Genomic DNA, 87,946 nt, shown 5'->3' with positions numbered 1-87,946 from the left:
CCGTTTGCGCCGATGGTACTGCTTACTGTGGAAGAGTAGGTCGCCGCCTTTTTTGAAAGACCCAATCATAACGATTGGGTCTTTTTTTGTTTATAAAATATCCTCGTGAAATATTTACAAAGCGGATAAAACAAAAAGAAGACTCTCACTTACCATTCTCTCCAAATAAACTATCCATAATCGTCTTAATACCTTTGTATAAAGTAAAGATAGCTAGGACACAAAAAAGAATACCTAGAATTAACAATGGAATATAAAGTGGTTTATTATCGTTTGAAAAGGCAATATGAACTACTGTAGGTCCAGCGAACATTAAGAATAAACAAATAAGCATAATTCGTATACCTTTTGATAAAACCTCCTTATCTGTTCTTTTAGTTTCTTCCATATTTATCTTGTTTTAAAACGTTTCTAACGTTACCATATTTTTCTAAAAGTTGTTTGGCTTCAGTTTTTGATATGTTGAGTTCATCCATGAGCATTAGCATTCCGCGATTGACTAATTTTTGATTACTCAATTGCATGTCTACCATTTTGTTTCCTTTTACTTTACCCAACTGAATCATAGTTGTAGTGGTAATCATATTGAGAACAAGTTTTTGTGCTGTACCAGCTTTCATTCTTGAGCTACCAGTAACAAACTCTGGACCTACTATAACTTCTATTGGATACTTTGCCGTGTTTGATATTGGACTATTAGAATTGCAAACAATACATCCAGTAGTAATGCTATTCTCATTACATTCTTTGAGTCCATGAAGTACATATGGTGTTGTACCTGAAGCTGCAATGCCAATAACAATATCTTTCTTTGAAATGTTATGAGCTTTTAAATCATTCCAACACTGTTCTGAAGAATCTTCTGCAAATTCTACAGCCTTTCTTATTGCTGTATCCCCACCAGCAATTAATCCTATAACTAAATCGTGAGATACCCCAAAAGTTGGAGGACATTCGGATGCATCCAAAATTCCAAGTCTTCCACTAGTTCCAGCACCAACATAAAAGATACGACCTCCAGTTTTAAGTTTTGAAACGGTTTGTTCTATAAGTGTTTCTATTTGTGGTAGCGCTTTTTCAACAGCTAATGGAACAGATTTATCTTCTGTATTAATATTTGTGATGACCTCTCGAATAGACATTTTCTCGAGGTCATTATAGTAAGATTCTTTTTCTGTTGTTTTTTCAAAATTCATTTTATAAAAATAATGAATTTGTTTGCGTTAGGGATAATAGTGGAAATCCTTTTGCGAATTACGAGCAAAAGATTGTAGCGAATAGCCCGACCCGATTTATCGAGGTAACGCCCTAATAATTCTACTATTGTATTGTATAAATAACTTCATCGACTTCTGATAGCCTGAAATAACCAAAGGGAAAATTATCTGCATTAGTTTGATTAATACAATTACCACGTACTGTTGCTGGCTGTGTCTCAAACGGACCACCACCTTCCTCACTTCCTTGTTGTAGTAGCGTGAACATGAAATTATAGAAACGCTCTGTAACACCATAATTACGAATGGTTACTATATCACCTGGTTCTAAATCTTCTTCAGTATAAAATCCAAATATTTGATTTCCGTCTGTAAATCGGTCTTCGTAAACCTCTAAGGTAGGAACTGCTGGAATATCACTAATAAATTCGAAAAAATAATAGTTTTCTACACCTGCTGGGTCTGTATAAAAAGCTTTTAATTCTATATCTTCTCCTAAAAACCCACCATCATCTTTTTGCTCAATGAAGTCAATTGATGCTACAGATTTTAATGTTTCTGTTGCTGTATAAGTTTCATTGTTATAAATAACTACTAGCGTATAGACACCATCAATGACAGGGATAAATGTATCATTTCTATATATCCCAGAATTTCCATCCTCCGTAAAATTAAATATATTGCCGTTGTTGTCTGATATGGAAACAATGGCTCCATTGGCTGGTTGTACATCCTCATCAAAGAAAGGTGCAGTCAAGGATAATCTAATACTTTGCTCGTTTCCGAAAGTATTTTTAAACCAATTGATACCTGCATCTATAACTAATCTTGGAGGTGCTTCGTTTAAATCCACTTCTATTACATCCTCACACGATGTTATGACTATAAATAATATGATTATTGCTAAAATTCTCTTCATCTTAAAATTGAAAATTATAAGTTACTGCTGGCACAACACCAAAAATAGCTAACCTAGTAGCCTCATTACGTCCTGACATTCTATTTTCTCTAAATGTAATATTTGCGGCATTTCTTCTGTTGTAAATGTTATAAAGACTGAATACCCATTGCCCTTTTAATTTCTTCTGTGAATTTGGTCTTGGATTATAATTAAAAGATAAATCTAAGCGATGATAATCGGTTAATCGGCTTGAGTTTCTTGCTTCGTAAACAGGTATTGTTATACCGTTAAATTGATATTGTCCGTTTGGGAACGTGGCTGGTATTCCTGTTTGATATAAGAAATTCGTATTTATAGACCATTTTTTACTTAGCTCATAAGAGCCTGTAAAGGTTATATCATGAGTTTTGTCCCAAGGTGTGTTGTACCATTGACCGTTGTTAATACCTGTTTCTTGATTTGTTCTGCCAGGTGTACGTTGCTCTGACTTAGAGAGTGTATAAGCCAACCATCCTTTAAAACGACCCTCGTTTTTTCTGAATAATACTTCTAATCCATACGCTCTTGCTTCACCATTAAGAATCACTTGTTCTATGGCATCATTGGCAATAAGGTTAGCGCCGTCTATGTAATCTATTCGGTTCTCAATAATTTTATAAAAACTTTCTACTTCCAATGAAAATTTATCATTCTCAAAACTTTTAAAATAACCAACTGCAAACTGGTCAAGAATTTGGGGTTTTATAAACTGCCCGCTAGGTGTCCAAACATCTAAAGGCGTTGGCGAGCTTGTATTGGACAGCAAATGCAAGTACTGTGTCATCCTGTTATAACTAGCTTTAACTGAAGACTCATCATTTAGTTGGTAGGCGAGCGAGGCTCTAGGTTCTATATAAGCGAAAGATTCTAATACATCGTTTCTGCTAAAAGAGACTGTACCTATTGGTTCTGCTTTTTCGTAAATCTGTAAATCTTGGTTAAATATTAATGGATTATCGTCTTGATAGCTATTTATTTCGTCTTGACCAAGCCTATGAAATGTGCTTAATCTAGCGCCATACGATACAGATAATTTATCCGAAAGTTTTTGTTCTGCGTCTATATACACGGCATTTTCAAATGCATATTTATCAATAAGTTTGTCTGGATTTATGCCTGAATCTTCGTCAATAGGAAGAATTTCTCCTGGATTAAATTTGTAATAAATACTATTAAGTCCGTATTCTAATTTTAGCTTATCACTTATATAATGTTTAAAGTCGTATTTTACATTAAAGTTTCTGATGCCAGATTCCCAATCAAACCCCACAAAGTCTAAAGATAAACCATAATAATAATCAGAATAAATTAGGGATAAGTTGGAGAATAGTTTATCTGAAAACAGATGATTCCATCTAAAGTTAAGAACGCTATTCCCGTAAGTATTTGTAAAACTATCTGCCAAGCTAAAAACATCCCTTCCGAAATATCCTGATAGATAGATACTATTTCTATCGTTTAATCGGTAGCTAAGTTTTGTATTTAAATCGTAAAAGTAGGCGATATTATCTAAGTCGAAGAGTGGCAGAAAAAGATGCGCATAACTACTTCGTCCTCCGACAAGAAATGAACCTTTTCCTTTTTTTAATGGTCCTTCGGCTAATAGCCGACTTGATACAAGACCAATTCCTCCGTTAAGATGAAATTCTTCATTATTACCTTCTTTTTGATATATGTCTAATACTGAAGATACTCGTCCGCCATATTTAGCCGGGATTCCACCTTTATATAATTTTATATCCTTAATAGCATCTGGATTAAAAACTGAAAAGAAACCAAATAAATGAGAGGAATTAAAGATTGTTGCTTCGTCTAACAGTATTAAGTTCTGATCTGCTGAGCCACCTCGTACGTTAAACCCTGAAGAGCCCTCGCCTGCATTAGTTACGCCGGGCAAAAGTGTAATGGATTTAATAACATCAACCTCTCCCAATACTACAGGAAGTTGCTTAATGGTCTTAATAGAAAGACTATTAACGCTCATTTGAGGTTTACGAATGTTAAGTTTTTCTATGTCTTCTGTGATTACAATTTCGTCAAGACTTTCCGCAGACTCAACAAGTTTAAAGTTTATTGTTTTATCACTTGTCAAATCTATGGTCTCTGTAATTGTTTTAAAACCTAAATAGCTTATTTGTATGTCGTAAGTACCTTCTTCTAATGTTAACGAATAAAAACCATATTCGTTAGTCATGGTTCCGTTTTTTAGTTCTGGCACTATAACATTAACACCTATAAGCGTTTCTGTTGTTTTGCTATCCGACACTATGCCGCTTAAGGTATATTTATTTTGTGCTGAAGTAATTGCAGTAAAAGAGAGGAATAAAAAAAGACTTCCTAATAGGAACTTTCTCATTAGCTTAATTTTCTATAAAAATAAAAAAGCCTCATTTTAGATGAGGCTTTTTTAACGTAAGTTTAATTGAGAATACTATTAAATATATTGCTTGGGCGCATAGCATTATGCGTCAATACTTCATTAGGATAATAATACCCATCGATATCCACAGATACGCCTTGAATTGTATTAAGCTCGTTAACAATATCTACTTCCTTAGCTTGAAGATTTTTGAAAATCTGAGAAAACTCTTGCTTTAAATCGTTACTAGCATTTTGATTTGCAAGTGCTTCTGCCCAGTATAATGCTAGGTAGAAATGACTTCCGCGATTGTCAAGCTCGTTTACTTTTCTAGAAGGTCCCTTTTTATTCTGAAGTAGTTTCTCTGTTGCTTCATCTAAAGTTTCTCCAAGTATTCTTGCATTTTCGTTTCCTGTAAAATCTGCATAATGATCTAAAGAAACCGCAAGTGCTAAAAATTCACCCAACGAATCCCATCTTAGATGATTTTCTTCAACAAATTGCTGAACATGCTTTGGTGCAGAACCACCAGCTCCAGTTTCAAATAAACCACCACCATTCATTAACGGGACAATAGATAGCATCTTTGCACTTGTTCCTAGCTCTAAAATAGGGAATAGGTCCGTTAGATAGTCTCGCAATACATTTCCTGTAACGGATATTGTATCCTTGCCAGCTTTAACACGTTCTAAAGTGAACTTGGTGGCTTCAATAGGTGCTAAAATCCTTATATCTAAACCTTCTGTATCATGATTAGGAAGGTATAAGTTTACTTTTTTAATAAGTTCTGCATCATGCGCTCTATTATTGTCTAACCAAAATACAGCGGGTGTTTGGGAAGCTCTAGCACGTGTCACGGCAAGCTTAACCCAATCTTTAATAGGTGCATCCTTGGTTTGGCACATTCTCCAGATATCACCTGCTTCAACCTCATGAGAAATTAGAACACCTCCAGAAGCATCAATGACTTCTACTTTTCCTTTTGATGTTATCTCAAAAGTTTTATCATGCGAACCGTATTCTTCAGCTTTTTGCGCCATAAGACCAACGTTAGGAACAGTCCCCATTGTTGTTGGGTCAAATGCACCATGTTCCTTGCAAAAATCTATGGTTGCAGTATAAATACCCGCGTAGCTACTATCTGGTATTACAGCTTTGGTGTCTTGCTGATTGCCTTTAGCGTTCCACATTTGTCCAGAAGTACGAATCATAGCTGGCATAGATGCGTCAATGATAACGTCACTAGGTACATGCAAGTTTGTGATTCCTTTATCAGAATTAACCATGGCTAAATCTGGCCCGTTTAAAAGAGCAGATTCAATGTCTGCTTCAATTTCTTTACGCTTTGTTTCTGGCAACTCTTCCAGTTTTTCAATTAAATTTCCAAAACCATTATTAACGTCAACGCCTATTTCTTCAAATATATCGCCATGTTTTTCAAATAGTGGCTTAAAAAATGCTTTTACCGCATGACCAAAGATAATTGGGTCAGAAACTTTCATCATGGTAGCCTTCATGTGTAACGAAAATAGAACACCCTTCTTTTTGGCATCTTTAACTTGTTCTTCTAAAAAGCGGATTAGTGCTTTTTTACTCATTAAGGTTGCATCGATAATTTCGCCTTTAAGTAATGCTAAATTGTCTTTTAAAATGGTTCTGTTTCCATCTGAAGAAGTGTGGACAATTTTTACACTTGTAGCATCATTTAGTGTAACTGATTTTTCGTTGTGAGCAAAATCACCGCTAGACATAGTAGCAACATGGGTTTTAGAATTAGATGACCATGCTCCCATACGATGCGGGTTTTTTTTGGCATAATTCTTTACGGCTTTGGGTGCGCGTCTATCGGAATTTCCTTCTCTAAGCACAGGATTTACAGCAGAACCTTTAATTTTGTCATAGCGCGCTTTTATGGATTTTTCTTCGTCTGTTTTAGGTTCGTCTGGGTAGTCAGGAAGTGCATAACCTTTAGCTTGTAGCTCTTCTATTGCATTAGTAAGCTGCGGAATTGACGCACTAATATTGGGTAACTTTATAACGTTTGCTTCTGGCTGTTTTACTAATTCTCCTAATTCTGCTAAGGCATCTGGTACTTTTTGCTCATCTGTCAAATAATCTGGAAAAGCAGATAAAATACGTCCTGCGAGCGAAATATCTTTGGTTTCTATATTAATGTTTGATGATTTTGTAAATGCCTGAACTATAGGTAAAAAAGACCTTGTTGCAAGAGCAGGAGCTTCATCCGTTAGCGTATAGAAAATAGTGGAAAATTTAGTCATATCTTTTTTTATGCTTTATAGTGAGTCATGGGCTTATAAAAGCCGTGCAAATATACAAAAATAGAGTCTTTGAATGAAGACTGATTTCTAATGAATTAAAAAATTAAGCCTTAGTAAATATTTGATTCAAATTTACTAGTACTGAAAGATTTTCTTTTGGTGCTTAGGTCTTTCAGAAGACTTTTAGATGGATTGATGTCAATAATATCGGCAGAATAAAAACTTGAGGTTTCTAAGTTTAATTTATAAAAAACAAAAAGCCATATCATTCAGTAAACTGATGTGATATGGCTTTCTTAGATACCTACTTCACGTAACCTATTTAGTTTTCACTAACTCAGCTGATGGGTAAACCCTCATCCTTTTCGGTTCAAGTGTTTCAGTGTCTGTGAAATGCTTCGTAACTTTCAAAATGTATTGACTTGAAACTAGACATTTCATGAGAGATTTTTTAGTTCGCTTTATCATTAACCCTTATTTATCATAATGGTAATGTTTATACGACCTGTTTTTACTTTTCGCAACCACCTAAGTAGAGCTACTTTTCAAAACCAATCCTTAATATAAGCCAACCGAAGTTAAACTTACATTAACTAAGTTGTATTATAATTCTGCATACACAGATTATTCTGCAACTGAAAAAATCTCACTAAACAAAGAACTGGTCTTTGAAACAATTTAACACAAATTCAAAATTAAATTCAAAACCAAACAATGTTTGTTGTTAATTGTTTAGCTAAAGTAAGATTTAGTTTTAGATTTCCAAGTTTTTTAACAAAGTAGATATGCACAACTTATAAACCGCACTTATTAACAAAAGTTAATAACCAAAAAAGCCTTGAAAAATCAAGGCTTTTAATATTGTTCGTAAAAGAATTAATCGTTTATTTTCTAACCTCTTTAATTCTCGCTTTTTTACCAGTAAGACCTCTAAAGTAGAAGATACGAGCTCTACGTACTTTACCTCTTTTATTTACTTCGATTTTTTGTAAAGCTGGTAAGTTTACTGGGAAGATACGTTCTACACCAATTGTACCAGACATTTTACGGATTGTAAACGTTTCAGAAGTACCACTTCCTTTACGCTGTAGTACAACGCCTCTAAAAAACTGTGTACGCGTTTTGGTTCCCTCTTTAATTTCGTAGTAAACAGTAATTGTGTCACCTGCACTAAACTCAGGTAAATCTTTTCTTGTTACAAATTCGTCTTGTACGTATTTTACTAAAGACTCCATGCTATATGATTTATAATTGTTTTTTTAAATCAACATTCACGATTCTCGCCAGAGGTTAATCCAAAATTGGGTGCAAAGATAATTAAAAAGTATAAAGTATAAAGTGAAAAGTGATAAATTTTAAGTCGCAGTAAGCAGTAAGCAGTAAGCAGTAAGCAGTAAGCAGTAAGCAGTAAGCAGTAAGCAGTAAGCAGTTTGTTTAATTGTGTGATTTTATATTTTTCAATCGTCAATCGTCAATCGTCATTAAGCAGGTCTGGTCGCCTTTCTTTAGTGCGTTTGTAGGCTTGTTCTTCTCGCCATTTTTCGATTTCGCCAAAATTACCACTAAACAAGACTTCTGGAACTTTCATACCATCGTATTCTCTTGGCCTGGTATATATTGGCGGCGCCAATAAATTATCCTGAAAGCTATCTGTTAAGGCAGATGTTTCGTTACCCAAAACTCCAGGAATTAACCTAATTACAGCATCACAGAGCACGGCAGCTCCAAGCTCTCCACCAGAAAGTACATAATCGCCAATAGAAATTTCACGCGTAATAAACTTATCTCTAACGCGTTGGTCTACACCTTTGTAATGGCCACAAAGAATTATAATATTTTCTTTTAAGGACACTTGGTTGGCAATACTTTGATTAAGACGCTCACCATCTGGTGTCATATAAATAATATCGTCGTAATTACGTTGGGCTTTTAAACCTGTGATGCATTTGTCTATGGGTTCTATCATCATTACCATGCCGGCGCCACCACCAAACTGGTAGTCGTCCACAGATTTGTAATTGTCTGTTGTGTAATCTCTAAGATTATGAAAATGCACTTCGACTAAGCCCGCTTCTATAGCACGTTTTAATATCGATGCTTCAAAAGGACTTTTTAATAGTTCTGGTAAAACGGTAATAATGTCTATACGCATTTTGCAAAGATGCGATTAATCTTGGAATTTGAAAACGGGTTATTCAGATTGTTTCTTATTCTTTTTTCAGATTAATATTTGGGATTTTTACAATCTCAACAGTTGCTGATGCTAACTTAACTTTATTGTTGGTCTTTTGAATTTCTTTTTCAATAAGTTGGTTTAGTAGGTGTTTTGTGTATCTTCTTTTTTTGTAGTCAACAATATATCGAAGATTGAATTGTATCCAATTGTCTGTCATGCTTATCGCTAAGGTTGGTTCAACTTGAGCATTTTCAATGTAGTATTTATTTACAACTCGATTCCATTCTGAAATAGAATTAGACACATATTCGGATAGGGTTTCAGATGCAACTTTAATTACAATTGATTTAGCCAATTCTAAATCAGAGCCATATCTAATTGGAATATTAAATTCATCCCAGACAAAAGGAAAATCTTTTGAATAATTATAAACGGGACCTTTAAAAACAAAGGCATTACTTAGCTTCACGATTCTTCCGCTATAATTATCACTAGAAACCCATTCGCCAATTTCCATCATAGTTGTATAAATACTGTCAATATCAATGACATCGCCTTTTATATTATTAATTTCAATACGATCACCAGGTTTGTAAACACCAACAAAAAATATATAAAAAGAACCAGCAACGCTTAAAATTAACTCTTGTAATGTTATTGTTATGCCAGCTGTCAGTAGGCCAATAGCTAATGCAAAGTCCTTTATACTACCCGTAAAAAATGAAATTGTTACTATAATAAGTAGTACATAGCCAAAAAATTCTACAGCTTTCTGAGATTTATATCTAATTCTTGTGTCAGGAAGTTTTTTTCTTAAAAATCGTCGAAGAAAGGCAATTGCCAACAGTATAAAAACAGCCCAAATTATATATCTAATAATATTTGAAGAAATAGGATGATTATTTATCCATTGACTTATGTTTTCAAATATTTCCATGATTTTCAAATTGCAAACAACTTTGGGATATGATTAGGTAATAATTTGTTTTATCTGTCTTTAAACGAAGTTAGTTCAAAAAACTTGTAATATCAAGCAATTAGGTAGTAACTGTCCAAAAGAAATGTAAATCCGTATCTGGTTTAAAACCTAAGCGTTTGTAGAGTTCTTGCGCGGGATTGTCAAAAGCAGTTTGTATAGCTATCCCTTTTTGATTTTCCGAAATGGCTAGTTGTTTAGTTTCATAAATCAGGGCTTCGCCAATGCCTTTTCCTCTGCAATCATTTATCACAAACAAATCATTGAGTAAATACATAGGTTGCATGGATACAGAAGAAAATAAATGATAGAGTTGTGTAAATCCTACAGGCTTATCATCTATATAAGCAATGTAAATAATTGAATCTTTCTGAGTTAAGCGTTCAGTTAAAAAATGAAACGCACCTGTAATATCTGCTTTTTGTTTATAAAATTGGCGATACCCATCAAATAAAGGAGCAAGGTCATTGAGATGCTCTAGGGTAGCTTTTAGTATAGTCATAAAAAATCCGTAATTGATGCGATATCAAATTATCGATGTTGAGATACCGAAACAAGTTAAGCATGACATAAGATTATGTATTACTTTTTGTCTCTATTCTTATTTATCTCGTCTTGAAGTTGTCGTCTTACCTTTTGCTCACGCTCTAAAGCTACTCTACGGTGTTCTTCGAACTCAATTTCCACTTCTTCGAGTTTTCGTTTGGCTTCTTTAGTTGCCGAATTACTGCCTTTAAAGCGTACAATAAAAAGTAAAGTCAAAGCCAAAAGTCCCGCAATGATACTCCATAATAGAATATTGTAACCGCCTTTACTCATTTGTATACCAAACAACGACATACTGTCTTTTTCCGCATTGGTATTGGTTAATTCTACTTGGGTATTAGAAAGATTGGCTTTTAAAGCTGCTATTTCTCCAGATTGCTTTTCTATCATTGCTTTTGTATCTGCAATGACTTTATTTTTTTGTTTTAAGGTATCTGCAACACTAGCTTTAAGTTCTGTTAGCCAATGGTATTGTACATTTTTATATACTTTTCCGTTGCCGCGATAGGTATAAGATTTTGATATCACGTATTCAAATTGGTCATCTACGGAGCCTTCGTTACGTTTTAGTTGGGTGTCTTCAGTCTGTGCTACTTGGGCATTTGTAAATTGGAAAAAGATAAAAGAAAATAGGAGTAGCGTTTTGGTTAAGTATTTCATTTTAATTACGGTTAGGTTTAAGACTTCCACAAGATAGGAATTTTAACAGTATTACCTATTTGTAAAATAAATAGCCCTACTGATTTGTAAGGCTATTTATATACGTAGTTAAACGTTACTTTGGATGTCTTATTTTTAATAATATGTATATCGTCTTACTTTAGATATGTATTTTGCAAGGCGAATAACCTGATGGCTATAACCATATTCATTATCGTACCAGATGTATAAAATAGCATTTTTACCATCTTCTCTTACGATTGTCGCTTTACTATCATAGATTGAAGGTGCTGAGCTGCCAACGATATCGCTCGATACCAGTTCGTCACTCATTTCGTATTTAATCTGCTCAACCAAATCACCTTCAAGTGCATATTTTTTCATTATAGCGTTCATAGCTTTAACAGAAGTTTCACGCTCAAGTTCTAAATTTAGAATTGCTAAAGAACCATTTGGCACAGGAACTCTAATGGCGTTTGAGGTTAGTTTTCCTTCTAAGGCAGGAAGTGCTTTACTTACAGCTTTTCCTGCTCCTGTTTCTGTAATAACCATATTTAATCCAGCAGCACGACCTCTTCTATACTTGTTATGAAAATTATCTACTAAGTTTTGGTCATTAGTATATGCATGGATGGTCTCTAAGTGACCAGATTTTACACCATAAGAATCTTCTACGGCTTTTAATATCGGCGTGATGGCATTTGTTGTACAAGATGCCGCTGAGAATATTTTAATATCATCAGGGTTATTTTCTAAATGGTTAACGCCATGAACAATATTAGGAATCCCTTTGCCAGGTGCGGTTAATAAAACTTTATCGACACCTTTGGCTTTTAAATGTCTGCTCAAAGCTTCTTTATCTCTAAAGGCGCCTGTATTATCTATTACCAATGCGTTGTTGATTCCGTATTTTGTGTAGTCGATATCTTCTGGTGCATTTGCAGAAATGATTTTTACAGTTGTACCATTTATAATTAACGCTTCGTTTTTTATATCTGTAGTTACAGTTCCGGAAAAATCGCCATGAACAGAGTCATTTTTTAAAAGTGACGCTCTTTTTTCTAAAACGGTAGCATCAATTTTGCCACGTGTAACGATTGCCCTGAGACGCATTTGGCTTCCTTTACCTGTTTTGGTCATTAACTCCCTAGCGACTAAACGACCAATACGGCCAAAACCATAAAGTATAACATCCTTTGGTTCTATACCATTACTTTTTTCCGCTCCTTTAAGCTTTTCGGCAACAAAACTTAGTGCATTACTAAATTTATCGTCTTCTAAATGGTATTCATAAGTTAGTTTGCCAATATCTAATTTTGCAGGTGGTAAATCTAGCTGATAGATAGCTTTGGCGATTTCTACAGAATCGAAAATTGAAATTGGTTTTTGAACAAACTCACCAGCGTATTCGTGTAGATTAATAATATCGCTTACGTTTCTATCGATTAGAGAGTTTCTGAAGAGTACAAGCTCGATAGATTTGTCGTACCATAAATCGTTTAAAATTTTAATAAATTCTACAGTAGCACGGCGTCTATCCGCTTGAAACGCTAATTCATTTTCGTAAGTGTCGTTAAAAGGCATTGTGTTGTGTGTTTTGTTTTGTTTCGTCTGAAAGCTTTTGATTTTTTATTATGGCTTTCAAAATTTTCGGCAAAAATACTATATTTCAAACGTTTTCGTAGCCTATTTTTATAAAAATAAAAACCCTTCAAAATTTGTAATCTTGAAGGGCTGTTTTTACCGATATTGTGATAAATTTTATCTGAAAATAATTTCTTTTCGTCTCAGATTTCCATCTAAATATTCCAACTTATTAAGGTATTTGGTAAAATCTTCACCGTATTCTTTTTTCAGCTTGTTTATATCATCTACATTTTTAATCTCTATGTCGTTAATTGCTGTTATTACGTAGTTTCTTCTGAGACCTACCTTGTTGTATAGCCATGCATTTTTGTTTTCTAAGATTAAAGCACCACCTTCGGAAAGTTGTGGATACTCATTTTTTATCTTTTCGGGGATATCTCTAAACTGCATATCCATAAATTCTACGTAAATATCTTCTTTTTTAGTTAGGGCTACAGGAATGGTTTTAATAGCTCCATTTCTTAATATCTCGACATTTATTACATCAGAAGGACTTTTTGTTTTTAAGTAGCCACTTAAGTCAGAGTATTTATTGATTTCTACGTTATCTAGTCGTCTAATGATATCGCCTTCAACTATACCTGCAATATCAGCCCCAGATTTTTTCTCAATACCACTTACATAAAAACCTTCTGTCACGTCCACGTCTAGCTCTTTAGCGGCTTCGCCATTTAGTGCTAAACCGGTAACACCTAATATACCATCTTGCACATCACCAAACTCCATAATGTCTTCAACTATTTTTCGTGCTATATTACTTGGTACAGCGAACGAATAGCCAATATAGGAACCGGTTTGTGATTGTATAGCGGTATTTATGCCAACTAATTCGCCATTAACATTAACCAAAGCACCCCCAGAATTTCCTGGGTTTACGACGGCGTCTGTTTGTATAAATGATTGATTACCAGATAAATCTCTTGATTTTGCACTTATAATACCCGCTGTTACCGTAGATGTTAGGTTAAACGGATTACCAACAGCCAAAACCCACTCGCCAATTTGCGTAGCATCAGAGTCTCCAAAAGGGACGTGAGGAAGATTTTCTTCAGTGTCTATTTTTAGTAATGCAATATCGTTTTCTGCATCTGTTCCTACCAATTCTGCTAAAAAGGTTCGGTTATCATTTAGTGTAACAGAAATCTCTGCAGCACCTTTAATAACATGATTGTTTGTAACAATATGTCCGTCTGGCGAAATAATAACACCAGAGCCAGCTCCAGCCAATTGCTTTCTTTCTATAGTTCTACCACTAAAAATATCTCCCCATGTTTGAGGACCTCTATTTATCTGCGTGTTTTTTACGTGTACAACAGCATCTATGGTTTTATTTGCAGCTGTTATTAAATCGGGTTTATCGGTATTAGTCAATAAAGCGTTACTCGTAGATGTTGGTACATATACAGGTAGTTGCGATGTATTATCTTCTATTACAACGTTATTGTTTTCTTTCTCAACAAATAGTTTATAGCCTCCTAACGTAAGTAAGCCACCTAATGCGGAAACGCATACTAATGTTAAAATCTTCTTCATTTTTTCAGTTTTAAGTTTACTATTTAACGTTTAAAATTATTTAATTATTGATTTTTAAATTCAACTTTAACGACGATTTAACACCACAGTTTACGGTGTTTTATTGTTATATTTGTCCAGCATTATGAAAGGACATTTTTACAAATATCAAGGCACTGGCAATGATTTTGTTGTTATAGACAATAGGTCGTTATTTTTTGATAAAACTAACAACAAAAATATTGCCAAATTATGTGACCGACGTTTTGGCATAGGAGCAGATGGACTTATACTTTTAGAGAATCATCCAACGCTAGATTTTAAGATGGTTTATTTCAACGCGGATGGTAGGGAGAGTAGCATGTGCGGCAATGGTGGACGCTGTATTGTTGCATTTGCTAAATTTCTTGACGTAATTGAAAATAAAACGACATTTGAGGCTATCGATGGTTTACATAATGCTGAAATTGATGCCAATATTGTAAAATTACAAATGACGGATGTTTCTGTAATTCAGACTTTTAAAAATCATCAATTTTTAGATACGGGGTCTCCGCACCATGTTCAACTTGTAGAAAACATAGATGATTTAGATGTTAAGGTAAATGGCGCACAGATTAGATATGGCGAACCATACAACGAAACTGGTAGCAATGTAAATTTTGTTCATCAAATATCGTCAGACAAATTTAGAGTAAGAACTTACGAGCGTGGCGTAGAAGACGAAACTTTGTCTTGCGGAACAGGTGTTACAGCCGTAGCTTTAGCCATGCACAATAGCGGTAAAACTGCTTCTAACAAAGTAGTGCTGCAAACACAAGGCGGAGAATTGTCCATCACTTTCAAAGAAAATAATGGACGTTACAGTGACATTTGGTTGATTGGACCTGCAACTCAAGTTTTTAAAGGCGAAATAGAATGGTAACTTTAAAAAGTAAACATATTTATTTACGCGCATTAGAGCCAGAGGACTTAGAGTTTGTTTATAAAGTAGAAAATGACGAAAGCATTTGGCATTTAAGTCATACCCAGACGCCATACTCGAGATTTTTAGTTAAGCAATATCTCGAAAATGCGCACCAAGATATTTACGAGGCAAAACAATTACGATTAGTTATTTCGAGTTATGATAATGAAACTCTTGGTTTAATAGATGTGTTTGACTTCGATTTTAAAAATAAGCGTGCAGGTATTGGTATTGTTATTACAGATGAAGCAAGTAGAGGTAAAGGATTTGGGAGTGAGGCTTTATCTTTATTAATCAACTACTGTTTTAGCAAATTACAATTGCATCAATTGTTTTGCAATATTTCTGAAAACAACAAAGCTAGTCTAACGCTTTTTGAGAATAAAGGATTTAAAAGAGTAGGTCTTAAAAAAGAGTGGAATTTTACAAACAATGGTGTCGAAAACGAATACCTTTTACAACTTATAAATAAATAGCATGTATATTAAAAAAATACTTTGGGCTATAGCATTAATAGGATTAGTGATTTTTGCATTTTTTGCATATTACATCTATGGTGCTATGTTTAGTCCAAATACTAAGTTTAATGAGTCTGAAGTATATATCTACATATCCGAAAACGATTCGTATCGAGATGTACGGCAACAGCTTGAGCCTTTATTAGAGGATATCAATGGATTTGATGCTTTAGCCAAGCAGAAGAAATACACTTCTAATGTAAAAGCGGGTAAATACCGTATAAGAAAGGGAATGAATAATAACGAAATAATTAATTCTATAAGAAGTGGAAATATTCCTGTAAAACTCTCTTTTAACAATCAAAGTTCACTCGAAGCACTCGCTGGAAGAGTAGCAGAGCAAATTGAAGCTGATAGCCTAAGTTTGTTAAAAGCCATGAAGGATGATAATTTTCTTAAATCTGCCGATTTAGACCAAAAAACAGCACTAGGTATGTATTTGCCAAATAGCTATCAGGTATTTTGGAATACATCTGCGGAAAGTTTTGTAAAACGCATGAAAACGGAATACGATAAATTTTGGAATTCCGAACGATTGGAAAAAGCAAAGGCTTTAAATTTTTCTAGAGATGAGGTTATGGCATTGGCATCTATAGTTTACGAAGAGTCAAAGCAAAAATCCGAACAACCGCGTGTGGCAGGCGTATACATTAATAGACTTAAAATTGGTATGCCGCTTCAAGCAGACCCTACAATTAAGTTTGCAGCGTACCAGTTGCCTAAATATAAAAATACGATTATAAGACGTGTGCTTAATGTACATAAAGAAATAGATTCGCCATATAATACTTACAAGTACGCCGGATTGCCTCCTGGATTAATAACAATGCCAGATTTATCGGCTATTGATGCGGTATTAAATTACGAAAACCACAATTATCTATACTTCGCTGCGGACCCTAAAAAGCCTGGTTATCATAGATTTGCTAAAACATTGAGTCAGCATAACAATAATGCCAGAGACTATCATAACTATCTAGATCAACAAGGTATTAGGAAGTAGTTTGAAGCAGATTCTCACCATTATTAGTTGTATTGTTATCGGTTGTTTTTCTTTTTCACAATCGAAGTTGAATAAGTTTTTTAAGCCGAGTGATTCTCTCAATAAGCCAAGACGAAATGCTGTTATTGTTTCCCAAGCCGCTCTTGGTGGTTTAACGCTCGTGGCTTTAGACCAATTATGGTATGCCGACTTTGAGCGTTCAAAATTTCGTACTACCAATGACAACAGTCAATGGCTTCAGATGGACAAAGTAGGGCACGTCTATGCAGGCTACCAATTAAGTAGAATTGGAGCTGAAACACTTAACTGGGCTGACGTCTCTAAAAAAAACCAATTAATTTATGGTTCAACCTTAGGATTAGGTTTTTTAACTGCTGTTGAGGTGTTTGATGGATTTTCTAAAGAATGGGGATTTTCTTGGGGTGATATGTTAGCTAATGCTGGTGGTACGGGACTTTATGTTGGTCAAGAACTACTGTGGCAAGAACAACGAATTGCGCTTAAGTACTCATTTAGTAGAACAGAATTTGCACCACAAAACCCTGATAAGTTAGGCGCTGGACTCACTGAAGAATTTTTAAAAGATTATAACGGACAAACCTATTGGTTAAGTTTTAATCTCAATTCTTTTTTTAGGTCCGAGTTTATACCAAAATGGCTTAATCTTGCAGTAGGTTATGGGGCAAATGGGATGTTGTCCGGAAAAGACGACATTGTACAATTTCCAAATCAAGACAGATACCGACAGTTTTATCTAAGTTTGGATATCGATTTAACCCGAATACGAACAAATTCTAACCTTCTAAAATCTTTATTTAGCGTTTTTAACACGATTAAAGTACCAATGCCAACGTTGGAGTTTAACGGAAAAAATGGCGTAAAAGCCCATTATATTTACTTTTAATCGAGTTTAACGTATTGATTTTCAGTGTTAATTACTTTTTCGTATCTTTGCAGCCGAATTTTTATAGAGCTTAATTTTTGATTTAGCTTTACGTAAAATTTAGGTTATGAAGAATAAAATAGTATCCAATGTTATAGTGCCTTTCGCAGTTTGTTTTTTAATTGCGCTAGCACTATATCCATCAACTATTCTCAATCCAGAGGAATATTCTACGGATGGTCTTGAGCTCAGTTTCGATGCGCCTAAGAATATTGCAATGGCAGATAAAAAAGCTAAAACGTCGAATCAGAAAGTATTTACACCGTATTTAGGTAAATCTTTTGAAGCTTTTAAAGAAGCATTAGCCTTTAAAGAGTCACAAGGTGATTATTTTGTGGTAAATACATTTGGGTATCTTGGTAAATACCAGTTTGGCAGAGAGACGCTTAAAATGATTGGAATTTATAATCCATCTCACTTTCTTAAAACGCCAGAGCTTCAAGAAAAAGCCTTTATTGCCAACGCAAAACGTAACAAATGGATTTTAAGAAAAGATATAGAGCGTTTCGTTGGAAAAACCATAGCAGGTGTTGAGATTACTGAATCTGGTATTTTAGCAGCAGCCCACTTGGCAGGAGCTGGTAGCGTAAAAAAGTTTTTAAGAAGCTACGGTAAAATGAATTTTGCTGATGGTTATGGTTCTACAGTGCGTTACTACATGAAGCGTTTTGCAGGATATGATACGTCAATTATAAAACCAGAGAAGCGAGCTAAAGCTACAATCTAGTCCTTCTGAATTACAAAAATTGTTGGCCGTTTATGCAGGTCTTCTTTAGAGTTTTTCCAATCTTTAGCAGGTTTTGTCTTAATAAATTCGGTTGGTAGCGTTAAATCACAGGCTACACAAATTCTGGTGTTTGGATTAAGAACGGATACCAAATCAGCTAGCATTTGGTTATTTCTATAAGGCGTTTCAATAAATAGCTGGGTTTGATTAAGCTCTGCTGAACGCCTTTCTAATGTCTTTATTTCTTTTTTTCTTTCGTTTTTATCAATAGGTAAATAGCCGTTAAAAGCAAAACTTTGCCCATTCATTCCAGAACTCATTAAGGCTAACAAAATAGACGATGGACCAACCAAGGGCACAACTGTAATATTTTTGTCATGAGCAATACTTACAATATCAGAGCCTGGATCTGCAATTGCTGGACATCCCGCTTCCGATATTATTCCCATAGACAACCCATTTTCGCAAGGGTCTAGAAAAGAATTTAGTTCGCTTTGTTGTGTATACTTATTTAGTACTTTTAGTCGTAAACTTGGTTGCGGTTTATTTGGTACGACACGTTTTATAAAGCGTCTTGCGGTTTTTTCGTTCTCGACAATGTAATCATCGAGCTGTTCAATTATTTTTTTGATTGAAAGTGGTAACACCTCAAGTGGTGGATTGTCGCCTAAGCGTGTAGGTATAAGGTAAAGTTTGCCTTTTTCGTTCATACTTCAAATATAATTAAATGAATGATTTAATTTAGAAGTCTCGAGGCAATGACCTCGCAAGCCTTATCTAGCAAATCGTAAACAGTTTTAAAACCTTGGTCTCCGCCATAATATGGGTCTGGAACTTCTAAATCAGAATTTGGTGAAAGTTCATTTAAAATTAATTTCACTTTTCTTTTGTCATCTTCTGATTTCGCTAGGTTTAAAATATTACGATAGTTAGATTGGTCCATAGCGTAGATGACATCAAATTTATCAAAATCTGAGGAAGAAAATTGTCTAGCACGTTGTGTACTAATATCTATGCCTTTAGACTTTGCTATTGCTATTGAGCGCTGGTCAGGTTTTTCTCCTATATGATAGCTCGCTGTACCAGCGGAATCCACATAAAAACTGTCTTTTGGTAATTTCGATTCCAAAATCCCATGAGCCAACGGAGAGCGGCAAATATTACCCAGGCAAACCATTAAAATCTTAGTTTTAGTTGGTTTGTGAGACATTGAAATAGGTAAATTAAAGTGTTAACTTTTTGGATAAGTCCTCCACATATTTTCTAAACTGTTTATCTGTAGAAGACAGGTTGTCCACAGTTTTACATGCATGCAGGACTGTAGCGTGGTCACGCTGTCCAATCTGGGAACCAATACTTGCCAAAGACGCTTTGGTGTATTTCTTTGCAAAAAACATGGCCAATTGTCTAGCTTGAACTATATGACGCTTTCTTGTTTTAGACTGAAGTGTGCTAACATCCATCTGGAAATAATCGGAAACCACCTTCTGTATGTAGTCTATCGATACTTCACGCTTTGTGTTTTTAACGAATTTTTCAACGATATCTTTCGCTAGGTTGAGTGTAATTTCTTTTTTATTGAAAGACGACTGTGCTATAAGAGAGATTATGGCGCCTTCTAATTCTCTAACGTTAGATTTTATGTGCTTGGCTACGTATTCGATGATTTCATCTGGCATATCTACGCCATCACGATACAACTTATTTTCTAAAATCGATACTCTTGTTTCAAAATCTGGGCTTTGCAATTCCGCAGATAATCCCCATTTAAAACGAGATAATAATCGTTGCTCTATGTCTTGCATATCAACAGGTGCTTTATCACTTGTTAGGATAACCTGTTTTCCGTTTTGATGCAAATGATTAAATATATGGAAGAATACATCTTGAGTTCCAGATTTACCGGAAAAGAATTGTGCGTCATCGATAATTAGCACATCAATTATTTGGTAAAAATGAATGAAATCATTTCTGTTATTCTTCTTTACGGAGTCAATATATTGTTGTGTAAACTTCTCGGCCGAAATATATAAAACTGTTTTTTCGGGATATTTATCCTTAATATCGACACCAATAGCGTGAGCTAAATGTGTCTTACCCAAACCAACACCTCCAAAAATTAATAATGGGTTAAATGAAGTGCCGCCAGGTTTGTTAGCAACAGCAATCGCAGCATTACGCGCTAGACGATTAGAATCGCCTTCTAAGAAATTTTCGAATGTGTAATTGGGATTAAGTTGAGACTCAATTTTTACATTTCTAATTCCAGGAATAACAAAAGGATTCTTTAACTCGGGATTTTTATTATTAAAAGCAACATCAACTTCTTGCGATTTTACTGCTGTTCTGTTAGAACTAGGAATACGCTCTGTAAATGGTTGCCTATTGCCATAGGTGTTTTCCATTTTAATTACATAAACCAGCTTGGCGTCTTCTCCTAATTCTTTTGTTAAAGCAACTTTTAAAATTTTTACATAATGTTCTTCTAACCATTCGTAGAAGAATTTACTAGGAACTTGAATACTTAAAGCGTTATTAGATAATTTAACAGCTACTATAGGTTCAAACCAGGTTTTAAAGGCTTGGGGTTGAATATTATCTTTTATAAAAGCGAGACAATTGCCCCAGACCGATTGAGCCGTTACATCCATACTTTAATTAAGTTTTTGTCAATTAGTTAGTTGAAGCGCAAAAAAAAGAGAAGTTGAAATTCTCTAACGTGGTTTCTTTTGCACTAGACAAATATGTGAACAAAAAAGTTAAAAAAAAAATGAAATTGACTAGAATTTTCAGAAATTTTTTCTCATGTTTCGAACAACGTTTAAAGGTACATTATTTCCGTTAAACAAAATCAAAAAAATGTATAAAAACGAAACAAAAATAAGAGTACGCTACGGCGAGACAGACCAAATGGGCGTTGTATATCATGCAAATTATGCGTCCTATTTTGAAGTGGGTCGGACCGAATGGTTAAGACAGTACGGAATCACCTACAAATCGATGGAAGATAGCGGAATAATGTTACCTGTTATCTCACTGGAAATTAAATATAAAAATTCAGCGCGTTACGACGATTTATTAACAGTAGTAACTTCAATAAAAAAATTACCTAAAGCGCGTATAGAATTTGATTACGAGTTAATTAATGAAAACGGCGATTTACTTGCAACAGGGCATACAGCATTGGTGTTTATAGATATGAAGCGCAACAGACCTACGCGATGTCCTGACTATTTGATGAAAAAACTGACGGAAAATACCTTATAATTTTTTGATATTTATATCATGAAAACTTTGAACAAGGTTAAATAGTTTTTCTGAGTTTCCTTTTCTAACAGAAATTTTTAATTCACAATTTAGTTCAAGTTTCTGAGAATTTATGTCAGCTTCATTTTCGTTGAGAATTTTCATAATTCGGCTTAGGTGTTTGTAATCGCATGTAATTATAAAAGACACATCGATAGTTTTTTCGATAATCTCAGAGGCTTCTATTGCCAATTTTGCTGCAGTACGATAGGCATTAATTAATCCGCCAACGCCCAATTTTACACCGCCAAAATATCTAACAACAACAATTAGGACATTAGTTAAGTCGAAAGATTGAATTTGGCCATAAATAGGCATACCTGCCGTATTACTAGGTTCGCCATCGTCATTTACTCTGTATTTAATTTGTTCTGTCCCTAACTGGTAAGCATAACACCAATGTCTGGCAGAGTAGTGTTGTTTTTTTAAGTCTTCTAGATACTTTTTAATCGTATTCTCCGAAGTGACTGGAAAGGCAATACCGTAAAATTTACTGTTTTTGTCTTTAAAAAGAACTTCGCTTGAAGCTTTGCTTATAGTTTTATAGGTGTCTTTTCTTTCCATTAAATAAGTGTTACCAAAATTATTGAAATTAAGGCTAACACTATACCTAGCCAATTTTGTCTTGAAATGTATTCTCTAAAAACTAATAACCCTACTAAAGTAGAACTAGCAACTATAGCAACATTATTTACGGTAAACAATACAGAACTTTCTAGTCCATCTATTCGTAATGCTTTTAACAAAAAATAAATCGAGCCATAATTAACGACACCAAGAATAAAACCTAAAGGGATGCTTCTACGACTAAATTGCCTTTTAAGTTTTATTGCGCGGTAAGCTAATATCGCACAACCAATAATAAATGCAAATGCAAAAATTACAGCAGAAAATAAAGGTATCTTATCATCTGGAGCAAAGTAATTTATGGAGGTGTCAATTGTTCCTGAGCCTAAAAACAAGATAATAGGTAAGAGTAAGGTTCCTGACTTAGCTATAGTGTTGTCTCTTTCTTTTACAGATGTTAAATACACAGCTACTAGTGCAATACTTATGCCTATGACTTTTATAATTCCAATACCTTCATTAAAAACCAATATCCCAAATAATACAGGGATAATAACACTCATTTTACTAGCAACAGAAGCTACGGAAAGTCCATTTTTCTGGGCAGTTAAGGCCATGACATTAAAAATGGCAATAAATAAAAATCCAAGACAGATTGCAGCAATAAACCAACGAGTACCTGTTATTTCTCTAATGGTTATAGGGTTAGAATTATGAATAAATCCACAAACCGATGCGGTAATGTAATTAACTACAATAGCTTGAAGCGTATCTACTTTGTAAGTTCTAAACAGTTTGAAAAGAACAAAAATTCCGGTTGAAGCTAAGATGCTTAACGCTAAATAAATCAAAACAAATTGCTTTTGGAGTTAAATAAGTCGACAACGTCTTCTTTAGTTTCATCAATATTCCAGATATGAAATCCTAAATGCTTCGCTTTATCTGTATTTTCTTTTGTGTCATCTATAAACAAACATTCTTTTGCAATGAGATTATTTTCGTCTAACACAAACTGAAATATGTCTGTGTTTGGTTTTCGTAATCCTATTTCGTGCGATAAATAAAATTTAGCAAAACAAGATTTAAAATCTTCATAGAAAGGGATTGTTTGCTTTACATAGTCGATATGCATTTCGTTTGTATTGCTCAAAAGAATTAATTGGTAGTTGCCTTCTTTAGCCAGTTTTTGAGCAAATTGAAGTCTATGTTTTGGAAAGTCTCTGATGATATAATTCCAAGCATATCTAATCTCTTTCTCGCTTAATTCTGGAAATTTTGAAGTGTAGAAGTTTATAAACTCCAACGTGGATATTCTCCCAACTTCATACATTATATTGGTTTCTAGCATGTCATCTTCAAAAGTTTCCAAGTCAAATAACCTTAGGGCATTGTCCATTGCGCCTTGTTTGTTAAGGTTAATAAAGACATCGCCAAAATCAAAAATTAAAGTTTTAATCATTTGTGTAAACTTTTAAAACATCATCTTTTATCATTTCTTCTTTACTAAGTTTTCCTTTCAAAATTGGTGCTTTTATACCTTCCATAAACTCAGTATTACCAATAAAAACACGAGCTTCGTCCCATAAATCATCATTTATAAATGATTGAAGTGTTTTTGCTCCGCCTTCTACAATAAGAGAATTGATATTTTTTTCAAATAACTTCTTGCAAATACTATTAATATCTGCGTCAATCATCTTTAACGTTTCAGCTTTATGGTCAAAAACAGAAAAGTTACTATTAAGTTTCAAATCTTTATCTAATACCACGCGTATCGGATGTTCTCCTGTCCAATCTCTAACCGTTAGACTAGGATTATCTTGCAAAACGGTATTTGTTCCTACTAAAATGGCTTGTTCTTCGGAACGCCATTTATGGACTAATTGTCTAGAATAGGCATTTGTAATCCAAACAGGTCTTTGTTTGTTCTTAGTTTTTGGTGCTAAAAAACCATCTTTGGATTCTGCCCATTTCAAAATTATGTATGGGCGCTTTTTATTATGAAATGTAAAAAATCGTTGATGATGTCTTTTACATTCTTCCTCTAAAACGCCAACTTTAACATCACACCCTGAATTTCTAAGTTTGGCGACACCTTTGCCAGCAACCTCTGGATTATCGTCAATACAACCGATAATAACCTTTGGGATGTTATATTTTATTATAAGGTCACTGCATGGTGGTGTTTTTCCGTAATGACTGCATGGTTCTAAAGTAACATATAGCGTGCTTTTTGGTAAAAGCAATTTGTCTTTCACAGAATTTATGGCATTAACTTCGGCATGTGGTCCGCCATAGGCACTTGTGTAGCCCTCACCAATTATAGTGTTGTTATAAACGATTACTGCGCCAACCATTGGGTTGGGTCTAGTGGTTCCTAAACCATTTTTGGCAATTTGCAGACAGCGTTTTATATAGTTTTCTGATGTATTCAAAATGACCTGCGAATTCGATTATAAACCTATCGAATTTCCTTAAATTTGAAACACAAAAATAAGACTTTAAAGTGAGTGAAGATAATATTGCAATACGTCCTATAGAGCAAGCAGACAATCCTAAAATAGCAAAGGCGATTCGCAGTGTTTTAATTGAATATGGTGTTCCAAAAGTTGGCACAGCCTATGAAGATAAAGCGCTTGATTGCATGGCAGAAACATACAATAAGCCTAAGAAGGCTTATTTTGTTGTAGCCAAAGGAGATGAGATTATCGGTGGCGCTGGGATTTCACCTTTAGATAATTACTATGGTAACGTCTGCGAACTTCAGAAAATGTATTTTATGCCCGAGGCTCGCGGAAAAGGTTATGGTAGTAAAATGATGGCTAAATGTTTGGATTTTGCTAAAACTGCTGGTTTTGATAAATGCTATTTAGAAACGATGCCTTACATGGACGACGCCAGGAAATTATACCGAAAAGTAGGGTTTAAATCTATAGATAAACCTATGGGAGATACAGGTCACTATTCCTGCACGGTTTGGATGCTTAAAGATTTGTAGTATTGAAAGCACTAGATGTAAAACACATATTTATTAAAGAACTTGGTGATATCTACCAGAAGGATGAAGCAGAGAGCTTATTTTTTTTGTGTTTGGAGCATTTCTGTGACATTCCTAGAATTCAGTTGTCTTTAGAGCGAGAATTTACAGTTACTAAAGCAGAAACGGAATCCTTGTTTAAAACGCTAGACGTTTTAAAAACAGAGAGGCCGATACAATATATATTGGGCGAAACCGAGTTTTTTGGTCTAAAATTTAGAGTTACTGAAGCCGTTTTAATTCCTCGTCAAGAGACAGAAGAATTGGTTGATTTAATCATAAAAAGCGCAAAAACTACCTCAATTAAAATTTTAGATATAGGAACTGGCTCTGGGTGTATTGCTGTGTCTTTGGCTAAATATCTACCAAATGCAAAAGTTTATGCTTTAGATGTTAGTCATGAAGCTTTGGAAATAGCTAAGTCTAATGCAAAATTAAATAATGTAGATATTCATTTTGTTGAAGGTAATATTTTAGACGAAAGCTCATGGGATTTAAATTTCGGAGAATTAAGCTTCGATATTATAGTATCTAATCCGCCATATGTTCGCTATTTAGAAAAAGAAGAAATCAAACCCAATGTGTTAAATAACGAGCCACATATAGCTTTATTTGTTTCGGACGATAATCCGCTGTTGTTTTATAACGCGATAACGCACTTTTCTAAACGATTTCTAAAAGAACATGGAACGCTTTATTTTGAAATCAATCAGTATCTTGGAAAACAAACTAAACAACTCCTAGTAGAGAGTGGTTTTTCAGAAATAGAATTAAAAAAAGACATAAACGGAAATGATAGAATGTTATCATGTGTAAAAAAAATAGTTGTCTAAAACGTATAAATTCATGGAAAATATAGCAGTGTTTTGCGGAAGTAGTTTAGGAAATGATGAGGCCATTGTAGCGCAATCCAAAAAGCTTGGTCAATTTTTTGTAAATCACGATATAACTTTGGTTTATGGTGGTTCTAAAATAGGTATTATGGGTACTGTAGCTAAAGAAGTTATCGATGGCGGCGGAAAAACTATTGGCGTTATTCCTCATTTTCTAGAAACAAAAGAGATTGTAAATACTGATTTAACAGAGCTTATCGTAACGCAGAACATGCACGACCGTAAAGTGATAATGTATGAGAAGAGCGACGGATTTATTATTATACCTGGCGGTTTTGGCACTATGGACGAGTTTTTTGAAATAACCACTTGGGGACAACTTGGTCTTCACGGGAAGCCTATTGGTATTTTAAACAGTAATGGCTATTACGATGCTTTAATAGCACAATGTAAGGTTATGGTCCAAAAAGGATTTTTAAAACAAGAAAATTTAGACGCCGTTGTAATAGATGCAACAATAGAAGGATTGTTAGAAAAGATGCAAAGTTTTGTGCCACTCCCAAAGCCAAAATGGTTGAATTTAGATAGAATTTAATTATGACAATAAAAACAAAAATAGAAGCACTACGCGAGGAGCTTAGACAACATAATTATAATTATTACATACTGGATAATCCAACAATCTCAGATTATGAGTTCGATATAAAGTTAAAGGAACTTCAAGCGTTAGAAGCAGAATATCCAGATTTTTACGACGAAAACTCGCCCACTTTACGCGTAGGTGGCACAATTACAAAAAACTTTAATACAGTTGTCCACGATTTTAGGATGTATTCTTTAGATAACTCATACTCTAAAGAAGACCTCTTAGATTGGGAAAAACGTATAAAAAAACTTGTGGACGGAACGATTCAGTACACTTGCGAGCTTAAGTACGACGGTGCTTCTATGAATTTAACCTACGAAAACGGAAAACTTCTAAGAGCAGTGACCAGAGGCGATGGCGTGCAAGGCGATGACGTTACGGCCAACGTAAAAACAATAAAAACTGTACCACTTCAATTAAGGGGTGACTACCCGCAACGTTTTGACATCAGAGGTGAAATTATTTTACCCATTGAAGGATTTCTGAAAATGAACGAAGAGCGTATTGCCAATGATGAAGAGCCGTATCGTAATCCAAGAAATACAGCTTCAGGAAGTTTGAAATTACAAGATAGTTCCGAGGTTGCAAAGCGTCCATTAGAATGTTTATTATATAGTATTAAAGGGAATAACCTAAATATTTCTTCGCAGTTTGAAGGCCTAGAAAAAGCAAGAGAATGGGGATTTAAAGTACCTAAAGAAGCCCGGTTGGTTAATACTATAGACGAGGTTTTACAGTATGTTGATTATTGGGAAGTAAACCGCCATAATTTGCCCTACGAAATCGACGGAATAGTTATAAAAGTAAACAGTCTTAATCAGCAAGACGAACTTGGATTTACAGCCAAAGCTCCGCGCTGGGCCATGGCCTATAAGTTTAAGGCAGAACAAGTAGCTACAATACTCGAAGAAATCACCTACCAAGTTGGGCGTACAGGAGCAATAACACCTGTAGCCAATTTACAACCTGTTCAATTAGCAGGAACTATTGTAAAGAGAGCTTCATTGCATAATGCGGACCAAATTGAAAAACTACACATTAGAGAAGGCGATACTGTTTTTGTTGAAAAAGGCGGTGAAATTATACCAAAAATTACTGCAGTAGATATTACAAAACGAAACGAAAATTCTACTCCAACCAGCTACATAGAAAACTGTCCAGAGTGCAACACCACACTCGTGCGTCCAGATGGCGAAGCAAAACACTATTGTCCAAATTATTCGGGATGTCCGCCTCAAGTTATAGGACGTATACAGCATTACATATCTAGAAAAGCTATGGACATTGAAGGTTTAGGTGGCGAGACAGTGGCAATGTTGGTTAATAATGGATTGATAAATGATTACTCAGATTTATACGAATTAACTGTTGAAGATGTTTTACCATTAGAGCGAATGGCTCAAAAAAGCGCAGAGAATTTGGTTGAGGGCATCGAGAAATCCAAACAAATCCCTTTTGAGCGCGTCTTGTTTGCTTTAGGTATTAGATATGTCGGAGAAACTGTTGCTAAAAAACTTGCTAAACATTTTAAGTCGATTGATAATCTTATGATGGCAACTTTATTAGATTTGGTTAGTGTTGACGAGATAGGAGAGCGTATTGCAGAAAGTGTGGTTGAATTTTTCTCAACAGAGAAAAACCTAAAGATTATAGAAAGATTGAAATCCTTTGGTGTTCAGTTAGAAATTTCTGCAGAGAAACTAGCTTCTCAAACCGATAAACTTAAAGGTATGTCGTTTGTGGTTTCAGGAGTTTTTGAAACTGTTTCACGTAATGAGCTAAAAAAGCTTATCGAAGACAATGGCGGGAAAGTCTCGTCATCAATTTCATCAAAGACAAGTTATGTTGTTGCAGGTGATAATATGGGACCTAGTAAACGTACAAAGGCAGAAAGTCTTAATATCCCAATTATTACAGAGCACGATTTTCTTTCTATGATTTAGTCTAAAAGACTTTGTAAGTCATAATTTTCTTAATAAACGCTACTTTTTGTCGATAAAATGCAATTTTATTCGTTTAATTACATTTTTTATTGTATGTTTGGCGCCGCTATTAAGAATAAAAAGAGATGATTATCAATAGATTATTAAAAATAGGCTTAGCTATTTTTAGTATTTTATATATAGGTTTAGAGATTGCGAAATACGGTATTTACGCTGATAATATTAGCGTTATTTTGCTCGTAGCCTTGACCATATTATACGCAAGGCAAAAAGAAAATCGAAAAGGATATACACCTTTTTTCCTTTATTTTCTGATATTTTATACGCTTGCTAAACTGACGGATGTAGTTTCTAATTATTATTTTTATTTCAACGAAAATGAAATAGACTACGGATATTTTATTAGTAACTATCTTTGCATACTTGCCTATTTTTTCCTGATTCTTAGGTGTATTTCAACGTTTAACTTAAAAGATATTATTAAAAACTTTCCAGTAACAATAATTATTCTTTTAGTATTGAGCGTGTTTTGTGTTACGCTTATCACCGAAACTGCAGAAACTCAATTATCTAATGCAGAGTATGTTACGGAATTCTCTTATAATGTCGTAGTCATGACATTGCTATCTATTGCCTTGATTAACTATATGGACAAAGATGATAATAAGTCAATGCTTTTCTTTATTGGTACCATGTTTATTTTCTTTTCAGAAATGCTCCAATTAGCTTATTATTATATAGCTGATATGACCTATTTAGCGGCAATATATTCTGTTTTTTTAGTCTTAGCGTTTGTGTTTTTTTACAAACAATCCAAACTAAAGCATCAAAAATTTGCTAATTACGATTATTTAAACGAGAATCTAAAGGCCTAATACTAACTAAACCACGATTGTAGTGCCTTTTGCTTTCAGTTCTTGTCCAGTTTCTAAGTAAAAGTCTATTTGTCCTAGGTAGAGTCCGTAGCACCCAACTTGATTGACTAAAACATTTTTACCAACACTATTTTTTTCTATTGTTGGTTTGGGTAAGAACGTATGTGTGTGGCCTCCAATTATTAAATCAATATCTTTTGTTTGTCTAGCAATAACCAAATCAGACACTTTATCTGGATTGTTTTTGTAGAAATAGCCAAGATGCGACAAACAAATAACAATGTCACAGTGTTCATTATCTTTTAGGATTCTAGACATGTCTTGAGCAATTTCTATTGGGTCATTGTAAACGGTCTCTTTGTAGTGTTTTTTTCCTACTAATCCTTCTAATTCAATACCCAATCCAAACACACCTATCTTAACACCGTCTTTAATAAAAGTTTTAAATGGTTTAACATGTGTATCTAAAACAGTATTTTTAAAATCGTAATTAGCAGACACAAAATCAAAATCTGCGTGCGGTAACTGGGCGTACAAACCGTCAATACCATTATCGAAATCGTGGTTACCAATGGTTGCTAAATCGTACTTAAGCATACTCATTAACTTAAACTCTAACTCTCCGCCATAGTAATTAAAGTAAGGTGTGCCTTGAAAGATATCTCCCGCATCTAGTAATAGTGTATTGGGGTTTTCTTGCCTAATTGATTCTACTAGAGATGCGCGCCTTGCTACACCACCTTTATTTGCATTTCTTCCGTCATTTGGACCAAACGGGTCAATATGGCTATGGACATCATTTGTATGCAAAATGGTTATTTTCTTTGTGGTTTTTGGACTAAAAGAAGATAGACTTAAGCCACCTAAACCAATTAAAGCACCTGCTGCAGTTGTATGTTGTATAAAAGTTCTACGTTTCATTATTTGTCTTTTAGTTGAATAAATCTATCGTCTATTGTAGGTCGAAGCGTGTCGATTTTTTTAAAATAATCAATCAACAAGTTTCTAATTTTATAATCTAGGTCATATAAACTGTCTTTGGATTTTAAGAAACTCATTCGGTCACCACCATTATACAGGTAGTCGCTTGTAGCGACGTAGTAGGTTTTATTGTAATCAATTTCAGAACCTTTTATTAGCGCTCTATTAATACTGCCGTCTGCATTTAAAATTACTTGAAGCCCAGCTATGGGATGTGCGCGTTTTCGACTTGCTAGATAGGTTAAAAGTTCTTTTATCTGTTCTCCTTTTAGTGTCGTAACTACGACCGTATTATCAAAAGGCATTACTTCGTAAGCCGTCCTACTGGTTATATTACCTTTAGAGATTATAGATCTAATTCCTCCATGATTTAATAATACTAGGTCTATGTCTTTTCCTGTTCTAGACTTAAAAACAGGGTTAGTCATTTCGTAAAGGGCATCTGCCATAAAATTACCAATAGCTGTATTTAATTCACCATCAGTCTTAGAATAGGTGTCAACTGCAAAAGCCAAAGTACTATCTAAGTCTTTGTTAACCTTATCTCTGTAGGGTTTAATAAACGCATCTACAGTGTTATCGGCTTTAATGCTGTCGTTTATTTCTAATCGTTTGCCTTCGATTTTAGAAATTGAATAATCTTGTTTGCATGATGAAAAAATCAAGACTATAAGACATAAAAAAAAGATTTTGGTTTTCATCTAATAACTTATCATTGGATTACACAAAAAGTGAAAGCACTTTTGTTAAATTTGCACAAAGTCTAAATATAGATGATTTTAAAAGCATTTAAAGAAAAATCAAATCAAAAATTTATCGATAAAACCTTATCCATGCGTGTTGATAGACCTTCCTCTGAGAAGGTAGAATCTATAGGTGTGCTTTTAAATCATTCAGAATATTGCGATTACGACAAAATAAATTCATTTTTAGACGAGTTAGAAATACCACAAACAAAGCGAAATTTTTTTACCTTTTCTGAAGAAACCAAAGGCGAACATACCCAATGGGATAATATCTTTACACCTAAAGATTTTGGTTGGAGAGGTAAGCTAAAAAATGTAGAGTTGCAGAATTTTACAGAAACAAATTTTGATGTTTTAATTTGCTATTTTTTAGCAGATAACAACGAATTGAAGCAAATTGCAGCCATGTCAAAGGCCAATTTAAAAGTTGGAATTTCCGATTTGGATGAGCGACTTTACGATTTGATGATAGACGTCGATACAAAGAATTTCGATGTATTTAAAAAAGAATTAAAAAAATATTTAAACGTATTAAATAAACTATAATGAGTAAGTTTATCGGAACAGGCGTTGCGTTAATTACACCTTTTAAATCTGATTTATCAATCGATTTCGAGGCATTAACACAATTAGTAGAGTATAATATTGCTAACGGAGTAGAATATTTAGTCATTAGCGGTACAACAGGAGAAAGTGTAACTATTACAGCCAATGAAAAGAAAGATATTATTGGGCATATCGTAAAAGTTAATAATGGAAGATTACCACTTGTGTTAGGTATTGGCGGCAATAACACGCAAACCGTAATCGAAGAAATTAAATCAACAGACTTATCCAATATCGACGCTATATTGTCTGTCTCACCATATTATAGTAAACCGACACAAGAAGGTTTATATCAGCATTTTAAGGCAATTGCAGAAGTTTCTCCAGTGGATATCATACTGTACAATGTGCCAGGAAGAACATCTAAAAATATGCTGCCGGAGACAACGTTGCGCTTAGCTAGAGATTTTAATAATATTATTGCCGTTAAAGAAGCTGCTGGAGACATGTCGCAGTACTTAGAGTTATTAAAAGGAAAACCAGATGGGTTTCATATTATTTCTGGAGATGACGATTTGGCATTAAGTGTTGCTTTAGCTGGCGGAGCAGGAGTAATTTCTGTGATAGGTCAAGCGCTTCCTAAAGAGTTTTCGGGCATGATTAGAAATGGAGTAGCAGGTAACGCTAAGGTTGCCTTCGAAACACATTTTAATCTTATGAAAATCACACAACTTATATTTTCTGAGAATAATCCGGCGGGCATTAAAGCAGTTTTAAACGGTTTAGATATAAGCAAACCGCATGTAAGATTACCATTGGTTGAAGCTTCTTCAGAATTAAAAGCCAAAATCTTAAGAGAACTAGAGCGTTTAGGTAAACGTTAAACTATTTATAAAGTAAATAATGTATTTCTAGAAGCATCTATTTTAGCTTAAAATATTTGTTTTTAAAATCCGTTATTAATGCGTACTTTTGCACACTGTTTTAGATTTATGAAAAAAATAGTTTACATCTTACTTTCAGTTTTGCTCTTAAGCTCTTGCAGTGACTTTCAAAAGGTTATGAAGTCCGAAGATATTGCTTTAAAGTACAAAACAGGGGAAGAACTTTTTGAAGCTGGTAAATATAAAAAGGCCAACAGATTATTTGAGCAAATTGTGCCTAAGTATCGAGGTAAACCTCAAGCTGAAAAGCTTATGTTTATGCACTCTATGTGCTTCTATAAATTAGAGCAATATTACTTATCTGGCTATAGATTCGAGCAGTTTGTGAGTTCGTATCCTAAAAGTGAAAAAGCAGAAGAAGCTGCTTTCTTGGCGGCAAAAAGCTACTACGAAGAGTCGCCAATCTATTCTAAAGATAAAGAAGAAACAGTTAAGGCTATCGAGAAGGTTCAGCTTTTTGTAAATAGTTATCCAAACTCTAAATATCTTGCAGAAGCTAATGAGTTAGTTAAAGAGCTAGATTTTAAGTTAGAAAAGAAAGCCTTTGAAATTGCCAAGCAATACAATCATATTTACGATTATAAAGCCTCTATTAAATCATTTAATAATTTCTTACTAGATTTTCCAGGAACATCATTAAGAGAAGATGCTTTGTATTACAAATTTAATTCTGAATATAATTTAGCTATTCTTAGTATAGAAGCGTTAAAACAAGAACGCATAAAATTGGCTTTAGCGGATTATAATGCTTTGGTTAAGGCCTTTCCTGAAACAAAGTATTTAGAAGAGGCTAAAAAACTAAAGGAAGAATTAGAAAAAGAAAAAATTAACGAAAGTAAAAGTTAATCATTACACATATGGATTTAAAAAAAACAGATGCACCAACGACTACAGTTACTTATAACAGAAATGAAATAGATGCGCCAACGAATAATATTTACGAGGCGATTTCTGTTATTTCTAAACGTGCAGAGCAGATTAACACAGATATCAGAAGAGAGTTAGTAGATAAGCTCGAAGAGTTTGCTACTTACAATGATAGTCTTGATGAGATTTTTGAAAACAAAGAGCAAATCGAAGTTTCAAAATTTTACGAAAAATTACCCAAGCCACATGCATTAGCAGTAAAAGAGTGGTTAGAGGATAGAATTTATCACAGAAATACTGAGGAAGACACTCAGGAATAATTCTATAATGTCTATTCTAAAAGACAAAAACATTTTACTAGGTGTCACCGCAGGAATTGCGGCCTACAAAACAGCACATTTAGTAAGACAATTTATAAAAGCAGGTGCCAACATAAAAGTTGTGATGACACCTGCTTCTAAGGATTTTGTAACACCGCTTACACTTTCAACCCTTTCTAAAAACCCCGTTTACTCTTCATTTACAAACGAGGAGGATGATAATGCCGTCTGGAATAATCATGTAGAATTGGGATTATGGGCAGACCTTTTTGTTATTGCGCCTGCAACTGCAAACACCTTATCTAAGATGGCTAGTGGTACTTGCGACAACTTACTTTTAGCAACTTATTTATCGGCAAAATGCCCTGTTTATTTTGCACCAGCCATGGATTTAGATATGTATAAGCATGCATCTTCTAAGACGTCTTTTAGTAAATTACAATCCTATGGAAATATTATGATACCTGCTACAAGCGGAGAGTTAGCAAGTGGGTTGGTAGGAGAAGGTAGGATGGCAGAACCAGAAGATATTGTAGCTTTTATAGAGGCTGATATTTTAAACAAGTTACCTTTAAAAGGAAAAAAAGTGTTGCTCACAGCAGGTCCAACTTACGAAGCTATTGACCCAGTTCGGTTTATTGGAAATCACTCTAGCGGTAAAATGGGACTCGAAATAGCAAAAGCGGCAGCCAGTCTAGGTGCAGAGGTTATTTTAGTTACTGGGCCAACCAAGGAAAGTGTTTCTCATTCTTTAATAGATATTAAATCGGTTGTTAGTGCACAGCAGATGTTTAATGAGGTTCAAAAGCACTATAAATCATCAGACATAGCCATATTATCAGCAGCTGTTTCAGATTATAGACCAAAGACTGTTGCAGATAACAAAATAAAAAAGGTAGATACGTCGTTTACTATTGAGTTAGAAAAAACTAAGGACATACTTAAATCTCTTGGCGAAACAAAGGCGCATCAGTTTCTTGTCGGTTTTGCGTTAGAAACAAACAACGAGTTAGAGCATGCCAAAGAGAAACTGAAAAAAAAGAATTTAGATATTATAGTCCTAAATTCTTTAAGAGATAAAGGAGCAGGTTTTGGTGTGTCGACAAATAAAGTTACATTTATTACCAAATCTAATCAAGTTATAGAAAACGAGCTTAAATCTAAAATAGAAGTGGCAAAAGACTTGATGCAACTAATATTAAAGCAAATACATGCGTAACTATTTTTTAATAATTTTTTGTTTTGTTTCTTCATTAGGAATTGCACAAGAACTTAACTGTACTGTATCTGTAATAGCGCAGCAAACAGGAAATGATAATAATGTAGTTTTTCAAACTTTAGAGCGTCAACTCACAGAATTTATTAATAACACACAATGGACGGAAAAGAAATTTAAAGTCCAAGAGCGTATTGATTGTAGTATGGTCATTAACGTACAAAATTACAGTAACGACGCTTTTTCGGCTACTTTACAAGTGCAGTCATCTAGACCAGTATTTGGGTCGACCTACAGTACACCAGTTTACACGTTTAACGATAAAGAATTTCAATTTAGATATTTAGAATTTCAGAATTTAGTCTTTAATCCTAATCAATTCGAATCTAATTTAATATCAGTCTTAGCATTTCATATTTACATGATTTTAGGAATGGATGCAGATACATTTGCTCCAAATGGTGGTGATGATTATTTTAGACAGGCCCAGACAATTGTTAACTACTCTGGGCAAGGTAATTTTTCGGGCTGGAAATTAGAAGATGGTTTACAGTCTAGATTTGCTTTAATCGATAATTTGTTGTCTCCGACTTACAAGGAGTTTAGAAGTGTAATGTACACTTACCATAGAGACGGATTGGACTTTATGTATAAAAACGTTGCAGAAGGCAAGAAAAAAGTATCATCATCGTTGATGGAATTACAAAAAATGCATGCGCGACGGCCAAATTCTTTTTTAATGCGTGTATTTTTCGATTCTAAAGCTAACGAAGTTTCAAAGATTTTCAGTGGTGGACCGCAAGTAAGTATTACAAGTCTTATTAATACACTAAATAAAATTGCACCTATACATGCGTCAAAATGGAACAAGATTAAATTCTAATTTTTTTCGTTTTGAATTTTCGTTTTATTAATCGCAAAGTGTAGCTTTGTAAAGATTAAAACGCTATAACTTGTTAACCTCTCTAAGTATATCCAACTTTGCTTTAATTGATGCATTAGACATCAATTTTAATAATGGTTTCTCTATTATTACAGGAGAAACAGGAGCTGGTAAGTCTATTCTTTTAGGAGGTTTGTCTCTTGTATTGGGAAAACGTGCAGATTTAAGCCAAATTAAAGATAATTCAAAAAAATGCGTTATAGAAGCCGTTTTCGATATAGCAAACTACGACTTAAAATCTGTTTTTGTTGAAAACGATTTAGATTACGACCCACAAACAATTATTCGAAGAGAGATTCTGCCTTCAGGAAAATCTCGTGCTTTTGTAAACGATACGCCTGTTACACTAGATAGTTTAAATGCGTTAAGCGCTCATCTTTTAGATATACATTCTCAGCATCAAACATTACAGTTGGTAGATGACGATTTTCAGTTTAAGGTTATCGATGCCTTGGCTCGAAACAAAGAGGTATTAAAAGACTATAAGTTAGAACTAAAGAACTACAGAACGCTTATTCAAGAACTAAGTCAACTAGAGGCAAATCTTATTGAAGCCAAAAAGGAATACGATTATAATGCTTTTTTACTGAATGAATTAAACGATGCCCAACTTAAAGACGGTGAGCTAGAAGAGTTGGAAGCATCCTACGAACAACTTAATAATGTAGAGGTTATTAACGAAGTTATTGGCTATTCAAAGTCGCTATTAGAAGATGAAGATGTAGGAGCAATAGAAAGGCTTAACGAGATAAAGCGCCAGTTTTCTAATATTAGCAATTTTAGTAAACAATACGCTTCTATAAAAGAACGGATAGAGAGTGTCGCTATTGAATTGGATGATGTACTTTTAGAATTAGATAATTTGGAAGGTCAGTTATCAGCAGACCCAGAAGAATTAGATAAGGTTAATGGTAAACTATTAGTAATTAATAATCTACTACAAAAGCATTCTGTTGCAGAGGTGTCTGAGCTTATAAAGATTAAAGAAGAGCTCACAGAAAAGGTGAGCGCTTCAGAAAATCTAGATGCCGATATTTCCTCGATAAAATCTAAAATTGAAACCTCAAAGGCATATTTAGATAAGCTAGCCACGGAAGTTAGTGTAAAAAGAGAAACGGCCATTCCAAAATTAATTTCAAGTTTAGAAGGTATCCTAAAACAATTAGGTATGCCCAATGCTAGGTTTAATATTCAACTAGATAAAGTCGAAGATTTTAAATATAACGGAAAAAATAATCTCCATTTTTTATTTACAGCGAATAAAGGCGGTCAATTTTTAGAGCTAAAAAAATCCGCTTCAGGAGGAGAGCTTTCCCGAATTATGTTAGCCATAAAATCCATTCTGGCTAATTATGTAAAGTTACCAACCATTATGTTCGATGAAATAGATACAGGCGTGTCTGGAGAAATTTCGGATAAAATGGGTGATATTATGAAGCAAATGAGCAAACATATGCAGGTCTTTTCTATTACACACTTACCTCAGATAGCTTCTAAAGGAGATTGGCATTACAAAGTGTTTAAAACTGATGTTGATGATGTTACTCAGACCAATATGAAACTCTTAACGCAAGACGACCGAATTGTAGAATTAGCACAAATGCTCGGTGGAGCAAACATTACAGAGTCTGCTATTGCACATGCAAAACAGTTACTGAATTAATAGTATATTTGAATTTTAAAACCGATAAAACCAACATAATCAATTATGTCATATAACTTATTAAAGGGAAAAAAAGGAATTATTTTTGGAGCACTAGACCCTAACTCTATTGCTTGGAAAACAGCAGAACGTGTCCATGAAGAAGGTGGAGAATTTGTACTTACAAATGCGCCTATTGCCATGCGTATGGGACAAATTAATGAATTGGCAGAAAAAACGGGTTCGCAAATAATTCCGGCAGATGCAACATCTGAGGAAGACTTACAGAACCTAGTCGAAAAATCTATGGAGATTCTTGGCGGTAAAATAGACTTTGTTTTACATTCTATTGGTATGTCTGTAAACGTTCGTAAAGGAAGAGCTTACACAAATCAAAAGTACGATTGGACCCAGAAAGGAACAGATGTCTCTGCGATGTCTTTCCATAAAGTAATGCAGACTTTATATAAAGCAGATGCTATGAACGAATGGGGAAGTATTGTTGCATTAACCTATATGGCAGCACAACGTGTTTTCCCAGATTATAACGACATGGCCGACAATAAAGCATATTTAGAAAGTATTGCACGTAGTTTTGGCTATTTCTTTGGACGTGATAAAAAAGTTAGAGTAAATACAATTTCTCAATCGCCAACCCCAACAACTGCTGGACAAGGTGTAAAGGGATTTGATGGATTTATCGCCTATGCCGAAAAAATGTCACCATTAGGTAATGCTACGGCTTTAGATTGTGCTAATTACACGGTAACTTTATTTAGTGACTTGACTAAGCGTGTGACACTTCAAAATTTATTTAACGATGGTGGGTTCAGTAACATGGGCGTAAGTGATGCTGTTATGGAAGCTTTTGTAGATAAGCCCTAAAGTATACCGTTTATTTAGAACTAAAAGCTATCTCTTGGATAGCTTTTTCTGCATACAATAGTTACATTTGCCTATATGGAGCAGCCAATAAACTATTCTTTTATTATCCCAGTTTATAACAGGCCAAAAGAGATAGAAGAACTATTAGAGAGTTTTCTACATCTCGATTGGAATTCTGATTACGAAATAGTTATAGTCGAAGATGGGTCAATAAATCATTCAAAAGATGTCGTAAATAAGTATGCGGATAGATTAAATATTTCATATTTTTTTAAGCCAAATTCTGGCCCAGGTGATTCTCGAAATTATGGTATGCAGAGAGCAAAGGGCAACTATTTTATCATATTAGATTCCGATGTTTTACTACCTAGACAGTATCTTAAAGAAGTAAACACTTATCTAAGTGAAAATTTCACCCATTGTTTTGGTGGTCCAGATGCAGCCGATAGGTCATTTAGCGACTTACAAAAAGCAATTAATTTTTCTATGACTTCTTATTTAACTACTGGCGGAATTAGGGGCGGCGATGGTGCCAAAAAAGACTTTGAACCTCGAAGTTTTAATATGGGATTGTCTAAAGAAACTTTCGAGATTAGTGGTGGTTTTGGTAAGATTCATCCTGGGGAAGACCCAGATTTAGTATTGAGATTAAGAGATAAAGGCTATAAAACAGGATTGATTAGTAAAGCCTACGTTTATCATAAGCGTAGAATATCTTGGTATAAATTTTATAAACAGGTTAATAAATTTGGTCAAGTTAGACCTATATTAAACAAATGGCATCCAAGCTCACGTAAAATGGCATACTGGTTGCCTTCTTTATTTACAATAGGTTTAATAATTTCTATTGTGTTGTCTTTCTTTGCGATATTTTATTTTATATACATCTATTTAATTTACATTAGCTTAATTTTGGTCAGTTCTTTTATTGAAACTAAAAATGTAAAAGTTGCATTTTTAACAATACCAGCAGTATTAATACAATTTTTAGGCTACGGCTTAGGTTTTATAAAATCTACAATAAGGTTACTTTTATCAAAAAAACAACCAAATGAAATCTTCCCGTATTTATTCTTTAAGTGAAAAAGAACTTTATTACATATAGTCTTAAGAAGTTAAAAAATAGAAATTTAAAGCGATTTAGTTTATTTCTATTTATAGCTTTCTTTTTTTTGATACTAACAAAGCTATCTCAGACGTATAATCAAGAAATAACATTACGTGTAGAATTAAGTAATTTAGACGATGAGGTGGTAATTCTCGACGATACAACACGGGCTAAAGTTGTTATAAATGCCAAAGGCTTTAACTTACTTCCATATTTCTTTAATGCGTCCAAAAGTTTAAAAATAGATGCACAAAAAGACGCCCAAAAAACAGCTAAGAATTTTATTTATATCCTTAGAAATAACAGGTATCAAATAAAAAAAATCTTCGGTAACTCCATAGAAATTTCAGAAGTAAAGCCAGACACCATTTTTTATAATTACGATTTGTTGGCTTCTAAAAAAGTACCAGTAAAGTTTATTTCAGAAATCGATTATGCCTTAGGTTATGATGTCATCGATAAGGTTAAATTAGAATTTGATAGTGTAAAAATAGTAGGCTCTAAAAAACAGATAGATACGATTCAGTTTTTAAACACAGAAGTATTAGAGTTAAAAGGCGTTAATAGTGATATTTCTGAAATTGTAAAACTTAAAAATGATGTTGAGGCTCTGGATATTATTCCAAATCAGCTAGAAGTTAAAGGTAATGTAAGACGTTTTACAGAAGGCCAATTCTCTATTCCTGTAGAGCTTATTAATAAACCAGCAGAAAAAACTATTAATTATTTTCCAAAGGATGTAGATTTAATCTTCTATGTCGATATCGAAAGTTTTAAAAATGTAAAAAAAGAGGATTTTAAAGTAGTTTGCGACTTTAATCGTTTTAATTACCAAGAACAGCGTAGTTTAGAGCTTCAAATAACCAAAAAACCTGCTCTTGTAAAAAGCGCAAGGCTACTTCAAAACAAAATTGAATTTATCATTTCTGAATGAATATCCAAGAGAGCAATACAATGATTGTTGGTATAACAGGTGGAATAGGAAGTGGTAAAACTACTGTTGCAAACTATTTCGAAAAACTTGGCGTACCTGTTTATTATGCAGATAAAGAAGCAAAAGCCTTAATGAATCGTTCTAAGGTTATAAAGCGTAAATTAATTGCTTTATTTGGTGAAAGTGCTTATAAAGATGGTAAGCTAAACCGTTCGTTTTTAAGAAATCAAATATTTAAAAACAAGGGATTACTTTCAAAGATGAATGTAATAGTTCATCCCAAAGTTGCTAGTCATTTTTCACGTTGGTTAGCAAAACAAAATACGCCTTACATTTTAAAAGAGGTGGCAATTATATTTGAAAATAATCTTGAAAATCAATACGATTATATCATTACAGTTGTAGCTAACAAACAAGAACGTATAAAACGAGTAATGAAGCGCGATAGTGTTTCTAAGGCATCGGTTTTAGAAATTATCGAGAACCAACTTTCCGACGACGAAAAGATAAAAAAATCTCACTTTGTAATTCGTAATGACCATTTAGCTATGGTCGAACTTCAGGTAAAAGAAATTCATAATCGTCTTATTAATAGGCTATAATGTCTCAAATTTTAACATTTGTGTTAAGGTAAGGTTAAACACAATTTGCCCTAAATGTTAAAATGTTAAATTTGATGCGATGAACAAAAAGCTTTTCGTGTTATTAGTAGTTCTGATGAGCCTTTCGCTCATTGGTATTATTTTCGTTCAATCGTATTTTATAAATAGAAGTTTAGAGAATGAGCGTCAGCAGTTTTCGTTAAGCGTAAAACGGGCCTTAAGTTTTGTTTCTAAACAAATAGAAGATTACGAGTATCGTAACTACAGAGATAAAATTCAATCGTATCTCTATAATAACAAGGAACCAGACTCATCGGCTGTGCAGCGGTTGGTTGTAGCCTTTGAGGACGATGATAATGACCAAACGATTATACATCGTAACATTATCTTAGAAGAGCGTTTTAAAATACCATCGTTGTTCTTTGAAATAGATGCAGACAGTACAGATTTTAGTAAATATACAAATGAAAGAATTACTGAAGTTTACAAAAAATCGTCGCTAGACAAAGGTTCTTTTGAGCGTGTATCGCAGATTAGAGAAATCGATGATATGGAAGACGAAGCAAAGAGTTTTCTTTATAGAGAGACTTTTAAAGATTTCATTAGTTCAGTTGATTATCCATTATATAAAAGAATTAGTCCTGAGTTAATCAAAGTTTTTATAGAAAAAAACTTAAAAAACGAAGGTATAGAGATAGATTTTGAGTATGCTATATACGATAATGATTTATCTACTAAAATTAGAACAGAGAATTTTGAAAAATCATTAAACACGTACGGAGTTCCTGTGTTTTTAGACAATAATAACGAAAGTTCTTATGATTTATTAGTAGATTTTCCAGGACGTAATAAGTTTCTTATATCTACTATATTATGGATGATTATACTTTCTATAATATTTACAAGTGTTATTATCATCGCATATTCTAGCGCTATTTATCAGTTGATTAAGCAGAGACAAATATCACAGATTAAAACGGATTTTATAAATAACATGACGCATGAGTTTAAAACCCCAATTGCCACAATAAATTTGGCGTTAGACTCTATTAGAAACCCTAAGATAATCGATGATAAGGAAAAAGTTCTTCGTTATTTAGGAATGATAAAAGACGAGAATAAGCGTATGCATGCGCAAGTAGAAAATGTACTAAGAATATCCAAGCTAGAAAAAAATGAGCTTAACATTAGTAAGGAACGCTTAAAGCTTCACGACCTAATAGAAGATGCTGTTACTCACGTTCAGTTAATTATTGAGGATAGAAAAGGATATATTAAGTTGCATCTAAATGCGGATAAATCATCCGTTTTGGCAAACGAAACACATTTTACAAATGTTATTGTTAATATTTTAGACAATGCCATTAAGTATTCTGATGGTGCGCCAAAAATCGATGTTTACACAGAAAACGTAGCAAACAATATTTTGCTCAAAATTTCTGATAAGGGCAATGGCATGTCCAAACAAGTTCAGAAACGTGTTTTCGAAAAATTTTATAGAGAACACACAGGAAATGTGCATAACGTAAAAGGTCATGGCTTAGGTCTGGCTTATGTAAAACAAATAGTAGACGACCATCAAGGTTATATTTCAGTAGAAAGTGAAAAAGGAAAGGGTAGCACCTTTACAGTAAGGCTCCCATTAATATCATAAAATTATGGAAGAACAAAACAAGAAAATACTTTTAGTAGAGGATGATCCAAATTTTGGAACCGTTCTTAAGGATTACTTAATAATGAACGATTTTGATGTTGTTCATGCAAAGAATGGTATGGAAGGATTCGAAAAGTTTAAAAAAGACGATTACGACCTTTGCATCTTGGACGTAATGATGCCTTACAAAGATGGATTTACCTTGGCAAAAGAAATACGTGAGAAAAACACAGATGTACCAATCGTTTTCTTAACGGCAAAAGCAATGAAAGAAGATGTGCTAAAAGGCTATAAAGTCGGTGCTGACGATTATCTAAACAAACCTTTTGATAGTGAAGTACTATTAATGAAAATAAAAGCAATTATGCAGCGTAAAGCTACAGATAGTGTGGCGGATAGTAAACAATTTGAGTTCGAAATTGGAAGATTTCACTTAAATTCTAAATTACGTTTCTTATCGTTCGATGGTGGAGAGCCAGAAAAGCTTTCGCCTAAAGAAAACGAATTATTGAGGTTACTAGCGCTTCATGAAAATGATTTAATGCCACGTGAATTAGCATTGACAAAAATTTGGAGAGACGATAACTACTTTACGTCACGTAGTATGGATGTGTATATTGCCAAACTACGTAAGTATTTAAAACCAGACCCAAATGTTGAAATTCTCAATATTCATGGAGAAGGATTTAGATTGGTAATTAACAAATAGAATTGCAATTTCATAAATATTAAAAAGCCAGCTAATTAGTTGGCTTTTTTTCTTCAATATGGTTTATGATTTTTTCTATGTTTTCTTTATAGTCAAACCAAGCAATCGATTTATCTTTCCTATACCATGTTAATTGGCGTTTGGCAAAACGTCTTGTGTTTTTTTTAATTTCCGAAATTGCAAAATCTAGTGACCATATACCATCAAAATAGTTAAAGAGTTCTTTATAGCCAACGGTATTAAGAGCGTTGAGATGCTTAAATGGAATCAAGGATTCCGCTTCCTTAACTAATCCATTTTCAACCATAATATCTACACGCTTATTTATGCGCTCATAGATACGCTCTCTATCTGCAATAACGCCTATTTGTACGGTCTTAAAAGGGCGTTTAGTCTTTTTCTTGTTCAAGAAACTAGAGTAGGGTTTACCAGTGCCTATGCATATTTCTAAAGCTCTAATTAACCGTTGAGGATTATCAACAGCTATTGTGTTATAAGCTTTTTTATCTAGTTGTTTTAACTGAATTTGGAGTTGTTTTATACCTTCGGACTTTAATGTGATGTTAAGCTCTTCTCTAATATGCTCTGAAACATCCGGAAATTCATCTAAGCCATGAATTACCGCATTGCTATACAATCCTGAGCCACCGACCATAATAACCTCATCATGAATTTTAAATAGATGATTTAGTTTTTTAATAGCATCTTTTTCAAATTGCCCTACGTTATACGGTTCTTTAATTGAAATATGTTGAATAAAGTGATGCTTTACCGCATTTAATTCTTCTGGATTAGGTATTGCCGTACCTATATTCATTTCTTTAAAAAATTGTCGTGAATCTGAAGAAATGATTTCGGTATTAAAATGATTTGCTAGTTTAATACTTAATGCGGTTTTTCCAATACCTGTAGGTCCGACAATGGATATTAGCGTTTTAGTCATGATGAAGCACTTCTCCGCATTTATAACAAAATTCGGCACCATCGATGTGTTTTTCAGCCAGACAAGACGAGCAGCTTTGCGTATTTAACGGAACGATTTTTAGCTCAGATTCATTTTTATCCGAATCACTTTTAGATGTATTATCTTTTTTATTCGATGCTTTGGCATACTCCGCAGATACAATGCCTGTTGGCACTGCAATTATACCATAACCTAAGACCATAATTATAGTAGTTATAAATTGTCCGAGCGGTGTTTGTGGGGCAATATCACCAAAACCAACTGTTGTTAAAGTAACGATACACCAATACACACTTTTTGGGATATTTGTAAAGCCATTAGCTTCACCTTCAACTAAATACATAATAGTCCCAAAAACTACGGAAGATACCATAACGGCGAATAAAAAGACTAAAATCTTAATACGACTAGCGATAATAGAATCTTTCAGCTGGTTTGAGGCACCTAGATATCTCGCTAGCTTTAGTATTCTAAAAACTCTTAGTAGGCGAAGTGCTCTAAGGGTAATTAGTGCCTGTGCGCCTCCAGCAAAAAAGAAAGCTAAATACATCGGAATTGTAGATAAAAAATCTATAATTCCAAAAAAACTAAAAACGTATTTTAAAGGCTTCTTTACACTAATTAGCCTTAGGATATATTCTACACTAAAGAGAATAGTTATAATCCATTCGCCAATATAAAGTACGTTGTGATATTGTACATCAATAGAGTTAACACTCTCTAGCATAACTAAAATTATGCTCAGGATAATTAGTATAAGTAAGAAAACATCAAACAATTTTCCAGAAGGCGTATCTGCTTCATAAATAATTTCGTGAAGCTTAGTGCGCCAATTGTGTTTGTGAGTTTCTTCCATGTTTTAAAAGTACAAAAGTTATTTTTTCTCTAATACAATAACTGTATTGTTTTGTATTTCTACAACTTTACTCATGAACTCTTTTAACACGTTATAATATTCAGGGCTATAAATTGTTTTGTTAAATTTAAGTTTAAAAAAAACAGTTATTTTATTATTTTGTTCAGTACTTGAAAAAAGAATGGAGCCAGTTCTATTTGGTAGCGAAAATCTTTTATTTTTAGGTAATTCGAGTACTTCTAATTTATCTCCTATATCAATTTCTATAGAATAAAAGTACATTTGTTTGTAGCCAAAGTCAATCGGATATGTTCGCTGCGAGAGCTTAAAAGGGTTTTCTGAAAAAAACTGAATAAAAAAAGGATTGAAATATAGTTTATTATCAATAAAATCCTCCTCTAATTTTATGTCCATTGTTTCAATAAACTCAAAGTCATTCTTGTTTTTATTTATTTTTTTATGATTACTTATAGTAACACGTTCATTTGAGTTTTTTAGTTTGTTTAAATATTCTAAAGGATTATTGTCATACTCTTTTCTTATTGAGTGAGATAAATATCCGGTTTTTTTATTTTCAATATTGCCAACGATATTAAAATTATCCTCTAACTTTAGTTTAGCTTTAACTTGGTTTAATGATAGTCTATTTATGCTTATGTCCTGCCACCTAGTATTTTTAGTTTCAATGTTGTATAATCTTCCGTAATGATTTAGTGCTCTAAATGGAAGCTCTCCAAACGAAAGATAGGGGTCGGTTGCATCAAGAAAAAAACTTTTACCATCAATTAGTATAACTAATATCATATAATTAAATTCATCAATTATAGGGTAAATTTTAGTTGGAAAGCCATAGCTCCGCGTAGCCGTTAGTATTGGATTAACGTCAAAATCATTATGAGATAAAACATTTTGTAGCAAAAGATTTAATTCGAAGGCATTACCAATTTTATTCTTTAACAATCTTTTTACCGAGGCATTATACCTTCCTGAGCTTTCGTCCCACTTATAATTATCTATAATGTATTGATAAATTGCTTTAGCTCGCTTAAGGTCATCGGATATCCCTAAAATTTTCTGGGGAACTATATTTTTGGTGTAATTTTGTTTTCCTACGAGTTGTCCAAAATTTTCATCGGTTTGAAGTTCAAAATCAGCATCTTTCCACGTTTTAGATATTTTATCTACGTATCCATCAAAACGTCTAAAAACACTTAAATTGTATTCAATCTTAGACAAATAATTATTTTTCGAGGTTGTAAAACCTTCTTCAATGTAAGCAGGAACATTTTTCATAACGTATTTTGCTTCAGCACAATTAGCAAAACTGCCATTACCGATACTTAGACAATGTTTTTTTACACCAGATTCTTTAAAATCTAGTTTTTGATTTCCAATAAGTCTAATATTATATTCCCAATTTCCAGGAATACTTGTGTTATACTCGCTGTACAACTTTGGAATATTTTCTTGAAAGTACCATGCTTTAAAATTATTCATAAATGGAGATTCAATTGTGTAAGAGTAAGTAATGATTGATCCCACTTTTGCATTGGGAATAAGAAATTTAACGATGTCTATTCTAGGATTATATTCTTCTTGAAAAATTGATTCCTTAGTTAATTTTGTTTCATTTAACTTATTCTCGATTAATTCAAAGGAACTTCCCTTTAAATCTTTAATTTTCTCTTTATCTCTAGAATTTTTCCTTAATATAATTTCTACCGTTGCATTTTTGAGACCTTCTTTAGACAAAATTTTTACTTTTCTCTTAATTTTTGTTGTCAGTTTGTAAGTATTTGTACTGAAGTAACTATATCCGTATTCATATACTACTAATCCGTTAGCAGTGGAATCTTTATCATATACGTTTGTTAGTAAATCTGATTTGGTTACGTTCATTCCAATCTCAAAATCCTGGGCATATAAACCAAATGAAAATAAAATAAAGAATATTAAAAAGAAGTTTCTCATAACTAAAATGAAATTATTTTTAATCGCTTTTTATGACGTCTTACGTAGCTTTGGATGATGTGTTTGTTATCTCTATTATCGGTCATAGGTGTAATTAAAGATAGAAGTACGTCTTTATTGTTTATTTGATGATTTAAATCAAAAAAACCTAGACCTTTAAAAACACCATTTTCAATAACCACCACACTTTTCTCATCAACATATCGGCCTCTATCAATAATTAGCATATTTTTATTCTCGTAGCTGTATAAATCTACAAAACCATTAACCCGACTATTGTAATCTTCAGAGGATTCTTCCAAGATACAAGCGCCTCCACATTCTGAGATACCATAATTAAAACAGCTAGATTTGGTCCTTTCTAAACCTGTTAGCTTTTGGCAAAGCTCAAACGTTTCTACAGCATAGTTGATAAAGCTTATAGCACTTTGTCTATTTGTAAATGTTGTAATAGGGCGTTCTTTTTTATATGCCGAGTCTATTTTTAGATTTACATAGCCGTTTTTGTCTATAAACTGGTAAAGCGCATACGAGAAATTATTGCGCTTTAGTGCTCGATTAAGTATAGGTTTATTCTTTTTTATTTCTTCACTTTCTTTAAGCAGCGCAACGAGTTCGCTACCTGTACGCTCAAAAGTAACAGAGTTTACATTTGCTTGAATTTTTTTTGACTTTGAATTTGTCCCAGTAAAATGTTGTGTAATTCGTTTTTTAATGTTGTTACTCTTGCCGATATATATTATGTCCCCAGCTTCATTATGGATATAATAAACACCAGTTTCTGTAGGTAATTCTTCAATTATCGTCCTAAGATTCGAAGCAATTTTTGGTCTATGTTCAATTTTTATAGACGACTTAATAATCTCTTTTTTTAAATCCTTATTAAGTAGCATCTTAAAAAGTTTAACCGTTGCTTTTGCATCACCGTCCGCTCTGTGCCTATCGCTAATAGCAATTCCAAGATTTCTGGTAAGTTTACCTAAACTGTAAGAAGGCATGTCGGGGATAAGTTGTTTGGATAATTCAACGGTACATAGTGTCTTTCGTTTAAAAGGAAAACCTAGTCGTTTAAATTCGGTTTTAAGTATGCGATAATCAAAAGAAGAATTGTGTGCGACAATGACACAATCTTCGGTTATTTCTACGATACGCTTGGCAACTTCGTAGAACTTTGGAGCATTTCGGAGCATTTTGTTATTAATCCCAGTTAGATTAACAACAAAAGGTTGTATTTCTCTTTCGGGGTTTATTAAGCTTATAAACTGGTCTACGATTTCATGACCATCAAACTTATAAATGGCTATTTCTGTAATGCCTTCTTCATTAAATTTTCCACCTGTGGTTTCTATGTCTAATACTGCGTAGATATTATTAATCTTAGGTTTATTTATTTGGAAGAAATATAGGAGTATTTAAACTAAAAATCAAAAAAATGAATCAGTCGTAATTTCTAGCGCCAAAAATACTGCTACCAATACGCACCATATTACTGCCGCAGTCAATTGCTAATTGGTAATCGCCACTCATACCCATAGATAAAGTTTTCAGTTTGCAGTTTTCAGTTTGCAGTGGTTTTAAATCATCAAAAACAGATTTTAAAAACTGAAATTCTTTTTTTACTTGCCTTGTATCGTCTGTAAATGTTGCCATACCCATAAGACCAATAATCTTTATATTTTCTAATTCTGAAAACTTCTGTGAGTTAATGATAGTTTTAGTATCTTGGACTGATAATCCAAATTTAGAATCCTCTTCTGCAATTTTAATCTGAAGTAGGCAGCTAATCACTCTATCATGCTTTTTTGCGTACTTGTTTATTTCTTTAAGCAATTTTAAACTATCTACGCCGTGAATTAAATCTACAAACTCTGCCATATACTTTACTTTATTGGTTTGTACATGGCCAATCATATGCCATTTTATATCTTTTGGCATGGATTCCCATTTCTCAGTCATCTCTTGGATTTTATTTTCTCCGAAAATGCGCTGACCGGCATTGTAAGCTTCCATTAAATCGCTAATGGGCTTTGTTTTAGAAACAGCAACGAGTGTTACGTGATTAGGAATTTCTTTTTTAAGAGTAGTTAAATTTTCTGTTATTGACATATCAGTTTTTCTAGGCCTACAAAGATAAGAAACTGATGCTTTACAATTGCTTAACTACCCGACCAACCTCTAGTAATTTCGTCCTTTGGGAAGTTTACACGAGTTCTCCATATTTGCCCATAAAAGCCTGTTCCTTTTGCTCCAAGTAAAGCCCAGACACCATCACCATAAGTTACTGAAATTACAGATTTTTGCGCATCCCAAAGTTCTTTTATTTCTGTAGATGGAAACTCTATTCTTGTACGCCAACTTTGGCCATAATATCCAGAACCTTTAGAAAAAACGATAACCCATTTGCCTTTAGAATAGTTTAATAGTGTCACTAATTTGTTTTTATCCCAGTTTTTTTTGATTTCGTCCTTAGGAAAATCGTTACGAGTCATCCAAGTTTGTTCTTTTAAACCAGTGCCTTTAGACATTACTAAAACCCATTTGTCTTTACAATATTCTAAATGTGTTATGGTTTTTCCCTCGTCCCATCCTTTTCGAATCTCATCTTTAGGAAACTCTATCCTCGTTTTCCAACTTTGGCTGTAATAGCCTGTGTTTTCTGACATTACCAAGACCCAAAGGCCGTTTCCGTATGTTAGGGTTGTTATCGTTTTATTGTCTTCCCAGCCTTTTTTTATTTCATCTTTAGGAAACTCTATCCTAGTTCTCCAAATTTGGTTATTATACTTGCTACTTCTGCTCATCACTAATGCCCAAACGCCATTACCGTAAGAAAGTGACGTTATATACTTGCGATTTCTGTAGCCTTCTTCTATTTCTTTTTCAGGGAAATAAGCCGTGAATGACATACTATTGTCATCAGAAGATTTTAATGTATAATCAAGTTGATTATCCGATTTGGTCGCAAAAGAGCTATAATGACTAGATAACGTGATTAGTAAAAAAAGTAGTAATGCTTTAGAGAAGTCCATCTTTATTAATTTTTACTAAAACTAATAAACTCTTTTTAAAATTAAAAACCACTGAAAGTTTCAAAACTCATAAATAGTAACACCACTTCTTAGTTTTGGCTCTATATAGGTACTTTTTGGCGGCATAGTTAGTCCTTCATCTGCAATGGCTTTCATCTGCTGTATTGTAGCAGGAACCATACCAAAACCTACTTTAAACGCATTGCTGTCCACAAGACTTTTAAGATTAACGATATCTTTTTTTCCACTGAGATAATCAATACGAGTATCGTTACGTAAATCGTTAATTCCTAAAATAGGACTTAATATGGTATCGTATAAGAGTTGTGCATCTAAATCATCTAATGATGTGTTAAATTCATAATTATTTTTTCGTAAATACAACGAATAAAATTCACCATCTAAGTACATGCTAAAATGATGTGCTTTTGAGGGTTTGTAAGGCATTATTCCTCTATTCTCTATGCGATAAATAGTATCTAATTGGATTAAAAATTCTTCCTTAGATAAGCCGTTTAAATCTTTAACAACTCGGTAAAACTCATGAAGCTTTAATTCGGATTCAGGGATTAAAAAACTCATAAAGTAATTATAAGTCTCTTCTCCATTATGGCTTTTATTCTCCGTTTTCAATTCGTTACATAATAAAGCTGAAGATGCTGAACGGTGGTGTCCGTCTGCAATATAAAGCGTGTCCATATTTTCAAATGCATCTGAAATAATCTTTACATCGTTAATATTATTTATTTCCCAGAGGTAATGTGTATCTCTATAAGTAGTAGTAAATTCAAATTCCGAACGTTGCTTTTGAATTTCTGTAATTATAGAAGTGATTTTATCATTATCTGGGTAGGTGAGTAGTACAGGTTCCGCATTAAACCCTACTGTTTTTAGATAATCTTTAAATACAATTTCGCGACTTTCAATCGTGTCTTCGTGTTTTTTTATAACATCATTTTTATAATCTTCAACACTAGCAGCAGCGATGATACCATTAAATACTTGATGATCTCTATCTACAATTCTATAGATATAAAACGAAGGCAATTCATCTTTAACAAAAACACCATCTTCCTTAAATTCTAAATAGCGGTTTTTTACCAATTGGTAACGTTCCTTACCAGATATCTCTTTATCGTATTTATAACCAGGATTAACAATATGCAAAAACGAATACGGATTATAATCTAATCTCGCCTCTCGCTCTGCTTGAGTATAACTCTGATAGGAACGAGAAGCCACAATACTAACTTTATCTCGTGTGGGTTTTACAGCTCGAAATGGAAGGATTTTTGCCATGTTTTTGAATTACTTCAAAAATTGCTTCGCTACTTTTTCAGCCTTTCTGCTTTCAGAATAATCGTAGAAACCTTCTCCAGATTTCACACCTAATTTTCCGGCCATAACCATATTGACTAATAGTGGACAAGGTGCGTATTTAGGATTTTTAAAACCATCGTACATTACATTCAATATAGAAAGACATACGTCAAGACCAATAAAATCTGCTAATTGCAGTGGTCCCATGGGATGCGCCATTCCTAATTTCATTACAGTATCTATTTCTGTTACACCCGCAACGCCGTTGTATAAAGTTTCAATAGCTTCATTAAGCATTGGCATTAAAATACGATTAGCTACAAAACCAGGATAGTCGTTTACTTCAGTTGGTATTTTACCTAAAGTTTTGGACAATTCCATAATGGTATTAGTAACCTCGTCGCTAGTATTGTATCCACGGATGATTTCTACCAATTTCATAATTGGAACAGGGTTCATAAAGTGCATACCAATTACCATTTCTGGTCGTGATGTCGCAGCACCAATCTGAGTAATAGATATAGAAGATGTATTTGTTGCCAGAATTGTATCATCTGGACAAGCTTCATCTAATTCTCGGAAAATCTTAAGTTTTAAATCTAAGTTTTCTGTAGCAGCTTCAACCACCAAGCTAGCATATTCAACACCTTCAGTAATATTTGTAAAAGTGGTTATGTTCCCTAGTGTTTCTGCCTTATCTGCTTCAGTGATTTTTTCTTTAGCTACCATGCGGTCTAAATTTTTTGCAATGGTATCCATGCCTCTTTTAAGAGAAGCTTCACTAATATCTATTAATTGTACTTTAAAACCGGATTGTGCAAAAGTATGGGCAATTCCGTTACCCATTGTTCCTGCTCCGATGACTGCTACGTTTTTCATGTTAATTGTTTTGGTGACTGAGGCTCTCGAAGTCACATCAAATTAATAATAAGGTCACTTCGAGAGCCTCAGTGACCGGTTTATTAGAAATTAAAACTGATTGATAATCATATTTGCCACACGTAAAGCTTCTGTACCATCATGAAGTGTAACAATTGGCTTAGTGTTATTATTAATAGCATCTGCAAATGTTTCTAACTCGTCTAAAATGGCGTTGTTGTTAGATATTTCGGGATTATCAAAATAGATTTGCTTCTTAATGCCTTCCGCATTCTGAAGAATCATATCAAAATCTCCAGGGTTTTCGGGTGCATCTTTCATTTTTACGACTTCGCATTTCTTTTCTAGAAAATCTACTGAAATGTAGGCATCTTTTTGAAAGAAGCGCGTCTTCCTCATATTTTTTAAAGAAATACGACTTGCTGTAAGATTGGCAACACAACCATTTTTAAATTCGATACGAGCGTTAGCAATATCTGGTGTTTCACTTATTACTGATACGCCGCTAGCAGAGATATGCTTTACTGGCGAATCTACAACGCTTAAAATAATGTCGATATCATGAATCATTAAATCCAAAACAACAGGTACATCGGTTCCGCGAGGATTAAACTCTGCTAATCGATGTGTTTCTATAAACATAGGATTTTTAATTTGCTCTTTTACAGCAATAAACGCTGGGTTAAAGCGCTCTACATGACCAACTTGTCCTTTAACCCCATGTTCAGCCACTAATGTTCGGATAGTTTCGGCTTCTTCAACCGTATTTGTAATCGGTTTTTCTATAAAAATGTGTTTTCCTTTGGAGATGGCTTTTTTAGCACAATCGTAATGCGAAAGTGTTGGTGTAACGATATCTACAACATCAACAGCATCGATAAGTGCATCAATAGAATCGAAATAGTTATAGCCAAATTGGTCAACGATTTTTTTAGCGTTTTCAGGGTCAGCATCGTAAAAACCAACTAAATCATATTTTTGAGATTGATTAAGTAATCTTAGATGAATTTTCCCTAGGTGACCAGCACCAAGAACACCAGCTTTTAGCATGTTTTTCAGTTTTTAACAAAAATAATCGTTTTGATTGAAAAATTTTTAAAATGAAGTCATAAAAAGTTTGAATTATGAAATATGTGTTTTTCAAATTCTTTCCAGTACTTTTTGGGATAATTCTTATTGGATTTTCTATGTACGAGCACTATTTTAGCACAAACTAAACTACCATTCTTGAAAGATACATTTAAGCATAAGGGCATGCGTCAGCAATTGGTTGAGGTCTTAAAATCAAAAGGCATAAAAGACCAAAATGTTTTAGCCGCTATTGGTAAAATTCCTAGGCATTTGTTTATGGATTCTGGATTTATAGACCATGCGTATCAAGACAAAGCATTTCCTATAGCTGCAGACCAAACTATCTCTCAACCTTATACTGTGGCATTTCAGACAGAGTTATTAGAGGTTAAACGTGGTGACAAAGTTTTAGAAATAGGAACGGGTAGTGGTTACCAAACTGCTGTACTTCTAGAGCTAGGTGCAAAAGTGTATAGTATAGAGCGTCAGCAAGAATTATTTAAAAAAACATCCAAGTTTTTACCTAAAATAGGATACCGAGCTAAAAAATTAATTTTTGGAGATGGCTATAAAGGTTTACCAGAAGAGGCGCCATTTAATAGCATAATAGTAACAGCAGGTGCACCTTTTGTCCCTAAGCCTTTATTATCTCAATTAGCCATAGGTGGACGTTTGGTTATACCAGTAGGCGAGGATGTACAAATTATGACACTTTTTATTCGAAAAGGACCTAAAGAATTTGAAAAGCATGAGCTTGGCGAGTTTCGCTTTGTGCCACTTTTAGAGGATAAGAATTAGCCTATTCTACTATAATGACATTATTAAAAACTTCGTCTAGCATTTCTTGTTGAGAAATACTCAGTTGATTTGCATACATGGTTAATGAATTAGTTTCTAGAGGATTTTCAAGGGCTTCACTTATGTTGTATAGATGAATTCTAATAGAATTTGACTCTGAGTTTATAGACTTTACAATTTGCCTGTAATGACCACTGATTTCATCTTCATTAACTATATATTGATTTAAACTTGGATTATTTACAGGTCCTGTATACCATCCATAATCGAAAAATATAGATATACCTGAACCATTTATATTTCCAACATAAGAATCAATCCCTTGTTGTTCTTCTAACTTAAATTTAGATGGAAAATTGAAAATATAATTTCCAATTTGAATTGAAGTCGAATCACTTGTTTCGTTCTCATTATTACAACTATACATTTGTCCTAGAAAACAAAATAGAACTATAAATTTCAAACACTTCATTGTCTTAATTTAAAGCTTTTTCCAAAGCATCCTTTCCGCCAACAACAGGAAGCGTAATCGATGTTTTATCTAATTTAATGCTTAATTCTGTTCCAGGTTTTGGATGCAGTGTAAATTCAGGGTCGCTACTAAAAATCATTAATGCTATTTGTTGTCCTTTTCTAATGATTTGGTCATCTGGTTGCAAATCGAAGTTTACCGTGTAGAATTTGCTAGGCTTTAAAGCTTCTTCATTAGTTAATGATTTGTAATTTTTTGGGTCAGCCCAGCTTCTTGTGATTAAGTCATTGGTAATTTTACCATTTTCTAAAGGCAAAGACAATAAATACACAGAGAGATTAGCAGCCGATTTATTGCTAGAAAGCGTTACACTCACTTTTGGTACTCCAGAAATATGCAAGTCATCTTTTAACGGCGATGTGACGTAGAGTAAGCGGTTTTTAGAGGTTTCAGCTTTTGCTAAATCTTTCCAATTAAAACTAACGTCATCCACTAAGACTTCGGTTCCTTTGTTTCCTTTAGACGTTGTTAAGCCGCCTACTTTATTTCCTCCTGAAGTTAAATTTAACGTCACATCCTCAGCTTCAGGATTTGGATAATCTTTATAGGCCGTAGGTTCATCCCTTTTATCATCTTCTCTTACGATATAGGCTTTGTTTTCTTCATTTTCTATACCATTATCAATACCGTGTAAGTATTTTGTAAACCATTTATTCATCGTAGAAACAGGTGGTGGTCCACCATGACCGTTTTGATGGTAATAAATCGCCGTTGGTAATCCCATTTCTTTAGCCTTCATGTAGATACGATAGCTGTGTTCTGGCATAACATTCCAATCGTTAAATCCATGAGACATTAGCATGGCTGCTTTCATGTTTTTCATTTTTGGTAAATAATCACGATTGTACCAAAAATCATTCATGTCACCAGTTTGTCGGTCCATACCATTTATCATTTCCGTATCTCGAACGGTTTTGTTGTTGTAGGCGCGTTTGTCTTCATCTCCACTATGCACAAAATCATAAAGTACATCGATATCTTCACCTAGATATCCGCCTGGCGAACGCACCAAACCATTAGAACGGTAATAATGATAGTATGATGTATTTGGTGCAATTGGAATTATCACTTCTAAACCGTCTACACCAGTAGTTGCAGCAGCTAGAGGCAAAGTACCGTTGTATGAAGTTCCTGTCATTCCAACTTTACCAGTTGACCAATAGGCTTTTATTTCTTCGGTTCCGTTACGTTCTGTATAGCCTTTTCTCTTTCCAGTTAGCCATTGAATAACTGCCTTTGGAGCTAATTCTTCATTAAGTCCGCCAATAGTTGGTGCGCCATCAGATAATCCTGTTCCTGGGGATGATGAATGCACGACGATATAACCTCTTGGCACCCATTTTCTGATATGTGAGTTTGAAATAATTGGGCGTTTTCCACGACGCTTTACTTCTGGATGAAAGCGTTCTTCTCCGATTTCTCCAAGTTCGTGTTTTACATTCCACATAGTTCCTGGAGCATCTGCAGCAACTCCGGCAAAATATGGGCTTGTTACATAGATAACAGGAAGTTGTAAACCTTCGGTTTCGGTTTGGTTTGGTCGTGTTACCGACACATGCATACGGTCTAACTCGCCATCACCATCGGTGTCAAATTCGGTTTCTACCCATAAATCATGGCGTAACCAATCTTTAGGATTACTAAAGGCTTTTACAATTTGAGCTTCACCGTCTTTAAAAATTGGTGTTGCTTTTTCTTGAGAGGTTGTTGTTAATGAGAAAACTAAAGCAAATAGAATAGCCGCTTTAGTAAATGTAAATAACTTCATAGTCGAGAATAAAAATCAATTTTGCTAAAATTAAGAACTTAATCCATCAACCGCCAAATTATTCAATTTTATTAACATTAATTAGAAAGATATTTTTCGGGAATTGGAAAAGACTCCGATTCTTGCATCCAGTAAATGTTTACAATCCACCAACGTTTGCCGTCGTTTAGTAATTGAATACTGTTAATGCCTCGCATAAATGGTGTAGTGTCTGTCTTATTTCTAAACGATTCGTAAGTACTGAATACTTGGGTAATATGACCAAAACTATTTGTTTTACGGCTTATCTCAACTTCATGAAAACCATTTTCTAAAAGCCATTTTCCAGAGGTTTTTATATAGTCATCAGGTGTCATGTAGCGCGCAATAGTTTCGCCATCTTTATTTTTGCCTGTAGGAATTAATTTTGCGTTTGGGTGAAATAAATGCTTGAACAACTCCCAATTGCGTTCAACACCTTTATCTCCAGAAATAACTTTATATAAGGTCTCGATTGTATTATCTAGCGTGGCTACGTTTTTTAAGTAGTCAGGAGTTTCTGTTTCTTGAGAATAACAATTCAGAAGAAAAATGAGGAATAGAAATGATATTTTTTTCATTTTATATGATTTTTAGTTGGACACGAATGGTTCTAATAAACACGAATAATAATTGAGTTTAAATTAGTGAAAATTTGTGCTATTCGTGTCGAGATTGAGCGTCATATTTTAGAAAAATTTGAGTCCAAACACAAAGGCATCACCTTGATAGCCGTTTTGGTAAGACCTAATATAATCAAATCGTAGGAAACGCCATTTTCCCCAACCAATATTATCAAGTCCTATTGAAAATTCTTGATATGGTTTGTTATCTGGAGTTGCTAGGTTATGCGCACCAACAACAAGGTTAAAGTTCAATTTATTCAATAGCGGAATTTTACCTAGGATAAAGCCATTAAAATCGTGTTCTGCATGCATTTCTAAGTAGCTGTCGTTTGTACTTAAGTCATAATATCCAAGATTATTAAAGACATTGGTGTAGCTTCCACGACGGCTAAAGTTTATTTGATTTCCATTAAAATGTTGAAAATCCATAAAGGCAATATCATCAGCATTAAAGAACTTTCCGGTTCTAATATTATACCCAAAACGACCTTTGTTGCCAATATTAAAAGACTGATATAAGCGCGCTTTAATTTGGTCAAAGTTGTAGTCATTGTTTGTAGCACCAAATCCTTTTTCGTAACCTAAAACAAGTGTTGGATATTTGTTATTAGAAATATTGAATTTACTATCTGGATAACTCAAGTAATTCTGACCAAAATTGATTCTTGCTGAAAGATTAAACTTAAAGATATTATGATTTTCAAAAGGTGCAATACCAAATGCTGTTTCATTTAACGGATTATTGCTTGTGTATGGTTTATTACTATCTGGATAAAAAGTTTGGTCTGTAGTATTAAAAAGGGCATTTCGTCTTTCGTAGCTTAAATTTGAATTGATTCTAAAACCGTTGAATAACTCCTCAGAATAACCAGCTTGTATGAATTGACGTTCGTATAACTTCATATAATTTTCGTTGAACCCAAGTGAAGCAACGGTGTTTTCCGCATTAGAAATGGGGTTTGAAGGATTAAATTGGTTCACTGTAACTCCACCAGCTAGACTTACAAATGCACGGCTAACATTATTAAATTTGTAAGTTAAAACACCCGTAGCTCTTAATCTGTCGTCCGAAAAACCATAATTGAAATTTGCCGTTGCAGAGAAGTAGCGTCTGAATTCATCATAACTTTTTCTGTAAAAAACATTGGCATTTGCATTCCAACCTTGAACTGTATTAAAAGAGGACTCCGTAATTGGGATGTCAAAACCAAAGCTATAATCTTTATGAGAGTTTTGGTAAGTATACCCCAATAGGTTACCAAGCTTAAATTTATTCCGAACTCTATCTACAGAGTCTAGGTATGGTTTCGATTCTTTTACAAGCTGTATACTATCCTTTTTTATGTAATCTTTAGTTTCTTCGCTGGTGAGTGGTACTGGTCTAATTTTATTCCAGAATAAGGAATCCTTTTTATTGGCTTCACTTTCAAAAGCCACCAATTCACGCCCAAAATCTTTCTTGGTGAGAGGTAAATTAAATTCGTAATTACTATAAACGGCTGTAAAACGACCATCACCTTTAATACCAAACAAGCCATAACTAAAGTCAATACTTTGAGAAATTAAAGCCCAAATATCATCAGCTTCAGAATACGAAAAATTTTGTTTTAGTGTAATGATATCTGCAACAGGAATGCGAGCTTGCTCACCTGTGATATCTAACTCGACTGCGTAAAGCGTCCATTGGTCTTCGACTATATATAAGTAACCCGAAAAAATGGGGTCGTTCTCTCGCTTAGGCGTTACTTTTATTTTATTAATAAGATTACCGCGGTCATCATAGAAAACACCATCTAGATTGTAACGGTAGTATCCAAAGGCATTATTGGCAATAGGTGAAATAATTTCGTTACCCAAAGAAATAGTGTTGTTGTATAAGTTGAAATCTACATCTTGCGCATTATTGAAGCTAAAGCCATTATTATCGCCACTAACTTTAGACGCGGTTATCTTTTCTTTAAGACGGTCTGGTCTTAAATATTGAATCTTTGAAATAGTTTCGGATAAGTAAAGAATACCGCTACGTGTAGAGTCTAAACCTTCAATTTCTACCTCTTGTCCAAAAAATTTCTCAGGCGCATCTTTTATTCGCATTAAACCACGAGAATAGAAATCTGCTTTAAAGCTTTCTATCTTTTCAAGATTTTCTTTTCGTTTTGCAATGACTTGACGCATAATGATATTTGCTGGATTTTCTTCAGCATTAATAACCACTTCATCTAGAGATACGTTTTCTTCTTCTAGAGTGATATCTAAATTAAAAGGCAGTTCTGTAACGTTTACAGTTTTTTTAACGGTTTTATAACCCAAATACTGAAACACCAGATTGTAGCTTTTTTTCTCAGTAACATTTAGCTCGTAATAACCAGCGTCGTTGGTGGTCGTCCCTTTGTAGGTGTTTTCTATAAATACATTTACAAACGGAAGTGCTTGGTTTTTGCTATCAGTTATGTTCCCTTTGATTTGCGGGAAGGCTATGAATGAAATAAAAAAGAATAGAATTGAAAGTAGAGATTTTTGCATATTTTTTAATTGATGGTTTGTTAGTATAGACGCACATTTTGTAAAAAAGGTTGTCTAGGATAAATCAAACATAGCTGAATTGTCTACGAAGTAACGTTAGAAATTTCCTAAAGTTATCGGAAATTTTTCCTAATGCGGTCTAGATTACGCTTGTTATCACGGTCTTTTATAGTTTCGCGCTTATCGTAGAGTTTCTTACCTTTTGCTAGAGCGATTATAAGTTTTGCCAGACCTTTTTCATTTATAAACAAGCGTAACGGAATAATGGCATTTCCTTTAATATTTACTTCTTTCTCTAGCTTTTTTAGTTCGCGTTTATTGAGTAGAAGTTTACGTTCTGCCTTCGGTTTATGGTTGTAGTAGTTTCCAAAAGCATACTCTTCAATAGTCATATTAACTACGAAGAGTTCACCCTGCTGATTAAATTCACAAAAACTCTCAGCAATAGAAGCTTTACTGGCGCGGATAGACTTTATTTCCGTTCCTGTTAAAACAATTCCAGCAGTATATTTATCCAATATCTCGTACTGGAATTTAGCCTTTTTGTTGAGTATGTTAATCTTCTGTTGCATAAAGGACAAATTTAGTTTTAAAAGTTATAAGTGAAAAGTTATAATTAAAAAGTTTATTGCATTTAATTATGTAATCATATCCCTAATTTTACGACTACAAAATTCAAATTTTGAAAATGAAATATTTACAGATTTTATTAATACTTCTATTGTTTTATAACTGTAAGAATGAAAACTCCAAAGCTGAAGCGGAGTCTTTGACGGCTAATGAAATAATTGACAAATCAATTGAAGTTGCTGGGGGAGAGAAGTTTGATTCTTCGACGATCAAGTTTGTATTTAGAGACCACAGGTATACTGCTATACGCACTGAAGGAAAGTTTCGTTACACACGTTTTAAAGTTGATGATAACAAAGATTCTATTTTAGATATTTTAAAGAACGAAGGTTTTAGGCGATACATTAATATGCAACAAGTGAAAGTTGCTGATTCTATGATTGCGAAATATACAGCTTCAGTAAACTCCGTACATTACTTCTCTGTTTTACCTCATGGCTTAAATGACCAAGCCGTGAATAAAAAATTAATAGGCGAGGAGCAAATAAAAGGAGTAGACTATTATAGAATTGAAGTGACTTTTGACAAAGAAGGCGGTGGCGAAGATTACGAAGATGTCTTTATCTATTGGATAAATAAAGCGACTTTTAAACCAGATTATTTAGCTTACTCATACAACGAAGATGACGGAAAAGGCATGCGTTTTCGTGAAGCCTTTAATGAGCGTTACGTTAATGGCTTACGCTTTGCGGATTACAATAATTATAAGAGTGATAATCCCGAAATAAAGCTTCAAGATTTAGCAAAAGCTTTTGATAGCAATAAGTTAAAACTACTTTCCAAAATTGAATTAGAAAATGTTGAGGTCGATTTAATCGACTTGTAAAAGCATTGATGAAACATCAGTGTTCGTCATAGTTACTATGTAAAGACCGCCATTGTTATTATCGTCCATCATATCGTATTTTTTATCGCCCAGTAATCCATTTGCAAACATGGGTGTAGTATTGCTATGACCAACAATTAATACGGTTTTTCCTTTGGTATCTTTCATGAATTGTTTCATATCCATATTACGTGGGTCATAAAATTGTAATTCTAAACCAAGAGACTTTGCAGTTGGTAATGCGGTTTCTTTAGTACGATTATAGTCTGTAGAATACACAGCATCAAACTTTACATCTTTGAGCACAGTTGCCCAATTTTCGGCACGTTTTAAACCTTTTTCTGTTAGATGAGGATTTCGGTTAGTCTTATCAGAACGGTCTTTTTCTGCATGACGGATAAGGTAATAGGTGGTTGTAGTATCTTCTTTGTATTCTTTTAGATACGGACCTTCCCAAATCACTTGTTCTATCATCCATTTTCCGTCATCTTTAGAAAGTAAAACATAATCAATGCCCCAAGTACCAGTCACTCTAGCTGCAGCAATATGATTGGCAATTTCTAAAACTTTAACACCTCGCATTTCTGTTTCAGTGCGTAATTTGCCTTGGTCTTTCAGAGATTGTGCCAGAGCTAATGCCTTTTTGTAAGGGAGCGCTTGATAATAGTTGTAGTCTCCTGTTTCCTTGTCTTTTAAATAACCAAACTTATGGAGTCTTGGTTTTAGGGCAGCTTTTAATTTTAAGGTGTCTCCCTGGTAAAATCCATCTATATAATTATTTAAGGTAACTTCTATCTGAGCTTTATCAGATAAGTCTTGACTAAAGCTTATAAATGTGAATAGTAATACTAGGGAAGTAAAGATTGATTTCATGGTTATATCGAATGAAAGATTCTTTCAAATATAGTTTAGAAATTTTATGTGGAATTAAAAGCTTTGTTAAAAACGAGACTTAAGCGAGTTCTAAAGCAATTTCAATCATTTGCTTAAAGGTCGTTTCACGCTCTTTACTTGTTGTGCGTTCTCCAGATACCAAAGAATCAGAAATGGTAAGAATCGCTAGCGCTTTTGCATTGTGCTTGGCCGCAACAGTGTAAAGTCCTGCGGCTTCCATTTCTACACAAAGAACACCGAATTTCGACCATTTTTTGTAAGATTCCATATTATCTTCATAAAACTCATCAGACGATAAAACATTACCAGCTTTGATTGGGATATTTTTATGCTTTGCAGCGTTGACAGCTTTTATAAATAACTCAAAATCTGCGGTAGGAGCGTAGTCGGCACCACCAAAGCGTAATTCGTTAACACCAGATGTAGAAGATGCAGCCATTGCTAAAACAACATCTCTGAGTTTTACATCTTTCTGATAAGAACCAGCGCTGCCAACTCGAATTAGGTTTTTCACACCAAATTCGGTTATCAATTCATTGGCATAAATAGAAATACTTGGCACGCCCATTCCGGTTCCCATTGCAGAAACGCGTTTGCCATTATATATACCTGTGTAGCCATACATGCCCCTAATTTCGTTGAAGCAAATGGGGTTTTCAAAAAACGTCTCAGCTATCCATTTAGCTCTTAAAGGGTCTCCTGGTAGTAAAATAGTTTCTGCAATATCACCCTTTTTGGCACCGATGTGTACACTCATACGATAAAGTTAAACAAAGAATTGAAATACTTAGTAAGTAGAAGACGAAACTTGGTCATTAATCATTGCAACACCAGCAGAAGCGCCAATACGGTCTACGCCAGCTTCGATATATTTAAGAGCTGTTTCTCGGTCTCTGATTCCGCCAGATGCTTTTATTTGTGCCTTACCTTTTAATGTCTTTTTTATAATTTTTACAGCCGTAAGTGTCGCGCCACTTTTAGAGAAACCTGTAGATGTTTTTACAAAATCTACTTTAGCATCTACACAAATTTCCGTAGCTCTCACAATTTCGTTTTTAGAAAGTTCACTGATTTCTAGAATAACCTTCAGTGGTGTTTTGCCAATGGCTTTTTTTACTTCTGTGATGTCTTTTAAAACTGCGACGTAGTTCCTGCTCTTCATAAAGCCAATATTCATAACCATATCAATCTCTGTGGCACCATCTTTAATAGCTTGCCTAGCTTCAAAAACTTTAGAAGCTGTAGATGATGCTCCAAGAGGGAACCCAACTACTGTACAAATATTTACAGGCGTTTCTTTTAGTGCTTGCTTGGCGATAGGCACATAGCAACTGTTAACACAGACCGAATAAAAATTGTAAGTAATTGCCTCTGTGCATAGTTTTATAATTTCTCTTTCAGTAGCGGAAGCTTTTAATAAAGTGTGGTCTATATATGAGTTCAATTCCATAGCAATCTTAAATTATTAAACGAATAATCAAGGGAAAAATCGTAAGAAAAATTACCTACTTAAAGTAAATGGATGGAATTAATTAGCTCGACAAAATTAGCCATTTATCCGATAAAATGAAATTTTTTAAGTGATTTAACAGTGCATTTCATCGAATATTTCTAATATTTTCATCTATAAGGGTCGAATTCAGCTTTTTATTCTACTGCCTCAACTGTATAACCTGCTTTCCGTAATAAATTAATTACGCCGTTTTTTCCTGCTAAATGCCCTGCGCCAACACCAAAAAATGTTGGTTTCTCTTTAGCATACTTACCAATTTTTGGAATCCAATTTTTATTTCGGTTATCCAATAATTTATCTTGATATTTTGAGACGGAACCATAGGTCTCATCATTCATCATATCAATCATGGCTGAAATATTTTCCTCTTTATAAATTTTCATCATTTTGGCGAACATACTTTTATCATAAGCTAAATCGTCTTTTGCAGAACGTATCAAGTCTTTAGCTTGCTCTTCATAAGGAATTTCGTCAAACATGCTAATTTGAAAATCGATAGTCTCTAAACCTTTAATCTCTTCATCTTGTTGTTTAGCAACTTTAATGAGTTCTTCTTCAAAGGACATCATTGGGCAATCGATTAACTTTGGGTATAATGCTGCGGATAGAAAAAATGGCTTCATAGTCTGCATCATGGTAACTGAAATGCCCATATGCTTCTTAAGCATATTGTCTATAGCTTCATAGTCTTCCTCTGAAACGATATCTTTTAAGGTTAACCCATCTTTCATGTAGAGATGTTGCATCATTTCGGCTTGCATATTAGGTTCGTCCATGTCTAATTCTAAGACCAATTGTTCGGTCTCGTCTAGTGCCTTTTTTACATTAGCGTCTAGGGTGGCATCACAAGTTATATGAATTGTTCCGAAAAGGTAAGATGGAGTTTCAAGTCCATTTCCAGAGATTTTCCATAAAGTAGAATTTTCTAGTTGTTGTGCATTTGAAGTGAAAATAGATAAAAACGTAAGTAATAGCGTTGAGCAAAAAGCATTAAAAAATTTCATAGCGTATTGTGATTTTTATTTTGATGATATGTAACAATAAGATTCAACTTGTTACAATTTTTGTAGAGCATTCTAAAATAAAAAGGCAACGCTAATTTGTTTGGACGTCTCAAACGTATGTTGCGTTGCCTTAAATTGTCTGCCGCTAAGCAGACCAACCAATCATTATAAAGACTGTTTAGCGGCTATTTTGTTACAATTAATTAATCTGATGTTAAGTTTTGTTTATCTCAACAATTAATGAAGTAATGTGATGATTAAAATCTTTATGTAAAATAATTAGTTCATTGTTTGTTGAGTTTTCTAATGCAAATTTAATACTATCATAGAGATTATTAAATTCATAACTGTTAGTAATCAGTTTATGAATTTTTCTATTTTGTTCTTGAATGTATATTGTATTAAGTTTTAATTCTGTTTTTAAGAAATACTCTAGTTGTTGATTCTTTATTGAAAAGTCTTTAAATTTCTTTTTTATCTCATTTGGAGTCAACTTTTCATCTTTAATTTGTTGAATAAATTTATCATAATCACATTTAATACCAGAAATTTGATTTATAAAATAGTCTTTTAAAGATCGCGAATTACTCTCTCTGTTTTGAAAGTATGCCACTACTAAAACTGCAATTACAACGTTTACAATTATGCTTGCAAATGCTATTTTATCAGATGTACTGCTTATTCCTTGGAAACATAATATTAGAATCGTAATTGTTATAATAACTCCTAAAAACATATATAGATAATCTTTAGCTTTCATTATCTTTCTGGTTTTCTAGGTTGGTTTTCATCTTTTTTTCGTTTCCAATCTTTTAAAGTTTCTTTAAAAATCACGTCAATCCAATCAGGCTCTTCAAATGACTTAATTTCAAGATGAGTTTTTATTTCTTCAAATGGAAAATCATATACTAAATTTCCAAAACTTTCGTCTAGAAATGATGATGCGTAGCCTGCGGTACCATCTAAATCAACAGAAAGTATTTTTTCTTGATTTAAAGCTTTTTCAAAAGCGGGTTTAATCACTTCATAATAAAAATCTTCACCGGAATCATTATTACCTTGATGCTTATATCTCACACCAGGATATTCCGTAAAATCGATAACTCTAATTAATATTTTTTCCATTCATATAAGTTTTTAAATCTAATTCCCAATAATAAAATGTACCGCTAAATTCTTTATTCAATCTACTTGCTTTTCCAGTATTAAAGTTGACAATACTCTCATTTGCTATAACGATTAAATTTTTGATTTTATTCTCGGCTTGAGCCTTTTTAATTACTGGAAGTCCTTTATTTCTGTTGTATTGTTTTTTAAATCGTGAATTATATTTTTTATCAAAAACTCCTTCTAATATTTTTTCATCAGTATGCCAGTTCATTTTCTTAAAAGCATTTATATTAAATCTTTTTTTCAATGTTCTTATTATACCAAATCCATTATCAGTAAAAGTGAATATGAGTTTATTTTTTATCTTGTCATGATTTATACCCATAATCCAGTGTTTTTTATCCTTGTAAGCATGTTCTACTGAATTTCCATTCATTTCCTGTATAATTCCATAAACAGGAGGATAATGATTTTCTTTACCTGTCAAAGCTTTTATTCCAAGTTTAATACATTGTCCCACCTTTTTGCTCTCAGATTTTTCTTTTGCGAGCATTAAGAGTAAATTTTCTTTATTAGAGACTCGCATAGATTTTTTAATCGATTTTGAGACCTCACCCATATGCTCTAAATAACCGGAATCAATAAAAGCATCTTTCGTATTCTGTTTTTTAGGAAGATTACCTTTAACATTTATGTCATAAAGAGCCAATTCTTTAACGGAGGACAATAATAAACTAATAGTTCCTATGTCTATGCTTATTACATCTTTTAAATCAATGAAAATACTTTTTACTTCATGTGCAACGTTACGATAACTTTTTAGTTCACTTATAAATTCAATTACATTATTCGTGTGTTCAAGTAATTCTAAATTATTCTTCGGTGATATAGTAATATCTTTTCTTGACTTTTTTATAAAGTCTAAATTTCTCTCATAAGCCTTCGTTAGTGAATTTTCTTGCTTTCTTTTGTGAAATTTACCTTGCCTTTTTCGCCTTTTGGTGGCTCTGTCTTGAGTTTTTTTACTTTTCCGGACTAAGAATTTTTTTCTTTTACTTTTTAGTTTTTTCATCTAAAAAATTTAATTCTATGTAATTTATCAAAAAATGAAATCAATCAAACAAAATAGGAGAAAAGAATTAAATTTCTTCAATAACCAAATCACCTTGATTTCGGAAAACTAATTGACCATCAAATTCATCTAAAAGAATAATACTGTTAGTACTTACCTTACCAGCTAGGATTTCTTTACTCAATAGATTTAAGACTTCTTTCTGAATCACTCGTTTTACAGGTCTAGCACCGTATTCTGGATTGTACCCTTTATTGGCTAGATAGGTCTTTGCTTCTTGCGTTGCATCGAAAGTAATACCTTGTTGGGCAATCATTTTGGTTACCGATTTTAATTGTAAGTCCACGATATCAATAATATTTTCTTTTGATAATGGTGTGAACATTATGGTATCATCAATACGGTTTAAAAACTCAGGTCTAACTGTTTGTTTTAGTAAGCCTAATACATCCACTTTTGCGGCTTCCATCGCTGATGGAATATCCTCTGTAGCATTAAAACGCTCTTGAATAATATGACTTCCCATGTTTGAGGTCATAATAATAATCGTGTTTTTAAAATCTGCAACACGTCCTTTGTTATCCGTTAAACGGCCTTCGTCTAGAACTTGCAACAAAATATTAAAAGTATCTGGATGTGCCTTTTCAATCTCATCTAATAAAACTACAGAATAAGGCTTTCTACGAACAGCTTCAGTTAATTGCCCACCTTCATCGTAACCCACATAGCCTGGAGGCGCTCCAACGAGTCGACTTACTGCATGGCGCTCTTGATATTCGCTCATGTCTATTCGTGTCATAGCATTTTCGTCATCAAATAGATACTCTGCCAACGCTTTTGCTAATTCTGTTTTACCAACACCAGTTGTTCCTAAAAAGAGGAATGTGCCAATTGGTTTTTGCGGATTTTGCAATCCAGCACGAGAACGTCTTACGGCATCGCTTACCGCTTCAATCGCTTCTTCTTGACCGACAACACGTTTATGCAATTGGTCTTCTAATTTCAACAGTTTTTCGCGCTCGCTTTGTATCATTTTGGTCACTGGAATACCGGTCCATTTTGCTACAACATCTGCAATATCCTCGTAAGTGACTTCCTCTTTAATCAAAGCTGTTTCTTGCTGTGCGGCGAGTTGCTTCTGAAATTCTTCAAGTTTCTCTGTGGCTTCTTTAATTTTTCCGTAACGGATTTCAGCAACTTTACCATAATCGCCATCACGCTCAGCACGCTCAGCTTCAAGCTTATAATTCTCAATATCTTGTTTTATATTCTGAACATTCTCAACAACCTCTTTTTCGTTTTTCCATTTGGCATTCAGCTCGTTGCGTTCTTCTTTAAGGTTGGCTAACTCAGCTTTAAGAGACTTCAGTTTGCTTTCATCCTTTTCACGCTTAATCGCTTCATGCTCAATCTCTAATTGCATGATTTTACGATCCAGAACATCGAGTTCTTCTGGTTTAGAGTTAATTTCCATGCGTAATTTAGAGGCTGCTTCGTCCATTAAGTCAATGGCTTTATCAGGTAAAAATCTATTAGTAATGTATCTGTTGGATAACTCTACGGCTCCAATAATTGCTTCGTCTTTAATACGCACTTTGTGATGTGTTTCGTACTTTTCTTTGATACCTCTTAGAATAGAAATTGCGCTCTCGGTATCTGGCTCATTGACCTGTACTTTCTGAAAACGACGCTCCAGGGCTTTATCTTGCTCGAAATATTTTTGGTATTCGTCTAATGTGGTCGCACCAATGGCACGTAATTCTCCACGAGCCAAGGCAGGTTTTAGAATGTTTGCTGCATCCATAGCACCTTGACCGCCACCTGCACCAACGAGCGTATGGATTTCGTCAATAAATAGAACAATGTCACCATCACTAGTCGTCACTTCTTTAATGACTGCTTTTAGGCGTTCCTCAAACTCACCTTTATATTTTGCGCCAGCAATTAAGGCGCCCATATCTAAGGCAAATATTTGCTTATCCTTTAAATTTTCTGGAACATCACCATCAATAATTCGGTGTGCTAAACCTTCGGCGATGGCGGTTTTACCCGTGCCAGGCTCACCAACCAAAATTGGATTATTTTTTGTACGTCTCGATAAAATTTGAAGAATACGACGTATTTCCTCATCACGTCCAATTACTGGGTCTAACTTTCCGTCTTGAGCTAATTGGTTGAGGTTCTTCGCGTACTTATTTAAAGAATTGTAAGTCTCTTCCTGACTTTGGGAGGTGACGCGGTCGCCTTTACGTAATTCTTCGATAGCTGAATTTAACACCTTTTCAGAAACACCTTGGTCTTTAAGAACCTGAGCTATTTTACTTTTAGATTTAAAAATAGCCAAGACTAAATGCTCTACAGACACAAAATCATCATTCATTTTTTTAGCGATGATTGATGCTTCGTTGACTGTTTTTCCTGCTTCTCTAGAAAGCATGATATCTGTTCCGCTAACTTTAGGGTAGCTTTCTAAGTCTTTATCAAGAATTTGTTCTAATAACCCAACATTAACGTTGAGTTTTTTTAGTAAAAAGGGCAATACATTTTCATCGACATTGAGAATGCCTTTAAAAATGTGCTCATTTTCTATCTGCTGATGACCATAACTCTGCGCAATTTGTTGCGCTTGTTGTATAGCCTCTTGAGATTTAATGGTATAATTATTAAAGTTCATAGTTATATTTTTTATGTCAATTGTTGTTGACGTTTTTCTTTTTCTGTTAGGTATATTTCAATTATCTTACCAACTCAATAAAAACGACAAAATGTCTTAAAACCCTTGATTCACAATGACTTTTTGTCTGTTTGTAAGTCAAGATTTATTTTTCGACTTAATTGAAAAAGGAAAACATATATGGGACTATTTAATAAACTATTTAATTCATCATCAGAACCAAAAGACGAAAAAGTGTTGCCTTGGCAAGCCTTAACTACGGTTAGTCAATTAGATGAAATAGAAAAGCGCTCCATGGGTAAAACCCAATTGATTTTTAAGCACTCTACACGTTGTGGAATCAGTAGAATGGTAATGAATCAGTTTGCAGCGATGTACGATGTGGACTTAAACGCTGATTTGTACTATTTGGATTTACTAAATTACCGAGAAGTCTCTAACGAAACGGGTTATAAATTTCAAGTCTTGCACCAGTCACCACAATTGTTAGTTATTAGAAATGGTGTTACTGTTGCTCATGCCTCTCATGGTGCGATTAATGATTTGGATTTGGGAAAGTTTGTATAGCGTATTGATTTTTAGCTTGTAAAAAACAAAAAGATATGTTTGATGCATTTGGAAATAAAGTTCGGATAAAAAGTACTCCAGAAACAGAAAATAAAGGACTTGCAGGGAAGGAAGGTGAAGTTTTTGGACAAACAACTCCTTCAATGATGGACGTTGAAGTTATTGGAAGTCTAACAGAAGATATTGCAATAAATGTACATTTTGAAGATTTAAACGAGTCATTTTGGTTTGCTGAAGACTTGATAGAAAATTTAGATAATGGTCAAGGTACAGAAATTACAATTGATGGAGTTGGTAAAAAATGGACTAAAGGAGAAAATGGTGAATGGATTGAAGAAAATGTTAAACAAGACAGCAAATGGTGGCAGTTTTGGAAATAGAAAACTAGATTATGATAATGTATGTGAAATCATATTGCATAGATAGTTGCTAAACTTCATACACAAAACTCTTAAGCGTAACTCCAAAACCTCTACCTAAAATCAATAGTACAACTCTTAGAATTTCCAAACCATTTTACACGATTTTTAGAGGCTGTTTTATAGATGTAATCGCGTATTAATCTTGGAATAAAACCTAAAAGAGCGGCGACGCGTTTCCACTTTGGAATTTTAGAAATAATCTTTAGAAAACCGTCTGAGTGTGTTTTTACACCAGAAGCATCTATCAAAATCACGGTATCTAAACGTTTTGTAGGGAATCCGTGTTGGTGTAATAATTGCTGTCCATAAGCCGACTGAAAAGCTACAAACTGAAACAAATCCTCTGGCGCAAATTTGAGTAGCCAACCCACAACGCCGTTGCAGAGATTGCATTCGCCATCAAAAATAATTAGGTCTTTTTGTGTTTGATTAGTCATAACGATTTGATTTTGATTTATGTAGACGTAGCTATGTTGAGTAACTTTCAATTTAGGTTGTTTTTTAAAGCTTTTTTATGATAATTGTTAGGGCAAAAGCAGACTTAAAATCGTATATTTAAGTATAGAAGTTTAACCCAAAACACAAAATGGATATGACTGTAAATTTTGAATATGTAAATGTGGATGTTAGTGAAACACTTTCACAATTCACAAGAGAACGATTAGATAAATTGAGTAATAAATATGAGTTTTTAATATCTGCACAAGTCTATTTTAAACAAGATGAGAAAGACCATGAAGCTGGTAAAATTTGTAATATTGAATTGAGTTTACCTGGACCACGAATTTTTGCAAAATCAAACGAGCGTGAGTATGAGTTGGCAGTCACTGAAACTATAAACGACCTAAAACGCCAACTTGATAAACGAAAAGAAACTTATAAAGTTTATTAGATATTTATAAAAGCCTGAGTAACTACTCGGGCTTTTTTATCTATGATGGTAAGGCTCGTTTCGTAATATGGTAAAGCCACGATACAACTGCTCTATAAAAAACAAACGTACCATTTGATGCGAGAAGGTCATTTTAGAGAGTCCTAATTTGCCATTAGCACGTTGATAAACCGCATCAGAAAAACCGTACGGACCACCAATAACAAATACAAGTTGTTTAATGCCTGAGTTAAGGTGCTTTTGCAGATAGTTGCTAAAGCCCACAGAATCCATTTGCTTCCCATTTTCATCAAGAAGAATTACAACATCAGAAGTTTGTGTTTTTCCTAAAATAAGTTCACCTTCTTTGTCTTTCTGCTGTGCTTCAGATAGGTGTTTCGCCTTTTTAATATCCGGAATAATTTCCAATTGAAATTTTATATAAAACCCCAAACGTTTCTGGTAGTCTTCAATTAAAGTTTGAAGTTGTTTATTGTCGGTTTTGCCTATGGCGATGAGTTTTATTTGCATGCTCAAATTTACGAATTACAATTTACGATTTATGATTTCTTAGAACTAGGTAATGGATAAATCGTAAATCTAAAAATCGCATATCGTAAATCAATTTGCTATTTTTACGATAAATATTCCTACTAATGATTTCAAAAGAACAATTCAATAAAGAAATAGAGCTCATAATTGCTAATGCTATTCGTGAAGATGTTGGAGATGGAGACCACAGTTCGCTTGCATGTATTCCTGCTTCAGCTCAAGGAAAAGCAAAGCTTTTGGTAAAAGATGAAGGTATTATAGCTGGTGTTGAATTTGCAAAACAAGTGTTTGCTTATGTAGATGCAGACATGAAAGTGGAGACCTTAATTGAAGATGGTTCTAAAGTGAAATACGGGGATATCGCTTTTTACGTCGAAGGTGCTTCCCAATCCATTTTAAAGGCCGAACGACTGGTGCTAAATGCTATGCAGCGTATGAGTGCTATTGCCACTAAAACAAATACGTTTGTAGAGTTATTAGAAGGTACAGGAACTAAAATTTTAGACACGCGCAAAACCACACCAGGTATTAGAGCACTTGAGAAGTGGGCCGTAAAAATTGGCGGCGGAGAGAACCATAGATTCGCACTTTACGATATGATAATGCTAAAGGATAATCATATCGATTTTTCTGGCGGTGTAAGTAAGGCAATAACTAAAACAAAACAGTATTTAAAGGATACAAACAGAGATTTAAAAATCATTGTTGAAGCTCGTAATCTAGAAGAAATTAAAGAAATTTTAGATTGTGGCGGCGTGTATAGAATTCTTATCGATAATTTTAATTACGAAGACACACGCAAAGCTGTAAAATTAATAGGCGATAAATGCTTAACAGAATCCTCGGGTGGCATTAACGAAAATACGATTAGACAGTATGCCGAGTGTGGCGTAAATTATATATCATCGGGCGCTTTAACACATTCGGTGTATAATATGGATTTAAGTCTTAAAGCGGTATAGGTACAATTTTTAAAATGCAAAGACCAAATCGTTAATTGTCAATTGTAAATCGTAAATCACTTTTATGTCAAATTCTATAGAAGAACGACTAAAAAAAATACCAATAGTTTGCTCATTGGTAAACTTTAGTCAGCGAATAAAGCTTCCAGGACTAGAGGGATTATCGCTATACGATTTATTAGAACTGTATACTTTAGGCATTGTAAGAGGTACGTTAACTACACGCGCCAGCGCAATTGCTTTTAGTTTCTTTACAGCAATTTTCCCTTTTTTATTATTCGTAATTATACTTATTCCAATAATTCCTATAGAAGGATTTCAGGAACAATTTTTGGAGTTTTTGCAGTCTTTCTTGCCGCCTCAGACTTCAGGATTTTTTATGGACACCATTTTCGAAAATTTAGAAGGAAATAATAAGCAAGCTGGCTTATTGTCCTCAGTATTTTTATTGTCAATATTTTTAATGGCAAATGGTGTAAACGCTGTGTTTTCTGGTTTCGAAAACTCCTATCACGAGCAACTGACGCGAAATGTTTTTCAGCAGTATTTATACGCTGTAGGCGTTGCTTTAATTCTAGCGATGTTAGTACTCTTAACTGTGGCTGTGTTTATTTATACACAAGTTTATATAATAACCCCAATAAACGAAGCTATTAATGCCGAAGATGCCGCTAGCAAACAATTAATAACTGCAGCAAAATATGTCTTTTTTGTGATTATGATTTATATCGGGACAGCGACACTTTATTATTTTGGAACCAAAGAAGGACGACAGACTCGATTTTTTTCCATCGGAGCTGTTCTTACAACATTACTCATTATCCTAACCTCGTTTTTATTTGGGATATACATCGATAATTTTTCAAAATATAATGAATTGTACGGGTCAATAGGAGCATTATTAATTCTACTGCTTTACCTTTGGCTAAATGCCAATATTTTACTTTTGGGTTACGAGCTAAATGCTACATTACGAGGTTTACATAAACTAAATTCAAAATAATGAAACAAGCTTTACTATTATTTTTTGGACTTACAATGTTTAATTTGTCTGCCCAAGGTATTTTGGGTAAATGGAAAACCATTGATGATGAAACTGGTGAAGAGAAGTCTATCGTAAACATTTATGAAGTTGATGGTAAGGTGTATGGAAATATTATTGAGATTTTGAATCCTAAGAAGAAAAATTCACGTTGTACAAAATGTGAAGGTAATAACAAGGATAAGCCTATTGTGGGCATGCAAATTATAGATGGTTTAACGAAGAATGACGATGTGTATGAAGGTGGTACAATATTAAATCCTAGTAACGGAAAAGTTTACAAATGCCGATTGAAGTTGGAAGATGACTCCAACAAGCTACAAGTTAGAGGTTATGTGGCTTTTTTCTATAAAACCCAATACTGGAAACGTGTTAACTAATGACAGATTTTGTCGATGTTATATTGCCAATTCCGCTTCAAAAAGCATTTACCTATTACATAACAGAGGCAGAAGCATCTTTTCTAAAACCAGGAATGCGTGTTGCTGTACCGTTTGGTAAAAGCAAAATATATACAGCTCTAGTTTATAAAACTCATAAAACGCCTCCAACAGTTTACGAGGCTAAGACCATACATCAAATTCTTGATAAAGAGCCATTAGTTACAAACAAACAAATACAGCATTGGCAATGGATTGCTAGCTATTATATGTGTAGTTTGGGCGAGGTCATGCGAGCAGCAATGCCAAATGCATTTATTCTAGAAAGTGAAACTATTATTTCTAGAAATGAAAATCAGCAGGTTTTAGATTCTGATTTAAAGGATGACGAGTTTTTAATTTACGAAGCCTTGCATCACCAATCGTCCCTTAAAGTTGCAGATATTGTCTCGATTTTAGACAAAAAACGGGTTTTACCTATTCTTAATGGACTAGTTGAAAAAGGTGTTATTAAGCTTCAAGAAGAAATCTACGAAAAATATACACCAAAGTTAGTTAGATATGTTAGACTGCATGTAAATCATAAGTCTGAAGAAAAGCTTCAAGAATTGCTAGAAATTCTGAATAGAGCAAAAAAACAGCGCGAGGTCGTTTTAACGCTCTTTCAAATGGAAGCAACATCCAAAAAGCCTGTGAAGCTATCAGAATTAGTAGCGCAGAGTGGTGCATCTGTCGCTGTAGTAAAGACGCTAATTGATAAAAATATCTTGGAGGATTATCATATCCAAACAGATAGAGTTTTGTTTGAAGGTGATTTAACCTCAACGTCTAAGCAATTAAACACGTTTCAAACTAAGGCCATAGACGAGATAACTCTTCAGTTTAAGGAAAAATCTGTGGTACTGCTTCATGGCGTCACGTCTTCGGGTAAAACAGAGATTTATATAAAACTCATTGAGCAACAGCTAGCTATCGGAAAACAAGTCTTATACCTTTTGCCAGAAATTGCTTTAACCACCCAATTAGTATCGCGTTTGCAAGATTATTTTGGAGAACAGGTAACGGTTTTTCATTCGAGGTATTCTGGAAACGAAAGAGTAGAAGCTTGGAATAATATTTTAGAAAATTCGAGTAAAGCACAGATTGTTATTGGTGCACGGTCTGCTTTGCTATTGCCTTTTAAGACTCTAGGTCTAATCATTGTTGACGAAGAACATGAGCAGTCTTATAAACAGTTTGACCCTGCACCGCGCTATCATGCTAGAGATGCGGCGATTGTTTTGGCAAATATATTTAACGCTAAAACACTTTTAGGAACAGCAACACCATCATTAGAGAGTTACTATAATGCGTCTGAAGGCAAATATGGACTTGTAGAACTTAATCAACGCTATAATAATGTACTGATGCCAGAAATTGAATTGGTGGATTTAGCAGATAAATACAAGCGAAAACGAATGAAAGGTCATTTTAGTGACCGATTAATTGAAGAAATGACTGAAGCCTTAGCAGAAGGCTTTCAAGTGATTTTATTTCAAAATCGAAGAGGCTTTTCACCAATTGTAGAATGTACTACTTGTGGGCACTCACCGCAATGTCCTAATTGTGATGTGAGTTTAACCTACCATCAATACCGTGACCAATTGCGTTGCCATTATTGCGGTTATAATTCTGCGATGCTAAAAAGTTGTCAGGCATGTGGTAACGTTGCTTTAGATACTAAGGGCTTTGGTACAGAACAGATAGAGGAAGAGGTGAAAACCTTGTTTCCTGATAATTCTGTGGCACGCATGGATTTAGATACAACTCGAGGTAAATATGGTTTCGAAAAATTGATTACGCGCTTCGAGCAAAAAGAGATAGATATTCTTGTAGGTACCCAAATGTTAACCAAAGGATTAGATTTTAGATTTGTAAAATTGGTAGGAATACTTAATGCGGATAATCTTCTAAATTTTCCGGACTTTAGGGCTCACGAACGTAGTTATCAATTAATGGCTCAGGTTTCTGGTAGAGCTGGCCGAACAGATTTAAGAGGTAAAGTACTTATTCAAACCTATAATCCGCATCATAATATTTTGCAGCAAGTTTCTACCAATTCTTATTACGAGATGTATAAAGAGCAGCTGAATGATCGCTACAACTATAAATACCCGCCAGTTTTTAGATTAATAAAAATTACACTAAAACATAAAGATTATAACCGTGTAAATATAGCTGCCGATTGGTATGCAAAATCCCTAAGGCAATTATTTAAGTCTAACGTCTTGGGACCAGAGTTTCCACCAGTATCTAGAATTCGAAATTTATACCATAAAAATATTTTAATTAAAATTCCGCCAAAGCAATCACTAGCCAAAACAAAAGAAGCCATTTTAAAAATAGACAATAGTTTTATGTCTGTAAAGGACTTTAGGTCTGTCCGTGTAATTATTAATGTTGATAACTATTAATGAGACTTCAAATTTTCAAGACGCAGTTGAAGAAAATTTGACAAGTCGAATTAATGCCGCAGCATTGCGGTATCTCGTATAAAATGCATAGTTGAACTTCAAATTTTCAAGACGCAGTTGAAGAAAATTTGATAAGTTGAATTAATGCCGCAGAATTGTGGTATCTCTTGTAAAATGTATAGTTAAGCTTCAAATCTTAAAAGATGTACTTGAAGAAAATTTGACATGTTTTAACAGGTCTTAATTATATAAAAAATCCCAATCGGTTAGATTGGGATTTTAATATAGTATATGTTTGACTTTACATATTATTTAAAGCATCTACAAGCTGTGTTTTCTTGTTTCGGCTTAATGGAATTTCGTAAGCACCAACTTCAACATTTTTGCTATTAAAGCGGTCTATCTTATCAAGATTTACGATATAAGATTTATGTATTCTTAAGAATTTACCTTCGGGTAATTCTTTTTCAAAAGCTTTCATTGTAGATAGTACAACAAGGCTAGTTTCTTCGGTAACTACTTTTACATAATCGCCGAGAGCTTCAATCCATTTAATATCTTTAATATAAACTTTACGTTTTTTAAGATTGCTCTTTACAAAAATATGTTCGCCTTCAGTTTCGTTAAAGTCTAGTTTAAGTTTGTGTTGCTCAATTGCTTTTTCCACTGCTTGATTAAAGCGTTCTTTTGTAATTGGCTTTTGTAAGTAGTCTGTAGCGTCGTAATTAAAGGCCTTAAATGCATACTCTGTTTTTCCAGTAACAAAAATAATTTGGGGTTTATTATTAAGTACATCAAGTAATTCGAAGCCATTAAGAACGGGCATTTCAATATCAAGAAAGATTAAATCAACTTTCTTTGTATTTAAGCCATTTTTTGTTTCTAGGGCACTGCTGTATTCGGCAACTAGATTTAGGGACTCGTGATTTTCTATGAGTTTTACAATAGATAATCTCTGGATTGCAGAGTCGTCAACTACTACACAGTTTAAAGTCATAACATTCAATTTTTAGGTTAAGCTTCGACAATAGTACAAAAAATTCGGACAAATACCAAAAATCATCGTTAAACTGCAAAAAATATTCAGATTTTTAAAATCAATTAGAGATTAAAAAATAAGCTCTAAATCCTTGGTACACTTTTAAATAATATGTATTTTTGCACCCGTTTTAACAATAAACAAACAATTTATTATGAATCATTATGAAACTGTTTTCATCTTAAATCCCGTTTTATCTGAAGACCAGATAAAGGAAACAGTAAAGAAATACGAAGATTTTCTTGTTTCTAAAGGAGCTAAGATGATAGCCAAAGAAGATTGGGGCCTAAAGAAGTTAGCGTATCCAATCCAAAACAAAAAGAGTGGATTTTATCACTTATTTGAGTACACTGTTGCTGGCGAGGTTATAGAGCCTTTAGAGTTAGAGTTTAGACGTGATGAGCGTTTTATGCGTTACTTAACTGTAAAGTTAGACAAGCACGCTGTGGCTTGGGCTGAGAGAAGAAGAGAAAGAAACAAACAAAAAGCGTAATTATGGCATCTATCGAACAACAAGCAAAAGGAAAAAAAGATGGAGAGATTAGATATCTTACTCCGTTAAATATAGAGACGTCTAAAACCAAGAAGTATTGCCGTTTCAAAAAATCTGGAATTAAGTACGTAGATTACAAAGATCCAGACTTTTTATTAAAGTTTGTAAACGAGCAAGGAAAATTATTACCTAGACGTTTAACAGGGACTTCTTTAAAATATCAAAGAAAAGTATCTGTAGCAGTAAAAAGAGCAAGACACTTGGCTTTAATGCCATACGTAGCTGATTTATTAAAATAAATTTATCATAACAATGGAACTTATATTAAAACAAGACGTTGAGAATTTAGGATTTAAAGACGATATTGTAACAGTTAAGAACGGTTATGGTAGAAACTTTTTAATTCCTCAAGGGCAAGCAATTTTAGCGACAGCTTCTGCAAAGAAAGTATTGGCTGAAAATTTAAAGCAAAAAGCTTACAAGGAAAAGAGTATTATTGCTGAGGCAGAAAAAACTGCGGAAGCTTTAAAACAATTGCAAATCGCTATCCCTGCAAAGGCAGGTACAGGAGCAACTGCTGGAGACAAACTATTTGGTTCTATTACCAATATGGATTTAGCCGCTGCACTTAAAGATCAAGGACACGATATAGATAAGAAATTTATTTCTATCAATGGTGGAAACATCAAGCGTTTAGGTCAGTACGAAGCTGCAATTAGATTACACAGATCTGTAACCGTAGATTTTACTTTCGACGTAGTCGCAGAAGCTTAATCTCAACTATAAAAATTTTAAAAACCGTTTAGTTTAAGCTAGACGGTTTTTTTATTAGCGAGAACTCATTTTGAAAAGACTTTCGTCGAATTCAAAATGCTTAGTTGAGCTAATTCCGCTGGAGAGCGGAATCTTTCAAATTGAAGTTTTTTATTAGCTTTAATATTTCTATCAAAAAATAATTTCAACAGATAAGTATGCGCTTTTTATACATTTTATCTTTTACTCTTCTTTTTTTAGGTTGTAAGAATGAAAAGAAAGAAACTCTAAAAAAAGATTCTGTTTTATTAGAAACGTTTCGTTACTCAAACAATAAAGCACCAAAAATTAGTGTGCATCGCGGTGGAAAATCAATAAAGAACTATCCTGAAAATTGCTTAGAGACCATACAATATGTTAATGAGCGTTTAGAGGCCATTTACGAAATTGATGTTGCCAAAACTAAAGATGGTCAACTCGTTTTAATGCACGATAATTCTATAGACAGAACGACAACTGGTTCTGGTTTAGTAAAAAATAAAACGTATAACGAGTTAAAAGCATATAATCTTGTAGATGATTTTGGGAACGAAACCACTTATAAAATACCACTCTTTAAAGACGTTTTAGAATGGTGTAAAGCAAATAACGTTGTATTAAGCGTAGACATTAAACGTAGCGTTCCTCAAAAAGAGGTTATTAGGGCAATAAAAGATGCTAATGCAGAAGACGTGTGCATCATTATCACCTACAATATGGCTCAGGCAAAAACAGCTTATGCTACAGCACCAGATATGCTACTGTCTGTTTCCGCAAGAAATCATCAAGAATTAGAGGTTTTATTAGCTTCAGAAATTTCTACCAAAAATATGATTGCCTTTACTGGCACACGCTTATCGGATAAATCGTTGTTTACTAAATTACACGATAATAATATACTAGCAATGTTAGGCACTTTAGGGAATTTAGATAAGCGTGCCGAAGCACGAGGTGATACGCTATACAATCAATGGATGGCATTAGGTATAGATATGATTGCTACGGATAGACCGTTTGCTGTGGCAAAGGCTTTAAAAAATGAAAAGAAGTAAAGTTGAGATTCTGAAACAACACTTCGATACTTCGACTATGCGCAGCACAGGAAAGTTCAGTGTAACAGTTCAGAATAACAAATAGTGATATGAAATACGCAAGACTTACAAAAGAACAGTTTGAAGAATTACATCAAGAATTTATAAACTTCTTAGCTACGCAATCGATTACGGCTGAAGAATGGGAAGATATTAAAAAGAACAAGCCTGAAGCCGCAGAGCAAGAGCTCGATGTCTTTAGTGATTTGGTATGGTATGGTGTATTAAATAAAGTTGAATATTTAGAGCATATCTCTCCGCAGCAGCTTCATTTGTTTAAGTGTAAAGAAAAAGACATGCATCTAATTGCCTTAAAGATTAATAATGAAGCAATCGATTTAACTACTAAAGATGGTTTTGCATGGCTTCGTGATAATTTGCTGTCGGATAGTATCGAATTTTATAATGCAAAAAAGGATTACTCAGATGATAAACTTATGGATATTTTCACCTTGATTCAGCAAGGCGCAAATATTACCAAGGGCGAATTGTTTCAGTATTTCGAAAAACTAATAGGGCAGAAGTAATTGGCTACTCATAGCGCAACGACTCTATCGGGTCTAGTTTAGCAGCTTTTGTCGCAGGATAAACACCAGAGACAACTGCAACTATAAATGCTATGGTTACACCCCAAAACATGGCAAACCATGGCGTAGAAAAATTAAGTTCAAAAACGGTGGCAAGTAACCAACCAATTAAAATCCCTAATACGATTCCTAATAAAGCACCTAATTGACCGATAACAACAGTTTCTATAAAAAACTGAACGGCTATAGTTTTGCTCTTAGCTCCTAAAGCTTTTCTAACTCCAATTTCTCGTGTACGCTCACTAACAGATACTAACATTATGTTCATTAGAGCTATGGTGGAGCCAAAAATGGTTATGATACTTATAATCCAAGCAGCAACATAGAGATAGCTAGAGATATTACTTATTCTATTTATTAAATCTTCGCTACGTTCTAAGCCAAAATCATTTTCTTCAACAGGGTTAAGGCCTCTTACATTTCGAAATGTTAAAACGGCATCATCTTGTGCGCCTTCAAGCATATCTTTTTTGTCAACTTTAATGCTAAGGTTGTAGTTAATAAAAGGATTAGTAAAAATTGAACGGGCTTTTTGGATGGGTAGGATAACCCTTAAATCTTGGTTATTTCCAAAAGTGGCACCTTTTTCTTTGAGATGCCCAATAACTTTAAACTTTGAACCTCTAACACTAATGGTTTTTCCAACAGGGTTAACATCTTTAAACAAGGCTTTCACCAAATCACTACCAATCACGCAAACGGCATTATTATTTGTAATATCAAAAACATTAAAACCACGACCACCTTCAACTTCTAAACCAGAATTCTCTAAAAAATGCTCGTTAGCACCTAAGACTGTAACTTCAGGATCTGTTTTATCAGAATCTGTTTTTATTTCAGCGGCTCTTGTACCTATAAAAGAGACTGAGGTCTTTGTAAACGGAAAATCATAATTATCCTGAAAATCTTTTACATTTCTATACGTAATAACAGGGTTTACTTTCTGACGTTCTCTACTACTTTGGCGTTGGGTATTAAACTCGTAGCGTTGAATATTAAATGTATTTGCACCCATCGAGGAAAAGTCACTAGAAATGGTGTTTTCCAAAGCAGATACACCACTTAAAATTCCAACAAGTGCCATAATACCAATGCCAATAATCACAACAGTAAGTATCGTTCTAAGAAGTTGCCCTTTTATAGAACCTAGGGCTATTTTTATATTTTCTTTAAAAAGAGAAACTTTCATTTTTTAGCTTAAGAGTTTGCGTCGGTTTGCTATAAGACTACCAAACGCCAATAAAGTTACTACAAATTTGAAATTACTTGGCTTTGCCTCTAAAAATTATAATATTTTTGTGACAAATTGAGATTAACGAAACGACCTTCTGCCTTTGCAGAAAATAGATATGGCACAAAAACCAAGCATACCAAAAGGAACTAGAGATTTTAATTCTGAAACTGTAGCAAAACGTAACTATATTTTTGATACGATTAAGTCTCAGTTTCAAGTTTATGGATTTCAACCCATAGAAACCCCAAGTTTCGAAAATTCTGAAACCTTGATGGGCAAGTATGGCGATGAAGGTGACCGTTTGATTTTTAAAATATTGAATTCGGGTGATTATCTATCTAAAGTCGACAATCGTTTTTACTTGGATAAAGATTCCAATAAATTAACTCCACATATCTCAGAAAAAGCCCTTCGTTACGACTTAACTGTACCTTTTGCACGTTATGTAGTACAACACCAAAATGAGATTGAGTTTCCGTTTAAGCGTTATCAAATTCAGCCAGTATGGCGTGCAGACCGTCCGCAAAAAGGACGATTCAGGGAATTTTATCAGTGTGATGCAGATGTTATTGGCAGTACGTCTTTATTTCAAGAGGTTGAATTTATTCAACTTTACGATGCAGTTTTTTCGGCTTTAAATTTAAAAGGCACAACGATTAAAATCAATAATCGTAAAATTTTATCTGGTATTGCTGAGGTTATCGGTGCTCAAGATAAACTCATAGATTTTACGGTGGCTCTCGATAAACTCGATAAAATAGGCGAGGAGAAGGTCAAGGAAGAAATGTTTGGCAAAGGAATTTCTCAAGAAGGCATAGACAAGCTTCAACCTTTATTTACACTTTCGGGTGATTTTGGTTCTCAAATCGAAAGTTTAAAATCTATTTTAAGCATTTCGGAAGTTGGAATAAAAGGAATAGAAGAATTAGAGTTTATAAACAAAGCCATTTCTTCACTAGAATTAAAAACTGCAAAACTTCAACTAGATGTTACACTTGCTCGCGGATTAAATTATTACACAGGCGCTATTTTTGAAGTCTCTGCACCAGAAGGTGTAAACATAGGCTCGATTGGTGGCGGTGGTCGATACGATGATTTAACGGGGATTTTTGGTTTAAAAAATATGAGTGGCGTTGGTATTAGCTTTGGCTTAGACCGTATTTACTTAGTGTTAGAAGAACTCAATTTATTCCCAGAATCTGTAAAAGAAAATACGAAAGTATTATTCATCAATTTTGGAGAAGAAGAAGCAATGTCTTCTCTGAAAGCTGTCACTGCATTAAGAAACGAAGGTATTAAAGCAGAATTGTATCCAGATTGGATAACTTCTGGGAAGCAGATGAAAAAGCAAATGAATTACGCTAATAAACGCGAAATACCGTTTGTGGTTTTGGTAGGTGAAGAGGAATTAAAATCTAATAGTTTTACATTAAAGAATATGGCTTCTGGAGAACAAGAAGCAGTTAGTCTTAACGAGTTAATTTCTAAATTAAAATAAAAAAGACTGCCACAAATTGACAGTCTCTTAAATATTCTATTGACTAAATGAATTAGTTTTTCACACCTGGTAGATTATTAGGACGCTTAGTTTGCCAATTAAATTTATCGGCTTTCTTTGCTACTGGCGCTACTTCATCAAGCGTATTTGCATCATAAACAATTCCGTTTTTTACAACATGCGTTAACGTATTTGTGTTACGTAAATTGTCTAATGGATTTTTATCCATAATCAAGATATCAGCAATTTTACCTGTTTCAATACTACCTAAATCTTTATCTAAGCCTAAAGCTTCAGTTCCTTTAATAGTCGCTATTTTTAAAGCATCCATGTTACTCATTCCTCCGCTAGCCACTGCCCAGAGTTCCCAATGAAAGCCTAAACCTTGTAATTGGCCATGACTTCCTACGCCACCAATACCATCAGCTTCAATAAGGTCTTTCATAAATTCGGCATGCTTCTGAAACACATGTTCTTCATCCATAAACCATCCTGGACGTCTTCTAGATTTTTGAGCTAATTCTTCATAAGGCGTAAAATATTGTAGTTTTTTGTCACCATAAGGATTTTCTCTTGAGTAGAAATAATTTTCAGCCCAAGGACCACCGTAAGACACCAGTAATGTTGGCGTAACTGCCATTTGAGATTCTGCTACAGTTTTAATGACATCATCATAGATTGGATAAATAGGGAAGGAGTGCTCGTGCCCAGGATAACCATCTATGAGATTTACCATGTTTTGCTTAAAGTCTAAACCACCTTCTGTTGTAGGCATTAATTCTAACTCTTTACATGCTTTAATCACCCATTGACGTTGTTGACGATTACCAACCAAATACATCTTTATGGTCTTGGTATTGTAGTACTCGCTGTATTGTTTTAACACATCTTTTGCGTGGTCGTAGCTTTCGATGTTATAAGCCCAAAAACCGACTCCTGGACCTGTACTGTAAACTCTTGGTCCATGCATCATGCCAGCATCGACCATATCAGAATACGTTAATACATCTGTAGTTGCTGTTTGTGGGTCTCTCGTTGTTGTTACACCGTAAGCGAGATTTGCAGAATATATCCAAATCTGATTTTTATGTACGCCCCAATTTGGCCACATGTGCGCGTGAGTATCAACAAAACCAGGTGTTATTGTTTTTCCGCTAACATCAATTACTTTTGTATCGCTAGGTACTACAAAACTTCCTGAAGCGCCAACATTTACAATTCGGTTATTTTCAATTAAAACATCTCCATTTTCGATTACTTCATTACCATTCATGGTAATAATACGTCCACCTTTAAGAAGTGTTTTTCCATTTGGAATAGAGCGAGCATATTTTACAACAACTTTATATTCATCGGCTTTAAACTCTGCCTTTTCCTTTTTCTTTTCTTCTTCCTTTTTCTCAGTTTTAGTTGAATCTTTTGATTTTTCGACTTCTTTTAGTTCTTTTTCTTTCTTTTTTGCCAGTTTTAGGCTGTCTGCAAAAGCTTTTCCTTTTTCTAAATCATAAATGAAGTGACTAGCACCTAAAGACCAATGCACTTTTTTACTGTTTGAAGACCAAGCTGGAAATTCGCCTCCCATAATTGTCAGTTTGTTTGCTGGGAAAGCAGCACCTTCAGCTTTAGCTAAAGAAATAGAAGGTGTTGTTCCAATTTTTGGAATGATAACCGTGTAGACATCGTTATTAATCTTGGTTAACGCGTGGGTGCCATCTGGCGAAATTTTAATTACAGCTGGTCTTGATGCTGTATTATTTTCACGCCATCCTTCTTCGTGGGTTGGCATTGCGGCATGTACATCGTGCTCAATTCCGAATACATCTGAAGAACCATAAGTTTTAATTCCTGTTAACTTAAGATGTTCTTTTTCATCTGTGCCATCCCATCTTATAGAAATTAGACCTTTACCACCATGATTAAGATATACTCTGTCATTAATTTTTGTGAAATGTGGTGTATTTCTTCCCTTTGTCTTGTCAATAATATTGATGCTTCCACCATCGGCAGATATCCAAGCTAATTCATCTGAAGCTCCAGCAGCAAAAGGACCGATAGCATCGTTGTAAGACTGTGCAGACCCTTTTATAAAGGCTATTTTGTTAGATTGATATGACCAAGCCGGCATTGTGTAAATCCCAGTTTGTTGAGTTAGTTGTGTTAATTTTCCACCAGTCGCATTGACTTTGTAAAGATGTCCACCACCATTTTTCCAAGTCGTGAATGCTATTTGCTTGCCATCTGGTGACCAAGTTGGCTGTGCTTCTGTAAAATTATGCTTTGTTAATCGTTTTGGTGTTCCATCAGGAAGACTCATGACATATAAACGGTTTAATGCTGTAAATGCAATTTTAGAACCATCAGGTGAAGGAACGGCATCACGAATTTGAGTTACAATACCTTCCGAGCTATCATCAATGGGATATTTAAAAGAGACTCTTGGTCCCATATCTAAATCCAAATCAACCTTAAATGGAATTTCTTTTGCTTTATTATTCTGAATAGAAATTGAATATATTTTTCCGCCATAAGAAGCAATTAAATTTTTACTATCTGGTGTAAATGACATTGCTGGAAGCACGCCTAACGGCGCAATAGATTCTTGTTCATCCCTTTGAACAGGATATGCTAACCAACGTTCATCACCAGTTTTTAAATTCCTAAGTACTAATCCTGTATGCTCTTCAAAACGGCTACCATAAACCATATAATTACCATCATTAGAAAATGTTGGGGTAAAAGCTGAGCCATATCTTGATGTAATAGTTTCGGTATCACCATCTTCACGGTCGTAACTTACAATTTGATATTGTGGTAATTGTGCATTATAATCCCATGCACCACGACGAGACGAAAAATAAATATGATTGCCATCCGCACTAAAGGCTGGGTCAATAAGTTTTTGCGTTTTATTTTTTGAAAGGAGTTCGGCGCCAGAACCACCATCTTTATGCAAAATGAATGGTTTAATATTTCGCCTTCCTCGCGTACCAACAATATAATCGCCATCAGGACTCCAAACGGCAGCTACATGGTATTTGTTTTTGTCTTTGGTGAGTTGTTTTTGCTCTTTGGTTTCTAAATCCATAGTCCAGACGTTGTCCGAACCGCTCTTATCTGAAATGAAGACAATAGATTTTCCGTCAGGGCTATATCTTGGATGAACATCGTATGGCATTCCTTCTGTAATGCGAGTGGCTGTTCCTCCAGAAATTGGTATGGTATATAAATCGCCCATCATGTCAAAAATGATGGTTTTTCCATCAGGGTGAACATCTACCGATATCCATGTGCCATTATTTGTGGAGAACGATATTTTACGTTCTGGCTCAAGTGGTAATTCTTTTGTGGCTTTTTTAGTGGAATCAGCTTCTTTTTTATCAGCTTTTTGCGCATTTATTTGAAGTCCTATTGTAAGAACGATTATGGTTAGGACTTTGGTTAAGACGTTGGCTTTCATTTTATAGAATGGATTAGTTATAAATTTAAAGCTCTAAAATAATCATTTATTGATTGCAAAATCAATCAAAATTAGGTGTGCCATAAAAACAAAAGAGGTTGTCTAGTAAAGACAACCTCTTTGAGAGGGTTAAGTAAACCGCAGAACTTTAATTAATCAAAACTTTTTTAGATACCGAACCGCTTACAGTATTTAATTTAATGATATAAGTCCCAGGATTTAAATTCCCAACATTGTATTGTGATAGGTTATCCGATTTAATATCCTCAATACTTAGGACATGCTGTCCTAGGATATTAAATAATTGTATGTCATTGACTTGTAATCCATGAGGATTGATAAGCACGAGTTTGTCTATGTTATTTGCATATCTCACGTCTAGTTTATCTTCATTGAGATTAACATCATCTGTGCTTAGACTTGCATTTGGGTTATGAAATACAATTTCAAAACGATTATCGTAATATCCCGCATTAAGGAAAAACTCGAAGTGTCCTTTTTTGAAGTCGTGATAGTAATCTAATTCTATATCATGCAAGAAAATGTCTTGTTCTAAAGATATATTTACGAGCTCGTCGATTTTGATACTATTATCGCCATCCTCAGAGGTGTAAATAATTAAAGGATAACTCGTGTTTTCTTCCATACTATTAG

General features: G+C 34.0%; 88 protein-coding genes. 39 read left to right on the top strand and 49 right to left on the bottom strand.

Annotated features, from left to right (window positions below):
* Positions 1-145 precede the first annotated feature (145 nt).
* The 12 genes from DFQ05_RS13440 to DFQ05_RS13380 form a co-directional block, all read right to left on the bottom strand.
* Complete coding sequence (locus tag DFQ05_RS13440) at positions 146-388, bottom strand: DUF6095 family protein (RefSeq protein WP_132706146.1); 243 nt, start codon at positions 386-388, stop codon at positions 146-148.
* Complete coding sequence (gene murQ, locus DFQ05_RS13435) at positions 375-1,196, bottom strand: N-acetylmuramic acid 6-phosphate etherase (protein WP_132706144.1); 822 nt, start codon at positions 1,194-1,196, stop codon at positions 375-377. Before murQ ends, DFQ05_RS13440 begins: the two co-directional genes overlap by 14 nt.
* A gap of 124 nt (positions 1,197-1,320) precedes the next feature.
* On the bottom strand, positions 1,321-2,136 hold the full coding sequence (locus tag DFQ05_RS13430; RefSeq protein ID WP_132706142.1) for a DUF4249 domain-containing protein: 816 nt from the start codon (positions 2,134-2,136) through the stop codon (positions 1,321-1,323).
* Position 2,137: 1 nt separating this feature from the next.
* The gene (locus tag DFQ05_RS13425; RefSeq protein ID WP_132706140.1) at positions 2,138-4,513 is read right to left on the bottom strand and encodes a TonB-dependent receptor; all 2,376 of its coding nucleotides are present in this window, start codon (positions 4,511-4,513) and stop codon (positions 2,138-2,140) included.
* A 62-nt stretch (positions 4,514-4,575) separates the two neighbouring features.
* Positions 4,576-6,795 carry an NADP-dependent isocitrate dehydrogenase gene (locus tag DFQ05_RS13420; protein WP_132706139.1) on the bottom strand — a complete coding sequence of 740 codons (2,220 nt, stop codon included), beginning with the start codon at positions 6,793-6,795 and terminating at the stop codon, positions 4,576-4,578.
* Positions 6,796-7,679: 884 nt separating this feature from the next.
* A complete protein-coding gene (rplS, locus tag DFQ05_RS13415; RefSeq protein ID WP_132706137.1) occupies positions 7,680-8,030 on the bottom strand; it encodes a 50S ribosomal protein L19 in 351 nt (116 codons plus the stop codon).
* A gap of 236 nt (positions 8,031-8,266) precedes the next feature.
* Positions 8,267-8,947 (bottom strand): tRNA (guanosine(37)-N1)-methyltransferase TrmD, encoded by a 681-nt coding sequence (gene trmD / locus DFQ05_RS13405; RefSeq protein ID WP_132706133.1) that lies wholly within the window; start codon positions 8,945-8,947, stop codon positions 8,267-8,269.
* A 55-nt stretch (positions 8,948-9,002) separates the two neighbouring features.
* A complete protein-coding gene (locus DFQ05_RS13400) occupies positions 9,003-9,908 on the bottom strand; it encodes a mechanosensitive ion channel family protein (RefSeq protein ID WP_132706131.1) in 906 nt (301 codons plus the stop codon).
* Positions 9,909-10,008: 100 nt separating this feature from the next.
* Positions 10,009-10,449 (bottom strand): GNAT family N-acetyltransferase, encoded by a 441-nt coding sequence (locus DFQ05_RS13395; protein WP_132706129.1) that lies wholly within the window; start codon positions 10,447-10,449, stop codon positions 10,009-10,011.
* 80 nt (positions 10,450-10,529) lie between these two features.
* On the bottom strand, positions 10,530-11,153 hold the full coding sequence (locus tag DFQ05_RS13390; protein WP_132706127.1) for a tRNA (guanine-N1)-methyltransferase: 624 nt from the start codon (positions 11,151-11,153) through the stop codon (positions 10,530-10,532).
* Between the two features lie 135 nt (positions 11,154-11,288).
* Entirely contained in the window at positions 11,289-12,737 is a 1,449-nt protein-coding gene (locus tag DFQ05_RS13385) for a glyceraldehyde-3-phosphate dehydrogenase (RefSeq protein ID WP_132706125.1), read from the bottom strand.
* A 177-nt stretch (positions 12,738-12,914) separates the two neighbouring features.
* Positions 12,915-14,333: a trypsin-like peptidase domain-containing protein gene (locus DFQ05_RS13380; protein ID WP_132706124.1), complete on the bottom strand. Its 1,419-nt coding sequence runs from the start codon at positions 14,331-14,333 to the stop codon at positions 12,915-12,917.
* A gap of 124 nt (positions 14,334-14,457) precedes the next feature.
* Between DFQ05_RS13380 and dapF the strand changes: the two genes are divergently transcribed.
* The 5 genes from dapF to DFQ05_RS13355 all read left to right on the top strand — a co-directional run bounded on the left by dapF (position 14,458) and on the right by DFQ05_RS13355 (position 18,470).
* On the top strand, positions 14,458-15,237 hold the full coding sequence (dapF, locus tag DFQ05_RS13375; RefSeq protein ID WP_132706122.1) for a diaminopimelate epimerase: 780 nt from the start codon (positions 14,458-14,460) through the stop codon (positions 15,235-15,237).
* Positions 15,231-15,755 carry a GNAT family N-acetyltransferase gene (locus DFQ05_RS13370; protein WP_132706121.1) on the top strand — a complete coding sequence of 175 codons (525 nt, stop codon included), beginning with the start codon at positions 15,231-15,233 and terminating at the stop codon, positions 15,753-15,755. Before dapF ends, DFQ05_RS13370 begins: the two co-directional genes overlap by 7 nt.
* A gap of 1 nt (position 15,756) precedes the next feature.
* On the top strand, positions 15,757-16,800 hold the full coding sequence (mltG, locus tag DFQ05_RS13365) for an endolytic transglycosylase MltG (RefSeq protein WP_132706119.1): 1,044 nt from the start codon (positions 15,757-15,759) through the stop codon (positions 16,798-16,800).
* A gap of 67 nt (positions 16,801-16,867) precedes the next feature.
* Positions 16,868-17,704, top strand: a complete 837-nt coding sequence (locus DFQ05_RS13360) for a DUF2279 domain-containing protein (RefSeq protein WP_241974272.1) — start codon at positions 16,868-16,870, stop codon at positions 17,702-17,704.
* Positions 17,705-17,810: 106 nt separating this feature from the next.
* Entirely contained in the window at positions 17,811-18,470 is a 660-nt protein-coding gene (locus tag DFQ05_RS13355) for a peptidoglycan-binding protein LysM (RefSeq protein WP_132706117.1), read from the top strand.
* Here the strand turns inward: DFQ05_RS13355 and DFQ05_RS13350 are convergent.
* Genes DFQ05_RS13350 through dnaA form a run of 3 tightly spaced genes read right to left on the bottom strand, consistent with a single transcriptional unit; the run spans position 18,467 to position 21,121 of the window.
* Entirely contained in the window at positions 18,467-19,180 is a 714-nt protein-coding gene (locus DFQ05_RS13350; protein WP_132706116.1) for an SAM-dependent methyltransferase, read from the bottom strand. The genes DFQ05_RS13355 and DFQ05_RS13350 overlap by 4 nt on opposite strands.
* 26 nt (positions 19,181-19,206) lie before the next feature.
* A complete protein-coding gene (locus DFQ05_RS13345; RefSeq protein ID WP_132706114.1) occupies positions 19,207-19,680 on the bottom strand; it encodes a low molecular weight protein-tyrosine-phosphatase in 474 nt (157 codons plus the stop codon).
* Positions 19,681-19,693: 13 nt separating this feature from the next.
* Positions 19,694-21,121, bottom strand: coding sequence for a chromosomal replication initiator protein DnaA (gene dnaA / locus DFQ05_RS13340; protein ID WP_132706113.1), 1,428 nt, complete (start codon positions 21,119-21,121; stop codon positions 19,694-19,696).
* A gap of 208 nt (positions 21,122-21,329) precedes the next feature.
* Here dnaA and DFQ05_RS13335 point away from each other — a divergent pair, with 208 nt between their 5' ends.
* Complete coding sequence (locus tag DFQ05_RS13335; protein WP_132706111.1) at positions 21,330-21,737, top strand: acyl-CoA thioesterase; 408 nt, start codon at positions 21,330-21,332, stop codon at positions 21,735-21,737.
* Here DFQ05_RS13335 and DFQ05_RS13330 read toward each other — a convergent pair.
* From DFQ05_RS13330 to ribD, 4 genes are read right to left on the bottom strand one after another with little or no spacing between them, the layout of a single operon-like run.
* Positions 21,732-22,340 carry an IMPACT family protein gene (locus DFQ05_RS13330; RefSeq protein WP_132706109.1) on the bottom strand — a complete coding sequence of 203 codons (609 nt, stop codon included), beginning with the start codon at positions 22,338-22,340 and terminating at the stop codon, positions 21,732-21,734. The two genes, DFQ05_RS13335 and DFQ05_RS13330, sit on opposite strands and share 6 nt — an antisense overlap.
* Positions 22,340-23,194, bottom strand: a complete 855-nt coding sequence (locus tag DFQ05_RS13325) for an EamA family transporter (RefSeq protein WP_132706108.1) — start codon at positions 23,192-23,194, stop codon at positions 22,340-22,342. The genes DFQ05_RS13330 and DFQ05_RS13325 overlap by 1 nt, the downstream gene beginning before the upstream one ends.
* A complete protein-coding gene (locus DFQ05_RS13320; protein ID WP_132706106.1) occupies positions 23,191-23,802 on the bottom strand; it encodes an HAD-IA family hydrolase in 612 nt (203 codons plus the stop codon). Before DFQ05_RS13320 ends, DFQ05_RS13325 begins: the two co-directional genes overlap by 4 nt.
* Entirely contained in the window at positions 23,795-24,778 is a 984-nt protein-coding gene (gene ribD, locus DFQ05_RS13315) for a bifunctional diaminohydroxyphosphoribosylaminopyrimidine deaminase/5-amino-6-(5-phosphoribosylamino)uracil reductase RibD (protein ID WP_132706104.1), read from the bottom strand. Before ribD ends, DFQ05_RS13320 begins: the two co-directional genes overlap by 8 nt.
* Positions 24,779-24,849: 71 nt before the next feature.
* On the opposite strand from ribD, the gene DFQ05_RS13310 reads away from it, so the two are divergent.
* The 5 genes from DFQ05_RS13310 (at position 24,850) to DFQ05_RS13290 (ending at position 29,677) form a co-directional block, all read left to right on the top strand.
* Positions 24,850-25,341 carry a GNAT family N-acetyltransferase gene (locus tag DFQ05_RS13310; RefSeq protein WP_132706103.1) on the top strand — a complete coding sequence of 164 codons (492 nt, stop codon included), beginning with the start codon at positions 24,850-24,852 and terminating at the stop codon, positions 25,339-25,341.
* A 2-nt stretch (positions 25,342-25,343) separates the two neighbouring features.
* Complete coding sequence (gene prmC / locus DFQ05_RS13305) at positions 25,344-26,213, top strand: peptide chain release factor N(5)-glutamine methyltransferase (protein ID WP_132706101.1); 870 nt, start codon at positions 25,344-25,346, stop codon at positions 26,211-26,213.
* A gap of 13 nt (positions 26,214-26,226) precedes the next feature.
* Positions 26,227-26,808, top strand: a complete 582-nt coding sequence (locus DFQ05_RS13300; RefSeq protein WP_132706099.1) for an LOG family protein — start codon at positions 26,227-26,229, stop codon at positions 26,806-26,808.
* 2 nt (positions 26,809-26,810) lie between these two features.
* Positions 26,811-28,802, top strand: coding sequence for an NAD-dependent DNA ligase LigA (gene ligA / locus DFQ05_RS13295; RefSeq protein WP_132706098.1), 1,992 nt, complete (start codon positions 26,811-26,813; stop codon positions 28,800-28,802).
* 125 nt (positions 28,803-28,927) lie between these two features.
* The gene (locus tag DFQ05_RS13290) at positions 28,928-29,677 is read left to right on the top strand and encodes a hypothetical protein (protein ID WP_132706097.1); all 750 of its coding nucleotides are present in this window, start codon (positions 28,928-28,930) and stop codon (positions 29,675-29,677) included.
* Positions 29,678-29,683: 6 nt separating this feature from the next.
* On the opposite strand, the gene DFQ05_RS13285 is transcribed toward DFQ05_RS13290, so the two are convergent.
* Together DFQ05_RS13285 and DFQ05_RS13280 are read right to left on the bottom strand one after the other, a co-directional pair.
* On the bottom strand, positions 29,684-30,598 hold the full coding sequence (locus tag DFQ05_RS13285; protein WP_132706095.1) for a bifunctional metallophosphatase/5'-nucleotidase: 915 nt from the start codon (positions 30,596-30,598) through the stop codon (positions 29,684-29,686).
* Positions 30,598-31,359 (bottom strand): 5'-nucleotidase C-terminal domain-containing protein, encoded by a 762-nt coding sequence (locus tag DFQ05_RS13280; protein WP_132706091.1) that lies wholly within the window; start codon positions 31,357-31,359, stop codon positions 30,598-30,600. The genes DFQ05_RS13285 and DFQ05_RS13280 overlap by 1 nt, the downstream gene beginning before the upstream one ends.
* A 72-nt stretch (positions 31,360-31,431) precedes the next feature.
* On the opposite strand from DFQ05_RS13280, the gene DFQ05_RS13275 reads away from it, so the two are divergent.
* The 13 genes from DFQ05_RS13275 to DFQ05_RS13215 all read left to right on the top strand — a co-directional run bounded on the left by DFQ05_RS13275 (position 31,432) and on the right by DFQ05_RS13215 (position 43,774).
* Complete coding sequence (locus DFQ05_RS13275; RefSeq protein ID WP_132706090.1) at positions 31,432-31,950, top strand: DUF6913 domain-containing protein; 519 nt, start codon at positions 31,432-31,434, stop codon at positions 31,948-31,950.
* Entirely contained in the window at positions 31,950-32,834 is an 885-nt protein-coding gene (gene dapA / locus DFQ05_RS13270; protein ID WP_132706089.1) for a 4-hydroxy-tetrahydrodipicolinate synthase, read from the top strand. The genes DFQ05_RS13275 and dapA overlap by 1 nt, the downstream gene beginning before the upstream one ends.
* Before the next feature lie 108 nt (positions 32,835-32,942).
* Entirely contained in the window at positions 32,943-33,740 is a 798-nt protein-coding gene (locus tag DFQ05_RS13265) for an outer membrane protein assembly factor BamD (RefSeq protein ID WP_132706087.1), read from the top strand.
* Between the two features lie 11 nt (positions 33,741-33,751).
* Positions 33,752-34,081 (top strand): DNA-directed RNA polymerase subunit omega, encoded by a 330-nt coding sequence (locus DFQ05_RS13260; RefSeq protein WP_132706085.1) that lies wholly within the window; start codon positions 33,752-33,754, stop codon positions 34,079-34,081.
* 7 nt (positions 34,082-34,088) lie between these two features.
* Positions 34,089-35,300 (top strand): bifunctional phosphopantothenoylcysteine decarboxylase/phosphopantothenate--cysteine ligase CoaBC, encoded by a 1,212-nt coding sequence (gene coaBC, locus DFQ05_RS13255; protein ID WP_132706083.1) that lies wholly within the window; start codon positions 34,089-34,091, stop codon positions 35,298-35,300.
* Positions 35,293-36,180: a type IX secretion system protein PorD gene (gene porD / locus DFQ05_RS13250; protein WP_132706082.1), complete on the top strand. Its 888-nt coding sequence runs from the start codon at positions 35,293-35,295 to the stop codon at positions 36,178-36,180. Before coaBC ends, porD begins: the two co-directional genes overlap by 8 nt.
* 70 nt (positions 36,181-36,250) lie before the next feature.
* The gene (gene recN, locus DFQ05_RS13245) at positions 36,251-37,903 is read left to right on the top strand and encodes a DNA repair protein RecN (RefSeq protein ID WP_132706081.1); all 1,653 of its coding nucleotides are present in this window, start codon (positions 36,251-36,253) and stop codon (positions 37,901-37,903) included.
* 45 nt (positions 37,904-37,948) lie between these two features.
* A complete protein-coding gene (locus DFQ05_RS13240) occupies positions 37,949-38,767 on the top strand; it encodes an enoyl-ACP reductase FabI (RefSeq protein ID WP_132706079.1) in 819 nt (272 codons plus the stop codon).
* 75 nt (positions 38,768-38,842) lie between these two features.
* Positions 38,843-39,850, top strand: coding sequence for a glycosyltransferase family 2 protein (locus DFQ05_RS13235; RefSeq protein ID WP_132706077.1), 1,008 nt, complete (start codon positions 38,843-38,845; stop codon positions 39,848-39,850).
* An 89-nt stretch (positions 39,851-39,939) separates the two neighbouring features.
* Positions 39,940-40,809, top strand: coding sequence for a CdaR family protein (locus DFQ05_RS13230; protein WP_132706075.1), 870 nt, complete (start codon positions 39,940-39,942; stop codon positions 40,807-40,809).
* Positions 40,806-41,411 carry a dephospho-CoA kinase gene (gene coaE, locus DFQ05_RS13225; protein WP_241974271.1) on the top strand — a complete coding sequence of 202 codons (606 nt, stop codon included), beginning with the start codon at positions 40,806-40,808 and terminating at the stop codon, positions 41,409-41,411. The genes DFQ05_RS13230 and coaE overlap by 4 nt, the downstream gene beginning before the upstream one ends.
* A gap of 79 nt (positions 41,412-41,490) precedes the next feature.
* On the top strand, positions 41,491-43,065 hold the full coding sequence (locus DFQ05_RS13220; RefSeq protein WP_199222003.1) for a sensor histidine kinase: 1,575 nt from the start codon (positions 41,491-41,493) through the stop codon (positions 43,063-43,065).
* A 4-nt stretch (positions 43,066-43,069) separates the two neighbouring features.
* Complete coding sequence (locus DFQ05_RS13215; protein WP_132706073.1) at positions 43,070-43,774, top strand: response regulator transcription factor; 705 nt, start codon at positions 43,070-43,072, stop codon at positions 43,772-43,774.
* 31 nt (positions 43,775-43,805) lie between these two features.
* Here DFQ05_RS13215 and miaA read toward each other — a convergent pair whose 3' ends face one another.
* The 9 genes from miaA to DFQ05_RS13170 form a co-directional block, all read right to left on the bottom strand.
* Positions 43,806-44,717, bottom strand: a complete 912-nt coding sequence (miaA, locus tag DFQ05_RS13210) for a tRNA (adenosine(37)-N6)-dimethylallyltransferase MiaA (RefSeq protein WP_132706071.1) — start codon at positions 44,715-44,717, stop codon at positions 43,806-43,808.
* Positions 44,710-45,594 carry an ion transporter gene (locus tag DFQ05_RS13205; protein WP_132706069.1) on the bottom strand — a complete coding sequence of 295 codons (885 nt, stop codon included), beginning with the start codon at positions 45,592-45,594 and terminating at the stop codon, positions 44,710-44,712. The genes miaA and DFQ05_RS13205 overlap by 8 nt, the downstream gene beginning before the upstream one ends.
* A gap of 18 nt (positions 45,595-45,612) precedes the next feature.
* Positions 45,613-47,565 carry a DUF3858 domain-containing protein gene (locus DFQ05_RS13200; protein ID WP_132706068.1) on the bottom strand — a complete coding sequence of 651 codons (1,953 nt, stop codon included), beginning with the start codon at positions 47,563-47,565 and terminating at the stop codon, positions 45,613-45,615.
* Between the two features lie 2 nt (positions 47,566-47,567).
* Positions 47,568-48,932, bottom strand: coding sequence for an exonuclease domain-containing protein (locus DFQ05_RS13195; protein ID WP_132706067.1), 1,365 nt, complete (start codon positions 48,930-48,932; stop codon positions 47,568-47,570).
* A gap of 70 nt (positions 48,933-49,002) precedes the next feature.
* Entirely contained in the window at positions 49,003-49,671 is a 669-nt protein-coding gene (locus DFQ05_RS13190) for a YggS family pyridoxal phosphate-dependent enzyme (RefSeq protein WP_132706065.1), read from the bottom strand.
* Between the two features lie 50 nt (positions 49,672-49,721).
* Positions 49,722-50,594: a DUF7477 domain-containing protein gene (locus DFQ05_RS13185; RefSeq protein WP_132706064.1), complete on the bottom strand. Its 873-nt coding sequence runs from the start codon at positions 50,592-50,594 to the stop codon at positions 49,722-49,724.
* A 60-nt stretch (positions 50,595-50,654) separates the two neighbouring features.
* Positions 50,655-51,893, bottom strand: coding sequence for a DUF1015 domain-containing protein (locus DFQ05_RS13180; RefSeq protein WP_132706063.1), 1,239 nt, complete (start codon positions 51,891-51,893; stop codon positions 50,655-50,657).
* A 9-nt stretch (positions 51,894-51,902) separates the two neighbouring features.
* Positions 51,903-52,793, bottom strand: coding sequence for a 3-hydroxyacyl-CoA dehydrogenase family protein (locus DFQ05_RS13175; RefSeq protein WP_132706061.1), 891 nt, complete (start codon positions 52,791-52,793; stop codon positions 51,903-51,905).
* Positions 52,794-52,883: 90 nt separating this feature from the next.
* Positions 52,884-53,843 (bottom strand): Gfo/Idh/MocA family protein, encoded by a 960-nt coding sequence (locus tag DFQ05_RS13170; RefSeq protein WP_132706059.1) that lies wholly within the window; start codon positions 53,841-53,843, stop codon positions 52,884-52,886.
* A gap of 177 nt (positions 53,844-54,020) precedes the next feature.
* Between DFQ05_RS13170 and DFQ05_RS13165 the strand changes: the two genes are divergently transcribed.
* Complete coding sequence (locus tag DFQ05_RS13165) at positions 54,021-54,662, top strand: protein-L-isoaspartate(D-aspartate) O-methyltransferase (RefSeq protein ID WP_132706057.1); 642 nt, start codon at positions 54,021-54,023, stop codon at positions 54,660-54,662.
* A 1-nt stretch (position 54,663) separates the two neighbouring features.
* On the opposite strand, the gene DFQ05_RS13160 is transcribed toward DFQ05_RS13165, so the two are convergent.
* From DFQ05_RS13160 to smpB, 5 genes are all read right to left on the bottom strand, one after another.
* On the bottom strand, positions 54,664-55,134 hold the full coding sequence (locus DFQ05_RS13160; protein WP_132706055.1) for a hypothetical protein: 471 nt from the start codon (positions 55,132-55,134) through the stop codon (positions 54,664-54,666).
* A gap of 4 nt (positions 55,135-55,138) precedes the next feature.
* Positions 55,139-56,962 (bottom strand): Xaa-Pro dipeptidyl-peptidase, encoded by a 1,824-nt coding sequence (locus tag DFQ05_RS13155; RefSeq protein WP_132706053.1) that lies wholly within the window; start codon positions 56,960-56,962, stop codon positions 55,139-55,141.
* 77 nt (positions 56,963-57,039) lie between these two features.
* The gene (locus tag DFQ05_RS13150; protein WP_132706051.1) at positions 57,040-57,561 is read right to left on the bottom strand and encodes a hypothetical protein; all 522 of its coding nucleotides are present in this window, start codon (positions 57,559-57,561) and stop codon (positions 57,040-57,042) included.
* 108 nt (positions 57,562-57,669) lie between these two features.
* On the bottom strand, positions 57,670-60,129 hold the full coding sequence (locus tag DFQ05_RS13145) for a DUF5686 and carboxypeptidase regulatory-like domain-containing protein (RefSeq protein WP_132706049.1): 2,460 nt from the start codon (positions 60,127-60,129) through the stop codon (positions 57,670-57,672).
* Between the two features lie 113 nt (positions 60,130-60,242).
* On the bottom strand, positions 60,243-60,701 hold the full coding sequence (gene smpB / locus DFQ05_RS13140) for an SsrA-binding protein SmpB (protein WP_132706047.1): 459 nt from the start codon (positions 60,699-60,701) through the stop codon (positions 60,243-60,245).
* Positions 60,702-60,817: 116 nt separating this feature from the next.
* Between smpB and DFQ05_RS13135 the strand changes: the two genes are divergently transcribed.
* On the top strand, positions 60,818-61,585 hold the full coding sequence (locus DFQ05_RS13135) for a DUF6503 family protein (RefSeq protein ID WP_132706045.1): 768 nt from the start codon (positions 60,818-60,820) through the stop codon (positions 61,583-61,585).
* Here DFQ05_RS13135 and DFQ05_RS13130 read toward each other — a convergent pair.
* From DFQ05_RS13130 to clpB, 8 genes are all read right to left on the bottom strand, one after another.
* Positions 61,571-62,458 (bottom strand): histidine phosphatase family protein, encoded by an 888-nt coding sequence (locus tag DFQ05_RS13130; RefSeq protein ID WP_132706043.1) that lies wholly within the window; start codon positions 62,456-62,458, stop codon positions 61,571-61,573. The two genes, DFQ05_RS13135 and DFQ05_RS13130, sit on opposite strands and share 15 nt — an antisense overlap.
* 79 nt (positions 62,459-62,537) lie before the next feature.
* Entirely contained in the window at positions 62,538-63,236 is a 699-nt protein-coding gene (gene deoD, locus DFQ05_RS13125; protein WP_132706041.1) for a purine-nucleoside phosphorylase, read from the bottom strand.
* 30 nt (positions 63,237-63,266) lie between these two features.
* Entirely contained in the window at positions 63,267-63,929 is a 663-nt protein-coding gene (gene deoC, locus DFQ05_RS13120; protein ID WP_132706039.1) for a deoxyribose-phosphate aldolase, read from the bottom strand.
* 197 nt (positions 63,930-64,126) lie between these two features.
* Positions 64,127-64,996, bottom strand: coding sequence for a TraB/GumN family protein (locus tag DFQ05_RS13115; RefSeq protein WP_132706037.1), 870 nt, complete (start codon positions 64,994-64,996; stop codon positions 64,127-64,129).
* 214 nt (positions 64,997-65,210) lie between these two features.
* Positions 65,211-65,756 carry a hypothetical protein gene (locus DFQ05_RS13110; protein WP_132706035.1) on the bottom strand — a complete coding sequence of 182 codons (546 nt, stop codon included), beginning with the start codon at positions 65,754-65,756 and terminating at the stop codon, positions 65,211-65,213.
* On the bottom strand, positions 65,756-66,121 hold the full coding sequence (locus tag DFQ05_RS13105; RefSeq protein WP_132706033.1) for an STAS-like domain-containing protein: 366 nt from the start codon (positions 66,119-66,121) through the stop codon (positions 65,756-65,758). The genes DFQ05_RS13110 and DFQ05_RS13105 overlap by 1 nt, the downstream gene beginning before the upstream one ends.
* Positions 66,102-67,178, bottom strand: coding sequence for a hypothetical protein (locus tag DFQ05_RS13100; protein ID WP_132706031.1), 1,077 nt, complete (start codon positions 67,176-67,178; stop codon positions 66,102-66,104). Before DFQ05_RS13100 ends, DFQ05_RS13105 begins: the two co-directional genes overlap by 20 nt.
* Before the next feature lie 67 nt (positions 67,179-67,245).
* On the bottom strand, positions 67,246-69,852 hold the full coding sequence (clpB, locus tag DFQ05_RS13095) for an ATP-dependent chaperone ClpB (RefSeq protein ID WP_132706029.1): 2,607 nt from the start codon (positions 69,850-69,852) through the stop codon (positions 67,246-67,248).
* A gap of 180 nt (positions 69,853-70,032) precedes the next feature.
* Between clpB and ytxJ the strand changes: the two genes are divergently transcribed.
* Both ytxJ and DFQ05_RS13085 read left to right on the top strand, forming a co-directional pair.
* Entirely contained in the window at positions 70,033-70,419 is a 387-nt protein-coding gene (gene ytxJ, locus DFQ05_RS13090; protein ID WP_132706027.1) for a bacillithiol system redox-active protein YtxJ, read from the top strand.
* 35 nt (positions 70,420-70,454) lie between these two features.
* Positions 70,455-70,799: a hypothetical protein gene (locus tag DFQ05_RS13085; protein ID WP_132706025.1), complete on the top strand. Its 345-nt coding sequence runs from the start codon at positions 70,455-70,457 to the stop codon at positions 70,797-70,799.
* Positions 70,800-70,891: 92 nt separating this feature from the next.
* Here DFQ05_RS13085 and DFQ05_RS13080 read toward each other — a convergent pair whose 3' ends face one another.
* Entirely contained in the window at positions 70,892-71,278 is a 387-nt protein-coding gene (locus DFQ05_RS13080) for a thiol-disulfide oxidoreductase DCC family protein (protein ID WP_132706023.1), read from the bottom strand.
* 155 nt (positions 71,279-71,433) lie between these two features.
* Between DFQ05_RS13080 and DFQ05_RS13075 the strand changes: the two genes are divergently transcribed.
* Complete coding sequence (locus tag DFQ05_RS13075) at positions 71,434-71,733, top strand: HPF/RaiA family ribosome-associated protein (RefSeq protein ID WP_073087501.1); 300 nt, start codon at positions 71,434-71,436, stop codon at positions 71,731-71,733.
* 36 nt (positions 71,734-71,769) lie between these two features.
* Here DFQ05_RS13075 and rlmH read toward each other — a convergent pair whose 3' ends face one another.
* Positions 71,770-72,243: a 23S rRNA (pseudouridine(1915)-N(3))-methyltransferase RlmH gene (rlmH, locus tag DFQ05_RS13070; RefSeq protein ID WP_073087499.1), complete on the bottom strand. Its 474-nt coding sequence runs from the start codon at positions 72,241-72,243 to the stop codon at positions 71,770-71,772.
* A 125-nt stretch (positions 72,244-72,368) separates the two neighbouring features.
* Between rlmH and nadC the strand changes: the two genes are divergently transcribed.
* The 4 genes from nadC (at position 72,369) to priA (ending at position 77,101) form a co-directional block, all read left to right on the top strand.
* On the top strand, positions 72,369-73,226 hold the full coding sequence (gene nadC, locus DFQ05_RS13065; RefSeq protein WP_132706021.1) for a carboxylating nicotinate-nucleotide diphosphorylase: 858 nt from the start codon (positions 72,369-72,371) through the stop codon (positions 73,224-73,226).
* Positions 73,227-73,290: 64 nt separating this feature from the next.
* Positions 73,291-74,229 (top strand): YihY/virulence factor BrkB family protein, encoded by a 939-nt coding sequence (locus tag DFQ05_RS13060; protein ID WP_132706019.1) that lies wholly within the window; start codon positions 73,291-73,293, stop codon positions 74,227-74,229.
* Positions 74,229-74,648: a DUF2147 domain-containing protein gene (locus DFQ05_RS13055; protein WP_132706017.1), complete on the top strand. Its 420-nt coding sequence runs from the start codon at positions 74,229-74,231 to the stop codon at positions 74,646-74,648. The genes DFQ05_RS13060 and DFQ05_RS13055 overlap by 1 nt, the downstream gene beginning before the upstream one ends.
* Positions 74,648-77,101 (top strand): replication restart helicase PriA, encoded by a 2,454-nt coding sequence (priA, locus tag DFQ05_RS13050; RefSeq protein ID WP_132706015.1) that lies wholly within the window; start codon positions 74,648-74,650, stop codon positions 77,099-77,101. The genes DFQ05_RS13055 and priA overlap by 1 nt, the downstream gene beginning before the upstream one ends.
* Before the next feature lie 301 nt (positions 77,102-77,402).
* Here priA and DFQ05_RS13045 read toward each other — a convergent pair whose 3' ends face one another.
* A complete protein-coding gene (locus DFQ05_RS13045) occupies positions 77,403-78,098 on the bottom strand; it encodes a LytR/AlgR family response regulator transcription factor (RefSeq protein WP_132706013.1) in 696 nt (231 codons plus the stop codon).
* A gap of 196 nt (positions 78,099-78,294) precedes the next feature.
* Between DFQ05_RS13045 and rpsF the strand changes: the two genes are divergently transcribed.
* The 5 genes from rpsF (at position 78,295) to DFQ05_RS13020 (ending at position 81,043) form a co-directional block, all read left to right on the top strand.
* On the top strand, positions 78,295-78,633 hold the full coding sequence (gene rpsF / locus DFQ05_RS13040; RefSeq protein ID WP_132706011.1) for a 30S ribosomal protein S6: 339 nt from the start codon (positions 78,295-78,297) through the stop codon (positions 78,631-78,633).
* Positions 78,633-78,932, top strand: coding sequence for a 30S ribosomal protein S18 (rpsR, locus tag DFQ05_RS13035; protein ID WP_199222004.1), 300 nt, complete (start codon positions 78,633-78,635; stop codon positions 78,930-78,932). Before rpsF ends, rpsR begins: the two co-directional genes overlap by 1 nt.
* A gap of 13 nt (positions 78,933-78,945) precedes the next feature.
* Positions 78,946-79,407, top strand: coding sequence for a 50S ribosomal protein L9 (gene rplI / locus DFQ05_RS13030; RefSeq protein WP_132706007.1), 462 nt, complete (start codon positions 78,946-78,948; stop codon positions 79,405-79,407).
* Between the two features lie 197 nt (positions 79,408-79,604).
* Positions 79,605-80,477: a glycerophosphodiester phosphodiesterase family protein gene (locus DFQ05_RS13025; protein ID WP_132706005.1), complete on the top strand. Its 873-nt coding sequence runs from the start codon at positions 79,605-79,607 to the stop codon at positions 80,475-80,477.
* Positions 80,478-80,566: 89 nt separating this feature from the next.
* Positions 80,567-81,043 (top strand): DUF6495 family protein, encoded by a 477-nt coding sequence (locus DFQ05_RS13020; RefSeq protein WP_132706003.1) that lies wholly within the window; start codon positions 80,567-80,569, stop codon positions 81,041-81,043.
* Positions 81,044-81,047: 4 nt separating this feature from the next.
* Here the strand turns inward: DFQ05_RS13020 and DFQ05_RS13015 are convergent, their stop codons facing one another.
* Positions 81,048-82,292 (bottom strand): ABC transporter permease, encoded by a 1,245-nt coding sequence (locus tag DFQ05_RS13015; protein ID WP_132706001.1) that lies wholly within the window; start codon positions 82,290-82,292, stop codon positions 81,048-81,050.
* A 160-nt stretch (positions 82,293-82,452) separates the two neighbouring features.
* Here DFQ05_RS13015 and hisS point away from each other — a divergent pair, with 160 nt between their 5' ends.
* Positions 82,453-83,835, top strand: a complete 1,383-nt coding sequence (gene hisS / locus DFQ05_RS13010; RefSeq protein ID WP_132705999.1) for a histidine--tRNA ligase — start codon at positions 82,453-82,455, stop codon at positions 83,833-83,835.
* A gap of 52 nt (positions 83,836-83,887) precedes the next feature.
* Here the strand turns inward: hisS and DFQ05_RS13005 are convergent, their stop codons facing one another.
* Positions 83,888-87,292, bottom strand: coding sequence for an amidohydrolase family protein (locus tag DFQ05_RS13005; protein ID WP_132705997.1), 3,405 nt, complete (start codon positions 87,290-87,292; stop codon positions 83,888-83,890).
* A 148-nt stretch (positions 87,293-87,440) separates the two neighbouring features.
* The coding region (locus DFQ05_RS13000; RefSeq protein ID WP_132705995.1) for a T9SS type A sorting domain-containing protein at positions 87,441-87,946 on the bottom strand (506 nt) is incomplete at its 5' end.

It is taken from the genome of Winogradskyella wandonensis, assembly GCF_004346845.1.
GTDB lineage: Bacteria > Bacteroidota > Bacteroidia > Flavobacteriales > Flavobacteriaceae > Winogradskyella > Winogradskyella wandonensis.
The sequence above is the reverse complement of the archived record's forward strand: the minus strand, read 5'-3'. Positions and strand labels throughout refer to the sequence as shown.

Coding starts and splice junctions, on each gene's coding strand:
- deoC (WP_132706039.1), bottom strand. CDS start 63,929: ATGGAATTGAACTCATATATAGACCACACTTTATTAAAAGCTTCCGCT.
- DFQ05_RS13200 (WP_132706068.1), bottom strand. CDS start 47,565: ATGAGAAACTTCTTTTTAATATTCTTTATTTTATTTTCATTTGGTTTA.
- DFQ05_RS13170 (WP_132706059.1), bottom strand. CDS start 53,843: ATGCTAAAAGCTGGTGTTCTTGGTGCTGGTCACCTAGGGAAAATTCAT.
- dapF (WP_132706122.1), top strand. CDS start 14,458: ATGAAAGGACATTTTTACAAATATCAAGGCACTGGCAATGATTTTGTT.
- DFQ05_RS13100 (WP_132706031.1), bottom strand. CDS start 67,178: ATGAAAAAACTAAAAAGTAAAAGAAAAAAATTCTTAGTCCGGAAAAGT.
- DFQ05_RS13215 (WP_132706073.1), top strand. CDS start 43,070: ATGGAAGAACAAAACAAGAAAATACTTTTAGTAGAGGATGATCCAAAT.
- mltG (WP_132706119.1), top strand. CDS start 15,757: ATGTATATTAAAAAAATACTTTGGGCTATAGCATTAATAGGATTAGTG.
- DFQ05_RS13285 (WP_132706095.1), bottom strand. CDS start 30,598: ATGAAACGTAGAACTTTTATACAACATACAACTGCAGCAGGTGCTTTA.
- DFQ05_RS13330 (WP_132706109.1), bottom strand. CDS start 22,340: ATGGAAAGAAAAGACACCTATAAAACTATAAGCAAAGCTTCAAGCGAA.
- DFQ05_RS13115 (WP_132706037.1), bottom strand. CDS start 64,996: ATGAAATTTTTTAATGCTTTTTGCTCAACGCTATTACTTACGTTTTTA.
- DFQ05_RS13335 (WP_132706111.1), top strand. CDS start 21,330: ATGTATAAAAACGAAACAAAAATAAGAGTACGCTACGGCGAGACAGAC.
- priA (WP_132706015.1), top strand. CDS start 74,648: ATGACAGATTTTGTCGATGTTATATTGCCAATTCCGCTTCAAAAAGCA.
- DFQ05_RS13220 (WP_199222003.1), top strand. CDS start 41,491: ATGAACAAAAAGCTTTTCGTGTTATTAGTAGTTCTGATGAGCCTTTCG.
- DFQ05_RS13425 (WP_132706140.1), bottom strand. CDS start 4,513: ATGAGAAAGTTCCTATTAGGAAGTCTTTTTTTATTCCTCTCTTTTACT.
- deoD (WP_132706041.1), bottom strand. CDS start 63,236: ATGAGTGTACACATCGGTGCCAAAAAGGGTGATATTGCAGAAACTATT.
- DFQ05_RS13155 (WP_132706053.1), bottom strand. CDS start 56,962: ATGAAGTTATTTACATTTACTAAAGCGGCTATTCTATTTGCTTTAGTT.
- miaA (WP_132706071.1), bottom strand. CDS start 44,717: ATGACTAAAACGCTAATATCCATTGTCGGACCTACAGGTATTGGAAAA.
- hisS (WP_132705999.1), top strand. CDS start 82,453: ATGGCACAAAAACCAAGCATACCAAAAGGAACTAGAGATTTTAATTCT.
- DFQ05_RS13025 (WP_132706005.1), top strand. CDS start 79,605: ATGCGCTTTTTATACATTTTATCTTTTACTCTTCTTTTTTTAGGTTGT.
- DFQ05_RS13105 (WP_132706033.1), bottom strand. CDS start 66,121: ATGGAAAAAATATTAATTAGAGTTATCGATTTTACGGAATATCCTGGT.
- DFQ05_RS13110 (WP_132706035.1), bottom strand. CDS start 65,756: ATGAAAGCTAAAGATTATCTATATATGTTTTTAGGAGTTATTATAACA.
- ytxJ (WP_132706027.1), top strand. CDS start 70,033: ATGGGACTATTTAATAAACTATTTAATTCATCATCAGAACCAAAAGAC.
- DFQ05_RS13185 (WP_132706064.1), bottom strand. CDS start 50,594: ATGGACTTCTCTAAAGCATTACTACTTTTTTTACTAATCACGTTATCT.
- DFQ05_RS13390 (WP_132706127.1), bottom strand. CDS start 11,153: ATGAAATACTTAACCAAAACGCTACTCCTATTTTCTTTTATCTTTTTC.
- DFQ05_RS13300 (WP_132706099.1), top strand. CDS start 26,227: ATGGAAAATATAGCAGTGTTTTGCGGAAGTAGTTTAGGAAATGATGAG.
- DFQ05_RS13395 (WP_132706129.1), bottom strand. CDS start 10,449: ATGACTATACTAAAAGCTACCCTAGAGCATCTCAATGACCTTGCTCCT.
- DFQ05_RS13175 (WP_132706061.1), bottom strand. CDS start 52,793: ATGAAAAACGTAGCAGTCATCGGAGCAGGAACAATGGGTAACGGAATT.
- DFQ05_RS13055 (WP_132706017.1), top strand. CDS start 74,229: ATGAAACAAGCTTTACTATTATTTTTTGGACTTACAATGTTTAATTTG.
- nadC (WP_132706021.1), top strand. CDS start 72,369: ATGATTTCAAAAGAACAATTCAATAAAGAAATAGAGCTCATAATTGCT.
- dapA (WP_132706089.1), top strand. CDS start 31,950: ATGAGTAAGTTTATCGGAACAGGCGTTGCGTTAATTACACCTTTTAAA.
- DFQ05_RS13045 (WP_132706013.1), bottom strand. CDS start 78,098: ATGACTTTAAACTGTGTAGTAGTTGACGACTCTGCAATCCAGAGATTA.
- DFQ05_RS13430 (WP_132706142.1), bottom strand. CDS start 2,136: ATGAAGAGAATTTTAGCAATAATCATATTATTTATAGTCATAACATCG.
- DFQ05_RS13005 (WP_132705997.1), bottom strand. CDS start 87,292: ATGAAAGCCAACGTCTTAACCAAAGTCCTAACCATAATCGTTCTTACA.
- DFQ05_RS13160 (WP_132706055.1), bottom strand. CDS start 55,134: ATGAAGTGTTTGAAATTTATAGTTCTATTTTGTTTTCTAGGACAAATG.
- DFQ05_RS13420 (WP_132706139.1), bottom strand. CDS start 6,795: ATGACTAAATTTTCCACTATTTTCTATACGCTAACGGATGAAGCTCCT.
- DFQ05_RS13150 (WP_132706051.1), bottom strand. CDS start 57,561: ATGAAAAAAATATCATTTCTATTCCTCATTTTTCTTCTGAATTGTTAT.
- DFQ05_RS13275 (WP_132706090.1), top strand. CDS start 31,432: ATGATTTTAAAAGCATTTAAAGAAAAATCAAATCAAAAATTTATCGAT.
- rplI (WP_132706007.1), top strand. CDS start 78,946: ATGGAACTTATATTAAAACAAGACGTTGAGAATTTAGGATTTAAAGAC.
- rlmH (WP_073087499.1), bottom strand. CDS start 72,243: ATGCAAATAAAACTCATCGCCATAGGCAAAACCGACAATAAACAACTT.
- DFQ05_RS13075 (WP_073087501.1), top strand. CDS start 71,434: ATGACTGTAAATTTTGAATATGTAAATGTGGATGTTAGTGAAACACTT.
- DFQ05_RS13240 (WP_132706079.1), top strand. CDS start 37,949: ATGTCATATAACTTATTAAAGGGAAAAAAAGGAATTATTTTTGGAGCA.
- DFQ05_RS13370 (WP_132706121.1), top strand. CDS start 15,231: ATGGTAACTTTAAAAAGTAAACATATTTATTTACGCGCATTAGAGCCA.
- DFQ05_RS13355 (WP_132706117.1), top strand. CDS start 17,811: ATGAAGAATAAAATAGTATCCAATGTTATAGTGCCTTTCGCAGTTTGT.
- DFQ05_RS13015 (WP_132706001.1), bottom strand. CDS start 82,292: ATGAAAGTTTCTCTTTTTAAAGAAAATATAAAAATAGCCCTAGGTTCT.
- DFQ05_RS13020 (WP_132706003.1), top strand. CDS start 80,567: ATGAAATACGCAAGACTTACAAAAGAACAGTTTGAAGAATTACATCAA.
- rpsF (WP_132706011.1), top strand. CDS start 78,295: ATGAATCATTATGAAACTGTTTTCATCTTAAATCCCGTTTTATCTGAA.
- DFQ05_RS13135 (WP_132706045.1), top strand. CDS start 60,818: ATGAAATATTTACAGATTTTATTAATACTTCTATTGTTTTATAACTGT.
- DFQ05_RS13345 (WP_132706114.1), bottom strand. CDS start 19,680: ATGTCTCACAAACCAACTAAAACTAAGATTTTAATGGTTTGCCTGGGT.
- DFQ05_RS13235 (WP_132706077.1), top strand. CDS start 38,843: ATGGAGCAGCCAATAAACTATTCTTTTATTATCCCAGTTTATAACAGG.
- DFQ05_RS13385 (WP_132706125.1), bottom strand. CDS start 12,737: ATGCCTTTTAACGACACTTACGAAAATGAATTAGCGTTTCAAGCGGAT.
- DFQ05_RS13400 (WP_132706131.1), bottom strand. CDS start 9,908: ATGGAAATATTTGAAAACATAAGTCAATGGATAAATAATCATCCTATT.
- DFQ05_RS13440 (WP_132706146.1), bottom strand. CDS start 388: ATGGAAGAAACTAAAAGAACAGATAAGGAGGTTTTATCAAAAGGTATA.
- DFQ05_RS13060 (WP_132706019.1), top strand. CDS start 73,291: ATGTCAAATTCTATAGAAGAACGACTAAAAAAAATACCAATAGTTTGC.
- DFQ05_RS13350 (WP_132706116.1), bottom strand. CDS start 19,180: ATGAACGAAAAAGGCAAACTTTACCTTATACCTACACGCTTAGGCGAC.
- DFQ05_RS13280 (WP_132706091.1), bottom strand. CDS start 31,359: ATGAAAACCAAAATCTTTTTTTTATGTCTTATAGTCTTGATTTTTTCA.
- trmD (WP_132706133.1), bottom strand. CDS start 8,947: ATGCGTATAGACATTATTACCGTTTTACCAGAACTATTAAAAAGTCCT.
- DFQ05_RS13145 (WP_132706049.1), bottom strand. CDS start 60,129: ATGCAAAAATCTCTACTTTCAATTCTATTCTTTTTTATTTCATTCATA.
- DFQ05_RS13180 (WP_132706063.1), bottom strand. CDS start 51,893: ATGGCAAAAATCCTTCCATTTCGAGCTGTAAAACCCACACGAGATAAA.
- coaE (WP_241974271.1), top strand. CDS start 40,806: ATGAATATCCAAGAGAGCAATACAATGATTGTTGGTATAACAGGTGGA.
- DFQ05_RS13130 (WP_132706043.1), bottom strand. CDS start 62,458: ATGAAATCAATCTTTACTTCCCTAGTATTACTATTCACATTTATAAGC.
- DFQ05_RS13265 (WP_132706087.1), top strand. CDS start 32,943: ATGAAAAAAATAGTTTACATCTTACTTTCAGTTTTGCTCTTAAGCTCT.
- DFQ05_RS13320 (WP_132706106.1), bottom strand. CDS start 23,802: ATGATTAAAACTTTAATTTTTGATTTTGGCGATGTCTTTATTAACCTT.
- DFQ05_RS13205 (WP_132706069.1), bottom strand. CDS start 45,594: ATGGAAGAAACTCACAAACACAATTGGCGCACTAAGCTTCACGAAATT.
- porD (WP_132706082.1), top strand. CDS start 35,293: ATGCGTAACTATTTTTTAATAATTTTTTGTTTTGTTTCTTCATTAGGA.
- clpB (WP_132706029.1), bottom strand. CDS start 69,852: ATGAACTTTAATAATTATACCATTAAATCTCAAGAGGCTATACAACAA.
- DFQ05_RS13190 (WP_132706065.1), bottom strand. CDS start 49,671: ATGTCAATAACAGAAAATTTAACTACTCTTAAAAAAGAAATTCCTAAT.
- dnaA (WP_132706113.1), bottom strand. CDS start 21,121: ATGGATGTAACGGCTCAATCGGTCTGGGGCAATTGTCTCGCTTTTATA.
- murQ (WP_132706144.1), bottom strand. CDS start 1,196: ATGAATTTTGAAAAAACAACAGAAAAAGAATCTTACTATAATGACCTC.
- DFQ05_RS13260 (WP_132706085.1), top strand. CDS start 33,752: ATGGATTTAAAAAAAACAGATGCACCAACGACTACAGTTACTTATAAC.
- DFQ05_RS13290 (WP_132706097.1), top strand. CDS start 28,928: ATGATTATCAATAGATTATTAAAAATAGGCTTAGCTATTTTTAGTATT.
- rplS (WP_132706137.1), bottom strand. CDS start 8,030: ATGGAGTCTTTAGTAAAATACGTACAAGACGAATTTGTAACAAGAAAA.
- DFQ05_RS13085 (WP_132706025.1), top strand. CDS start 70,455: ATGTTTGATGCATTTGGAAATAAAGTTCGGATAAAAAGTACTCCAGAA.
- DFQ05_RS13380 (WP_132706124.1), bottom strand. CDS start 14,333: ATGAAGAAGATTTTAACATTAGTATGCGTTTCCGCATTAGGTGGCTTA.
- smpB (WP_132706047.1), bottom strand. CDS start 60,701: ATGCAACAGAAGATTAACATACTCAACAAAAAGGCTAAATTCCAGTAC.
- DFQ05_RS13080 (WP_132706023.1), bottom strand. CDS start 71,278: ATGACTAATCAAACACAAAAAGACCTAATTATTTTTGATGGCGAATGC.
- coaBC (WP_132706083.1), top strand. CDS start 34,089: ATGTCTATTCTAAAAGACAAAAACATTTTACTAGGTGTCACCGCAGGA.
- ligA (WP_132706098.1), top strand. CDS start 26,811: ATGACAATAAAAACAAAAATAGAAGCACTACGCGAGGAGCTTAGACAA.